The following is an 80,857-nucleotide window of genomic DNA, read 5'->3' as shown; positions in this document are numbered from 1 at the left end:
ACCGTCACGAGAGCGCGCGCCACTATCGACGCCATCTCATAACGAGTCGCCGGCTGGGCACCCTTGAATGCGATTTGCAGCTTTTTGTTAATCTTTTTGATATGTTTATATACTTTAGGCATTCTAATTCATTAACATATAGTATTTTCTATATGCTTTATGCTGACTATATCGTCCTGTTTTTCGCACATTGTTACACAGGCGTTATACGGAAATATTTTTGGGAGTTTCGCGGCTTTGCGTTTGCCGGAGGACGCGGCCGCCGGCTCAGCCCGTCTCGCGTTGAATGGTGAAACGCCGGAGAAGTATTTGTGAACGTTTTTATGCTGCGAGGTAAATATGACGTCCGTTTAGCGTTAAAAAATATGCTGACAATTATTTGAATCAAGGATATAATACTTGTAATAGATTCAGTATATTTTACGATTTAACGCGGATAGAGAAGCACGTATTGGGATAGAGCCTATTTTTTATCCCACTAAAAGTGAATCAAGCTTTATACGGGCATCATAGGGGGGGTAAAACTATACGCAGGGGTAAAACGGCGTCATACGCACAGTAAAGGAGGAATATCCGTGAGTGACACAGAAATGAAAACTGCCGGACAAATTCAGGAAGCCGACGAAGAGACTAAGCTGAATCTCGAAGAGCTTATGCGCAAGTACGACACAGAGTCCCGTTTCAGGATTCTGGCGGGCTGGCAGGCGAAGCTCGTCGCCATCATCGCGGTGGCGATGTCCTGTTTCCACTTCTACACCTCGGGGTTCGGCCTGCTGCTTGCGCAGAAGCAGGGGGCGGTTCATTTGGCTTTTACGCTGGCTTTGGTTTTTCTGCTCTATCCGGCCTCTTCTAAGCAGTCGAAGACGAGCGGCATACCTTTTTATGATTTTATCCTGGGGGCCATAGGCGTCGCGAGCGCGATGTATCTCGTCGTGTTTTTCAACGATCTCGTGACTAGGGCCGGGCTTCCGACTCAGACGGACTTGGTTATGGGCTTCCTGCTTATCGCCACGCTGCTGGAGGCCACGCGGCGCATTTCCAATCCTGTCCTTCCATGTCTTGCGATTATCGCGCTGCTGTACTGCTATTTCGGGCGTTCGATGCCGGATGTGCTCGGGCATCGCGGTTTTAATGTGGCGCGTATCGTAAACCATATGTATCTCGGTACGGAGGGTATTTTCGGAACGCCTCTCGAGGTGTCGTCCACGTTTGTGTTTATGTTTATACTGTTCGGGGCCGTCCTTGAGAAGACGGGGCTCGGAAAGTTCATCATCGACCTTTCGCTCGCGCTCGCCGGGTGGTCGACTGGCGGCCCCGCGAAGGTCGCGGTAGTCAGCTCCGGCCTGATGGGGACGGTTTCCGGCTCTTCCGTCGCGAATGTCTGTACTACCGGTATGTTCACGATACCTCTTATGAAAAGCGTCGGCTACGAGCCGTATTTCGCCGGCGCGGTCGAGGCCGTCGCATCTACTGGCGGTCAGATTATGCCTCCGGTCATGGGGGCTGCGGCGTTTATAATGGCGCAGATTATGGGCGTGCCGTATATCCAGGTCGCTATCGCGGCGGTCGTCCCGGCTCTGCTTTATTATTTCGCGGTTATGGTGCAGGTTCATTTCGAGGCCTGCCGCCTCGGACTGAAGGGGATTCCGTGGAAGCAGCTTCCGCCGCTCATGCCTTTGCTGAAGGCTAAAGGCTTCCTGCTCATTCCGCTTATCGCGATAATATATTTCCTGCTTGCGGGGTATACGCCGCTTAAGGCTGCTTTCAACGGCATCGTCGTCAGTTTCATCCTTTCGTGGCTGAATAAGGAGACACGTCTGACGCCTGCGAGAATCTACGACGCTTTTCAAAGCGGCGCGCGCAGCGCCATCGGCGTCGCATGCGCATGCGCCACGGTCGGCATCGTCGTGGGCATGGGGACGCTGACGGGGCTCGCTCTTAAGATTGCGGGGGCTATCGTCTCTATGGCGGCCGTGTCGCCGGACGGCGCTCTTGCGGGAGCGGTGACGGCGCTTTTCTCGTTTGCTCCGGGCGCGGGCGTAACGCCGGATGTCGCCGCAGTTTCCCTGACGAAGATTTTTACGCTGTTCTTCACGATGATAGCGAGCCTTATCCTCGGTATGGGGCTTCCGACGACGGCGAACTTTATCGTCACCAGCACTATGGCGGCCCCCGCGCTCTTCCTGCTGGGCGTCCCGCCGATGGCGGCCTATATGTTCGTCTTCTATTTCGGAATAGCGGCGGACCTCACGCCGCCGGTCGCGCTTGCTGCTTACGCGGGAGCGGGCATTGCCGGCTCTGACCCGATGAAGACCGGCGTCACGTCGTTCAAGCTGGCGCTCGCGGGCTTCCTCGTCCCGTATATCTACGTCTATAACCCGATGCTGCTTTTCATCGACGTGGAGCCGTTCTATATGGTCCAGGCGATATGCACGGCGCTCATAGGCGTCTTCCTGCTCGCGATGTTCACGATAGGGTTCTTCAAGGCGCATCTGGTATGGTATCTGCGTATCCTTGCTTTCTTCGGCGCGATAGGGCTTTTGATTCCGGGCACGATCTCCGACCTGTTCGGACTCGTCGTGCTGGGCGTCATCTACGCGGTACAGACGGCGAAGGCGCGCCGGCTCGCCGCGAAGGCGCAGTAGGACATAGGACAAACGGCGATAAGCGGGCCTAGCTGCCCGCATTGCAAAAAATTACAAGGGAGGAAACAGAAATGAAGAAGGGTATCATCGTAACGTTTATGGCATTGCTGGCGGCCCTCGCGGTCACCACAGTCGCCGCGGCGGCTCCTACCTACATGTCGATCGCCACCGGCGGCACGTCCGGGACTTACTACGTAGTCGGCGGCGCGATAGCGGCGGCGGTCACGAAGGGCGGAAAGATACAGTGCACCGCCGAGACCGGAAACGCCTCTGTCGCGAATATGAACCTCGTCGCTACGGAGGGCATAGAGATAGCGTTCGTACAGAACGACATCACTTATTGGGCCTATAACGGAGAGCTGATGTTCCAGGGCAAGCCTGTCAAGAACATCCGCGCGGTCGCCTCGCTCTATCCCGAGCATATTCAGGCGGTCGTGACGAAGGATTCCGGCATAAAGACGATAGCCGACCTTAAGGGCAAGCGCGTCGGAGTCGGCGCTCCGGGCTCCGGCGTCGAGGGCGACGTACAGGCTATATTCAAAGTCGCGGGACTGACCTACGACGACCTGTCGAAGGCCGACTTCCTGGACTTCGCCGCGACTACGAGCCGTTTTAAGGACAACCAGATCGACGCAGGATTCGTCGTCGCCGGATATCCGACGGCCTCTATAATGGACCTCACGACGACGAAGGACGTCAGTCTCCTCAGCTTCGACGACGAGATGCTCGCGAAGCTCCAGAAGGAATATCCCTTCTTCGTGCCGAGCTCCGTACCTGCGAACACCTACAGCGGCATAACGCAGGAGACGAAGACCCCCGCCGTCATGGCCATCCTCGTCACGAACGACTCCGTCCCGGAAGAAATGATTTATGAGTTCCTGACCGCTATGTACGGCAACCTGGGCGACATCGCCGCCGTCCACGCGAAGGGCAAGGAAATCACCCTTGAAGGCGCTCTCGACGGACTTACCTGCCCGCTGCATCCCGGCGCGGAGAAGTTCTTCAAGGAAAAGGGTATACTCAAGTAAGGGAATCAGAGTTATCGGAGAGGGCCGCCGCGAGACGGCCCTTTTTGATTTATTTTCGTCCCTGTTCTAATGTCTGAAATTTTTCTTAACGCTGTATCCGGCGCCGCGTTCGCGGCGTTTCTGATATGTTTCGCAGTATTGCGTGCGCGTGCGCCGCAGCGCCGCTCTGACGACGGTGCGCGTAATCGGGCGGAAGCGCGGCGATGTGAGCGCGTTTTGAGGCGGAGCGGGCTTTTGTCGCCGGCTTTGTGCGCCGCGGCGTTTTATTTCGTGCCCGTCGGATCGCTTCCGCCGTTTTTTTCTTTTGAGTACGGCGGCTTCGCAGTCGCTGTTCTGATGCTGCTGTCCGCTTTTGTTCGTCCGCGCTCGGAACGAAGGCTTGGGAGCTTTTTTGTGGTTTTTTGCGCAGCGTGGGGGGCTTCGGCGCTTTTTGTATCGAGCGCTGGCGTTCCCGGCGCTCTCGGCTGCCTCGGCACCTATTCCGTCATGCCGCTTTGGTCCGTCTCGGGCGCGTGGGGCAGGGCCGGCATGAGTTTTCTTTTTCTTGCGCTTCTCTGTGCTTTTCCTGAAAACGCCGGGCGTCGTGAGGAAGGCTGCGCTTCGATCCGATTTGATGACGGCGGGCTTCGTCCTTTGCTTTACGCGGCTCTTACCGTCGCTTTGCTGCTTCCGTGGAACCCTTCGGTGGTTGTGGGGGCAGGCGGCGTTTGGGGATTTTTCTGCGATTTCGTTTTTTTCTGGGTCAAGGCCGCCGCCGTATGCGCCGCCGCCGGATTCGCGCCGCGCTTCGCCGCGATGCTGACGCGAGGGCGCTCGGATATAGCGGCGGCCGCTTTCGCGCTATGCGGCGTCGTCTGTGTCGCCGCAGAGGCGCGTCCGTTTTAGCGTTTTTCGAGAAGTTCAAGGCCGCGGTACGGCGCGAGCGCCGGCGGCTTTTTTACGGACGTTACCGTCAGGCGTTCGCCGGGCGATATTTTGTAAAGCCGCGCGCGTCCGTATGGCGGAAGTTCTATCCAGTTGCGCCCGAAACGTTCGTCGCCGACGCGCAGGTAGAAGCGCCGCCACGGCGTCCTGCCGCCCTGGAAGACGAGCCACTCTTCCGTGTTGATATATTTCCCGTGCTTCGGCGCGATGCTCGGCATACCGGCGTTTGAGGATTTGACCCGCTCGCGCCAGCCCCATACCGCGCAGCAGGCGACCGCGTACTCGTCCTCGACCGGCGTGAGTTCTACGGAGTGCGTGTATCCTGTGGCGAACCTGTAGCCGTTAGGGACGGGAAGCTCGAACAGCGCGCTGCCGTCCCTGCGCAGCAGCGCCAGTGAATCGGCGCGCCATCCGGCGACCGACGCGGCGGCGAAAACAAGCGCCGCGGCCAGAAGCCGCATTGTGCCTAAAGCCGGGGGAAACTTCATCAAACTCGCCTCCTTTCGCTTAACCTTAGCATCCGCAGGTAAATTTTACAATTCGTGAAATTCAAATAGCGCGCTCTTTGGGGTATACTAGGCGAATGGATGAGGAGTGAAGCAATGCCGGACGATATTCGCGCCGTTTTGACGGAGATCATAGACAGCTACGGTATAAAGATACTTGAGGACCCGGACCGTCTCGCGCAGTTTCTCGAGGATCGTTCCTCGCTGCGCCCGGAGGATACCTTTCACCTGACCTTCGCGCTGCGCTTTCTGCTGAAGTGCGGCTGGCGGCCGTCGCGCCGAGAGTATGCCAAGCACGGCGCAGACTACCGCCCGGCGCTGGTCTCGCAGCTCGGCTTTACGGAGGAGCAGGCGGACGACGTCATGCGGCTCGTCGGCTGGCTGATGGAGATGGAGTACGGCGGCTCGGACGTGGAAGAGCACGATAAGGCCGTCGTCGCCGTGCCGGGCAATCTTAAGAAGATATCTGGCGGCGTCGCGAACAGGCCGCGTACTATGCGCATCCGCACCAAGTCGCTGTATAACGGGATAATTCTTATCGCTTCGCTGCTTGTGCTCGTCGCGCTTTTCTTCCAGATAGGCAATCAGAGGACGCCGTCGGGCGACGAGCTGCGTATAGCGTTCTTCGCGCCGATGTCCGGGCCTGCGGCCCGGCTTTCGCACGTGCAGCTCAAGGCCGCTCAGCTCGCCGTCGAGCGCGTAAACGTGCGCGGGCTTTCGCGCGGCGAATACAAGCTCAAAGTCATAGGCTTCGACCTGCCTTCAGATCCGAAAGCGGCGGAGAAGGCCGTCGCCGAGGCGATGAGCGACAGGAGCATACTAGTCATGGTGCTCGGACGCGCCGATGCGGTGAAGACGCTCGCACCGCTCGCCGACCGGCTCGAGGCTCCTCTCGTCGTGGCGGCCCCTGAGCCGCTCGACGGAGCGTTGCTTGACGAATCGTCGATGCCATATCTTTATTCCTTCTCGCTGGTCAGCGACGCCGCGTCGCGCGGCAAAGCCTTGGCCTACTTCGCGACTCAGGCGCTTCATAAAAACAAAATAGCCTTCTATTACAACCCGGACGACGAAGCGTCGGCCTCGATCTACAAATCCGCGCGCAAGTGGGCCGCCGGCTTCGGCGCGGAGGTGGCGGCGGAGCTCACCTACAGGCGCGGTGGCGGGCACTACGCCGCAATGCGCGCCTTCGCGGAGAGCGGCGCGGACCTGCTGATACTTCCCGGAGGCGGCGCGGCGGCGGCTGAGATAATGCCGCAGCGCGCGGCTGCCGGCTTCGGCGCGCTCGTCCTGGGAGACGGATATACGGAGAAGCTGCCGGAGCAGGCGGGGCTGTCGCTGCGCGGAAGCTGGTGGGTGAACGAGGTCACGGCGCTCGACCCGCAGATAAGCTCTGTCATGCGCGAGTACCGCAGCCTCTACAACGAGGAGTGCCAGCCTGGCGACGTCGCGGCGGCGATTCTTTCCTACGACGCCGTGATGTGGATAGCGTCGGCCTTCCAGAGCACGCCTGGCTTCCGAGGCGAGGCGATACGGCATACGCTCCTAGCGACGCGCAATCTCCCGCTCACGCACGCGACTCTGACGATAGACCCGAGGACGCACATGCCGCTCAACAAATCCTCGGCTCTGATATACTGCGCCGACGGCAAGGGGATATTCCAGCGCCGTTTCACGATGCGCCGCAACTGACGCGCGCCGGAACGGCGGCTCAGCGCGATATACAAGAGTAAAATAATATGGCATAATTGTCCCATCAACAGCGATAGGTGGTCTGATAATCATGCCTTCATTCAACTGCGGACGACTCGAAGACTATATAGATTCGGTGTGGCGGGGCAGGGAAAACGACAAATGCCTCTGGTGGCAGGGCGAATGGTGGAGCTGGGGACGCTTCGCCGCCCTCGCCGGCGGCTGCGCGGAGAAGCTGCGCGCCGCGGGCTTCACGGAGGGGCAGCGCCTCGCGATGCTGCTGCCCAACTCGCCGCTCTCCCTCGCGCTGATGCTTGCCTGCTGGCGTCTGGGCGGGGCGATAGCTCCGCTCAACGCGCGCACCGGAGCGGTTAACCTTTCCGACACTATCAAAATGCTCGACGTGCATTCTCTCATTCTGACGGAAGAGGGCGAGAGAAAGGCGCGCGAGGCCGGGTTTGCGGCGGAAATACCGCTCGTGCCCGCGCCGCTTGAAGGGCCGCTTCCCGAATGGAAGGGGAGCGCCGGGACGCCGGAGCCGAAGGAGCTGGCGGTTATATTCTCAACGTCAGGTACCTCTGGACTGCCGAAGGCCGTCGGCTGTACGCACGCGAACCTAATCGGCGACCTCGAGCCGATATCGGAGCATGTTCCGGGTCTCGTCTCCAAGGACGGCGTCATGCTCAACGTCCTGCCGAACTTCCACGCCTTCGGCTTCACCGTCGCAGGGCTCCTGCCGTTATGCTACGGGATGGCGCAGGCCGTCGTGCCGAGCTTCGTCCCGGTCGAAAACACCATAACGGCGATTAAGGAATCCGGCGTGAACCGCGTCATCGCCGTGCCGACCGTCATGGCCTTCCTCATCGGCGCGCTGGCGAAGCGCGGCGAACGGTTACGCGTGGAATACATAATCTGCGGCGGCGACAGGCTCAACGTCCAGATGGAGGGACGGTGCCGCGAATACCTAGGCGTCGGGATACTCGAAGGCTACGGCCTCACCGAATGCAGCCCAGTCGTCGCGGTCAACCCGTCGGAGGAAAAGAAAAAGCTCGGAACGGTAGGCCCGGCCTTCGCCAACTACGAGATAGAGATACGCGACCGCGAGGGAAACAAAATCGGCCTCCATGACGAGGGCGTGCTCTACCTCAGGGGGCCCGCGGTCGTAAGCGGATATTTCCGCGACGAGGAGAACACGCGCGAGCGCTTCACGCCCGACGGCTGGTTCAACACCGGCGACGTGGTGCACGTAGACGAAGACGGCTATATAACGATAGTCGACCGCGCCACCGACATCATAATAGTCAGCGGCTTCAACGTCTATCCTCAGGAGGTCGAGGCGGCGCTCTGCAAGCATCCCGCAGTCCACGCCGCAGTCGCGGTCGGCGAAAAGAACAACGTTGCCGGAGAACTTGTCAAAGCGTTCGTCATACTCAACGACGGCGCGCAGGCCACGGCGAAAGAACTCATGGAATACTGCCGCGACCATCTTGCGCACTACAAAGTCCCGCGCAAGATAGGCTTCGTCAAAGAGTTTCCGATCTCGCCGACCGGCAAAATACTGCGCCGTGAGCTGCGGAAGACGAAGATAGAGAAAGAAGGCTGACGGCGGCGGAGCCGCGGACGCTTTGCGCCGCGAGATGCCTGCGGCGTTATGAGAACGGCTTCGGCTGCGGCGTCGGAGCCGTTCCGCATTTGACGGGGCGTGCGGCTTGCGCTGTTGCCTACGCCCGCCGAGCGTTGTATGATAAGCCATTGAAATAACGCCGTGGCGGTGCGGGGGAGTTCTATGGATAAGACGGAGTTTTTCTACTGGTGTATATGGTGGGGCTGGTGGATAATCCAGTTCGTGCTCTACACGCTGCTCGGAGCTCTCATGTGCGACGGCTTCTACCAGATAATCGTAAGCCTGCGCGGCTTCTGGAACCAGAAAAAAATGCCGCCGGCGAAACGCTACCGCCGCTTCGCCGTGCTCGTCCCGGCGCACAACGAGGAGGCCGTCCTCTCGCCCTTGCTCGACAGCCTCGCCGGACAGAACTATCCGAAAAACTGCTACAAGGTCTACGTCTCGTGCGACAACTGCACGGACGGCACGGCGGCGCTCGCCCGCTCGAAAGGGGCCGTCGCTCTCGAACGCTTCGACGACGAGCACAACGGCAAGACTTGGAACGTGCGCTGGGCGCTGACGCAGATACCGCTCGACGACTACGACGCGCTGACGATGTTCGACGCGGACAACCTCGCGGAACGGAACTTCCTGATGGCTATGAACAACTATATGGAGCTGCATCCCGACGCCGAGGCTATACAGGGCGTCCTCGACGTGAAGAACCCGGACGACAACTGGCTGACGCGCTCATACGCGATGGCCTACTGGTTCACTAACCGATTCTGGCAGCTCGCGCGCGGCCTCTGGGGCCTCTCCTGCACGCTCGGCGGCACTGGGCTCGTCATACGCATGGCGACGCTCGAACGGATAGGGTGGAATTTGCAGAGCCTTACCGAAGACCTCGAAATGTCCACGCGGCTGATACTTTCCGGCAGCCGCGTCCATTGGAACGACGCGGCCGTGATCTACGACGAAAAGCCGCAGGACATGCGCGTCTCAGTGCGCCAGCGCACGCGCTGGATGCAGGGACACTACTGGGTATTCTGGCACTACGGACGTCCTGCGCTCAAAAGCTTCTTCACGACCGGCCGCCTCCAGTATCTCGACCTTTTCCTATATCTGCTCGCGCCGGCGAAGGCCTGCCTCGGAATCGTCATCATGATCGCCGGCATGGCCTTCACGCTCGTCAACAACATGGTGCTCTATCCTTCGGCGGACGTGCCGCACACGGCAGTGGACTGGGTGCTCTTCTTCGGGCTGCCCGTCGTCTCGATAATAGCCTTCTGCCTGCTCTGCGCGATAGCCGGGCCGTCGTTCCACGAGCGGAAATTCACGCTGCGCTACGTGAAGTACACTCTATCGTACTTCTGGTTCGGCCTCACGTGGATACCCATCCTCTTCCGCGCGGCCTTCCTCGCGAAGGATCAGGGCAAGTGGGTCAAGACGGAGCACACGCGCGGCATTTCCCTTGACGAAGTAAAAAAGTAACAACGAGGTGAACAGGCATAAAATCGCAGTTTTCGCTATTCCTTACGCGCCGCTTCCTGCCGCTCTTTCTCACGCAGTTCCTCGGCGCGTTCAACGACAACCTTTTCAAGAGCGCGCTCGTCACTCTCATAACCTACGACCTCGCGGCGAGATACGGCGTAAACGCGCCGATACTGATAACGGTTGTGGCGGGGCTCTTCATCCTGCCCTTCTTCCTCTTTTCGTCGCTCGCCGGGCAGATTTCTGACAAGTACGAAAAATCGCGGCTCATCCGTATAATCAAGCTCGCCGAGATAATTTTGATGGTCCTGACCGCGGCGGCCTTCCACTACGTTCAGATGTGGTGGCTCATCGCGCTGCTCTTCCTCATGGGGACGCAGTCCACCTTCTTCGGCCCGCTCAAATACAGCGTGCTGCCGCAGCTCCTGCGCGAAGACGAGCTCGTCGCCGGCAACGGCCTCGTCAACGCGGGGACGAACGTCGCGATACTGACGGGAACGCTCTGCGGCGGCCTGCTCATAATGTCGCCGCTCGGCCGCTGGTACATCGCGGCGGGGGTCGTCGGAGTCGCGGCGGCGGGGTATCTCGCGAGCCGCTTCATTCCGGTGCTGCCGGCTTCGTCGCCAGGGCTCCGCATAGACCGCAACCTCTTCCGCTCGACGTGGCGGCTCATCACATATCCTGTGCCGAACCGTCCCGTCTTCATGTCGATAATCGGGATAAGCTGGTTCTGGTTCCTCGGGTCCGTGTTCCTCGCGCAGTTCCCCTCCTACGCCAAAGACATAGTCGGCGGCGACGAACAGGTCTCGACGCTGTTCCTCGTAGTCTTCACCGTCGGCATAGGCTCGGGCGCCACCTTCTGCAACAGACTGCTCGGCGGGCGCGTCAGCGGCAGGTACGTCCCCGCGAGCCTCGTTGCGATAAGCGTATTCATCGTGATGCTCTACATCGTGAGCCCCTCCGGCGCATCCGGCGGCGCGCTCGCCGGCGTGCGCGAATTTCTTGCCGCGGGACGCTCGTGGCTCGTGATTCTCTCGATGTTCCTGATAGCCGCCAGCGGAGGCCTCTACAGCATACCGATGTACGCGCTGATGCAGCACCTTACGCCCGAGACGCACATGGCGCGCACGATAGCCTCGCTCAACATAATAGACTCGCTCTTCATGGTCTGCGCCGCGGCTCTGATGTCCGCGATGATAGCGGCCGGCATGTCGATAAACGGCGTATTTCTCTCTATGGCCTTCATCAACCTGTTAATGCTCCCGCTTACGCTGAAGCTCGCTAAGACGAAGGCGGACAAAAAATCACAGGAGGCGGCATAATGGACGAACAGGCGGCGAAGCTCGAAATAATACGGACGGCGCGCGAGATGCTCGCAAAAGGGCTCGTGCAGGGCACGGGCGGTAACTTCAGCGTCCGCTGCGCGCGCGGAATGATAATAACGCCCAGCGGCATGGGCTACGGCGCCCTGACGCCGGACGACCTGCCGGTGCTCTCGCTTGACGGGCGGCCGCTCGAAGGCGGGCGCAAGCCGTCGGTGGAGCGCGAGCTGCACGCGGAGATATACCGCCGCCGCCCCGACGTGAAGGCGGTCATTCACACGCACTCAGTCTACGCGACAGCCGCTGCCGCGCTGCGCGAGCCGCTGCCGGTGCTGACCGACAACCAGGCCGTGCTCTTCGGCGGCGAGATACCGTGCGCCGAATACGCGCCCATCGGCACGCGGAAACTGGCCGAACACGCGGCGCTGGCGCTCGGCTCCGGCTCGGGCGTCCTGCTCGCGAACCACGGCGCGCTATGCGCCGGCTCGTCGCTGGCCGAGGCCGCGGCGAAATGCGAAATGCTCGAGATATTCGCGCAAATCTACTTCCTGACCGCACTGCGCGGCGGCGGCGTGAAGCTTAAGCCGGAAGAGATACAAATCGAGGCGGAAGATATGTCGCGCCGCTACGGTCAGAGATAGGGACGCGCGAAGAACTTGCGACGAAGCGAAAGCCCCGCGCGGACACGGGGCTTTTTTCATGCCGGAAGCCGCGCCTCTCAGATGACTGTTACGCACGTATATGCCGCGCGCCGCCGTAACGGCCTGGAGCACCCCCATACCGAAGCCGGCGCTTCTCTTGACGCATTCGTGTGAAATTTTGGGGAAATCGGGGAAAAAGCATAAAAAATGGCGGAGAGGATGGGATTTGAACCCATGGAGGAGTTTGACCCCCTCACTCACTTTCCAGGCGAGCTCCTTCGACCGCTCAGACACCTCTCCGCACTGGACGCGAAGCATTATAGCCTATTGCGCGCCCGATGTCAAAGCACGGAGGCGGTTCGCTCCGTTTTCCTCAGCGCGGCGTCCGCCGCCCCGCGCCGGAAAAGCGCCGCGCGCCCGACGCGAAATGATTTTTACGCTTTTCTGCGCTTTGCGGCGAAGAACTCGAACAGCAGAGCCGCGCACTCGCCGGCCAGTACTCCGCCTGTCACGCGGCAGCGGTGGTACATACGCGGGTCGCGCGTAATTTCGTAGAGCGAGACGCATCCGCCGGCCTTCGGGTCCTTCGCGCCGAAGACCACGCGCCCCATGCGGCACTGCACGAGCGCTCCCGCGCACATGACGCACGGCTCGAGCGTAACGTATATGGCGCAGCCGTCGAAGCGCCACGAATTCAAATTTTTCGCCGCCGCCCGTACGGCCTCGATCTCTGCGTGCGCGAGCGGGGAATTTCGCGCGGCCCGAGCGTTGCGCCCTCGGCCGATTATCTCTCCGCCGTGCACTACGACCGCTCCCACCGGAATTTCACCTTCGCGCATCGCCGCCTCCGCCTCGGCAAGCGCCTCCCTCATGTAAAAACCGTCGTCCATATTTATATAGCGGCTCCTTTCCAAATATGCTATACTTCAAGGAGTGCGTACGCGCGTCTGTAGCTCAGCTGGATAGAGTGCCGCCCTCCGGAGGCGAAGGTCTGGGGTTCGAATCCCCACAGACGCGCCACTTATCACACTCCCCATATTATTATATGCGAAAGCTTGCGGCGCTTTCGCGGGTTCTGAGTCTCACCCATTTTGAAGAAAGGAGAGCGAGGCGTTGGTTCAAATGCAGCATTTTGCCCGGGGCTTCGTAAGAGCGGAAAATGTTGAAAAAACTTGGGCTTGACAACACCATCCTCATGGCCAAGCTGGAGGAGTCGCTGAAGTCTACTCTGCCGGTTGTGGCCATTGTTTTTGCGATTTGCTTCGCGTTCATCCCTGTGCCGGTCGGCGCGCTTCTCGCGTTCGTTTTCGGCTCCATCCTGCTTATAGTCGGCATGGGCTTTTTCACCATCGGCGTCGATATGGCGATGACTCCGATCGGAGGCTACATCGGCTCTGCGGTCACCAAAAGCCGCAGCCTATGGTTCATTCTCTTTATCAGCTTTCTCGTCGGAACGTTCATAACCGTATCCGAGCCGGACCTTCAGGTTTTGGCGGGACAGGTGCCGAGCATCCCTTACGCGGTGATAATCGGCGCGGTCGCGCTCGGCGTCGGCGTTTTCCTCAGCGTCGCGATGCTCAGGATATTCCTCGGCGTTCCGCTGCGGAAGATGTTCGTGTTCTTCTACGTACTTATAATCCTGCTGGCGTTCTTCATGCCTCCCGACTATATCGGCGTGGCATTCGACTCCGGCGGGGTGACGACGGGGCCGATGACCGTCCCGTTCATAATCGCGCTCGGCGTCGGCGTCGCATCCTCCAGAAGCGACAGCGACGCGCAGAACGACAGCTTCGGCCTCGTCGCCATAGGATCTATCGGGCCGATACTCGCCGTCATGCTGCTAGGCATGGTCTACCCGGGCGGCGGAAGCAGCTACACGCCGGTCGTCGTGCCGGAGATAGCCGATTCGCTGGAACTCTGGAAGCTCTTTGCGCACGAGTTCCCGCGTTTCTTCCACGAGGTGGCTCTCGCCCTGACGCCGATAATAATCTTCTTCGCGGTATTCCAGGTGTTTAAGCTTCACCTCAAAGGGGCGGAGCTTTTGCAGATAGTGATAGGGATACTCTATACCTATATCGGCCTCGTAACATTCCTCACGGGGGTCAACGCCGGATTCCTTCCGGTAGGCAATTATATAGGCCAGCTCATCGGCGCTCTCGAATACAACTGGATCATCGTGCCGATCGGAATGGTCATCGGCTACTTTATAGTGCAGGCCGAACCAGCCGTCCACGTGCTCGGCAAGCAGGTGCTCGAAGTGACGGCCGGCGCGATTCCAGGCAAGGCGCTGCGCGTAAGCCTTTCTATAGGCATCGCGGTCTCTGTCGGCCTCGCGATGCTTCGCATACTGACCGGGCTGCCGCTGCTCTGGCTCATCGTGCCGGGGTACGCCATAGCGCTTATACTTACTTTCTTCGTCCCGACGATATTCACTGCGATCGCATTCGACTCAGGCGGCGTCGCCTCCGGCGCTATGACGGCGACATTCCTTATGCCTCTCGCGATGGGGCTGTGCACCGCGGTCGGAGGCAACGTCACGCAGGACGCTTTCGGCGTGGTCGCGATGGTCGCCATGACGCCGCTTATAACGATACAGCTTCTCGGCCTGCTTTATGTGCGCGGAATGTCCGCCGTTAAGAAAAAGGAGAATAAGATATGACGAACGCCGCAGATTTACGCGAACACGACGCCCGCGGCCTCAATTTCGTCCTGTCCGTCGTCCAGCGCGAGCGCAGCGACGATTACGCGGAGTTCTGCCGCCGCCGCGGGGCGAACCTGGTCTACAGCTATTTATGTGAAGGAACGGCGCAGAAAAAGATGCTCAGCCTCTGGGGGCTTGAGAAGAAAGCGCGCCAAGTGATATGCTGCCTGTGCGGTTCGGATACGGCGAACGGCATCATGGACGGCCTCGTCTCCGAGATGCGCATAGACGCGCCGAACGAGGGAGTCGCCGTCATGCTCCCGGTCGAGTCGATAGCCGGGGCGTCGAACGCCGAATATGTGCCGGGAGCCGGATTGAACGAAGATTTCAGAAAGAGGGTGGATGATATGAGGTATTCGTTGGTGGTGACGATTGCGGAGAAGGGCTGCGTCGACATGGTCATGGACGCGGCGAGAGAGGCCGGGGCGCGCGGCGGTACCGTCATTCACGCCAAGGGCACCGCGGGCCGCATGGCGAAATTCTTCGGCCTTACTATAGCCGAAGAAAAAGAGATGATCTATATCGTAGTCAGCAAGGATTCTGAGGAATCCATCGTGCGCGCGATAATAGACAAGGCGGGGCCGGAGACCGACGCCAAGGCTATAGCATTCGCGCTTCCGGTCGAGCGCATCGCGGGGTTCTCAAAACTGTAGAACTTTCGCCGATACAGATAAGCAGAGCGGCCGGGCTCGCGTCCGGCCGCTTTTTCATATTTCAGCATCGCAATGAAAATATGTAAGTTTTGTTCTTGACATTTCATTCTATGTTTGCTATTCTTGCTCACGCTTGAAATGCGATGACGCAGAGTAGTAGCCGGGAAAGTGCTTTCAGAGAAATGCCGGTAGGTGCGAGGCATCAAGACGGCGGAACCGGGGAACTCGCTGTAGCAGCAGCCGCGCCGAAGGAAGCGAGTAGGCGCGGACGGGCGCTCCCGTCACAGGGCGGAGGCATGATAGTGCCTCGCTGAGCGCGTCCCGTATCGTGGGACGAAGAAGAGTGGTACCGCGGAAGGCTTGATCCTTTCGTCTCTTCTGTGTTAAGGCAGAGGGGACGAAAGGATTTTTTTATTCCCCGATGCCGGGACGAACATCAACGGCAGGAGGAAACATAATGAAAAACGTAAGTCCCAAAGCGTCATTCTTCGCCGCCTTCTCTGTGGGGGCGGTACTGTTCTCGGCCCACGCGGGCGGCGGCTTCGCCACAGGCAACCAGGCTAACACCTACTACGTATACCTCGGATGGGCCGGGGTGCTGTCGGCAGTGCTTGCGATGCTGCTGCTAACGCTCACCATGCGGCAGGCTATGGTGATGTATAACTCGCGCGGCCTCACTAACCACAAGCAGCTTTTCGAGGCTCTTTATCATCCGTTCGACAAGCTTGTGTGGCTTTTCGAGATATTCTTCTATATCATGGTGCTGATGGCTGTCGCGGCGGCCATATCCGGCGCGGCTTCCGCGCTCGCCGTTTACTTCGGCCTGAACTATTACATAGGCGTCGTCTCGGTTGGCGCGCTCGTTCTGCTGCTTACGATTTTCGGCGCGGGCGTCGTGCGCGCGGCCTCGACCTACATGGGGCTCGCGATACTGGTTACGGCCGTTACGATATACGCGGTCGGCATATATAAGAGCGACAGCTCCGTGATGTCTGTCATGCTCGCCGATTTCGGCAGCAACGGCTTCAGCAACGTCCCGGAGGCCGTGTTCAACGCATTCGTCTATGCTGGCTTTCAATGCGTGACGCTGCCGACGATGGTAGCCTGCGGCACGATAATGAAGACGCGCGAGGACTGCGCTAAGTCGATGTGGATATCCTTCGCGCTGAACACGGCGGCGCTGGTCCTTTCTGTGTTCATGCTGCTCTCATGGCACAGCGTCTACAGCGGGATAGAAAACGGGAGCGTCATCCCGACGCTGACGATATGCGGCGTGATGAACATAAGCGTCCTTACTGTGGTCTACGGCGTATGCCTGCTGCTCTGCCTCATATCGACCGCCGTCACGACGATTTTCGGCTTCGTCGCGCGATTTGAGAGCCATCCGGTCTTCAGCGGGATCAAGTCTGCCCCGGTGCGCGGAGCTATAGTCTCAGCCTTCATCATCGTGCTCTCGATGAGCATATCCATGATGGGACTGACGAACATCATCAAATACGGCTACGGCTACTGCGGCTACCTCGGGATCATCGCAGTCGTGGTACCGTTCCTGACTGTCGGAGTTTATAAGAACCGCCGCTGGTACATGGAGCACAGCGCTGAAGCGGCGACGGCGGCAGCGAAGATAACAGGCGAGCCTGTGCGCGCGGCGAAGTAACGCGGCGCGCAAACCGCTGAAATTTAAAATAAAACGGATCAGTACGAAAGGAGCAGAATTTTATAATGCAGAGGACGATGTTTCCGGGATACACCGTAGGCACGGATGCCTACGACGACATAGCGGGAGTATGCGAACAGTACGGAAAGAAAGTCGTGATAATAGGAGGCGAGAAGGCTCTCGCCGCGGCGAAGGATAAAATACTCAAGGCGATAGAGGGCTCCAAGCTTGAGGTTGCCGGCGTACACTGGTACGGCGGCGAGGCTTCGCTCGAGAACGTCGAGATGCTGCGCCCGAAGGCGGCCGGCGCGGACATGATCTTCGCCGTCGGCGGCGGAAAGGCCATCGACGCCTGCAAGGTGCTTGCGCACGACACGAAGAAGCCGTTCTTCACCTTCCCGACGATAGCCTCGACCTGCGCCGCCTGCACTAGCCTAGGCATCGTCTATCATCCCGACGGGAGTCTGCGCGAATATTCGTTCTCGAAGATCCCGCCGAACCACATCTTCATCGACACAGAGATAATAGCCAACGCCCCTGTCAGATACCTCTGGGCCGGAATGGGCGACACGATGGCGAAGCACTACGAGTGCACCATTTCCTCGCGCAACGACACGCCGTGCCACTCCGACGCGATGGGCATAGCGCTCAGCACCATGTGCGCCGCGCCGATAATACGCTGGGGACGCCAGGCGATGACCGACTGCGAGGAACACCGCGTCAGCGACGAGCTCACCGAAGTCGTGCTCGCGATAATCGTATCGACCGGCTTCGTCTCCAACTTCGTGCAGGTAGACTATACGACCGGCATGGCTCACGCGCTCTACAACGGATTCACGATACTTCCCGCGATAGAGGCCAACCATCATCTGCACGGAGAGATAGTCTCCTACGGCATACTCGTCATGCTCACCGTGGACAAGCAGTACGAAGAACGCGACCGCGTGCTCGCCTTCAACAAATCCATAGGGCTGCCGACGCGCCTCGCCGACATCGACGTGACCGTCGAAGATCTGCCCGCCGCGACAGAAAAGGCGCTCCAGGGAATCGACGTGCGCGTCTATCCATACGAAGTGACGCAGCAGATGCTCATAGACGGCGTTATGGAACTCGAGGCGCTTCAGAAGTAAACCGCGCGCGAATCACGAATAGGATAAAAGAGCTCTGCGGACGCAGTCCTGCCGGAGCTCTTTTTTTTGCAAAGCGCGCGCCCGTCGCCGGCGCGCGCTTTTTCGAAGGTTCTTGCGCGATAGCCCGCGAAGCGCCGCTTTAACGATAGCCCAATGCCGCGCGACGTGATAGGATATATCGTGGAAGGAGTTGTGCTTATGGCCGAATCCGAAAATAAGAGAGCCTCCGCGCGGAGGCGGATGAAGAGAAAACCCGAGCTGACCGTTTGTCCGCTCGGCGGAATGGGAGAAATAGGGAAAAATCTCACGGTATTCCGCTGCGGAGACGATTTCATAATCGTAGACTGCGGGCTGAAGTTTCCCGAGGAGGATATGCTCGGGATAGATTTCGTCATTCCCGACATCGAATATCTGATAGAGAACAAATCCAAGATAAGGGCGATATTCATAACCCACGGGCACGAGGACCACATCGGCGCTCTGCCCTTCGTGCTGCCGAGACTCGACGTGCCGGTCTACTGCTCGCGCCTCGCCGGCGGCCTTATCGAGAACAAGATGGTAGACGCGCATACGGGATACACGCCCGATTACCGCTACGTTTCGCCCGGAGACAGGGTGACCGCGGGGTGCTTCGAGGTGGAGTTCATACAGCTCTGCCACTCTATACCGGACGCGTTCGCGCTCGCGATACACACGCCGCTCGGCGTCGTGGTGCACACCGGCGACTTCAAATTCGATCCGACGCCCTCCGACGGCAACAGGCCGGATTACAGCACGCTGGCGCGTCTCGGCGACGAGGGGGTCCTGCTTCTTATGTCCGACTCGACAAACGTCGAGCGTCCGGGCTCGACGCCCTCCGAGAAAGTCATAGGGCAGACCTTCGAGCGTTTCTTCCGGCTTTACAAGGACAGGCGCATCATAATCGCGACCTTCGCCAGCAACCTTAACAGGACGCAGATGATTTTGGCGACGGCGGCGCGCTTCAACCGCAAGGCCGTGCTGGTCGGGCGCAGTATGACCGCGAACGTGGAGCTTGCGGCGCAGCTCGGCTACCTGGACGTGCCGGACGGCCTGATAGTTTCGGCGCAGGACGCGGAGCATATGCCGGACAACCACGTCGTGATCCTCACGACAGGCAGCCAGGGCGAGCCGTTTTCCGGGCTAGTGCTTATGAGCCGCGGGGCCCACCGGCAGGTGAAGCTCGGCCCCAAGGATCTGGTTATCATCTCCGCGACGCCTATACCGGGCAACGAGAAGCTCGTAAGCCAGACGGTGAACAGGCTCTTCGCCTGCGGCGCGGAGGTCATATACGAGCGCGAGGAGAAGATACACGTCTCCGGCCACGCCTCACGCAACGAGCTTATGCTGATGTTCAGCCTGACGCGGCCGAAGTTCTTCGTACCGTGCCACGGAGAGTACCGTCACCTCGTGCGCCACGCGCAGCTTGCGCGAGAGATGGGCGTCGCGGCGAAGAACGTCTTTATACTCCAAAACGGAGATCAGCTCCGCTTCGCGGACAGCCGCAAGGCTGAGGTCATAGGCCGCGTGCAGGCCGGGCCGGTGCTCATCGACGGCGTCGTCCTCGGCGAGTTCGAGGGCAGCATTCTGCGCGAGCGGCGCGAAATGGCGGAGAACGGCCTCGTCGTCATATCCGTCGTGCTCGACGGCTCGCTGCGTCCCGCCGCTCCGATTCAGATACAGACGCGCGGCAGCGTCTATTCGGCTGACGACGGCAGCACCTTCGGCGAGCTTGAGAACGCGGTGCGGACTGCGGTAGCGCAGTTCGCCCGCACGCCGGGGGCGAAGCGCGAGACTCTGCCGACGGAGATACGCAAGAGGATACGCGAGGTCTTTTCGCGGAGCTCGCGCAATTATCCGACTATAATCCCGCTTATAACGTATATTTAGAGCGGAGAAGGATATATAATTTCTACCGGCCCCGCGCAGTAACCGGCGGCGGCGTACCGTGCGTTTTTCGCGCCGGTGTGAGAATAATTTAGAAGCAAGAGGTAAGATCGAAAAATGAATACGGATACGGTGATTCTCGGCCTCGTCCAGGGCCTTACTGAGTTTCTTCCGGTCAGCAGCTCCGGGCATCTGGCCCTCGCGAAGATATTCCTCGGCATGGAGATGCCGCCGCTCAACTACGACCTTGTGCTGCATGTCTCGACGACGCTCGCCACGGTGATATTTTTTTCACGCGATATATGCGGGCTGTTCGTCGAATGGTGCCGCGGCTTCGCCGGCGGCGAGGCGCGTTCTAAGCCCGGGTGGCGGGTCGGCTGGGCCGTCGTCCTCGGCACCGCTGTGACCGGGGCCATCGGCATGGGGCTCAAGAATATATCGGAAGAGGCGTCGCTCAATTCGATGGCGGTCGGCGCGTTCCTTCTCATAACGGGGGCTTTTCTTCTGTTTTCGTGCAGGATACGCGACCGCGGCGGCAAGGTCGGGCTGAAAAACGGCCTCATCGTCGGAGTCGTCCAGGGAATCGCCGTAATGCCCGGCATATCGCGCTCCGGCTCCACGATCATCGCAGGGCTTTTGTCCGGCCTTTCAAAGGAAGAAGCCTTCCGTTTTTCCTTTCTGCTCTCAATCCCGGCGATAATCGGCGCGACCTGCGTGCAGGCGCTCGAGTTCGGCGGCTGGGACAGCTTTGTATCTACTCTGCCGGAGGGCTGGCTCGCCGGCGCAGCCTGCTCTTTCGTCAGCGGCCTGCTGTCGCTCTGCCTGCTAAAGCGGCTCGTCATCGCGTCGAAGTGGTGGTACTTCGGCGTCTACTGCCTCGCGGTCGGCGGACTTTCGGTGATTCTTACCTTCATGGGGGGATGGTAGCATGGCGCTGGTAAAAAGCGCTTCCTTACGCTGGGGCGTTATTCTGCTCTGCATGATACTAGGAACGTGGCTGGGCCTCTTTCTTCAGCGGTTTTCGGCTACGTCGCTGCTTTTTTCAAATATCGTCGATTTTACCATAGACGTGCGCGAGATAGACCTTCTGATGGTGCGGCTCGGGTTTTTATTCGCGCTCAAGCTTAATCTCGGAACGGTGATCGGCGCGGCGGCGGGGATAGTGATAACGAGATGATAAAAAACATCGTACTTGCGTCGGGCAGCCCCAGGCGGCGCGAGCTTCTTGCCGGGCTCGGATGGAGCTTTCGCGTAGAACCGCCGCGCGTGGTTGAAAAAATAATAGACGGCGAGGAACCCGCCGTTATGGTCAAGCGCCTCGCCTTTGAAAAGGCCTCGGAGGTCGCATCGCGTTTCCCCGGCGAATGGGTAATAGGCGCGGACACGGTCGTTTCGATAGACGGGGCCGTGCTCGGCAAACCCAGGGACGGGGTCTGCGCGGCTGCGATGCTGCGCCGCCTTTCGGGAGCGGTTCATTCCGTGTTTACCGGCGTCGCCCTTATATCTCCTGACGGCGGAAGCATGTCTGATGCGGAAGAGACTAAGGTGACTTTCCGCGAGCTGACGGAGGATGAGATAGCCGCGTACGTGGCGTGCGGCGAAAGTATGGATAAGGCCGGCGCGTACGCGATACAGGGGCGCGGGACTCTGCTCGCACGGCACATCGACGGCTGCTATTTCAACGTTGTGGGGCTTCCGCTCTTCCTGCTCAGCCGCATGTTCGCCGGTATGGGCGTCTCGCTCGCCTCGCAGTGGGGGAATGAACTATGAGAAGCGTAAATAAGCACGTTTTGTTGTATGCGGCGCTCGCCGTCGCCGCGGCTCTCGCCTTTTACGGGCTTTCCTCACGGCTCGACGCCGAGAAGGGCGGCAGGACGGCGGCCTTCGTCGCCGACAGCCGCGAGATAGCCTCGCTCGCCTATCAGAGCGGACGGACGGCGGCGGATGTATGGAGCGCAGTCAACGCCGCCGGAGTTATGGGCGCGGCGGTATCCGAGTTCACGGGCGACGAGATCGCAATGTATTCGCCGCTCGGCCTGCGCTTCGGCACGGCCTCGTCGTTCGGCGAGAAGCCGGACGGCTCCGCGCCGCGGGCCGTGCTTGCGTGGGGCAAGGGCTTCCCGTACGCGGAGCGGCTGCGCGCATATCTTGAGCACAAGCTCCCGAACGTAAGCTTTACGGAAACGGCTGACGGCGGCGTGCGCGTGTTCTTGCCCGGCACCGTCGAGGAGTTTAAGAGTTCCTCTTTCGTGCCTGATTTCGCCGCTCTCGAGTTCTGCCGCGCGAACGGCGTGAACGCGCTCTTCCGCCCCGGACCGTGCACGCCTTCGTCCGGAGCCGATACCGCCGAGGCCATAGACTGGCTGACTTCAGAGTATCCCCAGATTAGAAATATTATTCCGGCAGGCGCGATTCTCGCCGGTTATCCAGACGTGCGTCCGCTCGCCTCCGTCATGCGCGGCAAGGGAATCACACTCTCTCAGGTCGAGTTCGTGCGGCAGATAGGCGTCCCGGCGCTTTCCAGAGCGCTCGGCGGTCTCGTCATCCCGATGCACAGTCTCACTAAAGAGGAGATAATTTCGCGGAACATAAGCCGCCCGACGATAACCGACCGCTATGTCCGCGCCGTGCATGAGCGCTCGATACGGCTCGTCATGGTGCATCCCTACGACTTGCAGATGGGCGGACGGCTCGACGTCTTCCTCGCCGACCTCGGCGGCTACAAGAAGGCTCTGGAAGCGCGCGGCTACGCGCTCGGCTGGCCGGAGCCCCTTCCGTCATGGCCGGCGCCTCTCGCCGGCGCTTTCGCGTGCGGGATATGCATCGTCTTTACTTTGTGGTCATACGCCTCGCGCATGAACGGCAGCGATAAGCTTCCGGTGCCTGCGACGTCGGCTCTGCTGCTTTTCGCCGCGTCGGCGGCGCTCGGCGGCGCGCTCTGGTATTCGTCCGCTGCGGCGCGGCTTCTCGGAGGCGTGTGCGGCGCGCTCGTCGCGACGGAGGCTGCGCTGTGCGCTCTTGAGAGCTCGCGCGAACGTGTCCGCGGCGCCGTGTCGTCGCTGCTCATAGTCGCGGCCGGCGGCCTGTCCGTCGCTTCGTTCTACGGCACCTCAGCCGCTGCGCTTCGTCTGACGCCTTTCTCCGGCGTCAAACTGACGCTTCTGCTGCCGCTCGTCCTCATCTTCGTACACGACATGAAACGGCGCGTTCACCCAGAAGGCTTCGTCGAGGTCATGCGCCGTTCGCCGCTGTGGACGGAGTTGGCGCTGCTCGGCGTCGTCATGCTCGGCGCTCTCGTGATGGCGCTGCGCAGCGGCAACGTCTCTAACGTTCCCGGATGGGAGGTCGCATTCCGCGATTTCATTGAAAATCTGCTCGTCGTGAGGCCGCGCACGAAGGAATTTATGATCGGCTACCCGGCGCTGGTTCTCTACTGGTTCACGGTGCGCAAAGGGCTCATCCCGTACTACCGCGAGGTTCTGCGCCTCGCCGCGGCGCTAGCTTTCTGTTCCGCGGTCAACACCTTCTGCCATTTCCACACGCCTCTCTATCTGAGCGTGATACGCACGCTCAACGGCTGGTGGCTCGGCCTTCTGATCGGCGCGGTCTGCGCTGCGGCGCTGGGCCTTCTGCTGCCGAGGCTGCGCAGGGCGGCTGGCATAAGGCTTTAAGTCGCTTTGAAGAAAGAGTTCGACGTCCTTCTTCTCGGATATTACGGCTTCGGCAACCTCGGCGACGAGCTTCTATGCGAAGCGTCGCTGAGACTGCTGGAGTCGTGCGGCGTTCCCAGGGAACGCGCCGCCGTGCTTTCGGCGGACCCGCGCTTGAGCGAGGAGAAATACGGCGTCCGCTCTTTCAGCCGCTGGAGTCTGCGCGAGCTGCGCCGCGCCTGTTCCGCGAGCACGACGCTGCTTCTCGGCGGCGGCGGACTTTTTCAGGATTCCACCAGCGCGCGCTCGTGCTTCTATTATTACGCGGCTGTGCGCGTCGCGCGGCTGCTCGGCCTTAAGGTGTGGGCCGAAGGGCAGTCGGCGGGGCCGCTGCGCGGCCGCGTTCCGCTCGCACTCACGCGCGCGGCCTTTTCGTCTTGCTGCCACATAGGCGTGCGCGACGCAGGCTCGCTTTCGCTGCTCGCTTCAATGGGGCTGCGAGCGTCGCTGTCGCCTGATCTTGTGATGTCGCTGCCCGTGGAGCGGGTGGACGGCTGCGGCCCCTTCCTGCTTTTCAACGCGCGTCCGGGCCACCGCGCGCTGGCGGAGGAGGCAGCCGGAAGCTGCATGAAGCTTGCGGACAAATCCGGGCGCGAGATCATGGGCGTCGCTCTGTCTGACGAGGACGCGGCGGAGCTCGAGCGCCTCGCCTCAAGCGGGCTTGTAAAGCTTTCAGACATTGCCGTGGTTTCGTCGAAAGAGGATTTTCACGCCGTCGCGTCGCGCGCCTCGGGAGCCATAGGCATGAGGCTTCATTTTCTGATACTTTCTTCACTCTCCGGCCTTCCGCTCGCCGGATGTTCATACGATCCTAAGGTCGCCGGCTTCTGTATGCGCTATAATATAGCTCTGACGGACGGCGGCGTTCCGGCGCTGTCGCCGCCTCTCACCGCCGCCTCAGCGGCGCGCGGGGCGGCCGCCGTCTATGAAATTTTCTCGGAGGGGCTGCACTCTGCGTGCGGCGTCGCAAATGGACAATACTAGAATCGAAGAACTCAAAAGCATAACGTCCGAGGTCCGCAAGGATATATTGCGCATGGTAGGCATGGCGCGCTCCGGCCCGTACGAGACGCCGCTCGCCGCCGCGGGGTTGCTCGTCTACCTTTACTGGGAGGAGCTTGTGCTCATACCGTCCGAGCCGGAGCGCGGCGACAGAGACCGTTTCGTGCTCGGGATGCCCGAGGCCGTTCCCGCGCTCTACGCCGCTCTTGCAAGACGCGGATTTTTCGAGCGTGAGCATCTGTGGCACTACAGGCGGCTCGGCGCGATGCTTCAGGCTCATCCCGATTTCCGGCGGATACCGGGGATGGACGCGCCATGCCTTACTGTGCAGCCGTCGCTCGCGATGGCCGCTTCCCTCGCGCGCGAGCTAGCGTCTCGGCGTTTTCGCCCGCGCGTCGCTTTCGTCGTTTCGGACGAGGCTCTTCGCTCCGATGAGTTCGCCGAGGAAACGTGCCGCGCCGCGAAGCTCGATATACCCAATCTTTTTATGATAATACTCTGCGGCGGAGATATGGACGGCGGCGCGCTCCCTGAGGGATGGGAGACGCGCCGTGCAGCCGGCGGGGATTTCGCCGCGCTTGAGGGCGCGTGCGGCTCTTTTGATTTTTCTCGCGGGGCTCCGAAAGCTCTCGCAGTGCGCGCGGACGGCGGCTTCGCCATCTCGTCGATAGGCGCGGGACGGCAGGGCGAGCCGCACTCGCTCAGCCTCGGCGAGCTCGACATGGCGCTCGAGGAATTGGAGGTAAGATCTAGTGAATATAAATAAAACGGCCTCTACCTTCGAGGCATTCTGCGGCATTATAGCCCGGTACGCGCGCGAACGCGACGACTTCGCGCTGCTTGTCGCGAAAGACGTGCCCGACTGCGGCGCGCTGCGCGAAATACCGGAGGACAAGATAATTTCGTCATGCGCCGACGCGCATTCCGCAATTCTCAGCGCCGCCGGGCTCGCCCTTGCGGGAAAACGCCCGTGGGTGCTCGGACGGGCGGCGGGGCTCCTCGGCGGAAGCTACCAGCATATACGCGAAGCCGTTGCCATGCCGTCGCTGCCAGTCCGCATAGTCGCGGTTGACGGCGGGCTGTCGCTCGCGCAGGACGGAGCGGCCGGCATGCTGCCCTCGGACATCGCGCTTGTCAGGACGATACCGGGGATGAACTTGTTCGTCCCCTCCGACGTTCTGTCGCTGACGGGCATAGTAGAGGGGGCGGAGACCGACGGCGCTCCGCTTTATATAAGGCTGGGGCGCGCGCCTGCGCCGGAGTTTGAAAATCAGTCCGGCGAGATATTCAGGCTCGGCGGAGCCCGCATACTGCGCGAGGGGGCCGACGTGACTATATGCGCCTGCGGCATAATGGTGAGCCGCGCGCTCGAGGCCGCCGAGCGGCTCGAACGCCAGAACATCGGCGCGGAGGTCATAGACTGCTACTGCCTCAAGCCTTTCCCTGAGCAGGCGCTGCTCTCGTCCGTCCGCAGGACGGGCTGCTGCGTCACCGCTGAGGAGCACTGCGGCGCCGGCGGCCTATTCGGAGCGGCGGCGGAATGTCTCGGACGCACCTATCCTGTTCCGCTGCGTTCCGTTTCGCTGCCCGACGAGTTCATCAGCAGCGGCACGCCGGAGGAGCTGCGCGAATACTACGGCCTCACCTGGAACGAGATAGTGGACGCTGCGGCCCAGGTGTGGGCGCTGCGCAGGAGGTAGGCCGATGGATATAAGGTTTTCCGGCGTCTCCAAAATATTCGAGCCGGACATCGTGGCTCTGGAGGACGTATATCTCGACATAGAAAGCGGCGAGTTCGTGTACCTGGTAGGCGAGACCGGCTCCGGCAAGACGACGCTGATGCGCTGCATCTTCCGCGAGGTCGTCCCGACGCGCGGGCACATCAGCGTAGGGGGGCACGCGCTGCGCAAGATGGGACGCTTCGAGCTCGCTATGTTCCGCCGCGACGTCGGCGTGATCTTCCAGGATTTCTGCCTGCTTCCGAACATGACGGCCTTTGAGAACGTCGCTTTCGTGCTCGAAGTGATGGGCGTTCCGTCGCGCGAGATAGCCGAGCGCGTCGAGGATGCGCTCAAGACCGTGGGAATATGGCGCAGACGCATGCTTCTGCCGCCGCAGATGTCGGGCGGCGAGCAGCAGCGCCTCGCCATAGCCCGCGCGATAGTCAACGAGCCTTCGCTCATACTCGCCGACGAGCCGACGGGCAACCTCGACAACCACACGGCGGACGAGATCATGCAGCTTCTCTTCGAAATCAACGCCGCCGGCACGACCGTGCTGATGGCGACGCACAATCAATTCATCGTGGACACCTACCGCCACCGCGTCGTAGAGATAAGACGCGGGCGCATAATCCGCGACGAGAAGGACGGGGGGTACGAGGGCGATGGCACGTATTAAATATATAATGCGCGACGGCTGGAGGCTGATATGGCGGCACTTCGGCATGAGCCTTCTCACTATCTTCACTGCTATGGCGGTGTTCTTCGTCGTAGGCGCGACGATGCTCTTTATCCTGAACATCAGAAGCGTTATCGGAAACATGGAGAACCAGCTCTCGATACAAGCGTACCTCAAGCCCGACGCGGAGCTTGAAAAGGCCGCCGCGGCAGTGCGCCGTATAAGCGGCGTAGAGCGCGTGACGATGATCACGAAGGAGACCGCGCTCGAGCGGCTGCGCGCTCGCCTAGGCAACCAGGCCGACGCCGTGACGCTCCTCGGAGAGAACCCTCTGCCTTCGAGCCTCGAGATACACGTCTCGAAAGCCTCGCAGGTCTCCGACGTCGCGGGGCGGCTCGGCTCCGTCGCAGAGATCGAGGATATCGTCTACGCCGGCCATGTCGCGGAAAAGCTGTCGAAGCTCTCGTCGTTCGTCGAGAAATTCTCGATAATCATGCTCGCGGTCGCTCTCACGGCCAGCGGCGTGGTGCTCTTCAACACGATAAGGATCTCAGTCTATTCCAGGGCCGAGGAAATAGACGTGATGATGAAGGTCGGGGCCACATCCACCTACGTGGCGTTCCCGTTCGTCATACAGGGCTTCATCCTCGGCTTCTTCGGCGCGCTCGCCGCTTCAACGGCGCTTGGCTATTCGTACCTGAGCGCTCTCGAACGGCTGCGCGACATGCTGCCCTTCATAACGTTCATAGACTCGAAGCGCGTCCTGGCGAACCTCTTTATCATGCTCATCTGCTGCGGTGCGGTCGTGAGCCTTATCGCGAGCCTCATTGCTGTGGAGAAGTTCATCAGGAAGGCCTCGAAGCCGCTGTAGCGAGGCAGACTACCGTGACGAAGGCTAAAAACATGCGGATGAAAATCACGGCGGCGCTGGCGGCCTGCTCCATACTTTTCACGGGAGCCGCGGCGCTGGCGGCCGCGAAATCCCAGTCGGACATAGACGCGCAGATAAAACAGCAGGAGCGCGAGTTCGACAAGATACAGAAGCAGATCTCGCAGAACCAGAAGAAGCTCTCGGAGACTGCGAAGCGAGAAAAAAGCGTGACTAACCAGCTCAACGCGCTGAGCCAGAAGATAACCGTCACGCAGCAGCGCGTCAACATCGTGAGCCTTAAAATGCAGAAAGTCAAGAAGAACATCTTCACGCTCGACGCCGACATAAAAAAGATGAACAACGACATAGCCGCAGCGCAGAAGATACTCGAGAAGAGGCTCGTCAGCATTTACAAATACGGCGGGGTCGCGGAGTTCAACCTGCTGATGTCGTCGCGCGGGGCCGAGGACGCGCTGGCCAACTCCTATCTTCTCGGCAAGATCGCTGAGCAGGACAGGCAGCTCATAAACTATCTGACGGAGCAGAAGCGCCGTCTCACGATGACGCAGGAGGAGCTCCGCAAGGAGCACAGCACGCTCAAGGATCAGAACGCCGACCTAGCGAAGCAGAACAAGGAGCTTAAGTCAGCCGCCGACGAGCGCAGCGCAGTGTTGGCCAAGGTGCGCAAGGATAAGAAGCTGTTCCTCGCCGAGCAGGAAGAGCTCAAGAAAGCATCGCAGGAGATGCAGGCGGCGATAAAGAAGCTTCTCAAACAGAAGCAGGAGCTTAAGGCGAAAGCCGACGCGGCGAAGCGCAAGGAAGGAAAGCCGGTCGCGCCGACGCCGGTCTACTACAAAGGCGGACGGCTCGCATGGCCGATACAGGGGAAGATAACGAGCCAGTTCGGGACGCGCGTCCACCCGACGTTCAAGACGAAGATAACGCATACAGGGCTGGACATAGCAGCGCCCAAGGGCACGCCGGTCAAGGCCGCCGACCCGGGCGAAGTGCTCTACACCGGATGGATGCGCGGCTACGGGCAGGTCGTCATCATCGACCACGGCGCGAACCTTACGACGGTCTACGCCCATCTCTCGAAGATAGAGACGAGCGAAAACGCAAAAGTCACGCGCCAGACGGTGATAGGCCGCGTAGGAGCGACCGGCGTGGCGACGGGCAACCACCTCCATTTTGAAGTAAGGGTCAACGGCGACGCCGTCAACCCGATGAAATATTTGAAGTAACTCCGCCTTCGGAAAGGTAAGTGAAGATATTGAAATCGAAAATACTGCACCTGGTCACGGGGATATTTATCGGGGCGCTGCTCTGCGTATCGCTCTACAGCATACCGCAGGCTGTCGGCGCCGACTGGGAGAGGAGCCTTCCTTTCACGCCGCAGCAGCTTGCGATAATAAAGCAGGTGAAGCTCGCACTCTCGACCTATCAGGTTGACGGAGATCAAAAAGGCAAGATAGACGACACGAAGATGTACTACGGCGCGCTGCGCGGCCTCGTCGCCTCGATAGACGACCCGTACACCCGCTTCGTAGACCCGGAAGCGCTGGCCGAGGAGAACATGGAGATAGAGGGCGAATACGGCGGCCTCGGCATCTATATGGCCAACCGCGACGGGCGCACGACCGTCATAGCCCCGATAGAGGGCACGCCGGCCGACCGCGCCGGCATCAAGCCGCTCGACGAGATAATCAAGGTAGACGACAAAATGGTCTTCGGCATGGACAGCAACGAGATAGTGAAGATGCTGCGCGGCGAGCCCGGAACCTCTGTGACGCTGCAGATACGCCGCAAGGACGAAGCGAAGCTGATACCGGTCAAAATAGTGCGCGAAATCATCAAAATCAAGACGGTACGCCTTGAAATGCTCGAAGGGGGAGTCGCCTACATAAAGCTCAACCACTTCAACCTAAAGACCGACGAGGAGCTGAAGGCGGCGTTGGACGCCGCGATGTCCAAAAACGCCAAAGGCGTGATAATGGACCTCCGCAACAACCCCGGCGGCCTACTCGACGTCTGCGTGGACGTGACCTCGCGCTTCATCCCGGAGGGGGTCGTCGTCGGCATGAAGGGGCGCTTCGAGCGCGCGAACGACACTCTCTACGCGAAGCCAGGGCTGGCGAACGACCTGCCGCTCGTCGTACTCGTCAACGAGGGAAGCGCGAGCGCCTCGGAGATATTCGCGGGCGCGATAAAGGATCACAAGCGAGGCACGATAGTCGGGACGAAGACCTTCGGCAAGGGCTCCGTGCAGACGCTCTTCAACCTGCCCGACGGCTCCGGCATATATGTGACGATAGCGCGCTACCACACGCCCTCCGGCTTCGTGATAGACCACAAGGGACTAACGCCGGACGTGACGGTCGCGGGAGAGCCGATGAAGAACAAGAAGGACGACAAGCAGTTCCAGAAAGCGCTCGCCGTCCTCAAAGATAAGCTGAAAGAGAAAAAATAAAACGGGAGATGGCCTCAGTTGGCTAAGCATTACAAAAGAACGAAGGGTAAACGCAGGCTGCGCGTAGCGCTGGCGCTGCTGCTTCTCGCGGTAGCGGCGGCTGTCTACGCCGTCGCGCTCAACAACCAGGGACGCTACTCCAAGGTCGCGGAGCGCGAAGCCGCGCCGGCCGAGGTCGCGCAGCTTCCGGCCCCCGAGCCTGAGCCGCCGTCGCGCGAGGTCATAGTAGTCTCGGCCGACGACGGCCTCCCCGCGGAACAGCCGCAGCCCGCGAATGACGCCATGCCTGCCTCCGGCGGCGGCCCCGACGACGGCAAGGCGCTTCTCGCCATCGTCATAGACGACGGCGGCAGCCAGATGAACTTAACGAAAAGAGTCGCGGCTCTCGACATTCCGACGACGTGGGCGATAATCCCATACCGCCCCTACTCTAAGGAGACGGCCGAATTGGCGGCCTCAAAGTCGGTGCCTTACATCGTACATATGCCTATGCAGGCTCAGGCGGACAAAGATTCGGAAACGGGAAAATTCATAATCGGGCGCGGAATGTCCGCCGCAGACGTACGCGCCAAGACCGAGAAAGCGCTCGACTCCCTGCCCGGGGCCGTTGGGCTCAACAACCACCGCGGCTCGCGCGCGACAGAGAGCGCCGAGCTCATGCGCCCGCTCATGGAAGTGCTGAAAAGCCGCGGGCTCGTATTCGTGGACAGCCGCACGACGGGCAAAAGCGCCGCATACGACACGGCGCTGAAAGCGGGAGTGCCCGCGCTGCAGAACCGGGGCTTCCTCGACAACTCTTCGGACAAAGCCGTCATTGCGAAGCGCTTCGACGAACTAGCGCGCAACGCGCAGAAACGCGGCGCTCTGCTCATAATCTGCCATTTCCGCCCCTCGACAGTTGCCTTCCTCGAAGAACTGAACGCGCGCTATAAAGAGCTTCCGCTGCGCTTCGTCACAGTCCCGGAGATGCTCGCTCTGACTGACGACGGCGTGCCGAAGAAAAAGTAACGCGAAGCGCGCTGCGCGAAATTTACGAAAAAGGCAAAAAAATCCCCGCGCCGATAAACGCTGGGATTTTTTATTTTCCGTTCGTCCGTACCTTTAGGCGCTGCGCTCCCGGCGCGGACTCCTGCCTCGATTCGACTCCGCCGGAGAAACGAAATGCGCCGCCGCGCAGCACCCGTAGGTATAGAGCGCCGCCGTCTCTTCCCCACGCGCCGGATCAGTATGAACATCTTTTGTGACGCGAAGCCGCCGGCCTCGGCGGCGATTTCGCTCAGCTCCGCGCCGTTCATGAAAAAATCCCGTTAATGTTAATAGTCAAGCAGCACCGGCACGCGGTTTTTCAGCGAAAATTTCGCCGCCTGGTAGAAGATGGAGAAGGCGAACTTCGCAAGCGACTCCGCCGCTGCTGGGTCATAAGTGTCGGGGATTTCTTCGCCCGTACTGACGAGCTTTCCGTCGTCGGATATCACGACCTCTGCGGGCGCGCCTTCCGTGTCCTTCCAGCGCAGTATTTCCTCTTCGTCCGCATTCCAGGTCGCTTCGTTCAACTGCTCAAGTTCAGAGAGCAGCGCGCCTGCGGTCGAGATTGTTTTCTCGTCTTCCGTGGGAAGCCAGCCCGTGAAGCTGAAAGGTTCCTCGATAGGCAGCCACCACTCGACGCCGCCCGCTATCTCTAGCCCGCGGAGCTTTTCCTCTTCTTCATCGTTCAGCGCGATAACGTCCCGATAGGCCGCGCGGCGCGGAAAAGCCTCGGGAAGCGGTCTGTGAAGAAGGGTGCAGGCTTCAAAGAGCATCAGCGCGTTATAGGCGTCCCAGTCCGGCTTGTCCGTGAAATATGGTTTTTCGTCGTCCTCGGACCACGGCTCGCACGGTGCGCCGCCGCGTTCAAGCGCGCCGAGCAGGCCGTCGCGCCACGCCTCGACGGCGCCGCGTATTTCGTCTTTTGACATAACCTCTTCGTCCTCTGCGCCGCCGCCCGGCCGCACCATTTCGCATTTAAATCCGTTCTTTTCGGCCCACTGCTGCACCGCGGTCTTCCAATCGTGCGAGTAGTATCGCGTCAGCGTCCCGGCGTAAATATCGAGTCCCATTTTATATACCCTCCTTGCGCCGCATAGCGTGCGGCTTTTTCCCGTCCGCTTATTATATGCCAAATTCAATCCGGCGCGCCTTTTGTAAATCTGTTCCGGTAAAAATCGGCGGAACCACGTAAAAAAGACGGCCCGAGGCGGTTTTCGGCTTCCGCTGCGCGCGCCGGAAGCGCGGCAAAAGCCGCGCTGGCGCGTGAGCTTTGATGTATCGTGAAAACATATCATATCATCCAAAGTTTATTTGACGCGGCGTCAAAAAGTCGTTGTTTGCCTTTTCTTTGCAATTATTTTATAAAAAAGTAAGAGAGTTGAAGCCCTGAACCTGTGTGAAACAAATGACGAAAGTTGAATAGAGAGGAGTTCTTAGTCATGAAAATTATGGACTGTACGCTGCGGGACGGAGCCAATGTCGTAGGCAACGGCTTCCCGGCCGACCTTACAGCTATGATGCTGAAGGGGCTCGTGGAGAACGGAGTCTCGATCATAGAGTACGGCAACGCGAAGGGGCTCGGAGCGGAGGAGCTTGGCTTTCCGTCGCCCGTCAGCGACAAGGAATATCTCGAAATGGCCCAGCCCTATATGAAGAGGGCCGAGATAGGGATGTTCCTTAACGCGAAGCGCTATAAGAGGGAAAACGTCAAGTACGCCGCGTCGCAGGGGCTGACCTTCCTCCGCGTCGGGGCGGACGCTGGCGACGGCTCGAAGTATTACGAGGTCATCGGCGCCGTAAAGTCCGAGAACCTCAAGTGCCGCTACTCTCTGATGAAGGCCTACCTCCTCAGCCCTTCCTGCCTTGCGAAGGAATGCGCCGATCTTCAGGCGCACGGCGTCGATGAAGTCACGATAATGGACTCGGCGGGCTGCATGCTTCCCGACGAGGCCGGAGAGTATGTGCGCGCGCTGAAGGATAATATTTCGATCCCGGTCGGCTTCCACTGCCACAACAACCTCGGCATGGCCGCGGCCAACGCCGTCGCAGCGATGCACAACGACGTAGACGTGCTCGACTGCGGCCTGCTCGGCATGGCGCGCAGCGCCGGCAACCTCGCGACCGAGATAGCCGTTGCGCTCGCCGAGAAGGCTGGGAAGAACGACCACGTCGATTTCTACGGGCTGCTGAACTTCCTCGAGAGCGAGCTCGTCCCCGCGATGGAGAAGCACGGCTACCATACGCCGATAAAACCGCTCGACCTCATCCTCGGATTCAGCGGATGCCATTCATCGTTCGTCAAGACTTTCAAGGCGGTCGCCGCAGAGTACGGCGTGGACGTTAAGCGCCTTATAGTAGCCGTATCCGCGGTAGACAGAAAGTCACCGTCGGAGGCGCTCATGCGCGAGACGGCCGAGAAGCTCAAGGAGAACAGGTAGCCATGAAGATTCTGCTGGCGGGCACGTATCCCGAAGGTACGGCGGACAAGTTCCGCGCCATGCTTCCGGGACACGATATATACACCGCCGAGACGCAGGAGCAGTACGATGCGGTCACGGACTGCGAGATCGTCGTGGTCCGCGTGCTCAAGACTCCTGAAAAGACGCTCGCGGACAAAAGCGCGCTGAAAGCCGTCATACGCTGGGGCGCGGGGTATGATTCAGTAGACATCGAAGCCGCCGGAAAGCGCGGCGTGAAGGTAGCAAACACGCCGGGCGTAAACTCCTACGCCGTCGCTGAGCTCGCCGTCGGCCTGATGCTCTCAGTCAACCGCCGCATCGACGCCAACGCAAGGCAGTGCCGCGCGGGCGTCTGGGACAGAAACACCTACGCAAAGCGTTCCGCGACGCTGAACCACAAAAAAGTCGGCATAATCGGCGGAGGCAACATCGGCCGGCGCGTCGCTAAAATAGTCCAGGCCCTCGGCGCCGAAGTCGTCTACTACGACGTATTCCGCCTGCCGGAGGATACGGAGAAGGCCTACGGCATGAGATTCGTGACGCTCGAGGAGCTGCTTGAGAGCGCGGACGTCGTTTCGATCCATGTTCCGCTTCTCGACGGCACTCGCCACATGATAGGCAGAGGCGAGCTCGCACGCATGAAGCCGAACGCGGTAATAGTCAATACGGCGAGAGGCGGGCTGATAGACGACGAAGCGCTTGCGGAGGCCGTATCCGCCGGAAAGCTCGGAGGCGCCGGGCTCGACTGCGTGGAAAACGAAGATTTGGCGTCGAACCCGCTGAAGGACTTCGACAACGTCGTCATAACGCCTCACGTCGGCGGCACGTCGAACGACCTCGCCGAAGAGATGGTTCCGGCGATATCCGAAGCGATAAAGAAATTCTGCGAGACCGGAGAGCTGGATCATACGGTCAACAAAGAGTTTCTGGCGTAGACGGGATTACGGAGACGGTCGTTCATGGCGAAAGTCAAAGTAAATAAAAAAGAGCTCTTTGAATTATCGTCCAAGCTGCTCGCTATGTACGGCGTGCCCGAAGAGGACGCCCGTACCGTGGCGGCTTCGCTTATAGACGCCGACGCCCGCGGCATATCGTCGCACGGCGTCGTGCGCCTCGTCCAGTACGCCGAAAGGCTGAAAAAGGGACTCGTTAATCCGAAGCCCGAGATAAGGACTGAGCGTTTCGGCTGTCTTCTCAGCGTAGACGGGGACAACGGCCTCGGGCAGATAGTCGCGATGCGCACGCTGGAAAAGTGCATGGAGCTGGCGCTCGAGATCGGAGGCGTCTTCGCGTTCATCCGCGCGAGCAACCATTTCGGCGCTGCCGGTTATTATACGAGGATGGCGGCGGAACGCGGCTACGCGGCCTTCGCGACGTCGAACGCCGGCCCGAGCGTGCCGCCCTACGGCGGGATTGAGCCGATGCTCGGCACGAACCCTTTCTCCTTCTCTTTCCCCGCCGGAAAGTACGGCGACTTCACGATAGACTGCGCGACGAGCGCCGCAGCGAAGGGAAAGATACGGCTTTACGCCAGGGAGGGCAAAGAGATACCGCTTGGCTGGGCGATGGACGCCGACGGAAACGATACGACCGACGCGGCGAAGGCAGTGCTCGGCGGCCTGCTCCCGATGGGATGGCACAAGGGCTACGGCCTCGCGATGGCTACGGACGTTCTGTGCGGCCTGCTCTCCGGCGGCAAGCTCAGCCACGAGTCCGAGTCCATGTACGGATGCTCCGCGGCCGCCGGCACCGGGCACTTCTTCTGGCTCGTGCGCATAGACAAGCTGACGGACGTCAAGCTCTTTGAGGCGCGCGCCGAGGCGTGGTTCGACGAGCTCAAGGCTTCGCGCAGACGCCCTGGCGTTGATGAAATTCTGATCCCCGGGGAGATAGAAAACCGTCTGTTTGCAAAATCAGAAGAGACGATCGAGATACCCGAGTCCGTCGTCTGTGATATCAAAAATGCAATGTGTGAAGGTGGATGCTCTATATGATGAAGAAGATTAAGCTGGCGACGGTCGTCAACGGCTGTTTCGTCTTATTCTCCGCATGGTATCTGTATATAGCGATGGGGCTGCGCTACTGGAGCGGCAAGTACGCGCCCGGCCCTGGATTCATTCCCCGCTGGATCGGCGGCATACTGCTCGTCTTGTCGATAATCGCCTTCGTCCAGTCTTTGAAGCGCGACGGCATCACGATGGACAAGGTGCTTCCGAAAGACAAGACGGCGAGGACGAACCTCTTCGTATGCTGGGGCGGTTTGGTTTTCTTTTTGGTTTTCGTCAAATTTCTCGGATTCCTTACAGCCGGATCTCTGCTCATGATAGCGCTCTTCCAGCGCGGCACCGGAAAATGGAAATACGCCGTCCCGTTCGGCATAATCACGGCTCTGGTGTGTTTCTTCGTATTCAAGGTGCTTCTGCAGGTCCAAGTGCCGCTGAACAAATTCGGCTGGTAATACGCCGCTTGGAATTACGTTATTGAAAGGATAGGATACGACACATGGAAAATCTATCATATCTTATTGACGGATTTATCAGCGTAGGAAGCGGATTCAACATTCTGTACTGCACGATAGGCGTCGTCTTCGGAATGCTCGTCGGAGTGCTTCCGGGCCTCGGGCCAACCGCCGGTACTGCGATACTTCTGCCGCTGACGTTCGCGATGACGCCGACGGAGTCGATAATCATGCTCGCCGGTATATACTACGGAGCCATGTACGGCGGAACGATAACCTCCGTGCTTATCAATACGCCCGGCGAGACGGCCTCCGTCATAACGTGCCTTGACGGATACCCGCTGAGCCAGAAGGGGCGCGCGGGAGCGGCGCTCGGCGTCGCGGCGATAGGTTCCTTCATCGGCGGCCTCATCGCGCTCTTCGGCCTCATTTTATTCGGCCCGCTCATCGCTAGCCAGGCGCTGAAGTTCGGCCCGCCTGAGTTCCTCTGCCTGATACTGATGGGCCTCTCGCTCGTTATATGCCTTCTCGGGCGTTCGGTCGTCATGGGGCTTATGTCCGCCGTATTCGGCCTAGTCATATCGACGATTGGCGTAGACCCGTTCAACGGCACTATACGCTACGCCTTCGGCAATACGAACCTCATCAGCGGCATCGAATTTATCGCAGTTACGATGGGAGCATACGCGCTTACCGAAATATTCTCGAACTTCGCGCAGGATATGACGGTGAAGCACAGCGTCGCGAAGATCGACAGCATGCTGCCGCACCGCGACGAGTGGCCGATAGTCATCAAGTCCATACTGCGCGGAAGCTTCCTCGGCTTCTTCATGGGGCTGATACCGGGCTGCGGTTCTTCGATTCCTACCGTAATGAGCTACTCGCTTGAAAAGAAGATTTCGAAGCACCCCGAGAAGTTCGGCACGGGCGTCATCGAGGGCGTCGCGGGGCCGGAGACGGCGAACAACGCCTTCTGCGGCGGCTCGCTGATACCGATGTTCACGCTCGGCATCCCGACCTCTCCCGCTATGGCGATGCTCATGGGAGCCTTCATCATGCACGGCGTAGCGCCTGGGCCGACGCTCTTCTCAGAGCATCCCGAGATAGTCTGGCCCGTCATCGCGAGCATGTTCTTAGGCAACCTTCTGCTCGTCATTATGAACTTGCCGCTCGCCAACGTATGGGCGCAGATATCTAAAGTCCCAGGCGGGCTTCTCTTCCCGATAATAGTCATCGTCTGCCTGCTCGGCGTCTACAGCGTCAACTACAGCATATTCGACATCGGCGTGCTCATCGTCGCCGGCTTCGTCGGATACTTCATGAAGATGGCGGGATTCCCGATGGTTCCGCTGATTCTGACCTTCATACTCGGCGACAACCTCGAGCTCGCGATCGACCAGTCTATGACGATGTTCCGCGGCGATATGCTGAGGATATTCACGCGCCCGATATGCGTCGTTCTTCTTGCTGTCGTCGCCCTCTCGCTGATCACCGGCGTCGTCGCGCAGGCCAAGGTAAAGGAAAAGCTCGGCGACGAAGAGTCCGAGATATAGAAAACTTTTGTTGTAAGCCGCCGCGCGGATTCCCCGCGCGGTAAAAATACAGGAGGTAGAGAGTAATGAGAAATTGCGGTTTCAAAGCGTTTGCGCTCGCGCTCGTAGCGGCGCTCTTCCTGGCGGGCGGACAGGCTATGGCGGCCGACGCGAAATTCCCCGACGGTCCTATCAACTTCATCGTAGCCTACGGACCCGGCGGAGCCAACGACATCTGCGCCCGTATGCTCGCGCCCGAACTTGAGAAGATTCTCGGCGTACCTGTGACGGTAACTAACATCCCTGGCGGCGGCGGCTGGATCGGATACGACGCCATCCTCAACGCGGCCCCGGACGGACAGACGATAGGAATGCTCTCGTGCCCCGCGGTCATCTCTGGATATGTCAACCCTGAGACCGGACGCACCAACACCTACCGTGACTTTGCGCCGCTCATCAACTTCGCCAACGACTACCAAGTCATCTGCTGCCGCCCCGACGAGACCCGCTTCAAGACATTTAAGGAGCTCGTCGAGTACAGCAAGAACAACGAAATCCTCATCTCCGGTACGGCTGGAGCGGGCTCTGACGGTATGCTCATCGCGAAGCTGAACTCCATCGAAGGCGCGCAGTTCGTACACCTCGCGACCAACGGCGCTTCCGAGTCGCTGACGAACCTCTACGGCAAACACAGCGACATCTGCAGCATAGACATCAGCGAAACGACCGCGCCTCTTAAGGCCGGACAGGTCAAAGTCCTCGCCGTGGCTGCGTCGAAACGCGTCCCGCAGAACCCCGACATTCCGACGATAAAAGAAGAGTGCGGAGTCGAGATAGTCAACTTCAGCGGACGCGGCATCGCGACGAGCGTCAAAGTCCCCGCTGAAAAGCAGGCCGTACTAATAGACGCGCTGACGAAGGCATTCCAGAACCCCGAGCTCCAGAAGGCGCTCGCCGGACAGGGCATCGCCGTCGAAATAATGGATGCCAAAGCCTACACGGAATACCTCGACAGAACCGAGCAGGAGCTCAAAGAAATCGGGCCGAAATATTTCGGTTGGGAGCTTGATTAACGACCGGCGTTCAAGGTGACTGCGCCGTCCGCGTTTGTGCCGCGCGGACGGCTTTTTTATGTCCGGTGGCCGCAGAGAGGCCCGCTATATAATTCGCGTCAGAGAAGATTTTTTCAGCTCGCCGGTCTCGGCTGTCAAAAGCTCCATAAAATATTTTGCGTGGCTCGACAGCTTCCATCCTTTATTCCATACAAATGAGAGCGATTGGTAGACGTATCTGCCCTGCTTGTCTACGAGCGGGAAGATGTTTACTCCAGAGCCTATCGCGTCCATGTTTTCAAGCATGCACATATGAGTGCCGTAGCACGCTGCGATGCCGGCGCTGGCTAGCTCGAGCGGCTGATATGTGCGCGTCCCGGTAAAGCACACGTCCGGCGCGCAGCCCTCCTGCATGAAGAAGTCGCTCATCAGCTCGCCGAGCCGGTTATACATTATGGAAAACGGCAGGCGGAGGAAGTCCTGCATCTTCGCGCCTGCCTCGGAACGCTTTTTTATATCCCCGGCCTCTTCTCCGTATTTTTCAACAAGCAGCGCGTCGGGCACGCAGAGGTACACCTGGTCGTCGAAGACCTTGCGGCGCTTCAGCTCGATGGTGCTCGCGCCGTCCAGCGTCACGGCGAAGTCCAGGTCGCCGTCGTGGACGAGTGCCTCAAGCCTCGGCGTGTCGCCGTCGTGGAACTCTACCTTGACTTTCGGATAGCGCGCGTAAAACCTCGGAACGATACTGGACATCAGGTACTTCCCACGCGACACCGATGTGCCGAAGCGTATCAGTCCGCGCTCCGACTGGCTGATATCCGACAGAATGTCGCGCAGCTTCGCGTTCTCGTGCTCCATAGTCTGCGCGAACGACAGCACGAACTCTCCGGCGAGAGTGAGCGCCAGCGCCGGCTTTCTCGTGAACAGCGGCGTCCCGTAGTATTTCTCCAGCCGCTGTATATGGTTGCTCAGCGTCTGCGGCGATATGTACAGGCGTCCCGCCGTCTTCGTCATGTTGAAGTCTTTCGTGAGCTCTCTGAAATAATGTAAGGAAGTTATATCCAAGCTTTTGCCTCCCGGCCGGCGGAGCGCGCGGCAGAAATTGAACCCGGGCTGGCAATGAATTACAAAAATATGCCGCCGGCTTCCGCATACAACCACCGACACTATAGACGTCTTCGCACGCCGCGTCAAGAGAGCGGGCCGATAAGGGATTCAAAGATATATTCTTGAGAATAAACTTCGTGTATAATAAAAATAACTTTCGGTATATAGGAGAGCATGGAGTGAGAGGTGTCTATATGAGAATCAGAAATGTTCTTACACTGCTGGCGGCCGTCGTACTGCTGCCTGTTTCTGCGGCTTTCGCGGAGCTTCCGCGCTGCGTCGAGGGCGAAGCCATAGTAATGCTGCGTCAGACCGCCGCGCAGTCAAACGCCGCGTCCGCGAAGAGCGCTTCGCCGAGCGCCGCGGAGGCTCTGGCAGGGGAGCTCGGAGCCGAAGTAGTGCAGAATTTCCGTCCCGTCACGGTTTCCGCGCCGGGCGGCGGAAAACCCGGCGTTTCGTCCGCGAAAACGGCGAAGGACGGAGAGACATACGCTCTCGCGCGCGTCAGGAGTACCGCGGATGAAAGCACGGACGCTTTTATAGAGAGGCTGCGCGCCAACCCTAACGTCGTTTCCGTCATGCCTAATTATATAGTGCGGGTTTCGGCGGCCAGTGAGAGATGCCCGAACGATGAGCGCTACAGAGAACAATGGGGGCTCACGCGCATCAACATGCCGTCCGTTTGGACGCACGGCACAGGCTCTGAGTCCAATGATGTCGTCGTAGCCGTGATAGACACGGGCATAATATACGACCATCCGGACCTTGCCGATAATATGTATACGTTTGACGACGCGGCGCTTCTTGAGAGGATCGCGGCGAATATGTCCGCGGACGAGGAGTTCAGCCCGGAGGCGTTTTTCGGCAGCCACGGCGCGTGGTTCCACACGTATGTGGAAGACGACGAAGATGACGGCGGGGAAAATCTTTACCAGTTCATCGCAGTGCCTGTGGGGCCTGGAGACACGGACGGCGCCGCAGCCGAAGACATTTATTCCGAGGATACGGACGAGATGCGCGCCGTCGGAGACGTCTCCGGCCACGGTACGCACGTCGCCGGCATCATAGGAGCTGTAGGCAATAACGGGACCGGCGTCTCCGGCGTCAACTGGAAGGTGAAGCTGCTCGCAGTAAATGTTTTTTCTGTTTATGAGGACGAAGGTTCGCTGAGTGACGGTTCGCTGATATCCGACCAGATGCGCGCCGTCGACTTTATCATCGCAGCCAAGGAGGCCGGCGTCAATATACGCGTCGCGAATATGTCGCTCGGAAGTTGGAACGACCCCTTATCAGACATCATGTCTCCGTACGAGGCGGCGCTCAAGAAGCTGAGCGACGCTGGGATACTCCTCTGCATCGCCGCGGGGAACGAGGGCGTCGATCTGGACGCCCCGGGCTACAGCGGCATTGATAGAGAGGATTATACGGGACAGATAAACACGCCGGCGATGTTCCGCTTTGACAACTCGATCACCGTAGGGGCCAGCGATTCTGACGGCTCCATGTCCTATTTCTCGAACTACAGCCCGTCCGGGCGTTACGTGGACATTTTCGCCCCAGGGTCAAACATACTCAGCACATGCCGTTTCAGCAGCCTCTTCGGCTACGGTGCGACATACGACTCGACCGGCTATTGTTTCGACAGCGGCACCTCGATGGCGACTCCGTTCGTCTCCGGCGTCGCGGCGCTGCTGTGCTCCATATTCCCGGACAGGAGCGCGGGCGAGATAAAGCAGATGATACTGGACGGAGCGGACGGCTCCGTGCTTAAGGACGGCTATTCGGCCTACGGGCTGCTCGACGCATACGGCGCGTGGAAGAGCGGCATGATGATAGAAACCGATGTGAAACCGACAGAGCCCGGCGAAAAGGTTCAGGAGGGGGCCGTCGCGCTGACCGCAGAGTTCGTCGCCTGCAGAGACGAGCTGCCGCAGGCGTTTGCCGGCGTCGATGTCGTTGAAGAGGACGGAGGGCTTTATCTCGCTTCTGATACGGTTGAAGGGGCAGTAGAGTCGCTCGGCGGCGAGCGTAATGTGTTCGGCGTGTCGCTGTTTCCTGTGTTCAGCGCAGAGAGCGAAGAGCTTGCCGGCGGGCTCGGTGCCGTGGCTTTCTCGGTTTCCGGCGACGTGTTCGGCGGCGGAAACGGGATATCCGACATCGCTGTCTGTAAGGTGAAGCCAGACGGCAGCGCCCTCGGCTACGCGCGATGCGCGGGCGGGGAAGCGGCCGACGGCTCGTACGATATATTCGAGGCTGACGGCTCCGCATTCTCCGGCACATTCAGCGCCGAAAAGAAGTACCTTCTCGTTCTGTACATAAAGGACGGCGGCGAATATGACCTTGACGGAGATGCCGGAAAGATAACAGACCCGGCCGCCATAGTGCGCTACGAGCGAGAAAGCGCCGGCGATACGACGCGGCACGGCGGTGGCGGCTGTTCATCCGGCGCAGGCGCCGCGGCGCTGCTGCTTGCGCCGCTCGCGTGGGGCTGCGCGCGCACGCTGAGGAAGCGCGCGCGGCGGACGGGCGAATGACGAGAGCAGCTGCGGCTCTGCTTGCGGCTGCGCTCGTACTCGCCGTGTGCGCCGCCTGCGCCGCCCAGCCCTCTCGCGCCGGAAAGCCGAGGTCCGTCCACGGCGAGGCCGTAGTCCTTCTCCGCGTGCCTGACGAAATACGGAGATCGGATGACCGGCGCGCCCTCTTCGCCGCGTACTGCCGCGAGGTGGCGGCTGACGCGGGGGCCGAGCCGGTATATATCTCGCCCGTCTATGAAAGCTCGGAGTGCGTGACTGCGACCTTCCGCTCAGAGATGGAAACTGAAGAGCTTCTTGCGCGCCTGAAAAAAGACCCGCGCGTGGCCGGAGCTTCGCCAAATTACATTATGAGCCTGCCGAAGCCGCACAAAACGAAGGCGTACTAGAGCTGTTCTTTCCAAAGGAATAAAAAGGAAATAAAAAAGCGGCGCGAACGCGCCGCTTTTTCAGTATCGTTTGCCTTGTTTCCGTGCGTCATATTCTCTTTGAAATGTTCGAGCAGCCGCGGCCGAGCAGGATGAAGCTGACGCCGCTGAATACGAGGTCCACTCCGAGCATTATGCCTATCATTGAAGCGCCAGTTATGACGTTGTTCCACATCATGAAGGCGAGCGCTACTCCGAGCAGTCCGGAGAGCAGTATCCAGAGCGAACCGCCTATCTCGCGTATGCGGAAGTACTCGACGACCTTCGTCACGCCGTCGATGAGGAAATACGCCGAGAGCAGCATGCTCAAAGTCATCACCCCGGCGAGCGGATGCGTCAGGAAAATTACGCCCGCCGCGATGGATATGACTGCCATAAAGGCCTGCTGCCACGGGCTGTCTCCGGAGCGCACCGCGCCGAACGCGCCGAAGGCGCTGCCGAGGCCGGCGGCGATCAGCAGACAGCCGATCATCGTCTCGACGGCGAACGACGCGAGCAGCGGCATCGACAGCGAGACGAAGCCGAGGACGAGCATTATCGCCCCGACGAGATAGAACCGTCTCTTGTTTTTCGCGAAATCTTCTTTTGAACATCTTCCCATGAATAACATATATATTATCTCCTTTTATCGTGCGGCGCGCCTTTTCATAAAGGCCGCCAGTCGTACGCGGTCCGTCCGCGCAGCCGGGAGCTCCCGGGTGCTGTGAGTATAACACAAAGCATAGTTTATAGATATAGTATAAAACATACGGCATTTTATTAACATTTGTAAATTTTCAAAAATTTAGTGTCTGTATCTGTAATTTGAGGAAAAGTAAAATTTTGCTCCATGTATTGCACGACACGGAGGAAGCGGGAATGTACGGAGCCGTGACGCGCGTTTCCGGCTTCCCGCAGCGCCGCGGTTATTCTCAGCGCTGCGGCGCGCGGAGCGTAATCGGGCGTATTTACCGGCGTCTGGGCGAAAGCGCCCCTCGGTGCTATGCTTTACGCATATTACGAAGGCTGCGCATCGGGAGGGATGTTTCTGTGAAAATTTTGGTGAGCGCATGCCTGCTGGGCGTCAAATGCCGCTACGACGGCGGCGCGAAGCCGGACGCGCGCGTCTCTGCTCTCGCGGATGAGCACGAGCTTGTGCCCGTCTGCCCGGAGAAGCTCGGAGGTCTGGAGTCTCCGCGCGAACCGAGCGAAATTTCCGGCGGGCGCGTGTTCGGACGCGACGGGCGCGATCTGACGGAGAAGTTCGAGCTCGGAGCGCGCCGGACGCTCGAGGCGGCTCGCCGCGCCGGCTGCCGCTGCGCCGTGCTGAAGGAGCGGAGCCCGTCGTGCGGTTCGTCGTCCGTCTACGACGGCAGCTTCAGCGGCAGGGTCGTGCCGGGCGCGGGGCTTGCTGCGGCGCTTCTTATGGCGGACGGCGTGAAAGTGTTCAGCGAGGAGACTATAGACGGATTGTTTGAAACGGAGGAGTTCAAGAATGAAAGTAACCGTGACGCGCAGCAATGAACTGTCCCGCAGCAGATGGAGCGGCGGCGTGACGACGCAGCTCGCGATATGGCCCGAGGGGGCCGACTACGGCGCAAGGCGTTTCGACTGGCGCATAAGCACGGCTGTGGTCGAGGACGAAAAGTCCGTATTTACTCCGCTTCCTGGCATACGCCGTCTGCTGATGATACTCGAAGGCGGGATAACGGTTACGCACGAGGGGACGCGCACGCTCGAAATGACGCCGCTCTCCGAGGCGGACGAGTTCGATGGCGGTTGGGAGACCGTGTCGGTAGGGCGGTGCGTGGATTTCAATCTTATGACCGCCGCCGGATACGGCGGCGCGATGGCGGCCTGCACGGACGGCTGCTGCTGCGCAGCCGGAGCTGCGCGCGGAGCTTCGGAATACTGGCGCGGGATATACGCACTCTGCGACGGTCTCGCCGTGAAATGCTCAGCGGGCGGCGAGGAGCGCGAGGCCCTGCTTAACAAGGGGGATTTTCTGCTTTTCTCATATTCGCCGGCTGCGGAGGGCGAGGCGCGTATATCGCTGAGCCATGACGGTGAAGGCGTGCCCGCCGTATATGCCGAGGTCTGGCGCTAGCCCTCTGCGCGCGTCACGCCTTTTGCGCGGCGCGGTTACGAAGCTGCAGTTCGCCCCGGAGTCGCGCTGGGAGGAGTGCGCCGCGCTCTCGCGCGGAGAAGACGGCTGCGCGTTTGAGGAATGGTTCGGCGCTTTCGGCGGCGAAAATATCGGAGTCGAGGCGTTCTTCACGGTCCGCCGCGGATTGCAGGAAATTCCCGCGTTTGTCGGCTTCCGCTGCGCTTTCGCCGGGCGGCGCGCATTCGTCGCGGAGGCGGCGCGGCTCTTCACCGGAGGCGGATTGTCCGGCGCCAGGGATTTCGCCGCTTTCGCGGAGGCCGAGTTCGGAGCGCCGTTTTTCTCCGGCTCGCCGGATTTTATGGAGCTCGGCCTCGTCAATATGTGGAACTCGTTCGGCGCGCTGACCTTCCGTCCTATACCTGACGAACCTTTTGCAGCGCTGGCCTCCGCGCTCGCCGTCTCGGAGCGGTGGAACGGACTTCTGCCGGCGCCTCCCGCGCTCGAGCTTGCATATTCCTCGCCGGTGCCTCACTGGCTCGGCATCGGCCTCTCGTCCGAGGTTCAAGGCGGCTTCGCCCTGGACATGAAAACGGCCGAAGCGCTTTTGATGGAGCTTCGGCCCTAGCGTCAGTGAAAAGTTTTATCTCTCGCAGAGCCCTCTGAAGAACGAGAAGAGGGCTGAGGCCGCGAGCGCCGCCGTGCGATGATCCTCGTCGAGCGGCGGCGACACCTCCATGACGTCCAGATACCTTACCTTTACGCTGCGCCCCGCGAGATAGGCTATCTTGTCCAGCTCCGGAGCTTTGAGGCCGCTGGGGTTGCTGGCGGAAGCGCCGGGGGCCTCGGTGCTGCGCACGGCGTCTATGTCGAGCGAGACCGCTATCCTGCGCCCGTTCTTTCCGGCCGCGTTGAGCGCCTGCAGGAAGAATTCCATGACGCGCTCCGAGACCTCGCGCAGCGTGACGACGTGCCCGCCCTGCTCGAGAACCCAGTTGTAATAGTAGGGCGAATTGTATTGCTCCTGAATGCCGAACTCTACGAAGGCGTCGCCCGAGAGCGCGCCGTTCGGAAGCTGCGTCAGCGCACGGTAGAAGGACGTTCCGCTGTTTATCCCGTTCTCGTCGCTGCGAACGTCGAGGTGGGCGTCCACGTTGATCAGCCCCATGCCGCCGCGTCCGATCTCCGCGCCCTTGACGAGCCCCGCTACTCCGGGATACGTCAGGTCGTGCCCTCCGCCGAGCACTATCGGTATGCCGCCGCGCGAAACTATCCCCGCGACCGCCTCAGTCTCGGCCTCGTGTACCTCGGCCAGAGTCAGCCCCTTCGTGTCTATGTTTCCGGCGTCTATGATGCGCAGCTTCATGAAGTCTGAGTTGAATCCCGGCGTGAGCTTGTATAGCCTGCGGCGTATATCGTCCGGCCCCGCCGCCGCGCCGGCGCGCCCCTTGTTCGCCGTTATGCCCCGGTCCTCCGGCACGCCTATTATCGCCACCGTGCCGTCCGTCACTTCCTCTATCGCGGCGCGCCCTATCAGCTCGCCGAGGCGGCGGTCCTTCGGATCGTTCCGGCTGTAGAACAGGTCTCTCGCCGCCGCGTTTATCTTATATGCCATACGCGATTCCTCCCAGCTTAAAAGCTTCAACAGATTTTATCCCCGAGCGGGGCCTTGCGCAACATTCCTTATATCGCGCGTTCGGGATATAATAGACAACTGAAATCTATCGAAGGGAATGACGTAAAATGAAAGAAATCAAGATGTTCATGTTCGAGGGCTGCCCGCACTGCAAACGCGCCGACGAAATGATAGCGTCGCTCTTGGCCGCGCATCCCGAATACAAGGAAGTGCCTTTCACGAAGATAGACGAGAAAAAGGACCCCGCCACCGCCGACAACTACGACTATTACTACGTCCCGTGCTTTTTCGTAGGCGATGAGAAGATGGCCGAGGGCGTTCCGACGGAGGAGAACGTGGCGAAGGTCTTCGCCGCCGCGTACAACGGATAGGAGAACCGGCCTTGCTTAGGGATATAGACAGCCTCGAAATAATGCGGCTCGTCGGCAATACGCCTCTGTACCGCCTGAAGCGAGGAAGCGGCGGGGCCGAGGTGTGGATAAAGCTCGAAGGCGGAAACCCCGGAGGCTCGATAAAAGACCGCGCCGCGTGGGGGATGCTTCGCGAGGCGCAGAAAAACGGGACGCTCACGGAAAGGAGCGTCGTCGTAGAGCCGACGAGCGGAAACACGGGAATCGGGCTGGCGCTTCTAGGACGCGCGCTCGGTCTCTCGGTCGTGCTTACGATGCCTGAGTCGATGTCCGTCGAGCGCCGCGCCGTACTCGCCGCCTTCGGCGCGAGGCTCGAGCTGACGCCGGCGGAGGGAGGCATGGCCGCCGCCGTCGAGCGTGCTCGCGAAATTTTAGCTGAAAACCCCGACGCCGTAATGCTCGACCAGTTCTCGAACCCCGGCAACCCGCTCGCGCACGAGCTCACCACGGGGCCTGAGATACTCGCGCAGCTTCCCGAAGGTAAAAAAATCGCAGCCTTCGTCGCGTCGTTCGGCACAGGCGGCACCGTCACGGGCGTGGGACGCGCTCTGCGGAAGAAATTCCCAGACGTGCGCGTCGTCGCGGTCGAACCGGCGTCGAGCCCGCTCGTCACGCAGGGGCGCTCCGGCCAGCACGCGATACAAGGCATCGGCGCGAATTTCGTCCCGGCCTGCCTCGCCGTTGACGAAATCGACGAATTTATGACCGTGAGCGACGGCGACGCTGTAGATACGGCGCGCGCCCTCGCCTCGGAAGAGGGGCTTTTCAGCGGCATATCGACGGGAGCGAACGTCTTCGCTGCGCTGAAAGCAGCGGCCTCTCTGCCCGAGGACAGCGCCGTCGTCACAGTGCAGCCGGACAGGGGCGACAAATATCTGAGCGTCTTCGCGCGCTGAGCGCCGCGCGGATTCGGCCTCTATTCATAAAATTCAAAGTGGGGTGCGCCTCAGGTGCAGGTCGATAAAAATCTAAAGGATAAGATGATATTCATAAAGAAATTCGTGACCGAGCCGCGCACGATAGGAAGCGTGACGCCGAGTTCGCCGCAGCTGGTCGACTCCATGCTGTGCAACGTGGACTGGAAACGCGCGGCGAGGATAGCGGAGCTAGGCGCCGGCACGGGTGTCATGACGCGGGCTATAATCGACCGCATGGCCCCAGGGAGCGAGCTGCTGGTATTCGAGATAGAAAAAGAGCTGCGCGACATGCTGAGCAGAGAAACTGGACTCGAGATATACGACGACGCGCGCAGGCTTCCCGAAGTGATGAGCGCGCGCGGCATAGACAAGGCCGACCTCATAGTCTCCAGCCTGCCGTTCACCGTGCTGCCGCGCGAGGTGACCGGCGCCGTCGTCGACGGCATATCGCGCTGCCTGGCGCCGGACGGTATATTCGTAGCCTTTCAGTATTCGCTGCACATGAAGGGCGCGTTTGAAAAAATCTTCGGCAATGTGGACGTTCGCTTCGTGATGATGAACATTCCGCCGGCCTTCGTCTACGAGTGCCGCGGGGCCGCCGCGCCGGGGCGCCCGGTTTATTTCGGCGCGCATTTTCAAAACAAATAGTTTATAATATATCGTTAGTTTGAATATCAATGGGGGCTGTTTTATGGAACGCAGGAGCGGGAAGGAATTAAGAGAACTTTTTCTGAACTTTTTCGAAGAGAAGGGCTGCAAGCGCTATCATAGTTTTTCGCTGGTGCCTGACGACCCGACTCTTCTTTTTACTATAGCGGGCATGGTGCCTTTCAAGCCGTATTTTCTCGGGCTCAAGACTCCTGAGGTGACGAGGGCGACTACGTCGCAGAAGTGCGTGCGCACGAACGACATAGAGAACGTCGGCCGCACTGCGCGCCACCACACCTTCTTCGAAATGCTGGGCAACTTCAGCTTCGGCGATTATTTCAAGAACGAGGTCATCCCGTGGGCGTGGGAGTTCCTGACCGAGCGCGTCGGCCTAGAGCCCGAGCGCCTCTACGTCACCATTTATCTTGACGACGACGAAGCTTTCGACATCTGGCACAACAAGGTCGGCATCCCCGCCGACAGGATATTCCGCCTCGGCGAGGACGACAACTTCTGGGCGGCCGGCCCCGTCGGGCCGTGCGGGCCGTGCTCTGAGATAATCTACGACCAGGGGCCGGAGTTCTCGTGCGGCAAGCCTACCTGCACGGTCGGATGCGACTGCGACCGCTACCTCGAGATATGGAACCTCGTCTTCATGCAGTACAACCGCGACGAGAACGGCAACCTCACGCCGCTCCCGCACAAGAACATAGACACCGGCATGGGGCTGGAGCGCCTTGCCTCCGTCGTCCAGCGCGTGCCGAACGACTTTGAAACGGACCTCTTCCGTCCCATTATGGACAAGGCCTGCGAGCTCGTCGGCGTAAAATACGGCGAAGACCCGAAGAAAGACATGGCGGTCAAGGTCATCTCCGACCATATCCGCGCCTCGGCCTTCATGATAGCCGACGGCATACTCCCGACCAACGAGGGCGGCGGCTACGTGCTCCGCCGCCTCATCAGGCGCTGCGTGCGCTACGGCAGGCTGCTGGGTATCGACAGGCCGTTCCTCACCGAGCTCCTTCCCGTCGTACGCGAGTCGATAGGCGACGAGTACCACGAGCTGGTGGAGCAGGCCTCAGCCATAGAGCAGGTGCTCAGCACCGAAGAAGAACGCTTCTCGCGCACTCTCGCGCAGGGCAGCGACCTCATGGACAGCGAGATAGCGAAGGTCGAGGCCGCCGGCGGAAAAGAGCTGCCCGGAGACGTGGCTTTCGTGCTTTACGACACCTTCGGCTTTCCGCTCGAGCTTACGGAGGAGATGTGCGGCGAGCGCGGCATCACCGTGGACAAGGACGGCTTCGAGGCCGCTATGGAGGAGCAGCGCGAGAGGGCGCGCGCCTCGAGCAAGCAGACGAGCAGCGTGATTTCCAAGAACGTCTACACCGAGCTCGCCGACAAGATAGCGCCGTCGCCGTTCTGCGGCTACACCGAGACAAAGTGCGAGGCGGATGTCAAGGCGGTCATAATGAACGGCGCGCTCGCCGAAAGCGCGTCGGAGGGCGAAGAGGCGGAGCTAGTTCTGTCGAACACGCCGTTCTACGGCGAAAAGGGCGGACAGGTAGGCGACACCGGAACGATTACCGCGGACGGAGCCGTCTTCGAGGTTTCCGACACGGTATATCCAGTCGCAGATCTCATCGTACATAAAGGCAAAGTCGTGAAAGGCTCGATAAAAACGGGCGCCCGCGTGACGGCGGAGATCGACGCCGCGCGCCGCGCCGACATACAGCGCCACCACACCGCGACGCACCTCCTGCACGAGGCGCTCGCGCGCGTCCTCGGCAAACACGTCCGCCAGGCCGGTTCGCTCGTTACGCCGACGTTCCTTCGCTTCGACTTCAACCACTTCGCGCCCGTCAGCCTCGACGAGCTGCGCGAGGCGGAGCGCATCGTCTACGAGCAGGTGCTGAAGAACAGCCCGGTCACGACGCGGGTCATGCCTATAGAAGAGGCGAAGAAGACCGGCGCTCGCGCCCTGTTCGACGAAAAGTACGGAGACGAGGTGCGCGTGCTGGGGATCTCCGACTTCTCCACCGAGCTCTGCGGCGGCACGCACGTCAAGAACACCGGCGAAATCGGCCTGGTCAAGATAATCCGCGAGGAGGGCATCGGCTCCGGCATCCGCCGTATAACCGCAGTCGCCGGCACGCAGGCCCTGCCGCTATTCCAGGCCTACGGCACGGCGGTCATGTCTCTCGTCACCATGGTCGGCGGCGACCTTGATTCGCTTATGGACAGGGTCGGAGCGATGGTAGACGAGAAGAAGGTGCTCGAACGCAAGAACCGAGAGCTCCAGGTCAAGGCCGCGATGTCCGAGATAGAGAACAGCGTCAAACCGGTCGCGTCGGTGAACGGCGTCGACTTCATCGCCGAAAAGTTCGACAACATCACGCCCGACCTGCTTCGCCAGATAGGCGACAGGATACGCAATAAATACCCGAACGCGATGATGCTGCTCGCCGGCGTAGGCTCGGAAGGCAACGTCGCGCTGACCGCGATGGCCTCCGACAACATCGTCAAGCTTGGAGCCAACGCCGGCGCGCTGCTGAAAGCGGTCGCGGCCGAGCTCGGAGGCAAGGGCGGCGGACGCCCGACCCTCGCGCAGGGCGGAGCGCCGAGCGCCGACAAGCTCGACAAAGCCTTCGCGGCGGCACCGAAAATATTCGAGGAGCTTATGACAAAAGGAAAATAATGCGGAGAATCGTAGCTCTCGATATAGGAAGCGTCAGAATCGGAGTTGCGGTCAGCGACCCCTTGGGCGTATTCGCCCAGGGGGCCGCCGTTTTGAACGCGCGCGGCGACTGGCTCTCCGAGCTCTCAGAAATAGTCTCGCAGTACGGCGGCCCTATAATTCTGGTAGGAATGCCGCGCCGCACCGACGGAAGCGAGGGGCCGGAGGCTGAGCGTATGCGCGCGACGGCCGACAAGATAAAGGAGCGTTTCCCCGAATGCGAGATACGCTTTTGGGACGAGCGCTTCACCACCACGATAGCTCAGCAGGCGCTTCTGGAGGCCGACGTCTCGCGCAGCGGCAGAAAAAAGAAAGTCGATAAGATAGCCGCCACGCTCCTGCTTCAAAGCTATCTAGACAGCGGAAGGAACATCTGAATTTGGAACTGCCGCCAGGAGTGAAAATGACTCCCATGCTGGAGCAGTACGTCGAATGGAAAGAAGCCTACCCTGACTGCCTGCTCTTCTTCCGCATGGGAGATTTTTATGAAATGTTCTTCGACGACGCGAAGACGGCGTCGTCCGTTCTGGACATAGCGCTTACATCGCGTTCAAAAGAAACCGAATACAGGATACCGATGGCGGGAGTGCCGTTCCACTCTGTCGACTCGTACCTCGGACGCCTTGTTGCCGCGGGCTACCGCGTCGCTATATGCGAACAGATGACGGAGCCGGACGGCAAAGGACTCGTTGAACGCGAGGTCACTCGCATAGTCACGCCCGGCACGTGGCTGCCGGAGAATTCCGACGAGGGCGGCAGAATAGCGGCATGCCTGTTCGACGGAAAGCAGACCGCCGTCGCGCTTCTCGAACCGGCGAGCGGTACGCTGCGCGCCGGGACGTTTGCATCTGACGGCGGCACGGCGGCGCTGACAGCCTTCATGCCGGACGAAATACTGATCCGGCGAGGACAGCGGGAACTTTTTGAAAAGAACTGCCCCGGTCTGGTCATGCGCGGAGTCAGCGTAACGGAATGCGATAAAGGATATTTCGCCGTGGAGCAGGGCGCGGCGTGGCTCTGCCGCAAATGGCAGATCGCGACGCTCTCTTCGATGGGGCTCGACGACAGGGACCTGGCCGCAGGAGCCGCCGCCGCTGCGGTGAAATACCTCGAAGAGACGCAGTTCTCCAAGGCCGGCAATATATCCTCTCTGATACCGATGCTGCCGAAAGAAAACCTCGTCCTCGACCAGAGCACGCAGGCGAACCTCGAGCTCGCGGACAAAAGCGGCGCCACGCTCTTCGGCGTGCTCAACCGCTGCCGCACGCCGATGGGGCGGCGCATGCTTAAAGAATGGATAACCTCGCCGCTCCAGGATCTCGACGAAATATCGCGCCGCCAAGACATGATAGAGACCATCGTTGGCGATGCGCCGCTCCGCGCGAAGCTTGCGGAGCTCCTCTCGCGCTGCCGCGACATGGGCAAATCGCTCTCGCGCCTCACGCTTAAAATGGGGCTTCCGAGCGACGTGCAGTCCGTCGGTACGACGCTGAACGCAGTGCCCGAACTTGCAGCTCTCGTCTCTGGCTATCCGGCGCTCGCGCGCATAGTGCCCGGCGATATGGCGGAAAGCCTCGCCTCTCTTCTCAAAGCTGCGGTCGCGGACGACGTTCCGCGATTCGTGCGCGACGGCGGCGTGATAAGGGCGGGCTTCGACGCGGAGCTTGACGAATGGCGCGACAAGGCCGCGCACTCGTCAGAGTGGCTCGCGAAATTCGAAGAGACCGAACGCGAGCGCACAGGAATAAAAAACCTTAAAGCGGGGGTCAACAAAGTCTTCGGCTACTACATAGAAATACCTAAGTCCGCAGCCTTGAGAGCGCCGATGGACTACGTGCGCAAGCAGACGCTCGTCAACGCCGAACGCTTCATCACGGAAGAGCTCAAACGCTTCGAACGCGACATGTTCCGAGCCGAAAGCGAAATACTCGCGATAGAAGAGCGCATCTACGCGGGGCTTGTGGACGAGATACTGAAAGAGTCGCGGGCCGTGCAGCTCACGGCGAACTTCATCTCGACGCTCGACGTGCTGCTGTCGCTCGCCTCCGTCGCAGCAGAGCGCGGCTACACGCGCCCGGCGCTCGACATGAGCAAAGACTTCATCGTCAAGAACGCGCGCCATCCAGTCATCGAAGTGACGCTCGGCAAAAATCCTTTCACACCGAACGACTTTAATTTCAGTGCGGAAAACGGGCGTCGCATAGCGCTGATAACCGGCCCGAACATGGCGGGGAAGTCAACATACCTGCGCACAGCGGCGCTCATTGCGATAATGGCGCACATGGGCTCCTTCGTCCCGGCCGAGAGCGCGAAGATCGGCCTCGTAGACCGCGTATTCACGCGCATCGGCGCGCGCGACGAGCTCGCGCGCGGACAAAGCACCTTCATGGTCGAAATGGTAGAGACTGCGAACATACTGCGCCACGCGACCGACAGAAGCCTGATAATCCTCGACGAAGTAGGCCGCGGCACCTCCACATACGACGGCCTCAGCATAGCGTGGTCGGTCGTAGAATTTTTACAGGGACAGGAACACGCGCAGCCGCGCGTCCTTTTCGCGACGCACTACCACGAGCTGACGCAGCTCGCCGACCTTCTGCCCGGCATCGTAAACCTGAGCATGGGCGTGGACGAGAGCGCCGGACGCATAGTCTTCCTCCACAAGATAATCGAAGCGCCGTCCGACCGCTCTTACGGCATAGAGGTCGCGCGCCTCGCGGGCGTTCCGTCCGCAGTGCTGCGCCGCTCGCAGGAGCTTCTCGCGCAGTTTGAAGAAAAAGGCGAAGCTCGCAACGAGAACGTAAAAAACGCGTCGCAGAACCAGCTCACGCTCTTCGACGTCCGCCAGGAGGCGATACTTGAAGAACTCGCGGCCTGCGACCCGAACAACATGACGCCGCTCGCCGCGCTCGAGCTCGTGATGCGGCTGCGCGAGGAGAGCAGGAAGGTGCTGGGGTTCAAATAACCTGCCGGCATCCTGTGTAAAAATAAGAGGCCCGTTCTGCATGTTGTGCAAAACGGCCTCTTTGCGTTACAGCGAATAATATTGCACTTACTGACTGACGCCTAGACGTTTATTCCTGCGTTCCTCGGCTCTTGCTACGCAGACGGTGCCTACGAGGTCGCCGAGGCAGTTGACCGTCGTAATTCCCATGTCGAAGAACCTATAGAACCCGGCGAGCAGTCCGGCGAACTCTGTCGGAAGTCCAAACGTACCGAGAATCATCATAATCTTCACTACACCGCCGCCTGGTATGCCGCTGCCGCAGCTTGAGAGCAGAAGCGCGACTAGTATGATATGTATCAGCGTTCCGGTTCCGAACACAATACCGTTCATCTGTGCGACTGTAATTAGGACGCAGCTGAAAGCCATGCAGAGGCCGTCATAATTGAGCGTTGCACCGAGCGGTATTGAAAAATTTGAAATACTGTCGGGAACTTTGAATACCTCGCGCGCCGTTTTTATGCTGTTTGGAATATTCGCGGTGCTTGAGCATGTAGCTATAGTGAACGACCATACCGGAGTCGCATCGCGGAGAAATTTAAAAATATTCATGTGCGCGAATACGAGCAGCGAAAGGCCGTACACTAAGAGCACCTGAACGGCGAGGCCGACGTAAAACGTCCCGAAAAATTTCGCCATAGTCGTGAATACGGAAAGCCCGTACCTCCCAAAGGAATCCGCCATAAGGCATAGAACGCCGATCGGCGAAAGATTGATTACCATGCGGAGGTATTCATTGATTAGGATATTAAGCGATTCGAAGCAGCCTAGAACTTTCTGTTTCTTGCCGGTGTCTTTGATTTTTACAATGGCTATGCCGAACATTATTCCGACGACGAGCGTCCCCAGAACATCGTCGGTGCTTAAAGCCTTGAATAAATTCGACGGGAACAGACTTGTAAAAAAGTCTTGAACACTAAGCGATACTGTCTTGACCGCTTCCTGAGCCCCTTCAATCGCCACGCTGAAGCCTACGCCTGGTTTAAAGATGAAGGCAACTGCAAGTCCGATTACGATAGCCATCACAGTGGTCGCCATATAGTACGCGATAATTCTTGTAGCGACGCGGCCGAGGCTTGACAGATCCTGTTGGCTCCCTATTGAGATGACGACCATGCAGAGAACCAGCGGTATCATAATAAGCTTGATGCAATTAAGCCATATAGTACCTACGAATTTCAGCTCGCATGCTGCCTCGCCCAGTAAGAGTCCGATGATGGCGCCGAAAACGATGGCTCCGATGTTTAAATACACGCCGTTAAGCTTCTTTTTAGCTGGAGCAGATGACATATTTTAACACTCCTTTGCAGTTTATAGTTTACAGTGAAGAATCATACTCTCTGATAATCGAAGCTGCCTCCGAAACCTGAGAGTCAGTGTTGTTCCTGCTGAATACGATACGCGCGTGCGTTTCGCTTGAAACGCTCAGCCAAACGCCGCGCCGTTTTATCTCTTCAACGACGTCTGCGGCCGTCTTTCCGCTTCCGGCGACGTCTAGGATTATGATGTTGGTCTGTATCTCCTTAGGAACGCGGATGTTTTTCATGCCCTTCAGAAGCTCTAGGCACTGCTTTGCCCTCCTGTGGTCCTCGGCCAGGTCTTTGACCTGATGCTTAAGCGCGTAAATCCCGCAGGTTGCGAACACGCCGGCCTGCCTCATGCCGCCGCCCATAAGCTTTCTCGTCTGGGCTGCTTTAATGATAAAATCTCTGCTTCCGCAAAGCATCGAACCGATTGGGGCGCCGAGGCCCTTCGAGAGACAGAACATAACCGTATCGGCGTAAGAGCATATCTCCTTGACTGAGATCCCAGAAGCCGTAGAGGCGTTGAACAGCCTTGCTCCGTCCATGTGAACCGGGACTCCGAAGCGGTCGGCAAGATTCCGCACCTTTTTCAGCACGTCCAGAGGTATAAAGGTGCCGCCTGCGCCGTTGTGGGTGTTTTCGACACATATAAGCTTAATGTCGTTAGTCTTCAATGCGCATTCCATCTCATCGACGTTAGGATAGCCGCCTGGCGTTAAATTGTAGAAAACCGGCTCTAGCTGACCGAAACGAGACTCGAAGCAGACCTTCTCAGTTCTGTAAAGGTGCTGCATGGTATCAATAAGAACCTTATCCTTCGGCTCGCAGTGTGTCAGCAGTGACACTGTGTTTCCCATCGTTCCGGACGGCAGCAGGAGGGAGCGTTCCTTGCCTGTCGCTTCACAAACAATTTCTTCGAGTCTGTTGACGGTTGGATCACCGCCTCTTCCTTCTGCGTCGAGACGTCCGGAGTCTCCTAACGGCGCCGTTAAAATGGTCTCCAGCATCTCCCTGCCCGGCAGTGTCAGAGTGTCGCTTCTCAAATCAATCATGCCGTTGCCTCCTTAATAGTTTTGATAAGAACGATTCCTTTACTATATTAAAGCGCAGAGAATTGATATAATCAAATATAAATTATAAAATGTTTACATTGATAAATATCAATAATCATATGATTGACGAAATCTTATGCGGGGGATTGCATGTGTTCGAATACAGAGAATATGTTTACGCCGTGCACAAGGAGAAAAGTTTTACTAAAGCTGCGGATAAGCTGTTTATTTCGCAGTCGACGCTCAGCCTCATGGTGAAAAAGGAGGAAGAACGTCTCGGCGCTCCGCTGTTTAATAGGAAATCTAACCCGTTGTCGCTGACGCCGCTAGGCGTCGAATACATCCACGCCGTGGAACAAATACGCCGACTGGAGTGCGGGATCGGTCAATTCCTAAATGACGCTCAGTCTCTTCAAAACGGCACTCTTGCGATAGGCGGGCATAACTTCGGGGTAGATTATGCCGTTCCTCGGAAGATAGCTGAGTTTCATAAATTATATCCGAATATTAGCCTCAGCATTGTAGAGATGAACACGCTGCACAACAAATATGGACTCGATTCGGGCGAGCTTGATTTTGTGATTACCAACAGACGCTATGATTCTCATATATATGAGCAGAAGGTGTGCGACAGGGAAAGTTTGATATTGGCCGTGCCGTCGTCGTTTGAAATCAACGAGTCTTTGTGCTCGAAGCGCCTGCGAAACGGCGAGCTTGGAGACGGAATTTTCGGGGTTGGCGATGACAAGCAGGTTCTGCTGAGCGAATTTAAGGAAATCCCGTTTATACTGCTTTCCAACGCGAATTATTTGCGCGAGTGCGTCAACCTGTTGTTTCATGAAAGCAAATTCTCACCTGTCGTATCGCTTGAAATGGAGCAGTCGTCAGTATCTTATAATTTTACTAAAATGGGCGTTGGAGCAACCATTCTCAGCAACAGGCTTGTTGAGCATGACGATGCAGCAGGAGGCGTCTGTTTTTACAAAATCAAGAGCGACTATGTTGTTCGAAACACATATATAAGCTATCGGAGGGGCGCTTATTTCACGTTTGCCATGAAGAAATTTATGGAGATGATGCTGGATGACGGCTTATCTGCTGAATAATCTGCCGGATAGGGACAAAATTCTCCGAATCGGGTACAATATAACAATGGATGTCTTAAAGGAGTCTTCACCTATTTCTAATGATCAAACGTCTTGCGCCTGACATTTCAACACGTATCGCGGCGGGGGAGGTTATCGAGCGGCCTTCTTCGGTCGCGAAGGAGCTTATCGAGAACTCGCTCGACGCCGGGGCAAGGAACATTTCGATATACACCGAGCAGGGCGGCAAGAGCTCGTTCGTCATCGAGGACGACGGCTGCGGCATCGCCTTCGCGGAGCTGCCGCTCGCGGTCGAACGCTACGCGACGAGCAAGATAAGCTCGCTAGAAGATCTTGAACATATCGCAACTCTCGGCTATCGCGGCGAGGCGCTTGCGAGCGTCGCGGCCGTATCGCGCATGGAGATACGCAGCCGCGCCGCCGGCGCTGATGCCGGCGGTCTGCTTCGCTGCGAGGCCGGTCATATCACGCTGCATTCCGAGACTCCCGCGAAGCCGGGGACGCGGATACAGATAGACGATCTTTTCTTCAACCTTCCCGCGCGGCGCAAATTCCTCAAAAGCTCCTCGGCGGAGCTGCGCCGTATAGTGCAGATAGTCAACGACTACGCGCTTATACATCCCGACGTTTCATTCCGCGTCCAGGAAGAGGGGCGGAAAATCCTCGAATACGGCGGAGCTTCCTCCATTGACGAGTGTATAGAGCGCCGCTGGGGAAAGCAGACGAAGATATTCTTCTCCGGCTCTTCGCAGGGGCCGCTCTCCGCGCGCGTATGGTGGAACCCGATACCGGATTCGCGCCGCGTCGTCGTGATGCTCTTCGTCAACGGGCGGCGCGTGCAGGACGCGGCGGTGCGCGCGGCGCTGACCGCCGCCGAGGGCGCGGCCTACGGAGAGTGGGCCGTGCTGATAGACCTGCCGCCTCACGACGTAGACGTGAACATTCACCCGACAAAGGAAGAGATACGCTTCCGCAGAAGCCAGGAAATTTTCAAAATAGTCTACGACAACGCGAAGGCCGTATATGCGCAGCGACATTCGATAACCGCCGGCGGCGTCATGCCCCAGTCGATGCCGCTTGGCGGCGTACAGCCGCCATCCTTCGAACCGCCAGCGCCAGCGGCCCCGGCGTATTTTTCGCCGGCCTCCGAGCCGTGGAACCTTGTTTCGAAAAAGGCCGCGCCGTCGTTCGCTTCGCGCGTCGCCTCGCCGGTCGAGAGCATATTTTTCCCCGCCGATGAGTCAGAGCCGCAGACTGGGGCCGCCTTCGCGTCGCGGAAGAGATACATCGGCCAGAGCGCGGAGGGATTTCTGATATTTGACTTCCCCGAGGCGCTCGCGATAATGGACCCGCACGCGGCGCACGAGCGGATACTTTTCGAGGAGATTTGCGAGAACTTCAGGGACAACGTCGCGACGCAGAAACTTACCATTCCTATGGAGATTCCGGCCGCCGTCCGTCCCGAGGCGGCGCTTTACGAAAAAGAGCTGGCGGCTCTCGGTTTTGAGACTGCGGACGGAATGGTGACGGCGGTGCCGGCGATACGCGGCAAGGGACACCTTTCGCCCGTCGATATGCTTCGCTCGGCGCTGCGCGGGATCGAGACGGAGCGCGACGAGACGAAGCGCGACCGCGAGGTGTGGTGGCGCATGGCGCGGCTCGCCTGCCGCGACGCCGTGAAGCTCGGGCGGCGCTTCGAGCCCGAGGAGGCGGCCGAACTGCTCGCCCGCCTCGAACGCTGCGAGACTCCGTACACCTGCCCGCACGGCAGGCCTACTGTCTTCATAATAGAAAACAATAAATTACGCGACTGGTTTGAAAGATGACGAAAGAAAAAATTCCCGTAATTGCGATAATAGGGCCGACAGCCGTTGGAAAGACGGAATTCAGTCTGTCGCTCGCGAAGGAGCTGAACGCAGAGGTCATTTCCGTAGACTCGCGTCAGGTCTATCGTTATCTCGACGTCGGCACCGACAAAGTGTCGCGCGAGGTGCGGCGCGAGATAATCCATCACCTGATAGACATAGCCGACCCCGACGAGATATATTCCGCCGCCGACTTCGCGCAGGACGCCGACGGCGCGGCGCGGCGCATTATCGCGCGTGGGCGCGCGCCTCTGTTGATAGGCGGCACTCCGTTTTACTACCGCGCGCTCTCCGGCATGCTCTCGGAAGATCTTCCGAAGGACGAGGCCGTGCGCGCGCAGCTTGCCGCGGAGATAGAAGAACGCGGCCTCGCCGCGCTGCACGACGAGCTGCTCGAGATTGACCCGGAATCCGGGGCGAAGATACACCAGAACGACCCCGTCCGCACGATGCGCGCGCTTGAAATCTTCAGGATAACGGGCAAGACCGCGAGCTGGTGGTACAGGGAGCAGCGCAAGATGGAATCTCCATACGACATTTTCTACATCGGCCTGACGCGGCTGCGTGCGAACCTTTATCAAAATATCGAGCGCCGTGTCAAGGAGCAGTTCGCGAGCGGCTACCCGGAGGAGGTCAAGTGGCTTCTCGACAACGGCTATTCGCCGTCGCTGCCGGCGCTTCAGGGCTTCGGCTACCGCGAGCTCGTGGACTATCTCGCGGGGCGCTGTACCTTCCTCGAGGCGATAGAGGGCGACATACGCTCGACGAAAGCCTTCTCGCGCCGCCAGACGACGTGGTTCAAGCACTTCGAGCCCGCGGTGTGGTTCGACTTCGACGAGATCTCCAAGGCCGAGGCGCTGCGCCGCGCAGTGCCGCTCTGCCTCGCGCATCTGAACGGGGAGCACGCCGCATGAAGGTCATAACGGCCGACCCGACGGGGCTTTGCTTCGGCGTCAAGCGCGCGATAACGACGCTCGAGGAGGAACTGCGCCGGTCGTCGCGCGTCTACGCGCTCGGCAGCCCGATACACAACCCTCAGGAGATAGCGCGGCTCAAGGAAATGGGGCTCGTCGTCGTGGAAACGCCGGAGGAGGTGCCGGACGGCGCGGTCTCGTTCGTCCGCGCGCACGGCGTGCGCCCCGAGGTGCTCGACGCGCTGAGGCGCAAAAGCTCGAAGATGGTGGACGGGACATGCCCTTTTGTAAAAACGGCGCAGGAAAAGGCAAAATCTCTGTCACAAGAGGGCTATATCGTGATAATATTAGGAAACGCGGCGCATCCTGAAGTACAAGGAATCATGGGGTATGCGTCGGGGGAGGCGCACGTGCTTGCTTCGGCGGAAGATATACCGCCGGGGCTTAAGGGACGGAGGTGCGGGCTGCTGAGCCAGACGACTCAGCGCGTCGAGACGTTCTCGGAGCTCGTCGCGGCGTTCGTATCCGTGTCTCCCGAGATAAAGGTTTATAATACGATCTGCCGGGCTACGCTGGCTCGCCAGCAGTCCGTCTGCCGCCTCGCCGAAGAGGCGGACGGGATAATAGTCCTCGGTGGAAGAAACAGCGCCAACACGCGCAAGCTTGCGGAGATAGCCTCCGCTTCTGGAGTGCCCTCTCTGTGGGTCGAGCACGCGGGCGAGCTGGACGGGAGGTGGCTGCAAAACAAGAGCAGAGTAGGGATAGCCGCGGGCGGAAGCACGCCTGACTGGCTGATAAAAGAACTTATTCAAAAATTAGAGAAGATGTAAGCAGGAGGATGTTGGGTATGGTTGACGAGCTTCACAACGAAGACGTAATCGAAACGCAGGAAAAAGAAGAAACGATGGAAGAAATGATGCAGCAGTACGATGTGATGGGCGATTTCCACCGCGGCAAGGTCGTCGAGGGGACAGTCGTCGATACACAGGAGGACGGCTGGCTCGTAGACGTGGGCTACAAGTGCGAGGGATTCCTCCCGCGCAAAGAGTGGACCCACCGCGTGCTCGTGGAGGAGACCCTCGAGCCCGTTAACGGCGACAAAGTCCGCGTACAGATAACGAACATCGGCCAGGGGGAGGACGCCCAGCTCGGGCTCTCGCGCTGGCGCTGCGAATTTGACGAGCGCTGGAATAAGCTCGAAGAAGAGGCGGAAAACAACGAGACGATCAACGTCAAGGGGCTTCGCAAGGTAAAGGGCGGGCTCATAGTAAACTGCTGCGGGATAGAGGGCTTCATCCCCATCTCCCACCTCACGCAGGAAGGACGCGGAGTGAACCCCGGCAATCTCGTCGGACAGGAATTCCCCGTCAAGCTCATTGAAAAAGACCGCAGAAAACGCCGCCTCGTTTTCTCGCGCCGCAGCCTCATCGAAGAAGAACTCTCAAAGACGCGCCAGGCCTTCTACGAGCAGGTCCACGAGGGCGACGTCCTTGAGGGCGACGTCAGCAGCATCACTTCCTTCGGCGTTTTCGTCAACCTCGGGGCGATGGAAGGCCTCGTCCATATCAGCGAGCTCGCGTGGCAGCGCAACGCGAAGCCGAAAGACATCGTCGCCAAGGGCGACCATGTGAAAGTCAAGGTCATCGGCATCGACACGGAGAACAACCGCGTCTCCCTCTCGATCCGCCAGACCCTCGACGATCCGTGGACGACCGTCGCCGAGCGCTGGACGCCCGGAAAGACGACGGAAGGCACCGTCACCAACCTGACAGACTTCGGAGCTTTTGTTGAAATAGAACCCGGCGTGGAAGGACTCATCCACATCGGCGACCTCAGCTGGACCCGCATCAAGCACCCGAAAGAGGTGCTCAAGAAGGGCCAGAAGGTCGAAGTCTCTATCATAGACGTGGATAAGGACCGCAAGCGCATCAGCCTCGGCTACAAGCAGCTCCACGACCCGTGGAAGAACGCCGCCGAGAAATACCAGAAGGACGCCGAAGTTCCCGTGAAGGTAGTCCGTATCGCCGACTTCGGCGCGTTCGTCGAGCTTGAGGAAGGCGTCGAGGGGCTCATCCACATCTCGCAGCTCTCGAACCAGAGAGTCGAGAACCCGAGAGACGTCCTCACCGAGGGACAGGAAGTCACGGCCCGCGTGCTTGAGGTCAACCCGACCGAGCGCCGCATCCGCCTCAGCCTCCGTCCCGCGCACGAGGAGCCTGTGAAGCGCGCGCCGCGCGACGAGCAGCGCGACCGCTTCGCCCAGATGGACGACCAGCCGAGACGCGACGAGCGTCCGCGCCGCCGCCGCCCCGACGACCGCAGGAGACAGGAGAGCTCCAACAGCCAGCTCCCGCAGGAAGAGATGAACTTCACGCTCGGCGACTTCCTCAAGAACCGCGAAAGGGAAGACGCCTAGCATAAAGGCATAAAGCCTCGAAAATCAGCGCCCGCGCCAGTTACCTTGAGCGCGGGCGCTTTTTACGTTAGAATATCGCTGAAACGGAAAAATGAGACGGGAGGTCAATTTATGGCCCTTAGGACGATATGTGTTTATCCAAACCCGGTGCTCCGCGAGGAGACGGAGGAGGTGACCGTCTTCGACGGCGAGCTGAAGACGCTCGTCGCGGACATGTGGGATACGATGTACGCGAACGACGGCATAGGGCTCGCCGCCCCGCAGGTCGGGGTGTCGAAGAAGGTAATAGTCATCGACTACAAGGACGACAAGTATGTGCTCGTGAACCCGAAGGTGCTTTCCGCCGAAGGCTCCGTAGTAAACGAGGAAGGCTGTCTCAGCTTCCCGGGCATATACGAGAAGGTCGAGTCGCCTGAGCGCATGACGGTCGAATACGCCGACGAGAACGGCGAGACCGTCACGCGGGAGCTGGAAGGCTTCATCGCCTGCGTATTCTCGCACGAGATAGACCACTTGAACGGGCGGCTGCTGATAGACCGCGTATCGCCGCTCAAACGTCAGTTCATGAAGAAAAAAATCGCGCGCCGCGCGTCCGAAGAAAAATGAGTAATATCACGGCGGCGTTCCTCGGCTCGGGGCGCTTCGCTGCGCGATGCCTCGAGCTGATAAGCGTGCGCTTCCGCCCGGAATGGGTGCTGACAAACGCTCCGAAGGCCGCCGGGCGCGGCTTGGCGATGCGCAGCACGCCCGTGTGGGAGCTCGCGCAGAAACTTGGCATCCCGGCCTATACGACGGAGCGTCTTTCCGCCGACGCGGAGCGCGTCGAATGGATAATGGCGAACGCTCCCGACGTGATGCTGGTCATAGACTTCGGACATATTATAAAAGAGCCGCTGCTCTCGGCCGCGAGGTACGGCTGTCTCAACATCCATCCTTCGAAGCTTCCTGAATACCGCGGTTCCGCGCCGCTTCAGCGCGTTTTGATGGACGGACGGACGAGCACGGCTGTTTCAGTATTCCGCCTCGACGCCGGTATGGACTCCGGCCCGATACTCGCGCAGCCGGAGCTTGAGATCGCGCCTGAGGACGACTTCGCGTCGCTTGCGGAGAAGGCCGCGCGCCTCGGCTCGGAGACTCTGCTTCACTACCTCTGCGACGTGCCGCCCGAGGAATGGCGCTTCACGCCGCAGGACGACGCGGTGGCGACGTACGCTCCTAAGATAGAGAAGGTCGAAGGCAGAATAGACTGGAACGAGCCGGCGCGCCGGATAGCGGACAAAATCCGCGGCATCGGAGCGGCTCCCGGAGTCTTCTGCATGGTGCGCGGCAAGAGGCTCCGCATATACAGGGCGGAAGCGGCCGCCGGTTCCGGAGCGCCCGGCGCCTACTTCACGAACGGCGGAGCGCCGTGCGTCTATTGCGGCGAAGGAGCTCTCCGTCTCGCCGAGGTGCAGCCCGAGGGCAAGAAGCCGCAGCGCGCCGAAGACTGGGCGCGCGGCCTGCGCGTGAACGAGGGCGAAAGCCTCGAACAGGAGTGACTATAAAAATGGAAGAGACGAAGAACCCGCTGCGCAACATAGTAAAAAGCGAATTTCCATATAAGGGGCGCATCATAGACGTCCGGGTCGATACGGTCAAATTCCCATCCGGCTCGGAAAAAATACGCGAAGTCGTGCTTCACAGGCCGGCCGTCGCGATGCTCGCCGAGGACGCCGACGGCGGCGTCTATCTCGTGAAGCAGTACCGCCACGCGATAGACGCTGAGATATACGAAATTCCCGCCGGGCTCGTCGAAGACGGCGAAGATCCAGCCTGCACGGCTGCGCGCGAGCTCCAGGAAGAGATAGGGCTCAGGCCGGGGCGTCTTGAAAAAATAGCCGAGATGTATTCTTCGCCCGGTTTCACAACTGAGAAGATAACGCTCTATTACGCCGCCGAACTTGCCGCATCGAAGCTTCCGGAGGACGAGGACGAATATATCAAGGTGCGCCGTTTTCTTCCCGACGAGCTCGACGTGCTCGTGCGCAGCGGCGCGATACGCGACGGAAAGACCCTCGCCGCCTATTACTGGCTGGCGGCGCGACGGGGCGGAAGATGAACCCGAGCGGAAGCGGGGAAGTTGAAAGGACCGCCGAACGTTTCGGCGACTACATAAAGCTCGAGCGCGCCTGCAGCGAAAACACGAAACGCGCCTATCTCTCCGACCTCGCCATATGGACGGCGTGGTGCTCGCGTAATTCGCGCGACCCGCTCGACGTCGCGCCGGACGCGGTTTCGCGCTTCCTGATGGAGGCCGGTATAGAGGGACGCAAAAAAAGCTCCCTCCACCGCCTCGGCGCGGTGCTGCGCTCATTCGCCAAGTTTCTCCAATACGACGGGGTTACCGACAAGGCCCCGCGCCTCGTGCCGCTCGGCGCGCGCGAGGAAAAGCTTCCGGAAATCCTCAACGAGAACGAAATCCAGAGAATAATAAACGCCTGCGAGGACGGCACTCCGCTCGGCAAGCGCGACCGCGCCTACATAGAGCTGGCCTACGGAGCCGGAATGCGCGCCTCGGAGCTGTGCGGACTGAGGCTCCGCGACCTAGACCCCGGCGGCGGCATATTATACGCGCGCGGCAAAGGCGACAAGGAGCGCGTGATACCGTACATCGGAGCCGTGCGCCGCGTCGTGGACGAATATATACGCGAATACCGCCCTGCGCTGGACAAGAAAGGTGCGGAGTGGCTTTTCCTCTCGCGCAGCGGGCGGCAGCTCCACCGCGAGACGCTGTGGGTCATCCTGCACAAGCGCGGCCTCGCGGCGGGAGTCCCGGCGAAAAGGCTCCATCCGCACGTGCTGCGCCACACCTTCGCCACGCACCTGCTGCGCGGCGGAATGGATCAGAGGACGCTCCAGGAGCTTCTGGGACACAGCTCCATAACGACCACAGAAAAATATACCCATCTCGACTTAAACCTGCGCGACTATTACGACAAATACCATCCGCGCGCGAAATAAAAAGGAGGAGACGCGATGTATTACTGGGACAAAGTCAACGAAGCGCTGAAATTCATCGAAAAAAAGAGCTCCGTAAGGCCGGAGGCCGCCGTGATACTCGGCTCCGGACTCGGCAGCATAGCGGAACGCGTAGACGAGGCCGAGGTCATTCCTTACGGCGAAATACCGTACTGGCCCCACTCGACCGCGCCGGGCCACGCGGGACGGCTCGTCCTCGGCCGCCTCGGCGGAAAGCGCGTCGCAGTCATGCAGGGGCGCGTACATTATTACGAGGGCTACAACATGCAGGAGGTAACATTCCCGACGCGCGTGCTCGGCTGCCTCGGCGTCCGCGCTCTCGTCGCGACGAACGCCTCCGGCGGCATAAACGCGGACTTTACGCCCGGCACGATAGCGGCGATAGAGGACCACATCAACTTCATGGGCGTCAACCCGCTCGCCGGCGTCAACAACGACGAATGGGGCGTGCGCTTCCCCGACATGAGCGAGGCGTACGACAAGAAATTCATATCGGTTCTGGAACGTGCGGCGAGTGAAGAAAACATAACGCTTAAAAAAGGTGTCTACATAGCCTTCAGCGGGCCGTCATTCGAGACTCCCGCCGAGGTGCGCATGGCGCGCATACTAGGCGCGGACATGGTAGGCATGTCCACCGTCCCTGAGGTTCTGACTGCGAATCACATGGGGATACGTGTCCTCGGCATATCCTGCGCCGCGAACTACGCCGCCGGCATCACGAGCGACAAGCTCACGCAGGAGGACGTACTCGACATAATGGTGAAATGCAGCGGCGGCGTCGCGCGCCTCGTTGAACGCTTCCTGTCGGAGGCCGAGCTGTAAAAATGCTCAGCATGATAGACTTCATAGAAAAAAAGCGCGACGGCGGCAGCCATTCGCGCGAAGAGCTGCAGAGCTTCGTCCGCGGCGTGATGGACGGCTCCGTGCCGGATTATCAGAGCGCGGCGTGGCTTATGGCGGTCTACTTCCGCGGATTGGACGAAGGCGAGCTAGTATCCTTCACCGAGGCGCTCGCCGATTCCGGCGACAGATACTCCTTCCCGCCCGAGCTGCACGTAGTGGACAAGCACAGCACAGGAGGGGTGGGGGACAAGACGACGCTCGTCCTGCTGCCGCTCGCCGCGGCCTGCGGAGCGCGCCTTTCAAAGCTGTCCGGGCCAGGCCTCGGCTTCACCGGAGGAACGGTGGACAAGTTCGAATCCATCCCGGGAATGCGTATGCACCTGACGCCGGAAGAATTTTCGTCGCAGATGAAAAAAATAGGCTGCGCCATATCTGGACACTCGCTGCGCCTTGCGCCGGCAGAGGGAAAATTCTACTCTCTGCGCGACGTGACGGGCACCGTCCCGTCCGTGCAGCTCGTAGCCTCGAGCATAATAAGCAAAAAACTCGTCGGCGGAGCGTCCGGTTTCGTCTTCGACGTAAAATGCGGCGGAGGAGCCTTCATGGAGACGGAGGCTGAGGCCCGCGCGCTCGCGAAGGAGCTCGTCGCCCTCTCCAAAAAATTCGGGAAAAAAGCGGCGGCCGTGATAACCGGCATGGAGCAGCCGTTAGGCGAATGGGTAGGCAACGCGGCTGAAGTCTATGAAGCGGTCGAAGTGCTGCGCGGACGCGGCCCCGCCGACACGACGGAGCTGTGCGTGGAGCTCTGCGCGCTGATGCTGGAAGCCTCAGGCGTCGCAAAGGATAAAGAAGAGGGAGCCGCTCTCGCCGCCGGCGCCATAGAAAGCGGCAGGGCGCTCGACAAGCTTGCGGAAATTATAGCGGCGCAGGGCGGCGATGCAGCCGTCGTAGACAGGCCGCTAGACATACTGCCGCGCGCGCCGAAGGCCGCCGTGATAAAAAGCGGACGGGACGGAGTGCTCTCCGAGCTTCACGCGCGTCCGGTGGGCGAAGCGCTGCGCGCCCTCGGCGGCGGAAGGATGAAGCTCGGCGACGCGATAGACCACTCCGCCGCGATACGCCTTGCGGCGAAGATAGGCGGCCGCGTCGAAAAAGGCTCGCCGCTGATTGAGATATACTGCAAAGACGATACGAAGCTGCCTGAGGCCCTCGCCTGTCTCGACGGCTGCTGGAAGGTATCCGAGACGGCCGAGAAGCCTAAGCTCGTCATAGACGTCATATACTGACGGCGGAACCGCGCGGCGGCTTTCGGCTCACAATGCCGGGGCCGCCTTTTTACTGCTTTCGATATTCATTCCCGCGCCGGCATAAACATAATAGAAAGCACATTTCTCACAGGGAGGACCGGAAAATGTGCAAAAAGTACGCCTACATCAGGGTCTCGACGAAAGAACAGAACGAGGACCGTCAACTCGCCGCGATGCTGGCATACGGCGTCCCGACAGAAAACATCATACTCGACCGCCAGTCCGGCAAGGACTTTGAGCGAAGCGGCTACAAAAGACTCGTGCGCAAGCTGCGGCGCGGGGACACGCTCGTAGTCAAAAGCATAGACAGACTCGGACGCAACTACGCGGAGATCCTCGAGCAGTGGCGTATGCTCACGCGGAAGAAGCAGGTGTCTATCGTCGTCATCGACATGCCGCTTCTCGACACGAGGCAGAGCCTCGACCTGACCGGCGTAGTCGTCGCCGACATCGTGCTGCAGCTCCTGAGCTACGTCGCTGAGACGGAACGCAACTTCATCCGCCAGCGCCAGGCCGAGGGAATAGCCGCGGCGCGTGAACGCGGCGTCAACCTCGGGCGCAGGCCGAAAGAGCGCCCGAGAGAATTCGAAAGCCTGAAAGCCGAATGGAAGAGCGGCGCCATCTCCGCGCGCGAAGCGGCGCGCCGCCTCAGGGTGGACCACATGACCTTCAAGCGCTGGGCGTCAGAGACGCCGCTCGAACAGCCGGCCTGACAGAACGAAGCTCTGCGCGCCGTCCGTGGCGCGCGGCGCGGCGGCGCCCCCGCGTGACGCGGGGCACGCGCTTCCGCGCGGCGCGTGCGCTTATCCCTAACGGCCCATAACGGCGCGCGGCCTGAGCGCGCGGATCCCGCCGCCTGTCTCAGCCGGCGGCCCAGCTGCATGTTAAAAAAACACAAACGCGAATCAAACGCGCTTCCTTGACACATCGGCCGCCGCTTGCTATACTTTCCTGCGTCAAGGCGGCATAGCCAAGTGGTAAGGCAGAGGACTGCAAATCCTTCATCCCCAGTTCGAGTCTGGGTGCCGCCTCCAACTTGAAGAATTATCCCTCGCACGGCGGGGGATTTTTTATATCTTTATTTCGACCGGGAAAAAGTTATTTGACTATAAACGGCTTGACTGTTAGCATTTTGGCATAGACAGTACGCGGCGCAGGCGCCGGCGGCTATGTATGGAGGAGCTTTCGATGCCCGATAAAAGATATGTGCTTGCGGTAAAAAAGATACGTTCGAGCGTCATCCCCTTCGTGCTGCTGCTCTTGTTCTTCGCAGTCATCTCTTGGTATATCATAAAACCGCTCGCGATACCGCTGGTGTGGTCCATACTGTTTTCGTACTTCGCGCACCCGCTGTATAAATTTCTCTATCACAGGCTTCTCAAGGGAAAATATAAAAACGTCGCCGCTGCTATCAGTACTGGCGTGATCCTCGTATTTATCGCTATACCGCTTCTGCTGCTCACAATGTTCGTGACGCGCGAGGGTATACGGATAAGCCGCCACATCCTGGAAAGCGGCCTCATTTCCGGTTCTTATCAGGACATCGTAGCCATGATAAAAAGCGTGCCGATCTTCGGGAGCTTTGTGAACGAGCTCGACCTCATTACAGAGCTGCCGATCCTCGACGCCATCGTGCGAAACGGCGCGCAGCTCGTTACGCGCTTCCTGCGCACGATTTCCAGCCAGATATTCGAAAGCATATTGAAAGTTCTCTTTCTCATGCTTATCGTGGCCATCACGTCGTTCTTTCTCGTACGTGACGGCGAGGCGATGATACGCTACGCCTCCGAGCTTCTTCCGCTAAAGTCTGAAGAGAGGAACGGGTTCATCAGGAGGACGGCCGTGATGCTGCGCGCGGTGGTCTGCGGGATAATCATGACTGCGGCTGTGCAGGGCGTGCTCGGCGGAGCGGGATGGTGGTTCGTCGGACTGCCTCATCCCGTCTTTTTCGGCTTCTGCATGTTCATGACGGCGATGATACCGTTCGTAGGCACGCCTGCTATCTGGCTGCCCGGCGCAATCGTGCTGCTTTTTTCCGAAGACGTGACGAACAGCGTGATCCTGCTGCTTTGGGGGCTGCTCGTGGTCAGCTCGATAGACAACGTCATAAAGCCTATGTTCATATCCGAGGGCAGCAAGATACACATGCTGCTGGTCTTCATCGGCCTCTTCGGCGGTCTCTACGCCTGGGGCTTCATAGGCGTCTTCGTCGGTCCGCTGCTTCTATCGCTCGGGATGTTCCTGCTTGATATTTATCACAACATCGTAAAGAGCTCCGACTGGGATTCTATTTTGGACGGTGACCATAAATGATTCGCATATTCGCGGTTTCCGGCTTTAAAGACAGCGGAAAGACGACGCTCTGCATGAAACTGCTTGAGGAGCTTGCGCGTCTGGGCGTGGAGACTGGATATATAAAGCGGACCTCCGAATCCGTCCTTTCCCCATGCGGCACGGACAGCGGACGCGCATTGTCGCTCGGCGTGCGCGCCGCGCTTTGGGGAAGCGACGGCCTGTCGGTCGAGGAGCGCCGTGCCGGCGAAATTTCGCCTGAGGCCGTGGCGTCGCGTTATTTCCCAGACGCCGAGGTGGTGCTGCTGGAGGGCGGGAAATATCTTGAAGTTCCGAAAATATGGGTCGAAAGCGGCGAAAGCCGCCCTGACTCGGTGAAGGGCGTCTTTATGGTTTACGACAGACGCGCGCCGGGCGACGGGAAACTTCGCTTCGGCGCGGGCGACGAGCCGGAGATGGCGCGCCGTTTGGCCGCGGCCGTGCGCGGAGGCTCCTATCGCAGCGCGAAGATTTATATAGGGGACAGGCCGCTTCCGATGAAGGATTTCATAGCCGACTTCATACGCGGCGGCGTGCTGGGAATGCTCTCTGCGCTGAAAGGCGGAGAGAGCGGCGGCGAAAATGTCCGCGTGTATATCGACGGTAAAATCAAAAAATAGAATTTCTTTCGCCGCAGTCTCGTCTCAATCGTCTTTTTGGCAGTTGATAAATGCGTTCACAAACGATATAATTGCTTACCGGCTCAGGATGAAGCCGAAAGCATAATTAAAACCTTCAAGGGGGCAATTCAGAGATGAATATGCTGTTGTTAACGGGAGTGGTCGGGGCGCTTGCGCTGGCATACGCTGCGTACGCATCCGGCAAGATAAGCGCGTTCAAGGTCGATCACGCGCGTGTGAATGAGCTGTCCGGCATCATTCAGGGGGGAGCCATGGCCTTCCTCTACAGAGAATACAAAGCCTTGATACCGTTTGTAATCATCGTCGGCGCTCTACTTGCGTGGAAAATTGACCCGGCCAGCGCCGTCTGCTTCGTCTGCGGAGCCATTTGCAGCGCCCTCACCGGGTACGTCGGAATGCGCGTGGCTACCAAGTCCAACGGCAAGACGGCCTACGCGGCCACCCACGGCATGAACGGCGCTCTTAAGATCGCCTTCACCGGCGGCAGCGTCATGGGAATGACGGTCGTCGGCGTCGGGCTTCTCGGTGTCGTCGTCATGTATTACATCTTCAGAGACGCCAACCTCGTCACCGCCTTCGGATTCGGAGCCAGCTCGATAGCGCTCTTCGCGCGCGTCGGCGGCGGTATCTACACCAAGGCTGCGGACGTCGGAGCCGACCTCGTCGGTAAGGTCGAAGCGGGCATCCCCGAGGACGACCCGCGCAACCCGGCCGTCATAGCCGACAACGTCGGAGACAACGTCGGCGACATCGCCGGCATGGGAGCCGACCTCTTTGAATCGTACGTCAACTCTATAATCGCAGCTATGGCTATAGGAGCCATAGCGGTGGACGAGGGCGGAGTCCTTTATCCGCTTCTTCTCTCCGCTATAGGAATCATATCCTCGATACTCGGCACGTTCTTCGTCAGAGTCAAGGAAGGCGGAGACCCCGCGAAAGCGCTCAGGATAGGGCTCGGCTCGACCGGACTCTTCATGATAATCGGCGCTTACTTCCTTACGAACTGGATGTTCGGCGACCTGACGCTCTTCGTCGCTGTCATTTCCGGCGTCATCTGCGGCCTGCTGATAGGCGCGGCGACTGAATATTACACCTCCGGCGACTACGGCAGCGTCAAAGAGATAGCCGCAGCCTCCGAGACCGGAGCCGCGACCAATATCCTCGCCGGCCTCGGCGTCGGAATGAAATCGACTGCCATCCCCGTCATACTCGTCTGCGTCGCTACGATAGCCGGATACGCTTTCGGCGGACTCTACGGCATCGCCTGCTCCGCGGTCGGAATGCTCGCGATCACCGGCATGGCCCTCTCCGTCGACGCCTACGGCCCGATAGCCGACAACGCCGGCGGCATCGCCGAAATGGCGGAGCTTCCCCATGAAGTCAGAGAAATCACCGACAACCTCGACGCGGTCGGCAACACCACCGCCGCGGTCGGCAAGGGGCTTGCGATCGGTTCCGCGGCCCTTACGGCTCTCGCCCTCTTCGTCGCTTACGCCGAAGCGACCAACCTCACCACGATAGACCTTAAAGACCCCTACGTCATGGTCGGCCTCTTCATCGGCGGACTCCTGCCCTTCCTCTTCAGCGCCCTCTCCATCCAGGCCGTAAGCCGCGCCGCTGAGAGAATGATCGAAGAAGTCAGACGCCAGTTCAGAGAGATCCCCGGAATCATGGAAGGCACTGGACGCCCGGAGTATGAGCGCTGCGTCGATATCTCCACGGCCGCGGCACTCCGCGAAATGATAGTCCCCGGTCTCATGGCGGTCCTCGCTCCGATAGTGGTAGGCCTCGTTCTCGGAGCTCCTGCTCTCGGCGGAATGCTCGGCGGTTCCATAGTCACCGGCGTCATGATGGCTATATTCATGTCCAACGCGGGCGGAGCCTGGGACAACGGCAAGAAATACATCGAAAGCGGAAACTTCGGCGGCAAGGGCACCCCGGCGCACGCGGCGGCGGTAGTCGGCGACACTGTCGGCGACCCCTTCAAGGATACGGCTGGACCGAGCCTCAACATACTCATCAAGCTTATGTCCGTCGTCGCCACCGTTTTGGCTCCTCTTTTCGCGCTGTAACAGCGCCACAAATTCAAGGCAGTCTGTGATAATAGATTAGAGGGAGAGTAAAGCTCTCCCTCTGATTTTCTTGTTTTTAAGCACTGGGGGCTTGAGTATGGCGTCGGACGATGTCCGTGAAATAAAATCAAAGCTTGATATCGTCGACGTCGTCTCCGAATCCGTTCAGCTCAAGAAGCAGGGACAGAACTATTGGGGCTGCTGTCCCTTCCATAACGAGAAAACGCCCTCCTTCTGCGTCTCGCCGGACCGCCAGACCTTTCACTGCTTCGGCTGCGGCAAAGGCGGAGACATATTTTCGTTCATTATGGAGCGCGAACACCTCGGTTTTAGGGAGGCTCTCGAGCGGCTTGCCGAAAAAGCCGGCGTCACGCTGTCTGCTACCCACGGCTCCTCGCCGGAGCGCCGCGCAAAGACGGACGTCAACAGAGCCGCTCTCGAATTTTTCATGGAGTCGCTGAACGCGCCGGAAGGCGAGCCCGCGAGAAAATACCTCGAGCGACGCTCTATATCCCACTCGGACGCCGTTCGTTTCGAGATAGGCTGGGCGCCTACCTCTTGGGACTCGCTTCTGCGAAGCCTGAAGCGCAGGGGGATATCCGCCGAACAGGCGGTCGAGGGCGGACTTGCGCTCGTAGGGCGCAGCGGCGGGTGCTACGACAGATTCCGCGGAAGGGTCATGTTCCCTATATACAGCATAACCGGGCGCGTCGTCGGCTTCGGCGGCCGCATACTCGACGGCGACGGAGCCAAATATATGAACAGCCCAGAAAGCCGCGTTTTTAACAAACGACACAACCTTTACCTGCTGAACAAGGCGAAGCCAGAAATTTCCTCCAAAGGGAGCGCCATACTCGTCGAAGGCTACATGGACGCCATCAGGGCGCATATGTGCGGATTCACGAACACCGTCGCATCCTTGGGCACTGCTCTCACCTCCGTTCAGGCGTCGCTTATAAAAAGGATGACGGGACTGTGCTATGTGTGCTATGATTCTGATTCTGCCGGTGAAGAAGCCGCGCTCCGGGCGATGTACATACTGCAGGCGGAGGGCGTGACGGCGAAGCGCGCCGTGTGGAGCGGCGGCAAGGACCCAGACGAGCTGCTTCTTCTGCCCGAGGGGCCGGAGCTTTTTGAAAAATCTATAAACGAGGCGCTGCCGCTGCCGCTCTACCACGTTCGGCTGCGGAGCGGAGCGCTCAAAGATCCGGAACGCGCGCCTGAGGCGCGAAACGACCTCTTGGACGGTCTCGCGTCCCTTTCCGTATTCGACGTGGCTCCGTACATAGACGAGCTGAGCGAAGCGCTGGGTCTTTTCCCGCACGAGGTTAAAGCGCTTATAGACGCCAGGCGCGGCGGCAGGCGTACAGCGCCCGAAAGAAGCTTGCAGGAAACACAGGCTGCGGCTCCGCCAGAGCCGGAACGAGCCGAGACTTACGGCGACGATCTGGAATATATGATATGCAGCCTCCTCTGGAACGACGAGGAGATGCGCGCCTCGTGCGACATGAGCAACATCGCGCTCTACGTTTCCGACGAAAGGGTGCGCTCCGTGATTTTCGCCATACTTTCCGGCGACGAGCCGGAGGCTCTTGAAAGACGCTGGCAGCAGATGAACGATGAAACCGGCATGAGGATAATAGCGAGAGGCAACGGCCTGCTCGCGCGCGAGGGCATCACCCGCGGCACGGCCTACAGGCTGATAGACGAGCTGCGGCATAAATTTATAAAACGGCATATAGCGCCGCTTGTCTCAAAAATAAAAGACGGCAGCATAACAGATGAAGAGTATAAAGAATATCTGCGTTACACAAGACTACTAAAGGGAGGCAGTATAAAGGCATGAAGAAAACGAAAAAAAAGACAGCCGAAATTATGCCTGAAGAAAAATCCTCTGCAGCAGACGCCGCGATGAGCGCGGAAGCTTTGACTGAGCCGATGTCCGCGGACGGCGGCTATCCCGGCGAGATGGGGATGGACAAGCTCGATTCAATCGAGGACGACGCCGACCTTCTCAACGTGATAGAGCCGATCGACGACGATGACGAGGGCGACGGTTCCGACAGCGCGTCCGGAGACGACCAGGACGGCACGGATTACAGCGCCTACATAGACAACGTGCGCGACCTGCTCCACGAGGGACGAGAGAAGGGCTTCGTTACCTACGAGGATATAGAGAAAAAAATGCCGAAGGATTTCCTCACCGCGGACATCCTCGACAACATATACATGAACCTTATGGAGCTCGGCGTCGACGTAATCGACGAGCCGAAGACGAAGGTCGATCCATCCGAGGGAGAAACGGTGCTCGCGTCGTCCGGCGCGGACGATATGGGGGACCTTGAGGACCTTCCGCTTTCCGACCCCGTCCGCATGTACCTGCGCGAGATAGGCAAAATCCCGCTTCTGACATCGGAGGACGAGGTAAAACTAGCGAAGGGCGTCGAGGCCGGCGACGCGTCGTGCAAGGACGCGCTGGTCGAGGCGAACCTGCGCCTGGTCGTCAGCATCGCTAAAAAATACATCGGACGCGGGATGCTCTTCCTCGACCTCATACAGGAGGGCAACCTCGGCCTCATCCGCGCGGTGGAGAAGTTCGACTATCACAAGGGATACAAGTTCAGCACCTATGCGACCTGGTGGATACGCCAGGCCATAACGCGCGCGATAGCCGACCAGGCCCGCACGATACGCATTCCCGTCCACATGGTCGAGACCATCAACAAGCTCATACGCGTCTCGCGCCAGCTCGTGCAGAAGCTTGGACGCGAACCTACTGCTGAAGAGATAGCCGCAGGCATGGAGATACCCTCCGACAGGGTCGAGGAGATACAGCGCATCGCGCAGGAGCCGGTGTCGCTCGAAACTCCTATCGGCGAAGAGGAGGACAGCCAGCTCGGCGACTTCCTCGAGGACAAAGACCTGCCGAGCCCTGAAGAGGCTGCGGCGAGCCAGATACTGCGCGAACAGCTCGACGAAATGCTCGACGACCTCACCGACAGGGAGAGAGAAGTCCTGCGGCTGCGTTTCGGCCTCGAGGACGGGCACGCTCATACGCTCGAAGAGGTTGGCCGCCGCTTCGGCGTCACGAGAGAACGCATAAGGCAGATAGAGGCGAAGGCGCTCCGCAAACTGCGCCACCCGAGCCGCAGCAAAAAGCTGAAAGACTTCCTTGAATAATATCCGACACCCGGCTTCGCCGGGTGTTTCTTTGTTTTTACGGAGCTCCGTTTATTGCGCTGAGGAATGTTAAGCATTATACTTTTTAACATTACGGAGGTGTCTGATTGAGACTGGACAAGTTCTTAAAGCTATCGCGGCTGATAAAACGCAGGACCGTCGCTCAGGAAATGGCGGAAGTCGGCGCCGTTCGGCTGAACGGGCGGCAGTGCAAGCCCGCCGCCGAGGTCAGAAACGGCGACTCGCTTGAAGTAGCATACCCACGGCGCGTTCTGTCGGTGAAGGTCGAGTGCGCCGACGAGGCCGCGCTCAAGCGCGGGGCGCAGGCCTATACCGTCGTTGATGAGAGGCAGGTAAATCAGGACGAAAGGCCCTGGTAAACTCATAAAAGAATTTGGAAGCGGGCCGGCGGCTCTTGCGTCGCCGGGCGGCGCGACAAAGGAGGACTAACGTTCGTTATGAAGGTAGCGGAACCGACGGTAGAAAGGCTGATTCAATATTACCGTCTGCTCATTTTAATGAAGGAAGAAGGACGCAAGGTCGTCTCGTCGCTGCAGATGGGCGAAATGCTCGGCATCAAGGCGAGCCAGGTGAGGAAAGACCTTTCGTATTTCGGAGAGATCGGCAAGCGCGGCGTCGGGTATCACGTCAACCGCCTCTGCGCCCATATAGAAAACATCCTCGCTTCGCCGAGGGTGTGGCACGTCGCCCTCGCGGGGGTCGGAAACCTCGGCACCGCGCTGATGGGCCACACAGCCTTCCAGAGCTATAAATTCAGCGTGGAGGCGCTCTTCGACGTCGATCCGGAAAAAGTCGGCAAAAAGCTTATGGGCGTAGACTGCTTCCACGTCGACGATATAGCGAAAGTCATGGAAGAGCGCAATATAGAAGTTCTCATACTCGCGGTTCCAGCGGCGGCGGCCCAGTCCTGCGTAGACAAGGCCGCCGCGTCGCCGACTCTCAAGGGCATACTGGCATTTACGCCGGCGACCGTCGTCGTGCCCGACCGCATACTTTTCTATCGTGTGGACATATTCGTAGAGCTTGAAAAGCTTCTCTTCTTCCTCAAAGAGCGGGAAAAGTAGCTTTTTAAAGCAAAACGAATAGTCATAACCGGCGATGTCATGTTAAAATAGCCGTTGTTACGCATATAGGCGAATCATACACATTTGTAAGGAGGAGTTTTCTTTGCAGCAGCAGGGCGGATTGATGGGGATGATGTTACCTCTCGCGATGTTCGCGGCGATATTCTACTTTATGATCATCAGGCCGCAGAAGAAAAAGCAGAGGGCGCATGAAGAGATGCTCGCCAGCATCAGCAGGGGCGACACGGTGATCACAGCCGGAGGGTTTTTCGGCGTGGTCCGTGAGATACTCGACGACAGCTATCTGATCGAGCTTGACGAAGGAGTCAAGGCCCGCATCCTCAAAAGTTCAATATCTATGAAGAAGGGCGAAAGCAGCCCCGCGCCGCAGCAGCCCAAGAAAAAGAAGTCCAAAAAGAACGAACAGCCGGCGCAGGAGGCGGAAACAAAGCAGGAAGAGGCTCTCCCCGAAACCGCCGAAGCACAGCCGGCCGAGGCCCAGCCCGCCGAGGCTCCTGTCCAGGAAGAGAAGCCCCGTCAGGTAGGCGCCGGCTTCGAGAAATAACAAGACGGGCAGAATACAAAGCTTTAACGTCCGAAAGAAAGACTTGTGACATTTTACGGAGAGGACGGCTGTGAGGTAGTCCACTCCGTTTTCTTTGTGAGGAGGCGCATATAGATGCTGAAAAGAGACAAATGGCGGCTGATCGTCGTCGTCGCCGTTATCGTCATAGCCGCCGTGGTCGCCTTCCCTATAAAGGGGAAGATGCGTATGGGACTAGACCTGAGCGGCGGCGTGCACATCGTGCTGCAGGCCAAGGGAACTCCGGAAAGCCCTCTTACGCCGGACAGCATTGACCGGCTTCTGGTCGTGCTTCGTTCCAGGATAGACCAGTACGGTATAGTCGAGCCCATCATACAGCGCGAGGGCGACGACCGCGTCGCCATCGGCCTTCCCGGAGTCGACGACCCGGAGGCGGCTCTCGATCTTATAGGACGCACCGCGGTCCTCCAGTTCCGCCAGGTGCTCGGCGAATCGCCGCGCGTACCTGCGCAGCCGGTACGCTCCAACTACGACAGCGACGAACAGTTCAAAGCCGCGCAGGAGCGCTGGCAGAGGGCTAAGGACGAAGTCGGCCTTTACATAGAGCAGATGAAGGCCGCCGTAAAGGACAATGCGGAAATGACGGTCGCCACGAACGAAGACGGCGGAGCTTACCTGCTTGGCAAGCAGTATGTCAGCGGCGGAGATCTGACGAAAGCGGAGACGACCTTCGATCAGTTTGGAAAGGCCGCCGTCTCGCTCACCTTCAACGCGGAAGGAGCGAAGCTCTTCGACGAGGCTACCGCGGCGAACATCAACAAACAGATAGCGATAGTGCTCGACGGCACGGTTATCTCCGCCCCTGTCGTACAGCAGCGCATCTCGGGCGGCGAGGCGCAGATAACGGGTTCGTTTACTACAGAAGAGGCGAACCGCCTCGCGATCATGCTTCGCGCAGGAGCTCTCCCCGTGTCGGTCGAAATTCTTGAGAACAGGTCCGTCGGTCCGTCGCTCGGAGCCGACTCCGTTCACGACGGCGTCAAGTCCGGCCTCATCGGAGCCGCTCTCGTCGTCATATTCATGATAGTCTACTACGGCTTCCTCGGCATAGCCGCCGACATCGCGCTCTGCACGGCGATGCTACTCGTCGTCGCGATGATGATAGCACTCCACTCGACTCTGACCCTGCCCGGAATCGGAGGTATGGTGCTGACCATAGGCATGGCCGTAGACGGCAACATACTTATATATGAACGCATGAAGGAAGAGCTGCGCGCTGGAAAGACGACGATGGCCGCCCTTGACGCGGGCTTCCGCAAGGCGCTCGTCGTCATACTCGACTCCAACATCACGACGCTCATCGCCGCCGCGATACTCTTCTATTTCGGCAGCGGCCCGATACGCGGCTTCGCCGTAACGCTCAGCATAGGCATCGTCGCGTCCGTGTTCTGCAATGTCGTGGTCACGCGCACGCTTCTCGGCATAGCGCTGTCTGCGCGCAAAAAACAGACTATATAGGAGAGAGGCGCGAACGATGACATTTTTTGACGCTTCAAAACTGAACATACCGTTCATCAAATATAGGAAGATACTCATAAGCATCAGCGTCGTCATGATAGCGGCCTCGATCGCGCTGCTTGCGACGAAGGGGCTCAACTTCGGCGTAGACTTCACCGGAGGGCTCGTGCTTCAGGTCGAGTTTGAAAAGCCCGCAGACGTCGGGGCTGTGCGCGCCGCGCTCGCGAAGATAGGCCACGGCAGCGCGACGATACAGGCCTTCGACGACAGGACGATACTGCTGCGTTTCCAGGCACAGGACGACGAGGTGCGCAAAGCGGTGCTCGCCGTACTCGGATCAGACATCGGCGCCTACAAGGTGCTGCGCATAGACAAAATAGGGCCGGTTGTCGGCGGAGAGCTGCGTATGCAGGCCGTTTACTCCCTGACGCTCGCTCTCGCTGCGATACTCGTCTACATGGCGTACCGCTTCCGTTTCCGCTTCGGAGCCGTTGCGGTCGCGGCGCTGATGCACGACGTAATAATCATGCTCGGCGCTTACAGCCTCACCGGAAAGGAAGTCTCCGTGACCTTCATCGCGGCGATTCTGACCATCGCGGGCTACTCGCTGAACGACTCGATAGTCGTCCTCGACCGCGTCAGAGAAAACTGGAGCAGCGTGCGCTCCGTGGGCATCGACGTGCTCGTGAACCGCTCCATCAACCAGACGCTCTCACGTACCGTCAACACGTCGCTGACGACCCTGCTTCCTATCATCGCCATGTATATTTGGGGCGGCGAGGTCATCAGCAACTTCGCGTTCGCCTTCCTCATAGGCATACTCGCCGGTACCTACAGCTCCATCTGCATCGCTGGCGGACTGCTGGTAACTTGGTATCTCCGTTCGCCCAAATATTAGAAAACGCTCCGAAAACATAGAAAATCTCTCCCGCAGCCTTATGTGGGAGAGATTTTTTTTTAATTATGCTATTATATGTGCTGTATATGAAGATGGGGCGCGTGAGGTTTTGTGCCCGCGCCGCAGGAGGGATTGCCGTTGAAAAGTTACGTGCTTGCGATTGTGCTTACTATGTTTCTGTCTGCGCTGTTCGCCTTTCAGAATATCGGCGACGTCAATGTAAAGTTCATCATCTGGCAGTGGACGCTTCCGCAGGGGGTATGGGAAGTGGCGCTCTTCTCTCTCGGAGCCGCCGTCATGTGGTTTTTCTCTCTCTTCTCCGTGTTCGAAGTGCGCTCTAAGCTGAAGAAGCAGATGAAGGAAAAGGAAGGCAAGATAGCCGCGCTCGAG

Annotated in this window: 73 protein-coding genes, 3 tRNA genes and 1 other annotated feature (1 of these 77 cut by a window edge); of the genes, 67 read left to right on the top strand and 9 right to left on the bottom strand. The window is 59.5% G+C overall.

Going from position 1 to position 80,857, the window contains the following annotated elements; translation table 11 throughout:
- Nucleotides 1-590 precede the first annotated feature (590 nt).
- The 3 genes from B5F39_RS12575 to B5F39_RS12565 all read left to right on the top strand — a co-directional run bounded on the left by B5F39_RS12575 (nucleotide 591) and on the right by B5F39_RS12565 (nucleotide 4,558).
- Nucleotides 591-2,645 (top strand): TRAP transporter permease, encoded by a 2,055-nt coding sequence (locus B5F39_RS12575; protein ID WP_087368236.1) that lies wholly within the window; start codon nucleotides 591-593, stop codon nucleotides 2,643-2,645.
- A 71-nt stretch (nucleotides 2,646-2,716) separates the two neighbouring features.
- Entirely contained in the window at nucleotides 2,717-3,673 is a 957-nt protein-coding gene (locus B5F39_RS12570; RefSeq protein WP_087368234.1) for a TAXI family TRAP transporter solute-binding subunit, read from the top strand.
- Between the two features lie 393 nt (nucleotides 3,674-4,066).
- Nucleotides 4,067-4,558 carry a hypothetical protein gene (locus tag B5F39_RS12565; RefSeq protein ID WP_143330748.1) on the top strand — a complete coding sequence of 164 codons (492 nt, stop codon included), beginning with the start codon at nucleotides 4,067-4,069 and terminating at the stop codon, nucleotides 4,556-4,558.
- On the opposite strand, the gene B5F39_RS12560 is transcribed toward B5F39_RS12565, so the two are convergent.
- Entirely contained in the window at nucleotides 4,555-5,085 is a 531-nt protein-coding gene (locus B5F39_RS12560; RefSeq protein WP_087368230.1) for a DUF1850 domain-containing protein, read from the bottom strand. The two genes, B5F39_RS12565 and B5F39_RS12560, sit on opposite strands and share 4 nt — an antisense overlap.
- 114 nt (nucleotides 5,086-5,199) lie before the next feature.
- Between B5F39_RS12560 and B5F39_RS12555 the strand changes: the two genes are divergently transcribed.
- The 5 genes from B5F39_RS12555 to B5F39_RS12535 all read left to right on the top strand — a co-directional run bounded on the left by B5F39_RS12555 (nucleotide 5,200) and on the right by B5F39_RS12535 (nucleotide 11,849).
- The gene (locus tag B5F39_RS12555) at nucleotides 5,200-6,792 is read left to right on the top strand and encodes an ABC transporter substrate-binding protein (protein ID WP_158096053.1); all 1,593 of its coding nucleotides are present in this window, start codon (nucleotides 5,200-5,202) and stop codon (nucleotides 6,790-6,792) included.
- Between the two features lie 91 nt (nucleotides 6,793-6,883).
- Nucleotides 6,884-8,395, top strand: coding sequence for an AMP-binding protein (locus B5F39_RS12550; protein ID WP_239391269.1), 1,512 nt, complete (start codon nucleotides 6,884-6,886; stop codon nucleotides 8,393-8,395).
- A gap of 183 nt (nucleotides 8,396-8,578) precedes the next feature.
- The gene (locus B5F39_RS12545) at nucleotides 8,579-9,886 is read left to right on the top strand and encodes a glycosyltransferase family 2 protein (RefSeq protein ID WP_087368225.1); all 1,308 of its coding nucleotides are present in this window, start codon (nucleotides 8,579-8,581) and stop codon (nucleotides 9,884-9,886) included.
- A gap of 17 nt (nucleotides 9,887-9,903) precedes the next feature.
- The gene (locus tag B5F39_RS12540; RefSeq protein WP_087368224.1) at nucleotides 9,904-11,208 is read left to right on the top strand and encodes an MFS transporter; all 1,305 of its coding nucleotides are present in this window, start codon (nucleotides 9,904-9,906) and stop codon (nucleotides 11,206-11,208) included.
- Nucleotides 11,208-11,849: a class II aldolase/adducin family protein gene (locus B5F39_RS12535; protein WP_087368222.1), complete on the top strand. Its 642-nt coding sequence runs from the start codon at nucleotides 11,208-11,210 to the stop codon at nucleotides 11,847-11,849. Before B5F39_RS12540 ends, B5F39_RS12535 begins: the two co-directional genes overlap by 1 nt.
- Nucleotides 11,850-12,057: 208 nt before the next feature.
- On the opposite strand, the gene B5F39_RS12530 is transcribed toward B5F39_RS12535, so the two are convergent.
- Nucleotides 12,058-12,149, bottom strand: a tRNA-Ser gene (locus B5F39_RS12530).
- A 134-nt stretch (nucleotides 12,150-12,283) separates the two neighbouring features.
- Nucleotides 12,284-12,739 carry a tRNA adenosine(34) deaminase TadA gene (gene tadA, locus B5F39_RS12525; protein WP_087368221.1) on the bottom strand — a complete coding sequence of 152 codons (456 nt, stop codon included), beginning with the start codon at nucleotides 12,737-12,739 and terminating at the stop codon, nucleotides 12,284-12,286.
- A gap of 53 nt (nucleotides 12,740-12,792) precedes the next feature.
- On the opposite strand from tadA, the gene B5F39_RS12520 reads away from it, so the two are divergent.
- The 18 genes from B5F39_RS12520 to B5F39_RS12435 all read left to right on the top strand — a co-directional run bounded on the left by B5F39_RS12520 (nucleotide 12,793) and on the right by B5F39_RS12435 (nucleotide 31,356).
- Nucleotides 12,793-12,869: transfer RNA gene (locus B5F39_RS12520), tRNA-Arg, on the top strand.
- A gap of 139 nt (nucleotides 12,870-13,008) precedes the next feature.
- Complete coding sequence (locus tag B5F39_RS12515; RefSeq protein ID WP_087368219.1) at nucleotides 13,009-14,508, top strand: DUF1538 domain-containing protein; 1,500 nt, start codon at nucleotides 13,009-13,011, stop codon at nucleotides 14,506-14,508.
- Nucleotides 14,505-15,203, top strand: a complete 699-nt coding sequence (locus B5F39_RS12510; RefSeq protein WP_087368216.1) for a P-II family nitrogen regulator — start codon at nucleotides 14,505-14,507, stop codon at nucleotides 15,201-15,203. Before B5F39_RS12515 ends, B5F39_RS12510 begins: the two co-directional genes overlap by 4 nt.
- Before the next feature lie 134 nt (nucleotides 15,204-15,337).
- Nucleotides 15,338-15,583 (top strand) — a binding site (T-box leader).
- A gap of 77 nt (nucleotides 15,584-15,660) precedes the next feature.
- Nucleotides 15,661-16,860 (top strand): hypothetical protein, encoded by a 1,200-nt coding sequence (locus tag B5F39_RS12505; protein ID WP_087368213.1) that lies wholly within the window; start codon nucleotides 15,661-15,663, stop codon nucleotides 16,858-16,860.
- Nucleotides 16,861-16,925: 65 nt separating this feature from the next.
- The gene (locus tag B5F39_RS12500) at nucleotides 16,926-17,990 is read left to right on the top strand and encodes an iron-containing alcohol dehydrogenase family protein (RefSeq protein WP_087368212.1); all 1,065 of its coding nucleotides are present in this window, start codon (nucleotides 16,926-16,928) and stop codon (nucleotides 17,988-17,990) included.
- 240 nt (nucleotides 17,991-18,230) lie between these two features.
- On the top strand, nucleotides 18,231-19,898 hold the full coding sequence (locus B5F39_RS12495; RefSeq protein ID WP_239391267.1) for a ribonuclease J: 1,668 nt from the start codon (nucleotides 18,231-18,233) through the stop codon (nucleotides 19,896-19,898).
- A gap of 114 nt (nucleotides 19,899-20,012) precedes the next feature.
- Nucleotides 20,013-20,822 (top strand): undecaprenyl-diphosphate phosphatase, encoded by an 810-nt coding sequence (locus B5F39_RS12490; RefSeq protein WP_087368207.1) that lies wholly within the window; start codon nucleotides 20,013-20,015, stop codon nucleotides 20,820-20,822.
- Nucleotide 20,823: 1 nt separating this feature from the next.
- Nucleotides 20,824-21,072 (top strand): hypothetical protein, encoded by a 249-nt coding sequence (locus B5F39_RS12485; protein WP_087368206.1) that lies wholly within the window; start codon nucleotides 20,824-20,826, stop codon nucleotides 21,070-21,072.
- Nucleotides 21,069-21,665, top strand: coding sequence for a Maf family protein (locus tag B5F39_RS12480; protein WP_087368204.1), 597 nt, complete (start codon nucleotides 21,069-21,071; stop codon nucleotides 21,663-21,665). Before B5F39_RS12485 ends, B5F39_RS12480 begins: the two co-directional genes overlap by 4 nt.
- Nucleotides 21,662-23,566, top strand: a complete 1,905-nt coding sequence (locus B5F39_RS12475; protein WP_087368202.1) for a DUF5693 family protein — start codon at nucleotides 21,662-21,664, stop codon at nucleotides 23,564-23,566. The genes B5F39_RS12480 and B5F39_RS12475 overlap by 4 nt, the downstream gene beginning before the upstream one ends.
- Nucleotides 23,567-23,572: 6 nt before the next feature.
- Complete coding sequence (csaB, locus tag B5F39_RS12470; protein ID WP_087368201.1) at nucleotides 23,573-24,589, top strand: polysaccharide pyruvyl transferase CsaB; 1,017 nt, start codon at nucleotides 23,573-23,575, stop codon at nucleotides 24,587-24,589.
- Nucleotides 24,576-25,373, top strand: coding sequence for a hypothetical protein (locus tag B5F39_RS12465; protein ID WP_087368199.1), 798 nt, complete (start codon nucleotides 24,576-24,578; stop codon nucleotides 25,371-25,373). The genes csaB and B5F39_RS12465 overlap by 14 nt, the downstream gene beginning before the upstream one ends.
- Entirely contained in the window at nucleotides 25,360-26,307 is a 948-nt protein-coding gene (locus tag B5F39_RS12460; RefSeq protein ID WP_087368197.1) for a transketolase C-terminal domain-containing protein, read from the top strand. Before B5F39_RS12465 ends, B5F39_RS12460 begins: the two co-directional genes overlap by 14 nt.
- A gap of 4 nt (nucleotides 26,308-26,311) precedes the next feature.
- Complete coding sequence (locus tag B5F39_RS12455; protein WP_087368195.1) at nucleotides 26,312-27,007, top strand: ATP-binding cassette domain-containing protein; 696 nt, start codon at nucleotides 26,312-26,314, stop codon at nucleotides 27,005-27,007.
- Nucleotides 26,994-27,878: a permease-like cell division protein FtsX gene (locus tag B5F39_RS12450; RefSeq protein WP_087368192.1), complete on the top strand. Its 885-nt coding sequence runs from the start codon at nucleotides 26,994-26,996 to the stop codon at nucleotides 27,876-27,878. Before B5F39_RS12455 ends, B5F39_RS12450 begins: the two co-directional genes overlap by 14 nt.
- 32 nt (nucleotides 27,879-27,910) lie before the next feature.
- The gene (locus B5F39_RS12445) at nucleotides 27,911-29,122 is read left to right on the top strand and encodes a M23 family metallopeptidase (protein WP_087368255.1); all 1,212 of its coding nucleotides are present in this window, start codon (nucleotides 27,911-27,913) and stop codon (nucleotides 29,120-29,122) included.
- Nucleotides 29,123-29,142: 20 nt separating this feature from the next.
- The gene (locus tag B5F39_RS12440) at nucleotides 29,143-30,348 is read left to right on the top strand and encodes a S41 family peptidase (protein WP_239391265.1); all 1,206 of its coding nucleotides are present in this window, start codon (nucleotides 29,143-29,145) and stop codon (nucleotides 30,346-30,348) included.
- Between the two features lie 18 nt (nucleotides 30,349-30,366).
- Complete coding sequence (locus B5F39_RS12435) at nucleotides 30,367-31,356, top strand: divergent polysaccharide deacetylase family protein (protein ID WP_087368190.1); 990 nt, start codon at nucleotides 30,367-30,369, stop codon at nucleotides 31,354-31,356.
- A gap of 305 nt (nucleotides 31,357-31,661) precedes the next feature.
- On the opposite strand, the gene B5F39_RS12430 is transcribed toward B5F39_RS12435, so the two are convergent.
- Entirely contained in the window at nucleotides 31,662-32,444 is a 783-nt protein-coding gene (locus B5F39_RS12430) for a hypothetical protein (RefSeq protein ID WP_087368188.1), read from the bottom strand.
- A 369-nt stretch (nucleotides 32,445-32,813) separates the two neighbouring features.
- Here B5F39_RS12430 and B5F39_RS12425 point away from each other — a divergent pair, with 369 nt between their 5' ends.
- The 6 genes from B5F39_RS12425 (at nucleotide 32,814) to B5F39_RS12400 (ending at nucleotide 38,896) form a co-directional block, all read left to right on the top strand.
- Entirely contained in the window at nucleotides 32,814-33,812 is a 999-nt protein-coding gene (locus B5F39_RS12425; protein WP_087368187.1) for a 4-hydroxy-2-oxovalerate aldolase, read from the top strand.
- Between the two features lie 2 nt (nucleotides 33,813-33,814).
- Complete coding sequence (locus B5F39_RS12420; protein WP_087368185.1) at nucleotides 33,815-34,768, top strand: 2-hydroxyacid dehydrogenase; 954 nt, start codon at nucleotides 33,815-33,817, stop codon at nucleotides 34,766-34,768.
- Nucleotides 34,769-34,792: 24 nt separating this feature from the next.
- Complete coding sequence (locus tag B5F39_RS12415; protein WP_087368183.1) at nucleotides 34,793-35,827, top strand: Ldh family oxidoreductase; 1,035 nt, start codon at nucleotides 34,793-34,795, stop codon at nucleotides 35,825-35,827.
- Complete coding sequence (locus B5F39_RS12410) at nucleotides 35,824-36,291, top strand: tripartite tricarboxylate transporter TctB family protein (protein ID WP_158096052.1); 468 nt, start codon at nucleotides 35,824-35,826, stop codon at nucleotides 36,289-36,291. Before B5F39_RS12415 ends, B5F39_RS12410 begins: the two co-directional genes overlap by 4 nt.
- Nucleotides 36,292-36,335: 44 nt before the next feature.
- Nucleotides 36,336-37,844: a tripartite tricarboxylate transporter permease gene (locus B5F39_RS12405; RefSeq protein ID WP_087368180.1), complete on the top strand. Its 1,509-nt coding sequence runs from the start codon at nucleotides 36,336-36,338 to the stop codon at nucleotides 37,842-37,844.
- A gap of 65 nt (nucleotides 37,845-37,909) precedes the next feature.
- On the top strand, nucleotides 37,910-38,896 hold the full coding sequence (locus tag B5F39_RS12400; RefSeq protein ID WP_087368178.1) for a tripartite tricarboxylate transporter substrate binding protein: 987 nt from the start codon (nucleotides 37,910-37,912) through the stop codon (nucleotides 38,894-38,896).
- An 84-nt stretch (nucleotides 38,897-38,980) separates the two neighbouring features.
- On the opposite strand, the gene B5F39_RS12395 is transcribed toward B5F39_RS12400, so the two are convergent.
- A complete protein-coding gene (locus tag B5F39_RS12395) occupies nucleotides 38,981-39,940 on the bottom strand; it encodes a LysR family transcriptional regulator (protein ID WP_087368176.1) in 960 nt (319 codons plus the stop codon).
- Nucleotides 39,941-40,176: 236 nt separating this feature from the next.
- On the opposite strand from B5F39_RS12395, the gene B5F39_RS12390 reads away from it, so the two are divergent.
- Entirely contained in the window at nucleotides 40,177-42,516 is a 2,340-nt protein-coding gene (locus tag B5F39_RS12390; RefSeq protein WP_087368174.1) for a S8 family serine peptidase, read from the top strand.
- Entirely contained in the window at nucleotides 42,513-42,902 is a 390-nt protein-coding gene (locus tag B5F39_RS12385; RefSeq protein WP_087368171.1) for a hypothetical protein, read from the top strand. The genes B5F39_RS12390 and B5F39_RS12385 overlap by 4 nt, the downstream gene beginning before the upstream one ends.
- An 88-nt stretch (nucleotides 42,903-42,990) precedes the next feature.
- Here the strand turns inward: B5F39_RS12385 and B5F39_RS12380 are convergent, their stop codons facing one another.
- A complete protein-coding gene (locus B5F39_RS12380; protein WP_239391263.1) occupies nucleotides 42,991-43,542 on the bottom strand; it encodes an HdeD family acid-resistance protein in 552 nt (183 codons plus the stop codon).
- 428 nt (nucleotides 43,543-43,970) lie between these two features.
- Between B5F39_RS12380 and B5F39_RS12375 the strand changes: the two genes are divergently transcribed.
- The 3 genes from B5F39_RS12375 to B5F39_RS12365 are packed head-to-tail and all read left to right on the top strand — an operon-like array spanning nucleotide 43,971 to nucleotide 45,652.
- Nucleotides 43,971-44,444, top strand: a complete 474-nt coding sequence (locus B5F39_RS12375; protein ID WP_239391261.1) for a DUF523 domain-containing protein — start codon at nucleotides 43,971-43,973, stop codon at nucleotides 44,442-44,444.
- The gene (locus B5F39_RS12370; RefSeq protein WP_087368165.1) at nucleotides 44,416-45,027 is read left to right on the top strand and encodes a HutD family protein; all 612 of its coding nucleotides are present in this window, start codon (nucleotides 44,416-44,418) and stop codon (nucleotides 45,025-45,027) included. The genes B5F39_RS12375 and B5F39_RS12370 overlap by 29 nt, the downstream gene beginning before the upstream one ends.
- Nucleotides 45,008-45,652 carry a hypothetical protein gene (locus B5F39_RS12365; RefSeq protein ID WP_158096051.1) on the top strand — a complete coding sequence of 215 codons (645 nt, stop codon included), beginning with the start codon at nucleotides 45,008-45,010 and terminating at the stop codon, nucleotides 45,650-45,652. The genes B5F39_RS12370 and B5F39_RS12365 overlap by 20 nt, the downstream gene beginning before the upstream one ends.
- Nucleotides 45,653-45,667: 15 nt before the next feature.
- Here B5F39_RS12365 and B5F39_RS12360 read toward each other — a convergent pair whose 3' ends face one another.
- Nucleotides 45,668-46,639 (bottom strand): formimidoylglutamase, encoded by a 972-nt coding sequence (locus B5F39_RS12360; RefSeq protein WP_087368161.1) that lies wholly within the window; start codon nucleotides 46,637-46,639, stop codon nucleotides 45,668-45,670.
- Nucleotides 46,640-46,767: 128 nt separating this feature from the next.
- On the opposite strand from B5F39_RS12360, the gene B5F39_RS12355 reads away from it, so the two are divergent.
- From B5F39_RS12355 to mutS, 6 genes are all read left to right on the top strand, one after another.
- On the top strand, nucleotides 46,768-47,031 hold the full coding sequence (locus tag B5F39_RS12355; RefSeq protein WP_087368159.1) for a thioredoxin family protein: 264 nt from the start codon (nucleotides 46,768-46,770) through the stop codon (nucleotides 47,029-47,031).
- A 41-nt stretch (nucleotides 47,032-47,072) separates the two neighbouring features.
- Entirely contained in the window at nucleotides 47,073-47,966 is an 894-nt protein-coding gene (gene cysK / locus B5F39_RS12350; RefSeq protein WP_087368250.1) for a cysteine synthase A, read from the top strand.
- Between the two features lie 84 nt (nucleotides 47,967-48,050).
- On the top strand, nucleotides 48,051-48,635 hold the full coding sequence (locus B5F39_RS12345; protein ID WP_087368248.1) for a hypothetical protein: 585 nt from the start codon (nucleotides 48,051-48,053) through the stop codon (nucleotides 48,633-48,635).
- Nucleotides 48,636-48,678: 43 nt separating this feature from the next.
- Nucleotides 48,679-51,330 carry an alanine--tRNA ligase gene (gene alaS, locus B5F39_RS12340; RefSeq protein WP_087368157.1) on the top strand — a complete coding sequence of 884 codons (2,652 nt, stop codon included), beginning with the start codon at nucleotides 48,679-48,681 and terminating at the stop codon, nucleotides 51,328-51,330.
- Nucleotides 51,330-51,746: a Holliday junction resolvase RuvX gene (gene ruvX, locus B5F39_RS12335; protein ID WP_087368154.1), complete on the top strand. Its 417-nt coding sequence runs from the start codon at nucleotides 51,330-51,332 to the stop codon at nucleotides 51,744-51,746. Before alaS ends, ruvX begins: the two co-directional genes overlap by 1 nt.
- Nucleotides 51,747-51,772: 26 nt before the next feature.
- Nucleotides 51,773-54,334 carry a DNA mismatch repair protein MutS gene (gene mutS, locus B5F39_RS12330; RefSeq protein ID WP_239391257.1) on the top strand — a complete coding sequence of 854 codons (2,562 nt, stop codon included), beginning with the start codon at nucleotides 51,773-51,775 and terminating at the stop codon, nucleotides 54,332-54,334.
- A gap of 87 nt (nucleotides 54,335-54,421) precedes the next feature.
- Here mutS and B5F39_RS12325 read toward each other — a convergent pair whose 3' ends face one another.
- Nucleotides 54,422-55,663: a dicarboxylate/amino acid:cation symporter gene (locus B5F39_RS12325; RefSeq protein ID WP_087368148.1), complete on the bottom strand. Its 1,242-nt coding sequence runs from the start codon at nucleotides 55,661-55,663 to the stop codon at nucleotides 54,422-54,424.
- Nucleotides 55,664-55,691: 28 nt separating this feature from the next.
- Complete coding sequence (locus B5F39_RS12320; protein ID WP_087368145.1) at nucleotides 55,692-56,729, bottom strand: threonine aldolase family protein; 1,038 nt, start codon at nucleotides 56,727-56,729, stop codon at nucleotides 55,692-55,694.
- An 89-nt stretch (nucleotides 56,730-56,818) separates the two neighbouring features.
- Here B5F39_RS12320 and B5F39_RS12315 point away from each other — a divergent pair, with 89 nt between their 5' ends.
- The 24 genes from B5F39_RS12315 to B5F39_RS12200 form a co-directional block, all read left to right on the top strand.
- A complete protein-coding gene (locus B5F39_RS12315; RefSeq protein WP_239391255.1) occupies nucleotides 56,819-57,835 on the top strand; it encodes a LysR family transcriptional regulator in 1,017 nt (338 codons plus the stop codon).
- An 80-nt stretch (nucleotides 57,836-57,915) separates the two neighbouring features.
- Complete coding sequence (gene mutL, locus B5F39_RS12310) at nucleotides 57,916-59,661, top strand: DNA mismatch repair endonuclease MutL (RefSeq protein WP_087368142.1); 1,746 nt, start codon at nucleotides 57,916-57,918, stop codon at nucleotides 59,659-59,661.
- Nucleotides 59,658-60,614 (top strand): tRNA (adenosine(37)-N6)-dimethylallyltransferase MiaA, encoded by a 957-nt coding sequence (gene miaA / locus B5F39_RS12305; protein WP_087368139.1) that lies wholly within the window; start codon nucleotides 59,658-59,660, stop codon nucleotides 60,612-60,614. Before mutL ends, miaA begins: the two co-directional genes overlap by 4 nt.
- Nucleotides 60,611-61,444: a 4-hydroxy-3-methylbut-2-enyl diphosphate reductase gene (ispH, locus tag B5F39_RS12300; protein WP_087368136.1), complete on the top strand. Its 834-nt coding sequence runs from the start codon at nucleotides 60,611-60,613 to the stop codon at nucleotides 61,442-61,444. Before miaA ends, ispH begins: the two co-directional genes overlap by 4 nt.
- A 17-nt stretch (nucleotides 61,445-61,461) precedes the next feature.
- On the top strand, nucleotides 61,462-63,030 hold the full coding sequence (locus B5F39_RS12295; RefSeq protein ID WP_087368135.1) for a S1 RNA-binding domain-containing protein: 1,569 nt from the start codon (nucleotides 61,462-61,464) through the stop codon (nucleotides 63,028-63,030).
- A 111-nt stretch (nucleotides 63,031-63,141) separates the two neighbouring features.
- Nucleotides 63,142-63,636: a peptide deformylase gene (gene def, locus B5F39_RS12290; RefSeq protein WP_087368132.1), complete on the top strand. Its 495-nt coding sequence runs from the start codon at nucleotides 63,142-63,144 to the stop codon at nucleotides 63,634-63,636.
- Nucleotides 63,633-64,568 (top strand): methionyl-tRNA formyltransferase, encoded by a 936-nt coding sequence (gene fmt, locus B5F39_RS12285; RefSeq protein ID WP_087368129.1) that lies wholly within the window; start codon nucleotides 63,633-63,635, stop codon nucleotides 64,566-64,568. Before def ends, fmt begins: the two co-directional genes overlap by 4 nt.
- Nucleotides 64,565-65,128 (top strand): NUDIX hydrolase, encoded by a 564-nt coding sequence (locus B5F39_RS12280; protein ID WP_239391253.1) that lies wholly within the window; start codon nucleotides 64,565-64,567, stop codon nucleotides 65,126-65,128. The genes fmt and B5F39_RS12280 overlap by 4 nt, the downstream gene beginning before the upstream one ends.
- A complete protein-coding gene (locus tag B5F39_RS12275) occupies nucleotides 65,125-66,030 on the top strand; it encodes a tyrosine-type recombinase/integrase (protein WP_087368124.1) in 906 nt (301 codons plus the stop codon). Before B5F39_RS12280 ends, B5F39_RS12275 begins: the two co-directional genes overlap by 4 nt.
- 15 nt (nucleotides 66,031-66,045) lie before the next feature.
- Nucleotides 66,046-66,870 (top strand): purine-nucleoside phosphorylase, encoded by an 825-nt coding sequence (locus tag B5F39_RS12270; protein WP_087368121.1) that lies wholly within the window; start codon nucleotides 66,046-66,048, stop codon nucleotides 66,868-66,870.
- 2 nt (nucleotides 66,871-66,872) lie between these two features.
- Entirely contained in the window at nucleotides 66,873-68,177 is a 1,305-nt protein-coding gene (locus B5F39_RS12265) for a thymidine phosphorylase (protein ID WP_087368118.1), read from the top strand.
- Nucleotides 68,178-68,302: 125 nt separating this feature from the next.
- Complete coding sequence (locus tag B5F39_RS12260) at nucleotides 68,303-68,911, top strand: recombinase family protein (protein WP_087368115.1); 609 nt, start codon at nucleotides 68,303-68,305, stop codon at nucleotides 68,909-68,911.
- Between the two features lie 247 nt (nucleotides 68,912-69,158).
- A tRNA-Cys gene (locus B5F39_RS12255) sits at nucleotides 69,159-69,232 on the top strand.
- A gap of 154 nt (nucleotides 69,233-69,386) precedes the next feature.
- On the top strand, nucleotides 69,387-70,511 hold the full coding sequence (locus B5F39_RS12250) for an AI-2E family transporter (protein WP_158096050.1): 1,125 nt from the start codon (nucleotides 69,387-69,389) through the stop codon (nucleotides 70,509-70,511).
- Nucleotides 70,508-71,149 carry a molybdopterin-guanine dinucleotide biosynthesis protein MobB gene (locus tag B5F39_RS12245; protein ID WP_239391251.1) on the top strand — a complete coding sequence of 214 codons (642 nt, stop codon included), beginning with the start codon at nucleotides 70,508-70,510 and terminating at the stop codon, nucleotides 71,147-71,149. The genes B5F39_RS12250 and B5F39_RS12245 overlap by 4 nt, the downstream gene beginning before the upstream one ends.
- A 134-nt stretch (nucleotides 71,150-71,283) precedes the next feature.
- Nucleotides 71,284-73,242 (top strand): sodium-translocating pyrophosphatase, encoded by a 1,959-nt coding sequence (locus B5F39_RS12240; protein WP_087368109.1) that lies wholly within the window; start codon nucleotides 71,284-71,286, stop codon nucleotides 73,240-73,242.
- Between the two features lie 97 nt (nucleotides 73,243-73,339).
- The gene (gene dnaG, locus B5F39_RS12235) at nucleotides 73,340-75,088 is read left to right on the top strand and encodes a DNA primase (protein ID WP_087368107.1); all 1,749 of its coding nucleotides are present in this window, start codon (nucleotides 73,340-73,342) and stop codon (nucleotides 75,086-75,088) included.
- Nucleotides 75,085-76,422, top strand: a complete 1,338-nt coding sequence (gene rpoD / locus B5F39_RS12230; RefSeq protein WP_239391248.1) for an RNA polymerase sigma factor RpoD — start codon at nucleotides 75,085-75,087, stop codon at nucleotides 76,420-76,422. Before dnaG ends, rpoD begins: the two co-directional genes overlap by 4 nt.
- Before the next feature lie 107 nt (nucleotides 76,423-76,529).
- A complete protein-coding gene (locus tag B5F39_RS12225) occupies nucleotides 76,530-76,802 on the top strand; it encodes an RNA-binding S4 domain-containing protein (RefSeq protein WP_087368103.1) in 273 nt (90 codons plus the stop codon).
- A gap of 78 nt (nucleotides 76,803-76,880) precedes the next feature.
- On the top strand, nucleotides 76,881-77,507 hold the full coding sequence (locus B5F39_RS12220; RefSeq protein ID WP_087368100.1) for a redox-sensing transcriptional repressor Rex: 627 nt from the start codon (nucleotides 76,881-76,883) through the stop codon (nucleotides 77,505-77,507).
- Between the two features lie 103 nt (nucleotides 77,508-77,610).
- Entirely contained in the window at nucleotides 77,611-78,072 is a 462-nt protein-coding gene (gene yajC, locus B5F39_RS12215) for a preprotein translocase subunit YajC (RefSeq protein WP_343217586.1), read from the top strand.
- Nucleotides 78,073-78,186: 114 nt separating this feature from the next.
- Nucleotides 78,187-79,569, top strand: a complete 1,383-nt coding sequence (gene secD, locus B5F39_RS12210; RefSeq protein ID WP_087368093.1) for a protein translocase subunit SecD — start codon at nucleotides 78,187-78,189, stop codon at nucleotides 79,567-79,569.
- Between the two features lie 16 nt (nucleotides 79,570-79,585).
- Nucleotides 79,586-80,467 (top strand): protein translocase subunit SecF, encoded by an 882-nt coding sequence (secF, locus tag B5F39_RS12205; protein ID WP_087368090.1) that lies wholly within the window; start codon nucleotides 79,586-79,588, stop codon nucleotides 80,465-80,467.
- Nucleotides 80,468-80,605: 138 nt separating this feature from the next.
- On the top strand, nucleotides 80,606-80,857 hold the 5' portion of the coding sequence (locus B5F39_RS12200) for a LapA family protein (RefSeq protein ID WP_087368087.1). The gene runs 99 nt beyond the window's last position; the window shows 252 of its 351 coding nt (coding positions 1-252); its start codon is at nucleotides 80,606-80,608; its stop codon lies beyond the right edge, outside the window.

Origin of the sequence: Cloacibacillus sp. An23 (genome assembly GCF_002159945.1) — a bacterium.
Classification (GTDB): domain Bacteria; phylum Synergistota; class Synergistia; order Synergistales; family Synergistaceae; genus Caccocola.
Note: the sequence above shows the minus strand (reverse complement) of the source record. Positions and strands in the feature narration are given on the sequence as shown.

Bases quoted from the DNA above. Each gene is read 5' to 3' on its own strand.
- B5F39_RS12260 (WP_087368115.1), top strand. From the start codon at position 68,303: ATGTGCAAAAAGTACGCCTACATCAGGGTCTCGACGAAAGAACAGAAC.
- B5F39_RS12455 (WP_087368195.1), top strand. From the start codon at position 26,312: ATGGATATAAGGTTTTCCGGCGTCTCCAAAATATTCGAGCCGGACATC.
- def (WP_087368132.1), top strand. From the start codon at position 63,142: ATGGCCCTTAGGACGATATGTGTTTATCCAAACCCGGTGCTCCGCGAG.
- B5F39_RS12360 (WP_087368161.1), bottom strand. From the start codon at position 46,639: ATGGCATATAAGATAAACGCGGCGGCGAGAGACCTGTTCTACAGCCGG.
- B5F39_RS12295 (WP_087368135.1), top strand. From the start codon at position 61,462: ATGGTTGACGAGCTTCACAACGAAGACGTAATCGAAACGCAGGAAAAA.
- B5F39_RS12420 (WP_087368185.1), top strand. From the start codon at position 33,815: ATGAAGATTCTGCTGGCGGGCACGTATCCCGAAGGTACGGCGGACAAG.
- B5F39_RS12405 (WP_087368180.1), top strand. From the start codon at position 36,336: ATGGAAAATCTATCATATCTTATTGACGGATTTATCAGCGTAGGAAGC.
- B5F39_RS12515 (WP_087368219.1), top strand. From the start codon at position 13,009: ATGTTGAAAAAACTTGGGCTTGACAACACCATCCTCATGGCCAAGCTG.
- B5F39_RS12545 (WP_087368225.1), top strand. From the start codon at position 8,579: ATGGATAAGACGGAGTTTTTCTACTGGTGTATATGGTGGGGCTGGTGG.
- B5F39_RS12570 (WP_087368234.1), top strand. From the start codon at position 2,717: ATGAAGAAGGGTATCATCGTAACGTTTATGGCATTGCTGGCGGCCCTC.
- rpoD (WP_239391248.1), top strand. From the start codon at position 75,085: ATGAAGAAAACGAAAAAAAAGACAGCCGAAATTATGCCTGAAGAAAAA.
- secF (WP_087368090.1), top strand. From the start codon at position 79,586: ATGACATTTTTTGACGCTTCAAAACTGAACATACCGTTCATCAAATAT.
- B5F39_RS12380 (WP_239391263.1), bottom strand. From the start codon at position 43,542: ATGGGAAGATGTTCAAAAGAAGATTTCGCGAAAAACAAGAGACGGTTC.
- B5F39_RS12355 (WP_087368159.1), top strand. From the start codon at position 46,768: ATGAAAGAAATCAAGATGTTCATGTTCGAGGGCTGCCCGCACTGCAAA.
- B5F39_RS12425 (WP_087368187.1), top strand. From the start codon at position 32,814: ATGAAAATTATGGACTGTACGCTGCGGGACGGAGCCAATGTCGTAGGC.
- ispH (WP_087368136.1), top strand. From the start codon at position 60,611: ATGAAGGTCATAACGGCCGACCCGACGGGGCTTTGCTTCGGCGTCAAG.
- mutS (WP_239391257.1), top strand. From the start codon at position 51,773: ATGACTCCCATGCTGGAGCAGTACGTCGAATGGAAAGAAGCCTACCCT.
- B5F39_RS12385 (WP_087368171.1), top strand. From the start codon at position 42,513: ATGACGAGAGCAGCTGCGGCTCTGCTTGCGGCTGCGCTCGTACTCGCC.
- B5F39_RS12480 (WP_087368204.1), top strand. From the start codon at position 21,069: ATGATAAAAAACATCGTACTTGCGTCGGGCAGCCCCAGGCGGCGCGAG.
- fmt (WP_087368129.1), top strand. From the start codon at position 63,633: ATGAGTAATATCACGGCGGCGTTCCTCGGCTCGGGGCGCTTCGCTGCG.
- B5F39_RS12370 (WP_087368165.1), top strand. From the start codon at position 44,416: ATGAAAGTAACCGTGACGCGCAGCAATGAACTGTCCCGCAGCAGATGG.
- B5F39_RS12400 (WP_087368178.1), top strand. From the start codon at position 37,910: ATGAGAAATTGCGGTTTCAAAGCGTTTGCGCTCGCGCTCGTAGCGGCG.
- mutL (WP_087368142.1), top strand. From the start codon at position 57,916: ATGATCAAACGTCTTGCGCCTGACATTTCAACACGTATCGCGGCGGGG.
- B5F39_RS12320 (WP_087368145.1), bottom strand. From the start codon at position 56,729: ATGATTGATTTGAGAAGCGACACTCTGACACTGCCGGGCAGGGAGATG.
- B5F39_RS12250 (WP_158096050.1), top strand. From the start codon at position 69,387: ATGCCCGATAAAAGATATGTGCTTGCGGTAAAAAAGATACGTTCGAGC.
- B5F39_RS12445 (WP_087368255.1), top strand. From the start codon at position 27,911: ATGCGGATGAAAATCACGGCGGCGCTGGCGGCCTGCTCCATACTTTTC.
- B5F39_RS12475 (WP_087368202.1), top strand. From the start codon at position 21,662: ATGAGAAGCGTAAATAAGCACGTTTTGTTGTATGCGGCGCTCGCCGTC.
- B5F39_RS12245 (WP_239391251.1), top strand. From the start codon at position 70,508: ATGATTCGCATATTCGCGGTTTCCGGCTTTAAAGACAGCGGAAAGACG.
- B5F39_RS12510 (WP_087368216.1), top strand. From the start codon at position 14,505: ATGACGAACGCCGCAGATTTACGCGAACACGACGCCCGCGGCCTCAAT.
- cysK (WP_087368250.1), top strand. From the start codon at position 47,073: ATGCGGCTCGTCGGCAATACGCCTCTGTACCGCCTGAAGCGAGGAAGC.
- dnaG (WP_087368107.1), top strand. From the start codon at position 73,340: ATGGCGTCGGACGATGTCCGTGAAATAAAATCAAAGCTTGATATCGTC.
- tadA (WP_087368221.1), bottom strand. From the start codon at position 12,739: ATGGACGACGGTTTTTACATGAGGGAGGCGCTTGCCGAGGCGGAGGCG.
- B5F39_RS12410 (WP_158096052.1), top strand. From the start codon at position 35,824: ATGATGAAGAAGATTAAGCTGGCGACGGTCGTCAACGGCTGTTTCGTC.
- B5F39_RS12275 (WP_087368124.1), top strand. From the start codon at position 65,125: ATGAACCCGAGCGGAAGCGGGGAAGTTGAAAGGACCGCCGAACGTTTC.
- alaS (WP_087368157.1), top strand. From the start codon at position 48,679: ATGGAACGCAGGAGCGGGAAGGAATTAAGAGAACTTTTTCTGAACTTT.
- B5F39_RS12345 (WP_087368248.1), top strand. From the start codon at position 48,051: ATGATATTCATAAAGAAATTCGTGACCGAGCCGCGCACGATAGGAAGC.
- B5F39_RS12485 (WP_087368206.1), top strand. From the start codon at position 20,824: ATGGCGCTGGTAAAAAGCGCTTCCTTACGCTGGGGCGTTATTCTGCTC.
- miaA (WP_087368139.1), top strand. From the start codon at position 59,658: ATGACGAAAGAAAAAATTCCCGTAATTGCGATAATAGGGCCGACAGCC.
- B5F39_RS12550 (WP_239391269.1), top strand. From the start codon at position 6,884: ATGCCTTCATTCAACTGCGGACGACTCGAAGACTATATAGATTCGGTG.
- B5F39_RS12495 (WP_239391267.1), top strand. From the start codon at position 18,231: ATGAAGAGAAAACCCGAGCTGACCGTTTGTCCGCTCGGCGGAATGGGA.
- B5F39_RS12415 (WP_087368183.1), top strand. From the start codon at position 34,793: ATGGCGAAAGTCAAAGTAAATAAAAAAGAGCTCTTTGAATTATCGTCC.
- B5F39_RS12430 (WP_087368188.1), bottom strand. From the start codon at position 32,444: ATGGGACTCGATATTTACGCCGGGACGCTGACGCGATACTACTCGCAC.
- B5F39_RS12390 (WP_087368174.1), top strand. From the start codon at position 40,177: ATGAGAATCAGAAATGTTCTTACACTGCTGGCGGCCGTCGTACTGCTG.
- B5F39_RS12490 (WP_087368207.1), top strand. From the start codon at position 20,013: ATGAATACGGATACGGTGATTCTCGGCCTCGTCCAGGGCCTTACTGAG.
- B5F39_RS12465 (WP_087368199.1), top strand. From the start codon at position 24,576: ATGGACAATACTAGAATCGAAGAACTCAAAAGCATAACGTCCGAGGTC.
- B5F39_RS12560 (WP_087368230.1), bottom strand. From the start codon at position 5,085: ATGAAGTTTCCCCCGGCTTTAGGCACAATGCGGCTTCTGGCCGCGGCG.
- B5F39_RS12555 (WP_158096053.1), top strand. From the start codon at position 5,200: ATGCCGGACGATATTCGCGCCGTTTTGACGGAGATCATAGACAGCTAC.
- secD (WP_087368093.1), top strand. From the start codon at position 78,187: ATGCTGAAAAGAGACAAATGGCGGCTGATCGTCGTCGTCGCCGTTATC.
- B5F39_RS12505 (WP_087368213.1), top strand. From the start codon at position 15,661: ATGAAAAACGTAAGTCCCAAAGCGTCATTCTTCGCCGCCTTCTCTGTG.
- B5F39_RS12500 (WP_087368212.1), top strand. From the start codon at position 16,926: ATGCAGAGGACGATGTTTCCGGGATACACCGTAGGCACGGATGCCTAC.
- B5F39_RS12270 (WP_087368121.1), top strand. From the start codon at position 66,046: ATGTATTACTGGGACAAAGTCAACGAAGCGCTGAAATTCATCGAAAAA.
- B5F39_RS12315 (WP_239391255.1), top strand. From the start codon at position 56,819: ATGTTTACATTGATAAATATCAATAATCATATGATTGACGAAATCTTA.
- B5F39_RS12365 (WP_158096051.1), top strand. From the start codon at position 45,008: ATGCCGAGGTCTGGCGCTAGCCCTCTGCGCGCGTCACGCCTTTTGCGC.
- B5F39_RS12575 (WP_087368236.1), top strand. From the start codon at position 591: ATGAAAACTGCCGGACAAATTCAGGAAGCCGACGAAGAGACTAAGCTG.
- B5F39_RS12535 (WP_087368222.1), top strand. From the start codon at position 11,208: ATGGACGAACAGGCGGCGAAGCTCGAAATAATACGGACGGCGCGCGAG.
- B5F39_RS12240 (WP_087368109.1), top strand. From the start codon at position 71,284: ATGAATATGCTGTTGTTAACGGGAGTGGTCGGGGCGCTTGCGCTGGCA.
- B5F39_RS12325 (WP_087368148.1), bottom strand. From the start codon at position 55,663: ATGTCATCTGCTCCAGCTAAAAAGAAGCTTAACGGCGTGTATTTAAAC.
- B5F39_RS12450 (WP_087368192.1), top strand. From the start codon at position 26,994: ATGGCACGTATTAAATATATAATGCGCGACGGCTGGAGGCTGATATGG.
- B5F39_RS12265 (WP_087368118.1), top strand. From the start codon at position 66,873: ATGCTCAGCATGATAGACTTCATAGAAAAAAAGCGCGACGGCGGCAGC.
- B5F39_RS12220 (WP_087368100.1), top strand. From the start codon at position 76,881: ATGAAGGTAGCGGAACCGACGGTAGAAAGGCTGATTCAATATTACCGT.
- ruvX (WP_087368154.1), top strand. From the start codon at position 51,330: ATGCGGAGAATCGTAGCTCTCGATATAGGAAGCGTCAGAATCGGAGTT.